General features: G+C 60.0%; 75 protein-coding genes and 1 pseudogene. 34 read left to right on the top strand and 42 right to left on the bottom strand.

Annotated features, from left to right (window positions below):
- Positions 1–187 (bottom strand): acetyl-coenzyme A synthetase N-terminal domain-containing protein (locus C5L13_RS26750; protein ID WP_158693537.1); only part of this gene is annotated, 187 nt, incomplete at its 3' end.
- Between the two features lie 221 nt (positions 188–408).
- On the opposite strand from C5L13_RS26750, the gene C5L13_RS26745 reads away from it, so the two are divergent.
- Entirely contained in the window at positions 409–1,119 is a 711-nt protein-coding gene (locus C5L13_RS26745) for a DUF1013 domain-containing protein (RefSeq protein WP_105386316.1), read from the top strand.
- 87 nt (positions 1,120–1,206) lie between these two features.
- On the opposite strand, the gene minE is transcribed toward C5L13_RS26745, so the two are convergent.
- The 5 genes and pseudogenes from minE to C5L13_RS26720 form a co-directional block, all read right to left on the bottom strand.
- Complete coding sequence (gene minE / locus C5L13_RS26740) at positions 1,207–1,467, bottom strand: cell division topological specificity factor MinE (protein ID WP_105372190.1); 261 nt, start codon at positions 1,465–1,467, stop codon at positions 1,207–1,209.
- On the bottom strand, positions 1,464–2,279 hold the full coding sequence (gene minD / locus C5L13_RS26735) for a septum site-determining protein MinD (protein WP_105386315.1): 816 nt from the start codon (positions 2,277–2,279) through the stop codon (positions 1,464–1,466). The genes minE and minD overlap by 4 nt, the downstream gene beginning before the upstream one ends.
- Positions 2,280–2,310: 31 nt before the next feature.
- The gene (gene minC / locus C5L13_RS26730) at positions 2,311–3,045 is read right to left on the bottom strand and encodes a septum site-determining protein MinC (protein ID WP_105386314.1); all 735 of its coding nucleotides are present in this window, start codon (positions 3,043–3,045) and stop codon (positions 2,311–2,313) included.
- A 152-nt stretch (positions 3,046–3,197) separates the two neighbouring features.
- Positions 3,198–5,119 (bottom strand): annotated as a pseudogene (locus tag C5L13_RS26725) (propionyl-CoA synthetase).
- Between the two features lie 104 nt (positions 5,120–5,223).
- On the bottom strand, positions 5,224–5,883 hold the full coding sequence (locus C5L13_RS26720; RefSeq protein WP_105386313.1) for a YggS family pyridoxal phosphate-dependent enzyme: 660 nt from the start codon (positions 5,881–5,883) through the stop codon (positions 5,224–5,226).
- Between the two features lie 175 nt (positions 5,884–6,058).
- On the opposite strand from C5L13_RS26720, the gene leuS reads away from it, so the two are divergent.
- The 3 genes from leuS to holA are packed head-to-tail and all read left to right on the top strand — an operon-like array spanning position 6,059 to position 10,258.
- Positions 6,059–8,689, top strand: coding sequence for a leucine--tRNA ligase (gene leuS / locus C5L13_RS26715; protein WP_105386312.1), 2,631 nt, complete (start codon positions 6,059–6,061; stop codon positions 8,687–8,689).
- Positions 8,679–9,239 carry a hypothetical protein gene (locus C5L13_RS26710; protein WP_105386311.1) on the top strand — a complete coding sequence of 187 codons (561 nt, stop codon included), beginning with the start codon at positions 8,679–8,681 and terminating at the stop codon, positions 9,237–9,239. Before leuS ends, C5L13_RS26710 begins: the two co-directional genes overlap by 11 nt.
- Complete coding sequence (holA, locus tag C5L13_RS26705; RefSeq protein WP_105386310.1) at positions 9,227–10,258, top strand: DNA polymerase III subunit delta; 1,032 nt, start codon at positions 9,227–9,229, stop codon at positions 10,256–10,258. Before C5L13_RS26710 ends, holA begins: the two co-directional genes overlap by 13 nt.
- Before the next feature lie 6 nt (positions 10,259–10,264).
- On the opposite strand, the gene C5L13_RS26700 is transcribed toward holA, so the two are convergent.
- From C5L13_RS26700 to hemE, 8 genes are all read right to left on the bottom strand, one after another.
- Positions 10,265–11,149, bottom strand: coding sequence for a ParB/RepB/Spo0J family partition protein (locus C5L13_RS26700; RefSeq protein ID WP_105386309.1), 885 nt, complete (start codon positions 11,147–11,149; stop codon positions 10,265–10,267).
- A gap of 28 nt (positions 11,150–11,177) precedes the next feature.
- Positions 11,178–11,972, bottom strand: coding sequence for a ParA family protein (locus C5L13_RS26695; RefSeq protein WP_105386308.1), 795 nt, complete (start codon positions 11,970–11,972; stop codon positions 11,178–11,180).
- 14 nt (positions 11,973–11,986) lie between these two features.
- On the bottom strand, positions 11,987–12,604 hold the full coding sequence (gene rsmG, locus C5L13_RS26690; RefSeq protein ID WP_105386307.1) for a 16S rRNA (guanine(527)-N(7))-methyltransferase RsmG: 618 nt from the start codon (positions 12,602–12,604) through the stop codon (positions 11,987–11,989).
- A complete protein-coding gene (mnmG, locus tag C5L13_RS26685) occupies positions 12,604–14,484 on the bottom strand; it encodes a tRNA uridine-5-carboxymethylaminomethyl(34) synthesis enzyme MnmG (RefSeq protein WP_105386306.1) in 1,881 nt (626 codons plus the stop codon). Before mnmG ends, rsmG begins: the two co-directional genes overlap by 1 nt.
- A 40-nt stretch (positions 14,485–14,524) precedes the next feature.
- The gene (gene mnmE, locus C5L13_RS26680; protein ID WP_105386305.1) at positions 14,525–15,826 is read right to left on the bottom strand and encodes a tRNA uridine-5-carboxymethylaminomethyl(34) synthesis GTPase MnmE; all 1,302 of its coding nucleotides are present in this window, start codon (positions 15,824–15,826) and stop codon (positions 14,525–14,527) included.
- Between the two features lie 86 nt (positions 15,827–15,912).
- Entirely contained in the window at positions 15,913–17,178 is a 1,266-nt protein-coding gene (gene rho, locus C5L13_RS26675) for a transcription termination factor Rho (protein ID WP_105386304.1), read from the bottom strand.
- Between the two features lie 183 nt (positions 17,179–17,361).
- Entirely contained in the window at positions 17,362–17,907 is a 546-nt protein-coding gene (hemJ, locus tag C5L13_RS26670; protein WP_105386303.1) for a protoporphyrinogen oxidase HemJ, read from the bottom strand.
- Entirely contained in the window at positions 17,904–18,866 is a 963-nt protein-coding gene (hemE, locus tag C5L13_RS26665) for a uroporphyrinogen decarboxylase (protein WP_407070480.1), read from the bottom strand. Before hemE ends, hemJ begins: the two co-directional genes overlap by 4 nt.
- Positions 18,867–19,342: 476 nt before the next feature.
- Between hemE and C5L13_RS26655 the strand changes: the two genes are divergently transcribed.
- From C5L13_RS26655 to dnaQ, 5 genes are read left to right on the top strand one after another with little or no spacing between them, the layout of a single operon-like run.
- The gene (locus tag C5L13_RS26655) at positions 19,343–20,164 is read left to right on the top strand and encodes a pyruvate, water dikinase regulatory protein (RefSeq protein WP_105386300.1); all 822 of its coding nucleotides are present in this window, start codon (positions 19,343–19,345) and stop codon (positions 20,162–20,164) included.
- A gap of 31 nt (positions 20,165–20,195) precedes the next feature.
- A complete protein-coding gene (locus tag C5L13_RS26650; RefSeq protein ID WP_105386299.1) occupies positions 20,196–20,789 on the top strand; it encodes a Maf-like protein in 594 nt (197 codons plus the stop codon).
- Positions 20,782–21,642, top strand: coding sequence for a shikimate dehydrogenase (locus C5L13_RS26645; RefSeq protein WP_105386298.1), 861 nt, complete (start codon positions 20,782–20,784; stop codon positions 21,640–21,642). Before C5L13_RS26650 ends, C5L13_RS26645 begins: the two co-directional genes overlap by 8 nt.
- Positions 21,639–22,241: a dephospho-CoA kinase gene (gene coaE, locus C5L13_RS26640; protein ID WP_105386297.1), complete on the top strand. Its 603-nt coding sequence runs from the start codon at positions 21,639–21,641 to the stop codon at positions 22,239–22,241. Before C5L13_RS26645 ends, coaE begins: the two co-directional genes overlap by 4 nt.
- Positions 22,234–22,938, top strand: coding sequence for a DNA polymerase III subunit epsilon (gene dnaQ / locus C5L13_RS26635; protein ID WP_105386296.1), 705 nt, complete (start codon positions 22,234–22,236; stop codon positions 22,936–22,938). Before coaE ends, dnaQ begins: the two co-directional genes overlap by 8 nt.
- A gap of 50 nt (positions 22,939–22,988) precedes the next feature.
- Here dnaQ and secB read toward each other — a convergent pair whose 3' ends face one another.
- Together secB and C5L13_RS26625 are read right to left on the bottom strand one after the other, a co-directional pair.
- The gene (gene secB / locus C5L13_RS26630) at positions 22,989–23,465 is read right to left on the bottom strand and encodes a protein-export chaperone SecB (RefSeq protein ID WP_105386295.1); all 477 of its coding nucleotides are present in this window, start codon (positions 23,463–23,465) and stop codon (positions 22,989–22,991) included.
- 85 nt (positions 23,466–23,550) lie between these two features.
- Positions 23,551–24,078, bottom strand: coding sequence for an FxsA family protein (locus tag C5L13_RS26625; protein WP_105386294.1), 528 nt, complete (start codon positions 24,076–24,078; stop codon positions 23,551–23,553).
- 124 nt (positions 24,079–24,202) lie between these two features.
- Between C5L13_RS26625 and C5L13_RS26620 the strand changes: the two genes are divergently transcribed.
- The 5 genes from C5L13_RS26620 (at position 24,203) to gyrB (ending at position 29,522) form a co-directional block, all read left to right on the top strand.
- Positions 24,203–24,901, top strand: a complete 699-nt coding sequence (locus tag C5L13_RS26620) for a Tim44/TimA family putative adaptor protein (protein WP_105386293.1) — start codon at positions 24,203–24,205, stop codon at positions 24,899–24,901.
- Complete coding sequence (gene mltA / locus C5L13_RS26615) at positions 24,898–26,016, top strand: murein transglycosylase A (protein ID WP_105386292.1); 1,119 nt, start codon at positions 24,898–24,900, stop codon at positions 26,014–26,016. The genes C5L13_RS26620 and mltA overlap by 4 nt, the downstream gene beginning before the upstream one ends.
- A complete protein-coding gene (locus C5L13_RS26610) occupies positions 26,013–26,585 on the top strand; it encodes a Smr/MutS family protein (RefSeq protein WP_105386291.1) in 573 nt (190 codons plus the stop codon). Before mltA ends, C5L13_RS26610 begins: the two co-directional genes overlap by 4 nt.
- On the top strand, positions 26,582–26,947 hold the full coding sequence (locus tag C5L13_RS26605; protein WP_105386290.1) for a helix-turn-helix domain-containing protein: 366 nt from the start codon (positions 26,582–26,584) through the stop codon (positions 26,945–26,947). Before C5L13_RS26610 ends, C5L13_RS26605 begins: the two co-directional genes overlap by 4 nt.
- 139 nt (positions 26,948–27,086) lie before the next feature.
- Complete coding sequence (gene gyrB / locus C5L13_RS26600; RefSeq protein WP_105386289.1) at positions 27,087–29,522, top strand: DNA topoisomerase (ATP-hydrolyzing) subunit B; 2,436 nt, start codon at positions 27,087–27,089, stop codon at positions 29,520–29,522.
- Positions 29,523–29,663: 141 nt separating this feature from the next.
- Here the strand turns inward: gyrB and C5L13_RS26595 are convergent, their stop codons facing one another.
- Positions 29,664–30,263, bottom strand: a complete 600-nt coding sequence (locus C5L13_RS26595; protein WP_105386288.1) for a nitroreductase family protein — start codon at positions 30,261–30,263, stop codon at positions 29,664–29,666.
- Positions 30,264–30,411: 148 nt separating this feature from the next.
- Between C5L13_RS26595 and C5L13_RS26590 the strand changes: the two genes are divergently transcribed.
- The 9 genes from C5L13_RS26590 (at position 30,412) to C5L13_RS26550 (ending at position 39,797) form a co-directional block, all read left to right on the top strand.
- The gene (locus tag C5L13_RS26590; protein WP_105386287.1) at positions 30,412–31,254 is read left to right on the top strand and encodes a fumarylacetoacetate hydrolase family protein; all 843 of its coding nucleotides are present in this window, start codon (positions 30,412–30,414) and stop codon (positions 31,252–31,254) included.
- Between the two features lie 262 nt (positions 31,255–31,516).
- Complete coding sequence (locus tag C5L13_RS26585; protein WP_105386321.1) at positions 31,517–32,800, top strand: polyhydroxyalkanoate depolymerase; 1,284 nt, start codon at positions 31,517–31,519, stop codon at positions 32,798–32,800.
- 148 nt (positions 32,801–32,948) lie between these two features.
- On the top strand, positions 32,949–33,371 hold the full coding sequence (locus tag C5L13_RS26580) for a DUF2852 domain-containing protein (RefSeq protein WP_105372217.1): 423 nt from the start codon (positions 32,949–32,951) through the stop codon (positions 33,369–33,371).
- 88 nt (positions 33,372–33,459) lie between these two features.
- Positions 33,460–34,221, top strand: coding sequence for a M48 family metallopeptidase (locus C5L13_RS26575; RefSeq protein WP_105386286.1), 762 nt, complete (start codon positions 33,460–33,462; stop codon positions 34,219–34,221).
- A gap of 523 nt (positions 34,222–34,744) precedes the next feature.
- Entirely contained in the window at positions 34,745–35,401 is a 657-nt protein-coding gene (locus tag C5L13_RS26570) for a phosphoribosylanthranilate isomerase (protein ID WP_105386320.1), read from the top strand.
- 11 nt (positions 35,402–35,412) lie between these two features.
- Positions 35,413–36,633: a tryptophan synthase subunit beta gene (gene trpB / locus C5L13_RS26565; protein WP_105386285.1), complete on the top strand. Its 1,221-nt coding sequence runs from the start codon at positions 35,413–35,415 to the stop codon at positions 36,631–36,633.
- Between the two features lies 1 nt (position 36,634).
- Positions 36,635–37,474: a tryptophan synthase subunit alpha gene (gene trpA, locus C5L13_RS26560; RefSeq protein ID WP_105386284.1), complete on the top strand. Its 840-nt coding sequence runs from the start codon at positions 36,635–36,637 to the stop codon at positions 37,472–37,474.
- A 41-nt stretch (positions 37,475–37,515) separates the two neighbouring features.
- Positions 37,516–38,412 carry an acetyl-CoA carboxylase, carboxyltransferase subunit beta gene (accD, locus tag C5L13_RS26555; RefSeq protein WP_105386283.1) on the top strand — a complete coding sequence of 299 codons (897 nt, stop codon included), beginning with the start codon at positions 37,516–37,518 and terminating at the stop codon, positions 38,410–38,412.
- Positions 38,413–38,453: 41 nt separating this feature from the next.
- Positions 38,454–39,797, top strand: coding sequence for a bifunctional folylpolyglutamate synthase/dihydrofolate synthase (locus C5L13_RS26550; RefSeq protein ID WP_407070478.1), 1,344 nt, complete (start codon positions 38,454–38,456; stop codon positions 39,795–39,797).
- 81 nt (positions 39,798–39,878) lie between these two features.
- Here C5L13_RS26550 and trxA read toward each other — a convergent pair whose 3' ends face one another.
- The 12 genes from trxA to C5L13_RS26490 all read right to left on the bottom strand — a co-directional run bounded on the left by trxA (position 39,879) and on the right by C5L13_RS26490 (position 57,518).
- Complete coding sequence (trxA, locus tag C5L13_RS26545; protein WP_105372224.1) at positions 39,879–40,199, bottom strand: thioredoxin; 321 nt, start codon at positions 40,197–40,199, stop codon at positions 39,879–39,881.
- Between the two features lie 72 nt (positions 40,200–40,271).
- The gene (gene addA, locus C5L13_RS26540) at positions 40,272–43,814 is read right to left on the bottom strand and encodes a double-strand break repair helicase AddA (protein WP_105386282.1); all 3,543 of its coding nucleotides are present in this window, start codon (positions 43,812–43,814) and stop codon (positions 40,272–40,274) included.
- Complete coding sequence (addB, locus tag C5L13_RS26535; RefSeq protein ID WP_105386281.1) at positions 43,807–47,007, bottom strand: double-strand break repair protein AddB; 3,201 nt, start codon at positions 47,005–47,007, stop codon at positions 43,807–43,809. Before addB ends, addA begins: the two co-directional genes overlap by 8 nt.
- A gap of 3 nt (positions 47,008–47,010) precedes the next feature.
- On the bottom strand, positions 47,011–47,745 hold the full coding sequence (locus C5L13_RS26530; RefSeq protein ID WP_105386280.1) for a nucleotidyltransferase family protein: 735 nt from the start codon (positions 47,743–47,745) through the stop codon (positions 47,011–47,013).
- A 22-nt stretch (positions 47,746–47,767) separates the two neighbouring features.
- Complete coding sequence (gene tsaE / locus C5L13_RS26525; protein ID WP_105386279.1) at positions 47,768–49,279, bottom strand: tRNA (adenosine(37)-N6)-threonylcarbamoyltransferase complex ATPase subunit type 1 TsaE; 1,512 nt, start codon at positions 49,277–49,279, stop codon at positions 47,768–47,770.
- The gene (locus C5L13_RS26520) at positions 49,276–51,858 is read right to left on the bottom strand and encodes a PAS domain-containing sensor histidine kinase (RefSeq protein WP_105386278.1); all 2,583 of its coding nucleotides are present in this window, start codon (positions 51,856–51,858) and stop codon (positions 49,276–49,278) included. Before C5L13_RS26520 ends, tsaE begins: the two co-directional genes overlap by 4 nt.
- A gap of 222 nt (positions 51,859–52,080) precedes the next feature.
- Entirely contained in the window at positions 52,081–53,481 is a 1,401-nt protein-coding gene (ahcY, locus tag C5L13_RS26515; protein WP_105386277.1) for an adenosylhomocysteinase, read from the bottom strand.
- Positions 53,482–53,647: 166 nt separating this feature from the next.
- Positions 53,648–53,926, bottom strand: coding sequence for an HPr family phosphocarrier protein (locus tag C5L13_RS26510; protein ID WP_105386276.1), 279 nt, complete (start codon positions 53,924–53,926; stop codon positions 53,648–53,650).
- A gap of 14 nt (positions 53,927–53,940) precedes the next feature.
- Positions 53,941–54,342, bottom strand: a complete 402-nt coding sequence (locus tag C5L13_RS26505) for a PTS sugar transporter subunit IIA (RefSeq protein ID WP_105386275.1) — start codon at positions 54,340–54,342, stop codon at positions 53,941–53,943.
- A gap of 125 nt (positions 54,343–54,467) precedes the next feature.
- Complete coding sequence (locus tag C5L13_RS26500; protein ID WP_105386274.1) at positions 54,468–54,932, bottom strand: HPr kinase/phosphorylase; 465 nt, start codon at positions 54,930–54,932, stop codon at positions 54,468–54,470.
- Positions 54,929–56,692 carry a sensor histidine kinase gene (locus C5L13_RS26495; protein WP_245571494.1) on the bottom strand — a complete coding sequence of 588 codons (1,764 nt, stop codon included), beginning with the start codon at positions 56,690–56,692 and terminating at the stop codon, positions 54,929–54,931. Before C5L13_RS26495 ends, C5L13_RS26500 begins: the two co-directional genes overlap by 4 nt.
- Positions 56,693–56,795: 103 nt before the next feature.
- On the bottom strand, positions 56,796–57,518 hold the full coding sequence (locus C5L13_RS26490; RefSeq protein ID WP_105386318.1) for a response regulator transcription factor: 723 nt from the start codon (positions 57,516–57,518) through the stop codon (positions 56,796–56,798).
- 327 nt (positions 57,519–57,845) lie between these two features.
- Here C5L13_RS26490 and C5L13_RS26485 point away from each other — a divergent pair, with 327 nt between their 5' ends.
- The 3 genes from C5L13_RS26485 (at position 57,846) to C5L13_RS26475 (ending at position 60,607) form a co-directional block, all read left to right on the top strand.
- Positions 57,846–59,456 carry a phosphoenolpyruvate carboxykinase gene (locus C5L13_RS26485; RefSeq protein WP_105386272.1) on the top strand — a complete coding sequence of 537 codons (1,611 nt, stop codon included), beginning with the start codon at positions 57,846–57,848 and terminating at the stop codon, positions 59,454–59,456.
- Positions 59,457–59,559: 103 nt separating this feature from the next.
- Positions 59,560–59,994 carry an alternative ribosome rescue aminoacyl-tRNA hydrolase ArfB gene (gene arfB / locus C5L13_RS26480; RefSeq protein ID WP_105386271.1) on the top strand — a complete coding sequence of 145 codons (435 nt, stop codon included), beginning with the start codon at positions 59,560–59,562 and terminating at the stop codon, positions 59,992–59,994.
- 1 nt (position 59,995) lies between these two features.
- Positions 59,996–60,607 carry an alpha-ketoglutarate-dependent dioxygenase AlkB gene (locus C5L13_RS26475; protein WP_105386270.1) on the top strand — a complete coding sequence of 204 codons (612 nt, stop codon included), beginning with the start codon at positions 59,996–59,998 and terminating at the stop codon, positions 60,605–60,607.
- 30 nt (positions 60,608–60,637) lie between these two features.
- Here C5L13_RS26475 and coaA read toward each other — a convergent pair whose 3' ends face one another.
- The 7 genes from coaA to hisB are packed head-to-tail and all read right to left on the bottom strand — an operon-like array spanning position 60,638 to position 65,269.
- Complete coding sequence (gene coaA, locus C5L13_RS26470) at positions 60,638–61,627, bottom strand: type I pantothenate kinase (protein WP_105386269.1); 990 nt, start codon at positions 61,625–61,627, stop codon at positions 60,638–60,640.
- Positions 61,624–61,947: a phosphoribosyl-ATP diphosphatase gene (locus tag C5L13_RS26465; protein ID WP_105386268.1), complete on the bottom strand. Its 324-nt coding sequence runs from the start codon at positions 61,945–61,947 to the stop codon at positions 61,624–61,626. Before C5L13_RS26465 ends, coaA begins: the two co-directional genes overlap by 4 nt.
- A 14-nt stretch (positions 61,948–61,961) precedes the next feature.
- Positions 61,962–62,738, bottom strand: a complete 777-nt coding sequence (gene hisF / locus C5L13_RS26460) for an imidazole glycerol phosphate synthase subunit HisF (protein ID WP_105386267.1) — start codon at positions 62,736–62,738, stop codon at positions 61,962–61,964.
- Positions 62,735–63,478: a 1-(5-phosphoribosyl)-5-[(5-phosphoribosylamino)methylideneamino]imidazole-4-carboxamide isomerase gene (hisA, locus tag C5L13_RS26455; protein ID WP_105386266.1), complete on the bottom strand. Its 744-nt coding sequence runs from the start codon at positions 63,476–63,478 to the stop codon at positions 62,735–62,737. The genes hisF and hisA overlap by 4 nt, the downstream gene beginning before the upstream one ends.
- Positions 63,479–63,508: 30 nt before the next feature.
- Positions 63,509–64,159 (bottom strand): imidazole glycerol phosphate synthase subunit HisH, encoded by a 651-nt coding sequence (gene hisH, locus C5L13_RS26450; protein WP_105386265.1) that lies wholly within the window; start codon positions 64,157–64,159, stop codon positions 63,509–63,511.
- Positions 64,159–64,641 (bottom strand): DUF2628 domain-containing protein, encoded by a 483-nt coding sequence (locus tag C5L13_RS26445; RefSeq protein WP_158693536.1) that lies wholly within the window; start codon positions 64,639–64,641, stop codon positions 64,159–64,161. The genes hisH and C5L13_RS26445 overlap by 1 nt, the downstream gene beginning before the upstream one ends.
- 19 nt (positions 64,642–64,660) lie before the next feature.
- Positions 64,661–65,269 carry an imidazoleglycerol-phosphate dehydratase HisB gene (gene hisB, locus C5L13_RS26440; protein ID WP_105386263.1) on the bottom strand — a complete coding sequence of 203 codons (609 nt, stop codon included), beginning with the start codon at positions 65,267–65,269 and terminating at the stop codon, positions 64,661–64,663.
- Positions 65,270–65,446: 177 nt separating this feature from the next.
- Between hisB and hslV the strand changes: the two genes are divergently transcribed.
- From hslV to C5L13_RS26405, 7 genes are all read left to right on the top strand, one after another.
- Positions 65,447–65,974 carry an ATP-dependent protease subunit HslV gene (gene hslV / locus C5L13_RS26435; RefSeq protein ID WP_105386262.1) on the top strand — a complete coding sequence of 176 codons (528 nt, stop codon included), beginning with the start codon at positions 65,447–65,449 and terminating at the stop codon, positions 65,972–65,974.
- On the top strand, positions 65,961–66,485 hold the full coding sequence (locus C5L13_RS26430) for a GNAT family N-acetyltransferase (protein WP_105386261.1): 525 nt from the start codon (positions 65,961–65,963) through the stop codon (positions 66,483–66,485). Before hslV ends, C5L13_RS26430 begins: the two co-directional genes overlap by 14 nt.
- Positions 66,482–67,789 carry an ATP-dependent protease ATPase subunit HslU gene (gene hslU / locus C5L13_RS26425; protein ID WP_105386260.1) on the top strand — a complete coding sequence of 436 codons (1,308 nt, stop codon included), beginning with the start codon at positions 66,482–66,484 and terminating at the stop codon, positions 67,787–67,789. The genes C5L13_RS26430 and hslU overlap by 4 nt, the downstream gene beginning before the upstream one ends.
- 205 nt (positions 67,790–67,994) lie before the next feature.
- Complete coding sequence (locus tag C5L13_RS26420) at positions 67,995–68,930, top strand: DUF1402 family protein (protein WP_105386259.1); 936 nt, start codon at positions 67,995–67,997, stop codon at positions 68,928–68,930.
- A gap of 38 nt (positions 68,931–68,968) precedes the next feature.
- Complete coding sequence (locus tag C5L13_RS26415; protein ID WP_105386258.1) at positions 68,969–70,387, top strand: cytochrome P450; 1,419 nt, start codon at positions 68,969–68,971, stop codon at positions 70,385–70,387.
- A 51-nt stretch (positions 70,388–70,438) separates the two neighbouring features.
- Positions 70,439–72,442: a hydantoinase/oxoprolinase N-terminal domain-containing protein gene (locus tag C5L13_RS26410; protein WP_105386257.1), complete on the top strand. Its 2,004-nt coding sequence runs from the start codon at positions 70,439–70,441 to the stop codon at positions 72,440–72,442.
- Between the two features lie 101 nt (positions 72,443–72,543).
- Positions 72,544–74,715, top strand: a complete 2,172-nt coding sequence (locus C5L13_RS26405; RefSeq protein WP_105386256.1) for a malate synthase G — start codon at positions 72,544–72,546, stop codon at positions 74,713–74,715.
- Between the two features lie 104 nt (positions 74,716–74,819).
- Here C5L13_RS26405 and C5L13_RS26400 read toward each other — a convergent pair whose 3' ends face one another.
- Positions 74,820–75,488, bottom strand: a complete 669-nt coding sequence (locus tag C5L13_RS26400) for a L,D-transpeptidase (protein ID WP_105386317.1) — start codon at positions 75,486–75,488, stop codon at positions 74,820–74,822.
- 179 nt (positions 75,489–75,667) lie between these two features.
- Here C5L13_RS26400 and C5L13_RS26395 point away from each other — a divergent pair, with 179 nt between their 5' ends.
- Positions 75,668–76,156, top strand: a complete 489-nt coding sequence (locus tag C5L13_RS26395) for an MmcB family DNA repair protein (RefSeq protein ID WP_105386255.1) — start codon at positions 75,668–75,670, stop codon at positions 76,154–76,156.
- 1 nt (position 76,157) lies between these two features.
- Here the strand turns inward: C5L13_RS26395 and C5L13_RS26390 are convergent, their stop codons facing one another.
- The 5 genes from C5L13_RS26390 to C5L13_RS29175 all read right to left on the bottom strand — a co-directional run.
- The gene (locus C5L13_RS26390; RefSeq protein ID WP_105386254.1) at positions 76,158–76,733 is read right to left on the bottom strand and encodes an ActR/PrrA/RegA family redox response regulator transcription factor; all 576 of its coding nucleotides are present in this window, start codon (positions 76,731–76,733) and stop codon (positions 76,158–76,160) included.
- A gap of 73 nt (positions 76,734–76,806) precedes the next feature.
- Positions 76,807–78,123, bottom strand: a complete 1,317-nt coding sequence (locus C5L13_RS26385; protein ID WP_158693535.1) for an ActS/PrrB/RegB family redox-sensitive histidine kinase — start codon at positions 78,121–78,123, stop codon at positions 76,807–76,809.
- An 85-nt stretch (positions 78,124–78,208) separates the two neighbouring features.
- Positions 78,209–80,665, bottom strand: a complete 2,457-nt coding sequence (gene hrpB, locus C5L13_RS26380) for an ATP-dependent helicase HrpB (RefSeq protein WP_407070479.1) — start codon at positions 80,663–80,665, stop codon at positions 78,209–78,211.
- 28 nt (positions 80,666–80,693) lie between these two features.
- Complete coding sequence (locus C5L13_RS26375; protein WP_105386251.1) at positions 80,694–81,647, bottom strand: bifunctional Delta(1)-pyrroline-2-carboxylate/Delta(1)-piperideine-2-carboxylate reductase; 954 nt, start codon at positions 81,645–81,647, stop codon at positions 80,694–80,696.
- Positions 81,648–81,750: 103 nt separating this feature from the next.
- The coding region (locus tag C5L13_RS29175; RefSeq protein WP_205836891.1) for a hypothetical protein at positions 81,751–81,968 on the bottom strand (218 nt) is incomplete at its 5' end.

The following is an 81,968-nucleotide window of genomic DNA, read 5'->3' as shown; positions in this document are numbered from 1 at the left end:
CCTTGCCCTTGAAGGAGGTATTCTTGACCTTCGTATAAGGCTTGAACCAGTCGATCCGCCGGCCGTGCTTGCCCCAGAACTTGTCCGGATCCTCCACGCTCTCCTCGTACCACTTCTCGTACTTGTCGCCATCGATCAAAGCTCTCGCTTTGGCGGACTTGAGCACCGGATAAATTTTCTCGGACATGAATACCTCCCCATCGAACGACGCCGCAGCCAGAGGCCGACTTAGGCAATCTGCTTCGCATTCATAACAGGTGAAGCCGGCCCGGCAATTAGACAAACGGCCATGTCATTTGAAGATTTGCAATTCCGTCGTATTTCCGCTATAGGGCGGTAAATTCCCGGAAATTGTGGTTGATACCCACGGCCCGCGACACCGGCGCGGACGACAGAGGAACTATACCCATGGCCCAACAATTGCTCATGCCAAAGGCGACCGCTGTCTGGCTCGTCGACAACACTGCCCTTTCGTTCGACCAGATTGCCAATTTCTGCAAGCTTCATCCATTGGAAGTGAAGGCGATTGCCGACGGCGAAGCGGCGCAGGGCATCAAGGGCCTCGATCCGATTGCCACAGGCCAGCTTTCCCGTGACGAAATCGCCCGCGGCGAGGCGGACGTGAACTACAAGCTCAAGCTCCTCGAGCCCAAGGTGCGCGTTCCGGAATCGAAGCGTCGGGGCCCGCGCTATACGCCGGTTTCGAAGCGCCAGGACCGTCCGAATGCCATCCTCTGGTTGGTCCGCAACCATGCGGAACTCAAGGACGCACAGATTTCCCGCCTTGTCGGCACCACCAAGTCGACGATCGAGCAGATCCGCGAGCGCACTCACTGGAATTCCGCCAACCTGACTCCAATGGACCCGGTCACGCTCGGCCTCTGCAGCCAGATCGACCTCGATCTTGAAGTCGAACGGGCTTCCAAGGGCCGTCCGTTGCCGACGGCTGCCGAGCTCGGCGCCTCGCTGCAGCCGGCTTCGGAAACTGAAAACCTCGGCTTCAGCTATCGCCCGGAGCGCGAGGAAGAAAAGGAAATCGATGCGGATGCCGTCTTCGCGAAGTTGAGCTCGCTGAAGTCCAACCGCCGCGACGAGGAAGACGAGGACGATCGCTTCTAAGCCGATCCGCCTGGAGTCCTGTTCAAGCAAAAACCCGCCGATCCGGCGGGTTTTTTTATCTGCAAGCTATGTGAATGACGGGCAGCCTCAGGCCGCCTGCAGCGCCGCGTCGAGCGGAATTTCCACGTCGATCTCGAGGATCGAAACGTTCTCGTCACGGTCCATCTTTACGTGCACCTTGTCGCTGTCGAGCTGCACGTGCTTGGCTATGACGGCGAGAATCTCCTCGCGGAGCACGGATACGAGGTCGGAACTGCTGGAAGCGCGCTCATGGGCAAGAAGCACCTGCAGGCGTTCGCGCGCCATCGGCGCAGACCTCTGTTTGCGGAAAAGGCTGAAAATGCTCATGCTGCCTTCCTTCCGAAGATTTTGCCGAAGATACCCCGCTTTTCACCGGGAATCGTGATCGGCAGCACCTCGCCGGCAAGCCGGCGGGCGGCGTCGAAATAGGCCATTGCGGGCGCGCTGCGGGCATCCGCCAGAGTGACCGGTGCGCCGATATTGGAAGCGCGCAGGACGTCCATGCTTTCCGGAATGATGCCGATCAGCGGAATCGAGAGGATTTCCAGAACATCATCGACTTTCAGCATGTCACCGCGCTCGGCGCGGTTCGAATCATAGCGGGTCAGCAGCAAGTGCTTCTCGACACGCTCGCCCTGCTCGGCCTTGACGGTCTTTGCGTCGAGCAGACCGATGATCCGGTCCGAATCGCGCACTGACGAGACTTCCGGATTGGTCACGACCACCGCGATATCCGCATGACGCATGGCAAGCGTCGCACCGCGCTCGATGCCGGCTGGGCTGTCGCAGATGACCCAGTCGAAAACCCGCTTCAGTTCGGTGATGACCGTTTCGACACCCGAAGGGGTCAGCGCGTCCTTGTCGCGTGTCTGCGAGGCAGGCAGCAGGAAGAGCGTTTCCAGCCGCTTGTCGCGGATCAGCGCCTGCGAAAGTTTTGCCTCGCCCTGGATGACGTTGACCAGGTCATAGACAACCCTGCGCTCCGCACCCATGACGAGATCGAGATTGCGCAGGCCGACGTCGAAATCGACGATCACGACCCTGTCGCCCTTATGCGCCAGGGCTGCTCCGAGCGCCGCGGACGATGTCGTCTTGCCGACCCCGCCCTTGCCTGACGTCACTACTATGACTTTCCCCATGTTTCTCTCCTGTTTCCCAGCCGTTTCCGGCTCAGATAAGTGTCTCTGCCATGATTGTATCGCCCTCGAGCCAGAGCTGGACGGGTTTCCCGCGCAGGCTCGGAGCCATGTCCTCGGCCATCTTGTAGACCCCGTCGATCGCCAGCAATTCCGCCTCCATCTTGCGGCAGAAAATCCGCGCCGAGGCATTGCCGATCGATCCAGCCATCGCCCGGCCGCGGAGCGTCCCGTAGATGTGGACGGACCCGCCGGCGATGATCTCGGCGCCCGAGGCTACGGAACCGATGACGGTCACATCTCCCTCCGGAAAGATTACCGACTGACCTGAGCGCACCGGTTCCCGAATGATGATGGACTGCAACGGCTGCCGGCTTTCGATCGCGGCCGGCTTGCTATCGGCCGAACTGTTCTGCAGCTCGATGACCGGTTCTTTCGCCACGGCGTCATCCGAAACAGGCCTGCCGCCTTTTAGCGCCGGAGGCATGCCTTGACCAAGGATCGAAGGACGCGCGCCTTCGATGCCCATGATGCTGACATTGCGCTGGCTGAACTCACCGAGCAGCTCTTTCAATTGAGCCCGGTCGATCGGCAGATCGGTCACGTCCAAGACGACGGGGCGTCCGAGGAAAAAGCCGGCCGAACGCGCCGCCAGATCGTCCAACCTTGCAAGCCAGTCGTCGAACGGAAGGTCGGGAGAAAGAACGACCGCCAGGAAAGAGCGGCCCTTGATGCGGATAGAGCGAGCGTCTGTTAGCACTTTGGTCATCTACGTAAACAAATCGTTGACCGTATGTACCGCTAACATAGTTAACAAGTAGTTAACGCCGGGCTCCGTCGGGCCGGTTTATTAAGCGATTGTCAACAGAGCCCCCGGCGCTGGCCGGGGGTTTTGAAGGATCGGCGCGCTTCCCGCGACGTTCATGCCGCGGCATTGCGGGCATATCCGTTTGCTTTCAGGATGGAGGTGATTTCGTCGAGAATGACGGGATCATCGATCGTCGCTGGCATCTTCCACGGCATACCGTCTGCGATCTTCTGCATCGTGCCGCGCAGGATCTTGCCCGAACGGGTTTTCGGCAGGCGGTTGACGACCATCACCGTCTTGAAAGCCGCAACCGGACCGATTTCATTCCGGACGAGGTCCACGACCTCCTTCTTGATCAAGCCGTGATCGCGCGTGACATTGTGCTTCAGGACCACGAAGCCGCAGGGAACCTGGCCTTTCAGTGCATCCGATACGCCGATGACGGCGCATTCGGCGACGTCCGGATGCATCGCGCATACCTCCTCCATCGCTCCCGTGGAAAGCCGGTGTCCGGCGCAGTTGATGACGTCGTCGGTGCGGGCCATCACGAACACATAGCCCTCGTCGTCCACGAGCCCCGCATCAGCCGTCTTGTAATAGCCAGGAAACTCGGAAAGGCAGGTGTCGCGGAACCGTTCGTCGGCCTGCCAGAAGCTGACGAGACAGCCGGGGGGCAGCGGCAATTTCACGACGATATTGCCAAGCGTGCCGGTCGGCACGGGTTGGCCGGCATCGTCCAGGACGTCGATCGTGTAACCGGGCATCGGCCGCGTGGGCGAACCGTGCTTGATGGGCATCAGACCGAGCCCCATGGTGTTTGCTGCCATCGGCCAGCCCGTTTCCGTCTGCCACCAGTGGTCTATGACCGGAATCCGAAGCTTCTGCTCTGCCCACTTCAGAGTTTCCGGATCGGCACGCTCTCCCGCCAGAAACAATGCCGTCAGACTGGACGTATCGTATCTCGCGATGAAATCGCCTTCCGGATCTTCGCGACGGATGGCCCGAAAGGCGGTCGGCGCCGTGAACAGAACCTTGACCCGATGGTCGTTGATCACCCGCCAGAAGGTACCAGCGTCAGGTGTGCCGACAGGCTTGCCTTCAAAAATCACGCTGGTATTGCCGGCCAAAAGCGGTCCGTAGACGATATAGGAATGCCCGACCACCCAGCCGATGTCGGAGGCTGTCCAGAATACCTCGCCCGGCTTCAGACCGTAAATATTCTCCATGCTCCAGCGGAGCGCAACCATATGCCCGCCATTGTCGCGGACTACGCCCTTCGGCTGTCCCGTGGTTCCTGAAGTGTAAAGGATGTAGAGCGGATCGGTGGCCTTTACCGCCACGCAGGGCACTTCGGTGCCGCTGACCTTTTCCATTTCACCGCCTCGGCAAAATCGCGGTCTCCATGCTCGTAGCGCAGCGGCGCATGTAGCTGATCGCGCTGAAGGAGCAGGCAATAGTCCGGCTTGGTCTTCGCCATGTCGATTGCCTGATCGAGAAGCGGCTTGTAGGCCACCACTCGCCCGGGCTCCAGGCCGCAGCTTGCGCTGATGATCACCTTTGCCTTGGAGTCGTCTAGCCTTGCCGCGAGTTCCTGCGCGGCGAAGCCGCCGAAAACGACGGAGTGAATTGCGCCGAGGCGAGCGCAGGCAAGCATGGAGAACACCGCTTCCGGTACCATCGGCATATAGATGATGACTCGATCACCCTTCGCAACGCCATGCTTCCTGAGGACGGCCGCGATCGCCTGCACCTCGATCAGCACCTCACTGTAAGTGAAGGTTTTTTGCGTGCCGGTCATCACGCTGTCATAGATGAAAGCCCGTTGTCCGCCCCGCCCGGCTTCGACATGCCGATCGAGGCAATTGTAGCAGGTATTGGTCTCCCCGCCGGGAAACCAATGGCCATAGACGCCTTGATCCTTGTCGAAGATCTTGTCCGGCGGCTTGAACCAGTGGATCGCCTCCGCAGCCGCCCTCCAGAAACCTTCCGGATCTCGCTGCCAGCCCTCATAGGCGTCGAAATAGCGGCTTTGCATCTGCACCTCCCGTCACATGAGTACAGCCCGAAGACTGTCACTCTAGGATGACGGAGGACCACCGGAAACCCCGACGAAAGCGTGAGGGACTTGACGAAAGTCTATTATCGATCGCCGAAGATCGCCGAGCCCACCCTTACGCTGGTCGCGCCGAACTCTATGGCTGTTTCGAAATCCCCGGACATGCCCATCGACAGCTTCTCTAAGCCGCATTCTCTGGCGAGCTTGGTAAGCAACGCAAAATGCGGACCGGGATTTTCCTCGACCGGCGGAATGCACATCAGGCCTTCGACTGAAAGACCAAGTTCGTTGCGGCAGAAATCCACGAATTCAGCGGTTTTCTTCGGCTCGATTCCCGCCTTTTGCGGCTCGAGCCCGGTATTGACCTGTACGTAGAGCTTCGGCGACCTTCCCTGCCTCGTCATCTCGCCGGCCAGCGCCCGTGCGATCTTTTCCCGGTCGACGGTCTCGATGACGTCGAAGAGTGCGACGGCGTCTTCTGCCTTGTTGGATTGCAGCGGCCCGATCAGATGAAGCTCGATGCCAGGGGTCTCCGCCTTCAGTTCCGGCCATTTGCCCTGGCTTTCCTGCACCCGGTTTTCGCCGAACACGCGCTGCCCGGCCGCGATCGCCGGCCTGATGTGATCTGCATCGAAAGTCTTCGACACCGCGACGAGCGACACCGATCCACCCGGGCGCTTCGCCTGACGCTCGGCCTTGCCTATCCGCTCCTGAACTTCGTGAAGTCTTTGCTCGACGCCCATGATCACCTTCCGTTTTCTTGCGAAGGCAGCGAGTAGCCCTCATATAAGCCCCTGCCAAGAGCTTTCTGCCTGAAACTTTACCCCTTCCCGACCCTGTAAAACTTGACGCTTGTGGGGTTTCATGGTGAAGGTCTCGCCCGACTCTTTATCCTGATTTTCCCGGAATATCATCGAAATGGCGACTGAACGTTATAATCCGCGCGATGCCGAACCTCGTTGGCAGCAGAAGTGGAACGAAGCCAAGGTCTTCGAGACCGACAACAGCGATCCGCGCGAGAAATATTACGTCCTTGAGATGTTCCCTTATCCGTCAGGCCGCATTCACATGGGCCATGTGCGGAACTACGCCATGGGAGATGTGGTGGCACGCTACAAGCGCGCCCGAGGCTTCAACGTTTTGCACCCGATGGGATGGGACGCCTTCGGCATGCCGGCCGAAAACGCCGCTCGCGACAACAAGGTTCACCCGAAGGCCTGGACCTACCAGAACATCGAGGCGATGAAGAAACAGCTGAAGGCCATGGGCCTTTCGCTGGACTGGTCGCGCGAATTCGCCACCTGTGACGTGGACTACTATCATCGCCAGCAGCACCTGTTCCTGGACATGATGGAAAAGGGCCTGGTCTACCGCAAGCTCTCGAAGGTCAACTGGGATCCGGTCGATCATACTGTTTTGGCCAACGAACAGGTCATCGACGGTCGTGGCTGGCGCTCCGGCGCCCTGGTCGAACAGCGCGAGCTGGTACAGTGGTTCTTCAAGATCACCGATTTCAGCCAGGATCTGCTCGATTCGTTGGACGACCTGGATCAGTGGCCGGAAAAAGTCCGGCTGATGCAGAAGAACTGGATCGGCCGATCCGAAGGCCTGGCTTTGCGCTGGGAGATCGTCCCGGGCACGGGACCTGCCGGCGAGAACGAAGTGGTGGTCTATACGACCCGCCCCGACACCTTGTTCGGCGCTTCCTTCCTGGCGATCGCAGCCGATCACCCGATCGCGAAAGCCGTTGCCGCGCAGAATCCGGCTATCGAAGCGTTCGCGGAAGAGTGCCGTCGTCACGGGACATCATTGGCCGCGCTGGAAACGGCCGAAAAGAAGGGCATCGACACCGGCATCCGGGTCAAGCATCCGCTCGATCCTTCGTGGGAGCTGCCGGTCTATGTCGCAAACTTCGTGCTGATGGATTACGGCACCGGCGCCATCTTCGGCTGCCCTTCCGGCGACCAGCGCGACCTGGATTTCGCCCGCAAATATGGCCTGCCCGTGGTTCCGGTTGTCATGCCGAAGGACGGTGATGCTGCGACCTTCGAAATCGGCGATACGGCTTACATCGACGACGGCGTGATGATCAATTCCCGCTTCCTCGACGGGAAACCGACTGAGGAAGCTTTCGAGATCGTTGCCGACAAGCTGTCCGGCACCCTGCTCGGAAATATGCCGCAGGCCGAACGCAAGGTAAATTTCCGCCTGCGTGACTGGGGTATTTCCCGTCAGCGTTATTGGGGCTGCCCGATCCCCGTCATTCATTGCGATGACTGCGGCGTTGTGCCGGTGCCGAAGGCAGACCTGCCGGTAAAGCTGCCAGATGACGTTACCTTCGACCTGCCGGGCAACCCCCTCGACCGCCATCTCACCTGGCGTCATGTCGCCTGCCCGCAATGCGGCAAGGATGCCCGCCGCGAGACGGATACGATGGATACGTTCGTTGATTCCAGCTGGTATTTCACCCGTTTCACGGCGCCATGGGAAAAGGATCCGACCGATCCGGCTGTCGCCAATCGCTGGCTGCCGGTGGACCAGTATATCGGCGGCATTGAACACGCGATCCTGCATCTGCTCTATTCCCGTTTCTTCACCCGCGCCATGCGCGAAACTGGCCATGTGGACGTGAAGGAGCCCTTCAAGGGGCTCTTCACGCAGGGCATGGTCGTGCATGAAACCTACCGCCGCGGCTCCGGCCAGAACGGGGAATGGGTGGCTCCCGCCGATATCCGGATCGAGGAAGTCGAAGGCAAGCGGCGTGCGACACTGCTTTCAACGGGCGAGGAAGTGACCATCGGCTCGATCGAGAAGATGTCGAAGTCGAAGAAGAACGTTGTGGATCCGGATGACATCATAGAATCCTACGGTGCAGACACGGCCCGCTTCTTCGTGCTCTCGGACTCGCCGCCAGATCGCGACGTCATTTGGTCTGAAGCCGGCGTCGAAGGCTCTCATCGTTTTACGCAACGCCTGTGGCGTCTGATTTCCGAGGCCTCCGAAAACCTTGTCGATGTCGATCCGGCGCCGGCTAAGAATGGTGAGGCGCTGGCGATCTCACAGTTGGCCCACAAGACCCTGAAGGCGGTTCAGGGAGATTTGGACAAGCTTTCCTTCAACAAGGCCGTGGCGCGCATCTACGAACTCGTGAATGCGATTGCCGCACCGCTGACCGACGTCGCTGCAGGCAAGGGTGACGCCGCCTATCGCGCCGCCGTCCGCAACGCCGCCGAAATCCTCATCCAGATTGTCGCACCGATGACGCCGCATCTGGCCGAAGAATGCTGGACCGTGCTCGGCAACAAGGACATGGTCGCTCATACCGCCTGGCCGAAGTTCGACGAGGCGCTGACCGTCGAGAACGACGTCACACTGCCGGTGCAAATCAATGGCAAGAAACGAGCCGAATTGACAATCGGCCGCGACGCGGATCAAAGTGCCGTCGAAGCTGCGGTTTTGGCGCTGGAAGCGGTGAAGGCGGCTCTCGATGGCCGGGCGCCAAAGAAAATCATCGTTGTCCCACAGAGGATCGTGAACATTGTCGTCTGACCGCTCCTTCCGTCGCATCGGCCTTGTCTCCAGCTTGGCGATGCTCGCCATCGTGGCGGGCTGCCAGGTCCGCCCCTTGTACTCCGAGTCGGCAGGCACCGGCGAGCGGCTTGCTGCGGTCGGTTTCTCCCAGCCGCAGAGCCGCATAGATCAGGTCATCCGCAACCATCTCATCTTCCTGACGTCAGGCGGAGCGGGTGAATCGGCGCGCCCGGCATATGACGTGAAGCTGACGGCCACAAGCACGGCGTCGAGCATCATCGACGACGAGGATGACGACAACGTCTCCACGACCGGCGTGCCTGTACCGGGCCGCGTGCAGGTCGGAGCGACATATACCGTCACACGCATCAGCGACGGGCAGATACTCAAGTCCAGTAAGCGCGAAGTGGTGTCTCTCATCGATGTCTCGGGGCAGGGTTTTGCCAAGCTGCGGGCGATCCGCGATGCCGAAAATCGGGCGGCACGCGAGCTTGCTGAGTTCATTCGCGCCGAGATCGCGATCGTGATAGCCCGCGAACCTCAGCCGCAGACGGTATGGCAGAAATAAAATCTCACGAGTTCGACCGCTTCGTCGAGAAGGGCGCCGAACTCTACAAGATCTTCGTCATCTACGGTCCTGATCGCGGTCTGGTCTCCGAACGCGCGTCGATGATTGCTGCCCGAACGGGCGTTCCGAAGGACGACCCATTTGCTATGCTGAAGCTGGATGTTTCGGATCTGCAGGGGGATCCGGGCAGGCTCTTGGATGAAGTTAACTCGCTCGGCCTCTTCGGCGGGTCGAAACTCGTCTGGCTCCGCGGTGCCGCCAATGAGAAGCCGCTTCTGGACGCTGTGCAGATCCTTGCCGCCGGCCCGCCACCAGCGAATATCCTGATTATCGAGGCCGGGGATCTAAAGAAGGGCAGCGGCCTGCGGAAGATTGCCGAGCCCGCCAGAGCCGTCGCGGTTGTTCCCTGCTATGCGGACGACGTAAGGGCTTTGAACAACCTCATCGACAGCGAACTTGGAAACGAAAACCTCAGGATCAGCACGCCGGCGCGGCAGAAGCTCCTGGACTTGCTGGGCGGAGACCGCGTGGCCTCCCGCAACGAGGTGCGGAAACTTGCTCTCTATTGCCGTGGCAGGAGCGTGGTGGAGGAAGAGCATGTCAGCGAAATCATCGGGGATGCGAGCAGTGTTTCTGCCGATGAAGCCGTCGACGCGATTCTGAGCGGCGATCTGCCGGGTCTCCATCGCGCCATCCAGAAGGTGCTGTCTTCCAAGACCCCGGTCTTTCTCGTCCTCCAGTCGTGCCTGAAGCAGTTCCAGTTGCTGGATCTGATGAAGGCCGAGATGGAGGAGAAGAAACTTCCGGTCGCGCAGGTGATGATGACGCTCGGCCGGCATATCCACTTCAAGCGCAAACCTATAATGGAAAAAGCATTGCGAACGTGGAGCGCGCCCGCCCTGTCGCGCGAAACCGAGCGTTTGCAGGCTGCCGTACTGCTGTCCCGCCAGAAACAGAGTCTGGAGCCAAGTATCGCTTTCCAGACGCTGATGGCGATTACAATCCAGTCAAGCCGTTGATTCTATTCACTGTCTACGTTCCAATAAACGGCAGATCTCCTCAAGCTGATCAAGCGTCCGATAATTGATCCGGACATGGCCTCCGCCATTCTTGTGATTGATCTTGACCTCGAGCCCGAGGGAATCGGTCAGCGTGCGCTCCAGCGCAAGAGTGTCGGAATCCTTTTGTTCCGCTTTCGAAACGGTGGCGCCTTCAGTCTGAGCCTTGATATCGTTCTGCGCAAGGCGCTCTGCGTCGCGAACAGACATGCCTTTAGATACAATGGTACGAGCAAGCGCCGCAGGGTCGGACGTTGTGATCAGGGCTCGCGCATGTCCGGCGGACAGACTGCCGGAGGAAAGCATATCTCGCACGGGCTCCGGCAATTTCAACAGGCGAAGGCTGTTTGCCACATGGCTCCGGCTTTTACCTATAATCTCGCCGAGATCATTTTGGGTATAACCATGTTCCGCGATCAGCTGTTCGTAGCCCAGCGCCTCTTCCAGCGGGTTAAGGTCCGACCGCTGAACGTTCTCAACGATCGCGATCTCCAGTGCCGTACGATCATCAACGTCACGAACGATAACAGGAATTTCGACCAATCCAGCGAGCTGAGCGGCTCGCCAACGCCGTTCGCCGGCGATAATTTCGAAACGATCCGCTCCATGCGGACGAACGACAACTGGCTGCACAATACCATGCTGACGTATCGAGCTCGCGAGATCCTGCAACTCGCCTTCATCGAAGTTTCTGCGGGGATTGCGCGGGTTTCGAGCAACATACTCGATCGGCACCATACGATCCGGATTGACACTGCGAGCGCCACCTTCGACAGGCACCGGCTGATCCATCTCACCGATCAGAGCCGCGAGACCGCGGCCCAGACGCCGCTTCGAGACATCATCATTCATTCGCTTTACTCACTCTCGGTCGATGAATTCACGCCGCAGCCTTACGGCGGCGTTCCCGTTGAATCACTTCGGACGCCAACTGCAGATAGGCCTGGCTGCCGGCACATTTCAAATCGTAGAGGATAGCCGGCTTTCCGTAGGAGGGAGCTTCCGACACCCGAACGTTGCGCGGAATCAGGGTGTGGTAGACCTTCTCACCAAGGTAGGTCCTGACGTCACTGACCACCTGCTGAGCGAGATTATTACGCGCATCGAACATTGTAAGCACGATACCTTGGATATCGAGCGACGGGTTGACAGTGCGACGAACCTGATCGACCGTCTCTAAAAGCTGGCTTAGTCCTTCCAGGGCGAAGAACTCGCACTGCAACGGGACCAACACCGAGTGGGCGGCGGCCATCGCATTCATCGTCAAAAGATTGAAGGAAGGCGGGCAATCCAGGAGGATATAGGAATAGAATTGTGCTTCATCGGTGTTCAGCGCTCGCCTCAATTTAAAGGCGCGATCGGATGTTTGGGATATCTCCATCTCGAAACCGAGAAGGTCCATGGTGGAGGGCACAATCCAAAGATTGGGAACCGCCGTTTCCAACGCCGTTTCAGCAACCGAATTATACCCCATGAGCAAATCATAGGAGGATACTTTCCGGTCCCGGCGTTCAATTCCCAATCCGGTACTGGCATTTCCTTGAGGATCTAGGTCCACGATCAGGACGCGCTCGCCGATCGCGGCAAGCGCAGTAGCAAGATTGATCGCCGTCGTCGTTTTGCCGACACCACCTTTTTGGTTGGCGATGGTGATAATCCGGTTTTTTTCGAACATACCGCACCTGAGGTTTAGGGTTCTCTGTGCCTGATATTGCTCAGTTCGAGGATAACGGAATCTGGCTCCACGGCACTGTCGTGTTTTATCAGATCGAAAGCCCACCGGCCACGGGCTTTCTCGACCTCATTGGCGTAATCCCGCCCTTTGTGAAAAAAAGCCCGCGTATTTTTGTTATTCGTCCAGGACGCGGTGTAAAAAAGAAGTTGTTCGAGCTCCGCCAACGCCCTTGCGGAAATAAGATCACATTCCGGAATTACGTCGGTCGCAGTCTCGATCCGAATCGGATGGATCGAACCTCGCGCCCCTGTTTCACCTAGAGCCACACGGAGAAAAGCGGCTTTCTTCTGATTGCTTTCGACGAGATGGACCCAGCCACCGCCAATTTCCGCCAGGAAAATCGCAGTTATAACACCGGGAAAGCCGCCTCCCGAGCCGAGATCCACCCAGCGATTTGGTTCGGGGGAGAGCTGAAAGATCTGAGCGCTGTCCGCTATATGCCGGCGCCACAGTTCGTCCAGGGTCGACGGCGCGACAAGGTTGATTGTCTTCGCCCATTTCTGAAAGAGCCCGGCAAAATGCTCCAGCCGTTCCTGCGTTTCACGTGAAACACTCCTGCCGTTTAGCAACATCAGGAGACTCGTTTAACGCGATTTGAGACAACTTCTTGCTTGCGGAGTAGGGCAAGAAGCAATGCGAGAGCCGCCGGGGTCATCCCGTTTACCTTTGCCGCTTGCGCAAGATTGGCGGGTCTGGATGACGCCAGCTTCTGCTTGACTTCATTGGAAAGACCGGAAAGCGCATAAAAATCAAAGTCTTGCGGTATGAGCCTAGCTTCATTCTTCTGGGTCGCGGTTATGTCCGCTGCTTGCCGATCCATATAGACCGCATAGGAAGCCTCGATTTCCAGGGCTTCACGGGCTTTCGATGAAAACTCCGTCAGATGGGACCAGATGGAGGAAAGCGAAAGCAATGACTGATCAGGGTAAGACAACATTTCATAAGCAGTCCGACGCTGTCCGTCCTGGTTCATTTTCAGGCCATATCGCGCCGCTTCATTGGGCGTCAGATCCAGTGACCGAAGAGTCAACCGAAGACGATCCAGCTCCTGACTATATTCGCCAAATTTTTCCTGGCGCGACGTACCGACACAACCAAGGTCAATACCTTTTTGAGTCAGCCTTACATCGGCGTTGTCCGCACGCAACGAAAGCCGGTATTCAGCGCGGGAGGTGAACATCCGATAGGGTTCGGTCACACCGCGCGAAGTCAGGTCGTCGATCATGACGCCGATATAGGAATCAGCGCGGCTGAAGTGGTAGGAGCCTCCACCGCCGGCCTTGAGAGCGGCGTTCAGCCCGGCAACGAGGCCCTGCGCGGCGGCTTCTTCGTAGCCCGTCGTCCCATTGATTTGACCCGCAAGGAACAAGCCCGGCATCTTCGCAACTTCAAGTGACGGCGTCAGTTCGCGGGGATCGACGTGATCATATTCAATCGCATAACCAGGTTGAACGATAACAACATCTTCCAGCCCGGGGATGGTGCGGATGAATGCTTCCTGGACCTCGACTGGAAGCGAGGTGGAGATACCATTGGGATAAACTGTAAAATCATCCAGTCCTTCCGGCTCCAGAAAGATCTGGTGCCCATCTCTTTCTCCGAAGCGGACGATCTTGTCCTCAATCGACGGGCAATATCTCGGCCCCACACCCTCGATCTGCCCCGAATACATCGCCGAGCGATGGATATTATCCGAGATTATCCTGTGGGTAGCCTCCGTCGTCCGGGTAACACCGCAGGCAATCTGCGGGATCGTGATCCGGTCGGTCATGAACGAGAACGATACGGGCTCGTCGTCCGCCTCTTGCCGGCCGATACTGCTCCAGTCGATTGTGCGCCCATCCAACCGGGCAGGGGTGCCGGTCTTGAGCCGTCCGAGCCGGAGGCCGAACCGCTGGAGGGTAGCCGAAAGCCCGAGAGACGGTTCTTCGCCAGCGCGGCCGGCCGGGATCTTCTTGTCTCCGATATGGATCAGACCCCGCAAAAAAGTGCCTGTGGTGAGGACAATCGTTCCGCATCCGAATCGACGACCATCCCCCATCTCCACTGCGGTTACGCAACCGTCTTCGACGTGAATGTCAAAAGCGTCGCCTTCAATGACTTCCAGGTTGCGATGGTTCAGTATCTCTCTCTGCATCGCAAGGCGGTAAAGCTTACGATCCGCCTGCGTTCGGGGGCCTCGCACCGCTGGTCCTTTTTTTCGGTTCAGCAACCGAAATTGGATGCCCGCCTCGTCGGCGACGCGGCCCATCAAACCATCCAGAGCGTCAACCTCCCGAACAAGATGCCCCTTGCCCAATCCTCCGATTGCAGGATTGCAGGACATCACGCCGATCGTCTCTTTCCTGTGAGTAACCAGGGCTGTCCTGGCGCCCATACGCGCGGCGGCGCTTGCTGCTTCGCAGCCCGCGTGTCCACCACCGATAACCACCACGTCGAATGTCGTGTCCATTTCCATTACTCCACGAACACCGTCCGGCGTTTCACGTGAATCACTTGCCGATGCAAAATTGCGAAAAGATGATATCCAGGAGCTGCTCGACATCCACATGCCCGGTTATCCGACCAAGGGAGGAGGCTGCGGCACGCAGACTTTCAGCTCGAACATCAAGTTCCTTGCCGTTTAGCGCTTCCTCCAGGAAATTGAAAGCCTCTTTGAGATGGCGGCTCTGCCTTAAGCGATTCGGAACGAGCGATCCCGACCAGATCTGCTGAAGATTGGCGAGCAAACGCGCCCGCAACTCCTCAAGACCTTCACCAGTCTCGCTTGAAATACAGATATCATAGGCCGACGAGGGGCCGTGCTGGTCCATCTTCGTTCCGACCCGCACGATGTTCGGTATGTCAGCAGCCAATGAATGTTGCGGTTCCGAATCGATCTCCTCCAGATTCAGAATCAGATCTGCTTGTTCAATGGCAGTGAGAGCCCTCCGGACTCCCTCCATCTCAACCCGATCATCGGTCGGTCGCAGGCCGGCCGTATCGAAAAATCGCACGAGATAACCGTCCAGATCGATATCCACATGCAGGATGTCCCGCGTTGTGCCGGCAATCTCGGTCACGATAGCGACGTCCCGTTTGGCCAGCGCGTTCAACAGACTGGATTTTCCGGCATTGGGTGGCCCTGCAATGACGACCTTATATCCGTCGCGAATAACCTCTCCAGCCTTAGCCGCAGCGATATGCTCCTTAAGCTCCAGAGAGAGATCCGCCATATCCGACCACACCCTGTCGGCAACCGATCCTGGAACGTCATCCTCGTCGGCAAAGTCCAGTTCTGCTTCGATCAGGGCACGGGCGCGAGTCAGGCGCTCAGCCCATTGATTGTAGAGCGCGGATTGGCCACCAAGACCTTGTTCCACAGCCAGCCGGCGTTGCATCTCGGTCTCGGCGGCTATGAGATCGGCGAGGCCTTCAACTTCCACCAGATCCAGCTTGCCGTTCTCAAACGCCCGCCTCGAAAACTCACCCGCCTCTGCGAACCGTAAACCGAGGTTTTCGAGTTCTTCGTAGACGGCGGCAACGACAGCCCGGCTGCCATGCAGTTGGAATTCGACGCAGTCCTCGCCCGTAAACGAATTGGGGGCCGGAAAGAGAAGCATGAGCCCCTGGTCTATAACCAGGCCATCGCGGCTTCGAATTGTTCTCAGGGCCGCTTGGCGGGCTTGCGGCAAGTCTCCAGCCAGAACTCGGACTGCATCGAAGGACGCCGGACCACTGAGCCGTAGGACCGCAACGCCCGCTGGCAGCACGCCACTGGAAAGTGCAAAGATCGTATCTTCGGATGAGATCATTAGATTGCCTTAACAAACCAAACCCGAAAAATCAAAAAAGCGCCCGGACGAGCCGAGCGCTTTTGGTAATTGAATCCGGCTAAGGATTACGTATTCATCGAATCGAAGAAGTCGCCGTTGTTTTTGGTCTGCTTCAACTTGTCGATCAAGAATTCGATGGCATCCGTCGTTCCCATCGGGGCAAGGATGCGGCGCAGCACGAAGATCTTCTGCAGGTCCTGGCGCGGCACCAGCAGGTCTTCCTTGCGGGTACCGGATTTGAGGATATCCATCGATGGGAAGATGCGCTTGTCGGCCACCTTTCGATCAAGGACGATTTCCGAGTTGCCGGTACCCTTGAATTCTTCGAAGATGACTTCATCCATTCGGCTTCCGGTATCGATCAGAGCGGTCGCTATGATCGTCAACGAACCCCCTTCTTCGATGTTGCGGGCGGCGCCGAAGAACCGCTTCGGACGCTGCAGCGCATTGGCATCCACGCCGCCTGTCAGAACCTTGCCGGACGAGGGGACGACCGTGTTGTAGGCTCGGCCGAGTCGGGTGATGGAATCGAGCAGGATCACCACGTCGCGGCCGTGTTCGACCAGGCGCTTCGCCTTTTCGATGACCATTTCGGCAACCTGCACGTGCCGGACTGCCGGCTCATCGAACGTCGAGGAAACCACTTCGCCCTTCACCGAACGCTGCATGTCCGTCACTTCTTCCGGACGCTCGTCGATCAGGAGAACGATGAGGTAACATTCCGGATGGTTGGCAGTGATCGAATGGGCAATGTTCTGCAGAAGAACGGTCTTACCGGTCCGCGGAGGAGCGACGATCAGTCCGCGCTGACCTTTTCCGAGAGGCGCGACCAGATCGATGACCCGCGCCGACAGATCCTTGGACGTCGGAATATCGAGTTCCATCTTGAAGCGCTCGTTGGGATAGAGCGGCGTCAGGTTGTCGAAATGGACCTTGTGCCGGATCTTTTCCGGGTCGTCGAAATTGATCGTATTGACCTTCAGCAGAGCGAAATAACGCTCGCCTTCCTTCGGGCCGCGGATCGGCCCTTCGACGGTATCGCCGCTTTTCAGCGAGAAGCGGCGGATCTGGGACGGGGAGATGTAGATGTCGTCGGGACCTGGCAGATAGTTGGCATTTGCCGACCGCAGGAAGCCGAACCCATCCTGCAAGACCTCGACCACGCCCTCGCCGATGATCTCGACGTCCTGGCTCGCCAGAACCTTAAGAATTGCGAACATCAGCTCCTGCTTGCGCATCGTGCTGGCATTCTCGACCTCAAGTGATTCGGCAAAGGTCAGCAAATCCGTAGGCGATTTGCTCTTGAGTTCTTGAAGCTTCATTTCAGCCATGAAGGGGGGACCATATTGAGAATTTCAGGGAAATTGTAGGCGTGTCGGTGAAATTCGCTACCGCGGAAGATGATCCGGGGACGACGGGAAATTACACGCATGCCACGAGATGAGATGGAGGGAAAATAGCGATTCACGTGGAACGCCGCAAGAGGCTTCGCCAAAACTCGTCAAAGAAAGCGATCAGAAAGGTTTCACGATCACCAAAAGGACGATCCCGATCATCAGCAAGGTTGGCAACTCGTTCATCATCCGCCAATAACGGGGCGATCTTCTGGGACCGTCCGCGGCAAACGCCCGTACCGCACGGCTGAACAGCACATGCACTGCGGTAAGCAGGACCACGAGGGCGATCTTCCCGTGCAGCCACCCGCCCCGGAACTGATAGACATCCCAGGCGAGATAGAGACCGAGAACCCAGGTGATCATCATCGCAGGGTTCATGATGATTTTCAGTAGCCGCTGCTCCATCATCTTGAATGTCTCGGACTGTGCCGAGCCCGGTTCAGCATCGCTGTGATAGATGAACAGCCTCGGCATGTAGAGAAGCCCCGCCATCCACGAGATCACGGCGATCACGTGAAAAGCCTTGATGTAGAGGATGAAATCATTCGGCCTGGCGAGATAACCGGCCGCGAGGATTGCGATGAATATGCCGAGAGCCACCAAAGCTCTGACGGCCGAACGCCGCCCCGCCGGTTTCCCGGTCTGCAGCTCATCGGTACTCATACCCCTGCCTCACGCACCCGCCTGACCAACGTCGTCACGTTTTCGGGATCAGCCTCCGGTGTGATCCCATGGCCGAGATTGAAGATCAGCGGGCCATTCCCGAGTTTTTCAAGAATGGCATCGATCCCCTCCTCGAGCGATCGACCGCCGGCAACGACCCGCATCGGATCCAGATTGCCCTGAACGGGGCCATCCTTCTGCAGCTCCGCGGCGAAGGAAAGCGGAACGGACCAGTCGAGACCGATTGCGTCGGCTCTCGTCTTCTGACGGTAGTGAAGCAGATTGAGGCCCGCTCCCTTCGCGAATGCAATGATCTTTGCCTGCGGTCGACGGCTACGGACGATCTCGATCATCCGGGCAACGGGCTTCACCGCAAAATTCTCGAATTCCCGTTCGCCGAGCACACCGGCCCAGGAATCGAAAATCTGAACCGCATCAGCGCCGGCGTCGATCTGGGCGATCAGGTATTCCGCGGAGATCTCCGCCAGGATGGACAGGAGTTTCTCGAAAGCTTCGGGATGTCGGTAGGCGAAAAGCCTTGCCGGTGCCTGGTCCGGGGTCCCATGCCCAGCGATCATATAGGTTGCCACCGTCCAGGGCGCTCCACAGAAACCAAGCAGCGCCGTTTCTTCAGGCAATTCCTGCCGCAGGCGGCGTACGGTTTCGATCACCGGAGCCAAATGGCCGAGCACGCTCTCGCCCCTAAGATTTCCGATACCGGAAACGTCGATGGGATCCATCTGCGGCCCTTCGCCCTGCACGAAGCGAACATTCCGTTTCAGGGCATCGGGAATCACGAGAATGTCGGAAAACAGAATGGCCGCGTCGAAGCCGTAGCGCCGGATCGGCTGCAAGGTCACCTCGACAGCCAGATCCGGCGTGTAACAGAGATCGAGGAAACTCCCGGCCCGAGCTCGGGTTTCCCGGTACTCCGGCAGATAACGTCCCGCCTGTCTCATGAGCCAGATTGGTGGCGGAGCAACGGTTTTGCCGTTCAGCACCTCGACGATCTTCCGGTATGGGCCGGTCAATGGGGTCTCCCCTAAAATAAAAGAAATGAATCTAGAATAGGTTTCTATTTCTTAGAGTCGGTGAGTAGCAAGGATTAAAGTCAGATCACAGCCGACGCGACGATCGGCCGCTTTTCGCAATGTTCGGGAGACGGAAAAGCCATCGCGAGGAGGTTTGTGAGGATAGCGCGATTCCATCAACACAATCAAAGGTTTGTGTTGATGGACGGAGAAGTCGAGTCTGTGGATAAGCTGGGGATGAGAAAGGCGCTTGATGCCTCTGTCCACAGAGTGCACAAGGGTCGTGGATCTACATCCGCAGAACCCGCGAATGTGGAAAACTCGACGGTTTTCCCAGACCCGGAGCGGCGGCTGGGCTGGATCGATCGTCTCTCCCTGGTTGTCAACAAAGGGTAAAGATTAGCGTGGAGAACAGAAAAAATTTCTTCCATCTGCATCTGATATCTGACTCAACCGGGGAGACTCTCATCTCCGCGGGTCGCGCGGCCGCCGCCCAATTCCAGTCTTCCCTTGCCGTCGAACACGTCTACCCGCTGATCCGCAACCGCAAGCAGCTCTTGTCTGTACTGGAGGCCGTCGACCAGGAACCGGGCATCGTGCTCTATACGATCGTCGATCACGAGCTGGCGGGATTGATCGATGAGCGCTGTCGGGAGATGGGCTTGCCCTCGGTGAATGTCCTGGAACCGGTCATGATCACCTTCCAGGCCTATCTGGGTGCGCCGTCGCGCCGTCGCGTCGGTGCCCAGCACGCCTTGAACGCCGATTATTTCAAACGCATCGAAGCTCTCAATTTCACCATGGATCATGATGACGGCCAGATGCCGGAAAGTTATGACGAAGCGGACGTGGTGCTGATCGGGATCAGCCGCACCTCGAAAACGCCGACCAGCATCTACCTCGCCAATCGCGGCATCAAGACGGCCAATATTCCAATCGTACAAGGTGTCGATCTGCCGGAAAGCCTCTACCGCGCCGTCCGTCCGCTGATCGTCGGTCTGATAGCGACGACGGACCGGATCAGTCAGGTGCGCGAGAACCGTGACCTTGGCGCGACGCAGGGCTTTGATAGACATCATTATACCGACCGGGCCAGCATCAACGAGGAACTGAAATATGCGCGAGCCCTCTGCGCGCGTCATAACTGGCCGATCATCGACGTGACGCGTAGATCCATCGAGGAGACGGCGGCGGCAATCGTTGCGCTACGCCCCAAGCTGCGTTAAGCGAAACCCTGCCGTTCCTGGGAGATATTTCGTGACATCGCCTCTCGTGCTTGCTTCCTCCAGCCCCTTTCGCCGAATGCTGATGGAAAATGCCGGCCTGACTTTTGAAAGCCACGCCGCGGATATCGATGAGCGGAAGATCGAAGCAAGCCTGGAAGGTGCAAGCCCTGATCAGGTCGCCCTGGCTCTTGCCAAGGCAAAGGCGCTGGAGGTCGGCCTGCGTCATTCCGGTGCCCTGGTGATCGGGTCGGACCAGACCATGTCGCTCGGAAATCGCGTTTTTCATAAGCCGAAATCGCTTGGCGAGGCGAAGGAGAACCTTCTGTCGCTGTCGGGCAAGACCCATCGGTTGAACAGCGCCATCGCGATCACCAAGGATCGCGATGTTTTGTGGGAGCACATTTCCCACGCCGACCTGACCGTGCGCCCACTGACCGAGACTTTCGTCGACCGATATCTGGCGCGGGTAGGTGAAAAGGCGTTTTCCAGCGTCGGCGCCTATCAGTTGGAAGGGGAGGGAATTCAGCTCTTCTCCGAGATCGAGGGTGACTATTTCACCATCCTGGGCCTACCGATGCTGCCTCTCCTCGATAAGTTGCGGGTGCTTGGAGCTATCGATGGCTGATTCACGTGAAACATTCTTGGTTAACGCATTCGTAACCGGCTGGCCGGTGAAGCACTCGCGCTCGCCGATGATCCATAGTCATTGGCTGAAGCAATTCGGCATTCCTGGGTCCTATCGGGCAGAGGCGGTGACGGAAGCGGATTTCCCAGCCTTCATCCAATCGCTGAAGGACGGCAGTTCCCGATATCGTGGCGGCAACGTCACCATTCCTCATAAGGAACTTGCCTTCAAACTTGCTGACAGGCCGGATGAACTGGCTGAAGAACTCGGCGCGTCCAACACTCTCTGGTTGGAGGAGGGCATCCTCAAGGCGACGAACACCGATGGTTACGGCTTCACCGCCAATCTCGATGATCGCTATCCTGGCTGGGACAAAGCCGGTCGGGCGGTGATCTTCGGTGCAGGCGGGGCGAGCAGGGCCGTCATTCAGGCCGTCCGCGATCGCGGCATCGGCGAGATCCATGTGGTCAATCGCACATTGGCGCGGGCAAAAGAACTCGCCGACCGCTTTGGCGCCAGGATACATGCCCATCCGCTGGAGGCCCTGGACGAAGTGATGACGGGCGCTGGATTGTTCGTCAACACCACCTCGCTCGGCATGGGCGGCAGCCCGGCGCCTGAAGTGAATTTTTCACCGCTCAGCAGCGGCGCTGTGGTGACAGACATCGTTTATGTACCTCTGAAGACCCCTTTGCTCTCGCAGGCGGAAGAGCAGGGGTTTCCGATTGTCGATGGTCTTGGAATGCTTCTGCATCAGGCGGTACCTGGCTTCGAGAAGTGGTTCGGCCGGTGCCCGACTGTCGACGCGGTCCTCCGGGATCTGGTGATCGCCGATATGGAAAGACACGGATGATTGTCGTCGGCCTCACGGGTTCCATCGGCATGGGCAAGTCCACGACCGCAAAAATGTTTGCGGAGGAGGGCGTGCCGGTGAATGATTCCGACGCCGTCGTCCATGATCTTTACCGCAGCGATGCCGTGGCGCCCATCGGAACCGCCTTTCCCGGTGCCGTCAGGGAAGGCGTCGTCGACCGACAGGAACTGTCGCGCCAGCTTTCCGCCACGCCCGAAAAATTCCAGGTTCTCGAGGCGATCGTTCACCCGCTGGTGCGTCAGCGGGAGATCGCCTTTCTAGACCGGCACCGGCAGTCGGAGACGGATATTGTCGTCCTGGATATCCCGCTGCTTTTCGAGGTCAAAGGCGAAGAGAGGGTGGATGTGGTGGTGGTTGTCACCTGTGATCCACAGATCCAGCGGGCAAGGGTACTTGCGCGCCCGGGCATGACCGAGGAAAAATTGGCGATGATTCTCTCCCGCCAGTTGCCCGATGCGGAGAAACGCAAAAGAGCCGATTTCCTCATCGACACCGGCCTTGGGCTTGAGAAGGCGAGGGCAAGGGTGCGGGAAATTATCGCCTCCTTGAGAGCCGGAAAGACGAGCGAACATGCGTGAAATTATCTTCGACACGGAAACCACCGGCCTCGAAACGCGCTTTGACCGCGTGATCGAAATTGGCGGCATCGAGCTGATCAACAATTTTCCGACGGGCAAGACCCTGCATCTCTACATCAATCCTGGCGACCGGAAGGTGCATCCGGATGCACTGGCCGTGCACGGCATCACCGACGAGTTCCTGAAGGACAAGCCGGGTTTTGCGGATATCGCCCAGCAGATCGTTGAATTTTTCGACGGTGCGAAATGGATCGCCCATAATGCCAACTTCGATATCGGCTTCATCAACGCCGAATTCGAACGGATAGGGCTGCCTCCGGTGCAGACCGACCGTGTGGTAGATACACTCGCCTTGGCTCGCCGCAAGCATCCGATGGGTCCGAACTCGCTGGATGCGCTTTGCCGTCGCTACGGCATCGATAACGCCCATCGCACCAAGCACGGTGCGCTCCTCGACTCCGAACTTCTGGCTGAAGTCTACATTGAAATGACCGGTGGCCGTCAGGCTGCCCTCGGCCTGATGGGTACCGAACGATCGACGACCGTGATCGAGGTTGACGAAATCGTGGTGACGGCCGTCGGCCGGCCGCGGCCTTTGCCGAACAGGCTGACGGAAGCGGAGATCGAGGCACATGCCGCCATGGTGGCCTCGCTCAAGGACAAGGCGCTCTGGCTCAGGTACAAGTCTGCCGAATAAAAAAACCCGGGTCTCAGGCCCGGGTTTCTTTTTGATGAGATCACGATGGATCAGCTGTTCAAAGCCTGAACCTTTGAACGAGCCTGTTCCTCGGCCATACGTTGCGAGAACATCTGGGCGAAATCGATCGGGTCGATCATCAGCGGCGGGAACCCGCCATTGCGGGTGACGTCGGCAACGATCTGGCGGGCGAAGGGGAAAAGCAGCCGCGGGCACTCGATAAAGAGAAGCGGCAGCATGTGTTCCTGAGGGAAGCCGGTGATGCGGAAAACGCCGCCGTAAACCAGTTCCGCCGCAAAAACCACCTTGTCGCCATCCTTGGCCTCGGCATTCAGCGTCAGCACCACATCGAAATCGGCGTCGGAAAGCGGATTGGCGTTGACGTTGACGTTGATCGTAATGCCGGGAGCCTTGTCGCGGGCCTGCAGCGAACGGGGCGCGCCGGGATTCTCGAACGAGAGATCCTTCGTATATTGTGCCAGGATATTGATGGACGGCTGGGCCGTCTGGTTGTTTTCGTCTGCCATTGGGACTTCCTCGAGGCTCTGGAACGTTGAGGCCCTCTAACATTTCGGAATATGCCTTACAACCCTGGCAAACTACCGGCTCCGTTCAAGGTTCCCGACTTTTGGGTCCTGCCCAGGGAGAAGAGGAGCCGGAGCCCGAAGAATTGCCGTCGCGGTGGAAATCCTCCTCGTCGAGATCGACGACCGGACCCGGTTTCTGGCCGGCCGGTCCCGTTCGGCCGCCGTCGTAGTGATGGCCCGTCGTGCGCGATGTGCGGACCACCACAATCCGGCGGCCGATCAGCGACCAAAGGAAGCTGCGGACGAAGGGAATGAAGAGAGCCAGTCCGATGATATCGGTCAGAAAGCCCGGCAGCAGAAGCAGGATACCGGCGACGACGATCATCGCACCGTCCACCAGGGTGCGCCCGGGCATCCGCCCTTCGCGGCTTTCGGCCGAGATCTGTTTCAGGATTTGCATACCCTGGCTGCGGAGCAGGAAAGCGCCGAGGATGGCCGTGCCGACCACAAGGCCCAGTGTCACCCATAGCCCAAGCGCCCGGCCGACGAGGACAAAACCGGCAATTTCGGCCAGCGGCCAGAGAAGAAGAATCGGCAGTAGAAAGAAACGCATGATGTTCCCTGTTTTATTATCACCCGGCGTCGATCGATACTGACGCCTTCGCTATTTGAATGATGAGCGGATGCGGACTATATGAGAAGCTGTACCAACGATTTAAACGGCATTGCGGGTCAATATGGGTTCCAACGACTTTATAACACTCTTTTTCCTCGTCGCCGCGGTGCTGATCTTCCTGCAACTGCGCAGTGTGCTCGGCCGGCGGACGGGAAACGAGAAACCGCCGTTCGACCCCTACAGCCCGCGAGATGTGGCGAAAAATCCGGGCGGGGACGATAGTAAGGTCGTGACCTTGCCGCGCCGTGATGCCTCCGATGACGAACAGCGTTATGTGGACATCGATGCGGTTGCCAAACCCGACACACCGCTCAATGCTGCACTTCGGGAGATTTTGAGGGCAGATCCGTCTTTCCGCCCGCGCGATTTCCTGAATGGTGCGCGAATGGCCTATGAGATGGTTGTCATGGCCTTTGCCGATGGCGACCGCAAGACGCTTAAAGGTCTGCTCTCGAAGGAAGTCTACGAAGGTTTCGATGCGGCGATCTCCGAACGCGAAGCGAGAGGAGAGGTGGTGAAATCCACATTTGTCGGGATCGACAAATCGGACATCACCCATGCCGCCATCAAGGATTCCGAGACGCAGATCACGATACGGATCGTCAGCCAGCTGATCTCCGCCACCTACGACAAGGCCGGTACGCTGATTGATGGTGATCAGGAGACGGTGGCCGAGGTCACGGACATCTGGACCTTCGCCCGCGACATCCGTTCCCGCGACCCGAATTGGAAGCTGGTCGCCACCGAATCCGAGCAATGACGGACGGCTCTGCTGGTTACACGCTGAGGCGGGTTGCCTTCTCCGATCTGGCAGGATGGGAGGAGGACGACCCGCGGGCGCTTTTTCCCGGAATGCGGGCGTGTCTCGAGCATATCCTCAAGGTAAAGCCCTATCGTACCGGCTCGCTCGGCTTGACCGCGGGCGATCTGGCGACGTTCTTTGAAAAGGCAGGCGACAGTCCTTCCGATGCGGCGTCGGCTCGCGCTTTCTTTGAAACTCACTGCATTCCGTTTCTGATCGCCAGGCAAGACGGTCGCCGGGGTTTCGTAACAGCCTTTTACGAGCCGGAAGTCGAGGTCTCGGAGACATCCGACGAGACATGGCGCCATCCTTTCTATTACCGCCCCCCGGACTTGATCGACATTGACGACTCCAACCGTCCGACTGGAATGGACTCCGGCTACATGTTCGCGCGTCAGACTGGAACCGGAATCGCCGCCTATCCGGACCGCGGCGAGATAGACCGTGGTTTCCTCGATGGGCAAGGCCTAGAAATTGCCTTCGCCAGATCGAAAGTGGACGTCTTTTTCGCTCATGTGCAAGGGGCGGCGCGGCTGAGATATCCCGACGGACGGGTCAGGCGCATCACGTATGCCGCGAAGGCGGGTCACCCGTTTTCACCGATCGGAAAGCTTCTGATCGACCTTGGTGAGATCGATCCGACGACGGTTTCGATGCAGAGCATCCGACGCTGGCTGGAGCAGAATCCGGCTAAGGTCGATGACGTTCTCTGGCACAATCGCTCCTACATCTTTTTTCGGGAAGCGGATGTTTCCGATCCGTCGCTCGGGCCTGTAGCGGCGGCCAAGGTACCGCTGATCGCCGGTCGTTCGCTGGCGGTGGACCGGCAGATACACACTTTCGGTTTTCCCTTCTTTATCCGGTCCGAGACGCTGACCCATCTGGATGGCGGTAAACCCTTCGGCCGGCTGATGCTGGCTCTCGATACCGGCTCGGCAATCGTCGGTCCCTCGCGTGGCGACATTTTTACCGGATCGGGTTTCGAGGCGGGCGAGTTGGCCGGTACGGTTCGCAATGAAGCCGATTTCTATATCCTCGTCCCGAGGCATCTGGCGGATGGGTTCGACGGATGAGGGGCGGCCGCAAACTCGATCCGGAAGAACGAATTCTCTGGGGCAAGGTAGCGAAATCTGCGCGTGCCTTGCCGGGACGGATGAAGGAAATTCTCGAGTTCGAGGAGCAGGAAGCTTCCAAACTCGTGGCCGAGCAGCCAGCCAGGCCGAAAGCGGCGCCTTTGCCGGAAAATCCGGTTGTCGAAACTGCAAAGCCGAAACGTGCCGTCAGGATTCATCATCCGCTCGAAAAGCCCGTCAAGAAGAAGCTCGCCAAGGGACGGCTCCCGATCGAGGCGCGACTTGATCTTCACGGTCTTTTTCAAGGCGAAGCCCATGACCTGCTGCTCGATTTCCTGCTTCGCGCTTATGAGCGGGGTCTTCGCCATGTCCTGGTCATCACCGGAAAAGGCAGCTCGATGGGAAGCGAAGGCGCGTTGCGCCGCGCCGTACCGCTCTGGTTTTCAAAAGCGGAATTCCGGTTTCTGATATCCTCTTACGAGTGGGCGGCCCGGCACCACGGCGGGGAAGGTGCCATGTACGTCCGTCTTGCCCGGAGCCGGACAGCCAATGGGGAAGATCGGGAATGACGCCGTTCGGTCAGGCGCTTCGTGAACTTCGCCGCCGGAGAGGCATCACCCAGCGGATGCTGGCTGAAGCGATCGGTGTCACGCCCGCCTATCTGTCGGCACTTGAGCACGGGCGGCGCGGCAAACCGACCTTCGAGCTCCTGCAAAGAATTGTCGGCTATTTCAATATTATCTGGGATGAGGCGGAAGAGTTGTTCGGGCTCGCCGAGGATTCCCATCCCAGGGTGGTTCTGGACACATCGGGCATGCCAGCGCGCTACACGGCCTTCGCCAACCATCTTGCGCAACGGATTCGCACTTTGGCGCCGGACGTGATAGAAGAAATGGACATGCTGTTGAAGAAAAACCCTCCTCAGGATTGACTTTCGGCGCCCATCCACGGCTTTCGTACCGTGTTCCCAGGGACCAACCTTTAGAAACCGCCCCGGTTTGCCTATATTCCAAGGTTGGAATAGCTGGTGATTCGCTTGGCCGGCATCTCAAACGATTGGAAGAAAATTAATGACCGATACACCCGTCAGCGAGAATGACGCGAGTGCCGAATATGGTGCCGATTCGATCAAGGTTCTGAAGGGCCTCGATGCTGTCCGCAAGCGGCCCGGCATGTATATCGGCGATACCGACGACGGCTCCGGCCTGCATCACATGGTCTATGAGGTCGTGGACAACGCGATCGACGAGGCCCTGGCCGGCCATGCCGACCTCGTGACCGTTACGCTCAATCCGGACGGCTCGATCACGGTGACGGACAACGGCCGCGGCATTCCGACCGATATCCATAGCGGCGAGGGCGTGTCGGCTGCGGAAGTCATCATGACGCAGCTCCATGCGGGCGGAAAATTCGACCAGAATTCCTACAAGGTTTCCGGCGGTCTGCACGGGGTTGGCGTTTCTGTCGTCAATGCTTTGTCGGTCTGGCTGAAGCTCAGAATTCGCCGCAACGGAAAGATCCACGAAATTTCGTTTACACATGGCGTCGCCGATGCTCCGCTGAAGATCATCGGTGATTATGAAGGGCGATCCGGCACCGAGGTTACTTTCCTCGCCAGCCCGCAAACCTTCACCATGACCGAATATGACTACAACACGCTGGAGCACCGTCTCCGGGAGCTGGCTTTCCTGAATTCTGGCGTGAGAATCCGGCTAACCGATAAGCGCAAACCGGATATTCGTGAAGAAGAAATGCTCTATGACGGCGGCTTGGAAGCCTTCGTCCGCTACCTCGATCGCGCCAAGAAACCGCTGGTCGAGAAGCCTGTCGCCATCAAGGGTGAGAAGGACGGCATTACCGTCGAAGTCGCCATGTGGTGGAACGATAGCTACCACGAGAACGTGCTCTGCTTCACCAACAATATCCCGCAGCGCGACGGCGGCACCCATATGGCCGGCTTCCGCGGCGCGCTGACGCGCCAGGTCACGTCCTATGCCGATACGTCCGGCATCACCAAGAAGGAAAAGGTCACGCTGCAGGGTGAAGACTGCCGTGAAGGCTTGACCGCAGTGCTTTCCGTCAAAGTCCCGGACCCCAAGTTTTCGTCGCAGACGAAGGACAAGCTGGTTTCCTCGGAAGTCCGGCCGGTAGTGGAAAGCCTCGTCAACGAGGCCCTGAGCACCTGGTTCGAAGAACATCCGACCGAAGCGAAGATATTGGTCGGCAAGGTCGTGGAAGCCGCCGCCGCCCGCGAAGCAGCACGCAAGGCGCGCGAACTCACCCGCCGCAAGGGTGTTCTCGACATTGCTTCGCTGCCGGGCAAGCTTGCTGATTGCTCTGAACGCGATCCGGCCAAGTCCGAACTTTTCCTCGTCGAGGGTGACTCGGCGGGCGGCTCGGCAAAGCAGGGCCGTTCGCGCGAAAATCAGGCGATCCTGCCCCTGCGCGGCAAGATTTTGAACGTCGAGCGCGCCCGCTTCGACAAGATGCTGTCGAGCCAGGAAATCGGCACGCTGATCACGGCGCTCGGCACGTCGATCGGCAAGGATGAGTTCAACGCCGACAAGCTGCGTTACCACAAGATCATCATCATGACGGACGCTGACGTCGACGGCGCCCATATCCGTACACTTCTGCTCACCTTCTTCTTCCGGCAGATGCCGGATCTGATCGAACGCGGGCATATCTATATCGCCCAGCCGCCGCTTTATAAGGTGACGCGCGGCAAATCGATCCAGTATCTGAAGGACGAGAAGGCGCTCGAAGAGTATCTGATCAGCATGGGTCTGGAGGATGCGACCTTGACGCTCGGCTCCGGCGAGGTGCGTGCCGGTCAGGATCTGCGCGAAGTCATCCAGGACGCCCTTCGCCTTCGCTCTCTGGTCGACGGCCTGCACTCCCGTTACAGCCGTTCGATCATCGAGCAGGCGGCGATCGCGGGCGCATTGCATCCCGATCTGACTGATAATCCTGAACGCGCCCAGCAGACGGCCGACGAGGTTGCCCGTCGCCTGGATATGATCGCCGAGGAAACGGAACGTGGCTGGTCCGGCCATGTTACCACGGAAGGCGGCCTGCGCTTCGAGCGCATGGTGCGCGGCGTCAAGGAAGTGGCGGTCGTCGATGTTGCCCTGATCGGTTCGGCGGATGCCCGCCATATCGACCAGATGACGGCGCGTCTGCAGGAAATCTACCGCACGCCGCCAGTGCTCAGCCGGAAGGATGGCACACAGGAGATTCCAGGTCCCCGTGCGCTTCTCGATTCCATCTTCGCGTCGGGCCGCAAGGGTCTCTCGATGCAACGTTATAAGGGCCTCGGCGAAATGAATGCCGAGCAGCTCTGGGAAACGACGCTCGATCCGAATGTCCGTTCTCTGCTGCAGGTGAAGGTCAACGACGCGACGGATGCCGACGGTCTTTTCTCGCGCCTGATGGGTGACGAAGTCGAGCCGCGCCGGGAATTCATCCAGGAGAATGCGCTCAGCGTCGCCAATCTCGACATCTGACCATTCGGCAATCGCACCAATGAAAGCGGCGCCCTTGCGAGCGCCGCTTTTTCTTTGTCCAGATCAAAAATGTTTCACGTGAATCTTTCCTGTGGATAGGGATTCACGTGAAACAATTGTTAAACCTCAGGACGAAGCCTCTCACGGCTCTCCGGTGAATTTGCCTTCGAAAGCAATTTCCGAAACCGGCTTTCGCTTGCTGGGGAATTCCCGTTCGGCAAGGTCGTCAGGAAGGGTGCTGCGATCGGCGATCCGGCCGATCGCAGCCGCCGCCTCTACCCGGTATCCTTCCGGAACGCCAAGTACCTCGACTGCCTTTTCCTTGTCGAAACCTTCCATGCCGTGGGCGTGATAGCCGAGTTTCATCGTCTGGCAGATCACGGAGAACCAGGCAGCACCGGTATCGTACGAATGGGTATAGGCGGGCTTCCGGTCCCCATCCTTGGAAATCCGATAGCTTTTCGAAACGACGAACATCAGCGCGGCGGCGTTCTTTGCCCAGCGCTGATTGCCGGCAGCGAGAATGTCGACGAAACCCGGAAACGAGGCAGTGCCCCGAAGTGCATAGATGAACCGCCAGGGCTGGTTGTTGCCGGAAGACGGTGCCCAATGGGCGGCGTCCAGGATCGTAAGCATCGTTTCCTGGCTAATCGTCTCTTCGGTGAAAGCCCGAGGTGACCACCGATCCAGAAAAAAGGCGTCGATGGGAAACTCGGATTGTCGGGAATTGCTGTTGGTCATGAACTTCTCTTGGTTTGGCAAACTGTCAAAGACATAGATAGTCGGCGGCCTGCCGCCGGCAACAGGTCACTTTACCCCTGAAACGGACGTGACAAGCAATGGCTCTTGATCCATAACGCACCTTGTCTGACAACCGGAGGAAAATTCCTTGAAACTGATGCGCGTTGGTGAGCCGGGCCAGGAGAAGCCGGCAGTGGTCGATAGCAACGGTAAGGTCCGCGACCTTTCCGGCCATGTGGCTGATATTGCTGGTTCCGCGATCTCACCGGAAGGCCTCGCCAAGATTGCGGCGATTGATCTGGAAAGTCTGCCCGAGCTTCAGCCGGCCCGCATCGGGGCTTGCGTCGCCGGAACCGGCAAGTTCATCTGCATTGGTCTCAACTATTCCGACCACGCCGCCGAAACCGGCGCCACTGTTCCGCCGGAACCGGTCATCTTCATGAAGGCGACCTCTGCAATCTGCGGACCGAACGACGACGTCCTCATTCCGCGCGGCTCGGAAAAGACCGATTGGGAAGTCGAGCTCGGCGTCGTGATCGGCAAGACCGCCAAATACGTCTCGGAAGCCGATGCCATGGATTACGTCGCCGGCTATTGCGTCAGCCATGACGTCTCCGAGCGTGCATTTCAGACGGAGCGTTCCGGTCAGTGGACAAAAGGCAAGTCCTGCGACACTTTCGGCCCCGTCGGGCCCTGGCTCGTCACCAAGGACGAGATCGCAAATCCGCAGAATCTCGGCATGTGGCTGAAGGTCAACGGCGAAACTATGCAGAACGGTTCCTCGAAAACCATGGTCTACGGCGTCGGTTATCTGGTTTCCTACCTCAGCCAGTTCATGTCGCTACATCCGGGCGACATCATTTCCACGGGAACCCCTCCGGGTGTCGGTCTCGGCATGAAGCCGCCGCGCTTCCTGAAGGCCGGTGATGTTGTCGAGCTTGGCATCGAAGGCCTCGGCAGCCAGCGTCAGACCTTTGTCGCTGACGTATAAGTGATCAAAGGACTCACGTCGCCGGCGATGTGAGTCCTTCACCACCCGGATATCACGGAACCTTAAGGCTTACACGCCATTCTAGAGAGCGCAGATGATCTGTGCTCGCCCGTCCCGCCTTCAGGCAAATATCCAGCCGGTTTTCCCCCACATGTTGCGTCGCAATAAAAAAGTGCTAGCCTGTCCCCCCGTAAATTGCGAACCGATTGGTTCGATGCCGCTGCCGAATGCTCTGTCGGAAATCAAGAAAGGTGGCACCTCGATGTTCTATCAGCTTTATGAGATGAACCATGCCGTCATGGCGCCTTTCCGGGCCGCCGCGGATGCCATGCGTTTTTTCTACGCCAATCCCCTCAATCCCTTCTCGCAGACCGCAATGGCACGCACTGCCGCGGCAGGCCTTGAAGTCTTCGAGCGGGTGACCCGTCGTTACGGCAAGCCTGTTTTCGGACACTCGGAAACCACGATCGATGGAAAAACGGTTGCGGTGACCGAGGAGATCGTCTGGGCAAAGCCTTTTTGCAATCTTCTGCATTTCAAACGCCATGTACCGCCGGGCAGGGGTCAGGACCAGAAGATCCTGGTGGTAGCCCCGATGTCCGGCCACTATGCGACGCTCCTGCGGGGCACGGTCGAAGCGCTTCTCCCGCATGCCGACGTCTACATCACCGACTGGATCGACGCCCGCATGGTGCCTTTGGCAGAAGGCCGGTTCGATCTCGACGACTACATCGACTACCTCATCGAAATGCTGCACGTGATCGGTCCCGGTACCCATGTGATCGGGGTGTGTCAGCCCTCCGTGCCGGTCCTTGCGGCAGTGGCCGTCATGGAATCCCAGCAGGACTCGATGGTCCCTGCGTCGATGACGCTGATGGGCGGACCTATCGACACGCGCATCAACCCGACCGCGGTCAACGATCTTGCCCAGCAGAAGCCGCTCGAATGGTTCCGCGAAAACGTCATCATGAATGTGCCATGGCCGCAGCCGGGTTTCATGCGTCGCGTCTATCCAGGCTTCCTGCAGCTTTCCGGCTTCATGTCGATGAACCTTGACCGGCACCTCATCGCCCACAAGGAATTTTATGAACACCTCGTCAAGAACGACGGCGAGTCGGCTGAAAAGCATCGCGATTTCTACGACGAATATCTGGCCGTTATGGACCTGACCGAGGAGTTCTATCTTCAGACGGTCGATACGGTCTTCATCAAGCATTCCCTGCCGAAGGGCGAGATGATGCATCGCCATATCCCCGTCGATACCTCGGCCATCCGCAATGTGGCCCTGCTCACGATCGAGGGAGAAAACGACGACATCTCCGGTCTTGGTCAGACGCAGGCGGCGCAAACCATCTGCCCGAACATTCCGGACGACATGCGCCTGCACTACATGCAGCCGGATGTCGGTCACTACGGCGTGTTCAACGGGTCACGCTTCCGCCGCGAGATCGCTCCGCGGATCGTGGCGTTCACCCAAAAACATGCCCGAACACCATCCAGGACGACGCCGTTCAAGCGGGTCATAAAGGGCGGCAAGGCTGGCTGACACCGCCTCTGTTCCGATTTCCGGCATATATTTCAGCATCTTCTTGAATTTAATGATTCCCCTTCTTGAAGGGGGATCGTGTGCTCACCAAATCGGATTCAGTCGGGCTGGCATGCGGCCACCCGCTGAAAACCTTAGGGTGTGACCTATGAACCAGTCAGCATTGATTCGTCCGGAATGGACGCCGGCCACCATCGCTCTCATGGTGCTCGGTTTTGTGGTCTTCTGGCCGTTGGGCCTCGCCATGCTTGCCTACATCCTCTTCGGCGACAGGCTTCGCGGCTTCAAGCGCGATGCAAACGATCGCGCCGATCGCATGTTCGCCGGTTGCCGCAGGGCGAAGTCTCGTTACAACACGCATTTCTCGACGGGCAATGTCGCGTTCGACGATTGGCGCAAGGCCGAACTCGACCGCCTCGAAGAAGAGCGCCGTAAGCTGGACGAGATGCGCGAGGAATTCGATTCCTATGTCCGCGAGCTTCGCCGCGCCAAGGACCAGGACGAATTCGACCGCTTCATGCGCGAGCGCAAGAACCGGCCCTCCGGCGAGAACCCGGTCGTAGACCTGTAACTCCCGCTTGGATTCACGTGAAACAGAATGGGAGCCGGCGCCAAAAACGCCGGCTTTTTTACGCAAGGGAATCGGTTACAAAGAAAGAATGTTCGCGCTTCTGAAAAAGCCTTCCCGCACAAAATCGAGACCGCTCGAAACGGTGAAGCGCACCCTGGATGTCGGCGACCGGGCGATGCCGCTGACGATCAGGGAAAACCGCCGGGCCACCCGCATTACGCTCCGTATCGAGCCGGGCGGACGGGCGCTTAATCTCACGGTGCCGCTGGGGCTTCGCAGACGCGAGATCGAGGATTTTCTTGATCGCCATCAGGGATGGCTGCTGACGCGGCTTGCGAAATTTTCCACCGAAAATCCGGTTCGTCCAGATGGCTATCTTCCCGTCCGTGGCATCCCGCATCGCATCGAACACACCGGCTCGCTCCGAGGAATAACCGAGGCGCTGGTTTTGGATGGCCAGCCGGTATTAAAAGTGAGCGGGCTTGAGGATCACATGGGCCGCCGGCTTTCGGTGTTTCTCAAGAAGGAGGCGCGCAAGGACCTGGAAATTCTTGTTGCTCGCCATGCCGCCGCGATCCGCAAGCCGGTTCAGTCTATCACCATGAAGGATACCCGCAGCCGCTGGGGTTCCTGTTCCTGGGACGGTAACTTGAGTTTTTCCTGGCGTATCGTCATGGCACCACCACTGGTCATCGACTATCTAGCAGCCCATGAAGTGGCACATCTGAAGGAAATGAACCACGGCCCGAAATTCTGGGCGCTCTGCAAGGAGCTCTGCCCGCGCATGGAAGAAGCCCGCAAATGGCTGAAGCAGCATGGGTCGCAGCTGCACGCGATCGATTTTGATTGAGCGAGGAAATGCTTCGTGGTGTCGCCAAGGGAATTCAATGCCTTGGCACAAAACTCCGGAAAATTTCTTCCATTTCATCCCCTCTTTCTTTCCACGCCTACAATTCTGCCGTCCCGCTTCGGCTACACCGGCCTGCATTACCGGCGAGGCGGGACCGGTGCCCTGGCGAGCTGCCGTTGATGCAGGCGGATCGTCGGGGGCTGCGCAGAAAATGGTCCCCCTCTCGCCTGAAAAGGCGGGGCGTGCGTGTGTCGCACACAACCCGGCTTCGGAATCTGCAAGGAAACCAGGTCGCCGCAGAGGGACCGGAGTTGCGCGGAAAAACACACCGAACGGGACACGTCGCGTGTCACCTATAAAACTTAAATCGAGGCACCCGACGTGTCCCGGCCGAAACGAGAGACCGAGGATCGCCGAGGCAGGACTCTGTCCAATGCCCCTGCCTCCAGTTTTTGGCCAAGTTCGCTGCAAATAGGAGGATTTGCCTCGACTCCGGCAAGATTTCATGTCACTCCCGCGCGTCATGAAACCTGATATCAAGATCTGCGGGTTGAAGACCCCCGAGGCAGTCGATCGCGCCGTGGCGCGGGGCGCCACGCATATCGGCTTCATTTTTTTTCCCAAGAGTCCCCGCAACATCGCTCCCGACGTGGCGGGCGAGCTGGCCGACAGGGTCCGCGACCGGGTCAAGATCGTCGCCGTCACGGTTAATGCCGACGACGAGGAACTGGACGACATCGTTTCGCTGCTCCGTCCGGATATCCTGCAGCTGCACGGCAACGAAAGCCCGGAGCGCATACTGCACGTCAAGGCGCTCTACGGTCTGCCGGTCATGAAGGTTTTTTCGATCAGGGAGGCCGGCGATCTCGACCGGATCGATGCTTATATCGGCGTCGCCGACCGTTTCTTGTTCGACGCCAAGGCCCCGCCAGGATCTGAACTTCCGGGCGGTAACGGCGTTTCCTTCGACTGGAGCGTGATGGCGTCGCTTGACGAAGGCGTCGATTACATGCTTTCCGGGGGATTGAACAAGGATAATGTCGCTCTTGCGCTCGCCTCGACGCGGGCAACAGGTATCGATACCTCGTCCGGTGTGGAAAGCGCACCGGGCATCAAGGACCTTGGAATGATCGATGCGTTTTTCGATGCCGTCGCAGAAGCGGGGCGCAAAGGCGCGTGAGGGAGTTAAGAGTGAACCAGACGCCACAACCCAATTCGTTTCGTTCCGGCCCCGACGAGGACGGCCGTTTCGGCATTTTCGGCGGGCGCTTTGTCGCCGAAACGCTGATGCCGCTGATCCTGGACCTGCAAGGCGAATGGGAAAAGGCGAAGACTGATGCCGCCTTCCAGAAGGAACTGGCCGATCTTGGCGCCCACTATATCGGCCGTCCGAGCCCGCTTTATTTCGCCGAGCGCCTGACGGCCTATCTCGGCGGTGCGAAGATCTATTTCAAGCGCGAAGAGCTCAACCACACCGGCTCCCACAAGATCAACAACTGCATCGGCCAGATCCTGCTTGCCAAGCGCATGGGCAAGACGCGGATCATCGCCGAAACCGGCGCCGGCCAGCATGGCGTGGCTTCCGCAACCGTCGCCGCCCGGTTCGGCTTCCCCTGCGTCGTCTACATGGGCGCCACGGACGTGGAGCGCCAGGCGCCGAACGTCTTCCGCATGAAACTTCTAGGCGCCGAGGTCCGTCCGGTGACGGCCGGCAACGGCACGCTGAAGGACGCGATGAACGAGGCGCTGCGCGACTGGGTCACCAATGTCGACGACACCTATTACCTGATCGGTACGGCCGCCGGCCCGCATCCTTATCCGGAAATGGTTCGCGACTTCCAGGCGGTTATCGGCACCGAAGCCCGGGAGCAGATCCTGGAAGCTGAAGGCAGGCTGCCGGATGTCGTCATAGCCGCCGTCGGCGGCGGGTCCAATGCGATCGGCATCTTCCATCCCTTCCTGGACGATCAGGGCGTGAAGATCGTCGGCGTCGAGGCAGGCGGCCGAGGTCTCCAGGGCGAAGAACACTGCGCCTCCATCACCGCCGGCTCGCCGGGTGTTCTGCATGGCAACCGCACCTATCTTCTGCAGGACCATGACGGGCAGATCCTTGAAGGCCATTCGATTTCGGCGGGCCTCGATTATCCGGGCATCGGACCTGAGCATAGCTGGCTGCATTCCATCGGCCGCGTGGAATATGTGCCGATCATGGACCAGGAAGCTCTGGACGCGTTCCAGGTTCTCACCCGGCTTGAAGGCATCATCCCGGCACTGGAGCCGAGCCACGCGCTCGCCGAGGTCATCAAGCGCGCACCGAAGATGGGCAAGGACGAGATCATCCTGATGAACCTCTCTGGGCGCGGCGACAAGGACATCTTCACCGTCGGCAAGATTCTCGGAATGGAACTCTGACATGACAGCTCGTATGGACAACCGTTTCGCGGCTCTGAAAGCCGAGGGCCGTCCTGCTCTGATCACCTATTTCATGGGTGGTGACCCGGATTTCGAAACCTCGCTGAACATCATGAAGGCTTTGCCGGAGGCGGGCGCGGATGTCATCGAGCTCGGCATGCCGTTCTCGGATCCGATGGCCGATGGCCCGGCGATCCAGATGGCCGGTCAGCGGGCGCTCAAAGGCGGCCAGACGCTTTCAAAGACGCTGGAACTGGCGAAAAAATTCCGCGAAGGCGACAACGAGACGCCGATCGTCATGATGGGCTACTACAACCCGATCTATGTCTACGGCGTCGAGAAGTTTCTCGATGACGCGATCTCGGCTGGGATCGATGGCCTGATCGTCGTCGATCTGCCGCCGGAAATGGACGATGAACTGTGCATCCCGGCTCTCGCCAAGGGCATCAACTTCATCCGGCTTGCAACCCCTACCACCGATGACAAGCGTCTGCCGGCGGTCCTCAAGAACACGTCCGGTTTTGTCTACTACGTTTCCATGAACGGCATCACTGGTTCGGCCCTGCCGGACCCGTCGCTGGTCTCCGGCGCCGTCAATCGCATCAAGGGCCACACCAAGCTTCCGGTCTGCGTCGGCTTCGGCGTGAAGACGGCCGATCATGCCAGGGCGATTGGTGCGGCGGCTGACGGCGTTGTGGTCGGTTCGGCAATCGTCGCGCAGATCGCCGGCAGCCTGACCAAGGACGGCGCGGCAGGTCCCGATACGGTCGCATCCGTTTCGACACTGGTCCGTGGCTTGGCGACTGGCGTGCGCGCCGCTCGCCTTGTTGCCGCCGAATAGTTTTCCCACATTAGGCAAGATTCCAACGGGAGTACGTCCAAGTGAACTGGATCACCAACTATGTCCGGCCGCGGATCAATTCCATGCTTGGCCGCCCGAACCGGGACGTGCCGGAAAATCTCTGGATCAAATGCCCGGAAACCGGCGAAATGGTCTTCCACAAGGACCTGGAAGAGAACAAATGGGTCATTCCCGCGTCCGGCTATCACATGAAGATGCCGGCCAAGGCGCGGTTGAAGGATCTGTTCGATGGCGGACATTTCGAATCGCTGCAGCAGCCTAAGGTCGCTCAGGACCCGTTGAAGTTCCGTGATTCGAAACGTTATGCCGATCGTCTGAAGGACAGCCGCGTAAAGACCGAGCAGGAGGATACCATCCTTGCCGGTGTCGGCCAGGTGCAGGGTCTGAAGCTCGTCGCCGTCGTGCACGAGTTCAATTTCATAGGCGGTTCGCTCGGCATGGCAGCCGGCGAGGCGATCGTCAGGGCCTGCGAACGGGCGGTTTCCGAAAAGTGCCCGCTGGTCATCTTCCCGGCGTCCGGCGGCGCCCGCATGCAGGAGGGCATCCTGTCGCTGATGCAGCTTCCGCGCACCACCGTCGCGGTCAATATGCTGAAGGAAGCAGGCCTGCCCTATATCGTCGTGTTGACCAACCCGACCACCGGCGGCGTCACCGCTTCCTACGCGATGTTGGGCGACGTCCACATTGCCGAGCCGGGCGCGGAGATCGGTTTTGCCGGCAAGCGGGTGATCGAGCAGACGCTGCGTGAAAAACTTCCGGAAGGTTTTCAAACCTCTGAATATCTGCTCGAGCATGGCATGGTCGATATGGTCGTAAAGCGTCACGATATCCCGTCTACGCTCGCGAAGATTCTGAAGATGCTGACAAAGCAGCCGGTCCAGCAGGCGATTTCAGCACCTGTTGCGGTCAACGCCTGACCGAATGACGTGGCGAGAGCCGGAGTGGCGGGATGAGCACGATGAACGAACCCGTTGTCAGCGCGGCTGAGCAGGAAATCGAAAGGCTGATGGCCCTTCATCCGAAGGGTTTCGACCTTTCGCTTGACCGGATCACACGGCTTCTCGAGGTTCTCGGCAATCCGCACAGGAAATTGCCGCCGGTCATCCATGTGGCCGGCACCAACGGCAAGGGATCGGCTACGGCCTTCTGTCGTGCGCTGCTGGAGGCGGGGGGATATGCCACGCATGTTCACACCTCGCCGCATCTCGTAAATTGGCACGAGCGTTACCGGATCGGCGTCAAGGGTGGGCGGGGCCGTCTCGTCGATGATGCCATGCTCGCAGATGCGCTGCGCCGCATCGCAGCCGCCAATGATGGCCAGACGATAACGGTATTTGAGATTCTGACGGCGGCCACCTTTCTGCTGTTCTCGGAACAGCCAGCCGATGCTGTCATCCTGGAAGTTGGCCTTGGCGGTCGTTTCGACGCCACCAATGTCATTTCCGATCCGGCAGTTTCCGTCATCATGCCGATCTCGCTGGATCATCAGGCCTATCTCGGCGACCGCGTGGAACTGATTGCGGCGGAAAAGGCCGGGATCATGAAGCGTGGGCGCCCGGTGGTCATAGGACACCAGGAATTTGACGCAGCCCATGACGCGCTGATTTCCACAGCCGAGCGGCTGGGCTGTCCGGTGGCGGTCTACGGCCAGGATTATTCCGCGCATGAGGAATTCGGCCGCCTGATCTATCAGGATGAATTTGGCCTCGCGGATCTTCCGCTGCCGAAACTGCCCGGTCGGCATCAATATGCCAATGCCGCGGCTGCGATCCGGGCTGTCAAGGCCGCAGGCTTCACGGTTACCGAAGCCATGATGGAAAAGGCAATGGCGACGGTCGAGTGGCCGGCGCGGCTGCAGCGGATCACGGAAGGCAAACTTCTGGCCTGTGCGCCGGAAGGCGCGGAAATTTGGCTGGACGGTGGGCACAATCCGGGCGCCGGAGAGGTGATTGCCGAAGCCATGGCTGCCTTTGAGGAGCGCCAGTCCCGGCCGCTTTTCATCATTGCCGGCATGATCAACACCAAGGATCCGGTCGGCTATTTCCGGGCATTTGCAGACATTGCCGAACATGTCTTCACCGTCCGCATCAGAGGCAGCGAGTCCGCTCTCGATCCGGTGGTTCTGGCGCATGCCGCCTTCGACGCAGGGCTGGTCGCCGAACCGGCTGGCTCGACGGAGGAAGCTTTACGGGAAATTACGGAAAGGCAACTGCCGGACAGCCCGCCGCCCCGTATTCTGATCGGCGGATCGCTTTATTTCGCCGGCAATGTGCTGGCCGACAACGGCACTCCGCCAAAATAAGCAACTCAAGATTGGAAGACAGCAAAAAGCCCGGCTGCAGGGGACAGCCGGGCTTTTGCGAGGTCATGCTACACAAAAAGCTTAAGCGGCGCTGGAAATCCAGGCTGAAAGGGCAGTCTTCGGAGCTGCGCCAACCTTGATGTCAGCCACTTCGCCGTCCTTGAACATTGCAAGCGTCGGGATCGAGCGCACGCCGAACTGGGCTGCCAGTTCCGGGTTTTCGTCGATGTTCAGCTTGGCGACCTTGACTTTGCCAGCCAGCTCGGTGGCAATTTCTTCGAGGCTCGGAGCGATCATCTTGCAGGGGCCGCACCATTCAGCCCAAAAGTCTACGACCACCGGCTCGGCCGAATTCAGGACTTCGGACTGGAAATTGCTGTTATCGACTTTCACGGTAGCCATAGGGCTCTCCTTCACGATTCTCTGTTGGTCTAAATGTGAGACGGGCGCTCAAAGTTTTCAATGGCGGTCATCTCACTTTGTTTTGAGTTCTGCAAGCGAGCGTGACAGGAGTTCCGGCGGCAGCGTGACGACGGCGGCTGTTTCGGTATAAACGAGAACGCAGTCGAAGTCTTTTGCCGGATAAAGCGGCTTCAGGATCTCTCGATAAATGGCGAGCTGGGCGCGATGGGCAAATGGCACGCCTTCCGGCGTCTTTGGCGGCACGCGATTCGTCTTGTAGTCGAGAACGATCACCCGATCTTCCGTCACCACAAGCCGGTCTATGCGCCCGGAAATGGCATAGTCCTTTCCCTCCAGAGCAAGCGTCCCCATGATGGAGACCTCCGCCTGGCTCTTTTCGGAAAAGACCGGCCGGAGTTCGACATGCGAAAGCACCGACATGACGCAGGCGACGAGGGTTTCCCGCTCCGCCGGCGGCCAGAAGCGGGCAGCCCGGTCCACGTAGCGCCAGGCCGCGGCCTCCTGCTCGGCTTCAGCAAACTCCGTCAGCATCTGCAGCATGCGGTGTACGAGTCGGCCCTTCTGCAACGCCAGACCCGCACTTTTTCCTTCGCCGAAGAGCGGTGACGTGAGAATCAGATCGTCGGCATCGCCATCGATCATGGTGCCGGCACCCGATGGGCTCAACGGGCGCGGTAAAAGCTTCTGCGGCGGCAGCGCCCGAGAGAGCGCCGCGGGAAGGGGCTGTTTCTCTGCCGATACCGGGACCTTGGCTTGCGCTTTCTCCGCTTTGGCGGTGGCTCGTGGCAACCGCCATTGAAAGCCGCCCCATTCGCCGTCCGCGCCAGAGAACTGTACCGGTTTGCAGTGATCTTCGTGGGCCGAGAGCGCCCTGGAAATCATGGTTTGCCATGTGTCCGGATTGTCGATCTTGCCGCGATAACCGCAAACGGTCAGCCGGTCGGCCGCGCGGGTCATGCCGACATACAGAAGCCGGCGGTACTCTTCCTCGGTCGACCGTCTTATCCGCTCGTCATCGGCCATCGTGAGAGCATTGGCGAGAGTCTTGCTCGGCACCCAGGCGGGCACTTCCTCGTCGGCAATCCGCAGCAGCCTGAACTTCGGCACATGGGAGGAAATGAAAGCTTTCGAACCGCTGTCCACGAGGAAGACGACCGGCGCTTCGAGCCCCTTGGAGGCATGCACGGTCATGATCCTGACCTCGTTTCGTCCGCCGTCCTGCTCGCGTTTTACCTCGGGAGATTCCAGCTCCAGCGTGGAAATGAGAGCCTGCAGCCCGGGCAGGCCGCTGGTTTCGTGGTCGAGGGCGAAGGTGAGAAACTCATCGAGGATGTCGCCGGCTTCGGTGCCGAGCCGGCCAAGGAATTTGCGCCGGCCGCCATATTGGCCGAGAATCCGCGCAAAGAGATCGTGCGGGCTGACTTGCCGTGAAAGAGCCAGGAGATACTGAAGCCGGTCCGCCGCATTGCGGAACCGCAAGGGCTGTTCCTCCGCTAGGCGGTTGAGTTGTGTCCAGGCGCCGGTATTTGCCGGCCGTCGCGCTGCGATCTCGAAGACATCCTCTTCCGAAAGGTTGAAGAGCGGACTTTTCAGAAGAGCGGCGAGCGAAAGATCGTCTTGAGGAAGGAGCAGGAAACGGCCGAGCGCCAACAGGTCCTGCACGGCGATATGGCTGGTCAACCGCAGCCGGTCCGCGCCGGCGACAGGAATGTTGTCGCGCCGCTTCAACGCGCGGGTGAGTGCATTGACGAAGGCGTCGCGCTTGCGGACCAGCACGAGGATATCGCCAGGTTCGATTGGCCGCTCGACGCCCTTTTCAATGACGCTCTCCTGGCCGATCATTTCGCCGATCCGATTGGCGATCCGGCTTGCGAGAATGGCGGATGGGGCCTTGTCGGGCGTCGAGTCGAAAGGCGCCGTCCAGTCTTCCTCCTGCTCGGAAGCTTCCGGTACTACGACGTCCCAGAGGTCGACCGCACCGGGGTGGCCGATCCGGTTGGAGCGGTGCTGCACCGGTTCGCCCAGCGCGCTGAGGCCCCTCGAATTCTCTTCCAGCGAAAACACTTGGTCGACGGCGGCCAGCACGTCCGCGGTGGAGCGGAAGGAAAGCGGAAGCCGCACCGGATGGAAGGGCTGGCCGCTCGCCTTCACCCGCCGTTCGGTTTCGCTGCGTTCCTCGGCAAAGCGTTCCGGTCGAGCCCCCTGGAAAGAATAGATCGACTGCTTCTCGTCCCCGACGGCGAAGATCGTGCGCCGCGCCACCCGTGCACTGGCGCCGGAATAGAAATCTTCGGCAAGCGATTTGATGACCGTCCACTGAATGGGACTGGTGTCCTGCGCCTCGTCCACGAGGATGTGATCGATGCCCTGATCGAGCTTGTAATGCACCCAGGCACCGACGCCGTCGCGGGTGAGGAGGTCGGCAGTGCGAGCAATCAGATCTTCGAAGTCGAGCAGGCTGCGCCGCTTCTTGAGGTCCTCATAGTCTTCGTTGAGCCGCCGGGCGAGCGTCAGTGCCGCCTTGGTTGCTGCGAACATCCGGATGAGCCGCAGCCGGTCACGGCATGCGACGACATGCATGCGGGCGGCATCGATTGCCTGGGCGAGTTCCGGCGCGGCGGTGACCATCGCTTTGGCGACCAGCGAGCTGTCTGCCTTGGGCTTGCCTTCGCGCGTCAGAAAAATCTGATCGAGATGCTGAGCCCGCTTGAAGACGTCGGGCTCTTTCTGGACCATCCGAAGCCCGTAGGCGACCTCGGTTACCTTCTGCCCGCCCTTCTGATCGGCCAAGGCCAGATAGAGGTCGAGCGTCAGGCCCGAAAGGCCGGGAAGCGGCCAATAACCGGCTGCGATGCTCTCTTCGGTATCCGCTGGCTGAAGCCCGAAGGCACGTTTCAATTCAACGCCGACGCCACCATGGCGCTCCGCCCGCGCGACGAAGCGGCGGATTGGGGTTCGGTTCGAAATGATGTCGGAAAGCAGGGTTTCGAGACCGAATTCGTCGCCGAGATCGAGGACATGTGCGAAGGCTCCTGCCAGTTCCGGATCCTCTTCCGCGGACGTGGCGGTCAGCAGGGAGCGGCGGGCTTCCGCCAGCAGCGCGGATGCTGCGCGATCGTCGAGAACGGAGAAGTGGCCGGCAACATTGGCTTCAAGCGGGAATTGGTGGAGCAGCGCCTCGCAAAAGGCATGGATCGTCTGGATCTTCAGGCCGCCCGGCGTTTCCAGCGCCTTGGCGAACAGCCGCCTTGCCTCGGCAAGTTTAAACGAATCCGGCTCCTGACCTTCGATGGCAGCGATTTTTTTTCGCAATTCTTCGTCCGGGAGCACGGTCCACTCGGACAACCGCTGAAAGACGCGGTTTGACATTTCCGATGCCGCAGCCTTGGTGTAGGTGAGGCAGAGGATGGAGGCGGGCCGGCAGCCCGCAAGCAGAAGCCGGACGACACGCTGGGTCAGAACATGGGTCTTGCCGGATCCGGCATTGGCCGATACCCAGGCGGAGCTGACCGGATCGGAAGCCAGCGATTGCTGCACTGTCGTCCAGTCGATCCACTGGAGCGGATCGTCGTCTTCGGGAAGATGATCATTCATCCGTTTCGGCCTCCCCGTCGTCATCCGCGGTGGACCATTCCGCCACGCGAGCGAGGTGATCGTATTCGCCCCCGAAATCGCCTTGCATGAAGGGAATCAGCCGGGATGCGAAGCCGGCTTGACCCGTGCGCAGTGCAATGACGAAACGGGTAAGCTGTTCAAGCGATTCCTGCGCGAGATCCAGCGCCGATTTCGGCTGGCGTCTGGCCGTTGCGTTTGCGTCTTCGTTATTGACTTTTTCCGGCTTGAAACGGTCTCCCGGCCGCAGGCGGACATAGATGAGGTCCCTCGGCTGCAGCGGCCCCGTGTCGCGGAACGCCCCCGCCATCAGGGCAGCCGCCTCGAGCGCCAGCTGCGGATCGAGCAAGGCCCGTGCCTGCGAGACGGAGGGGTTGAGACCGGTCTTGTAGTCGATCAGGTCCGCCTGGCCGGAACCCTTGATGTCGATTCGGTCGGCAATGCCGGTAACGCGAATGCCGGCCTGTTCCAGTTCCCAGCCAGCGGCGGCTTCCGTCAAGGTCCTGCGGATGTCCGGAGCACGTTCGACCTCCCAATCAAGGAACGCGCGGGCGACTTGCCGGAAACGCGGCCGCCAGACCTGATCGATATGCGGCGGCAATTGCGTGGCGTTGAAAAGCTCCTCGGTAATCCGCCTCATGGCCTCCCTTGCAGCCGGCGATCCGGGCTTATGGCCTTCCCGGGTGTAGTGATCGATGATGGCGTGATAGAGCGTGCCGCGTTCCGAGGCGCCGGGATCTTGGTTGAAGGGTGCGAGCGGATCGAGTTGCAGAACGCGTCGGGCGTAGATGGAATAGGGGTCGCGGCGTAGCCGCCCAACTTCGCTGAAGGAATATTTCGTCGGCTGCAACTCGGCCGGTGGTTTTGGAGCAGGGCGCCTGGTTTGCTCCTGCCTTTCGCCAGCATCAATCGCTGCGGCCCAAGTGCGGTACTGCTGGCCGCGTTCCCTCAGGTCATCGGCAAAGGATTTGCCGCCGAGCGCGAGCAGCCTCTGCAGCCACCGCGAGGCCACGGTCGGCGTAGAACCCTGCCGCAACGAACGCGACAGCATGAGGCGGCCGGTTCCGCAGGCCATTTCGAAGTCATGAGCCAGCTGGCCCATACGCCGCTCCGGCGGCTCGAGGCCCATATCCGTCTTCATCGTGCGGGAAAGGAAGGGATTGTTCACCGTCTGACCGGGCCAGGACCCTTCGTTCAGCCCGCCGAGGATCATCGTATCGACGCTCTGCAGGCGCGCTTCCAGCGTGCCGAAGATGAAGACCCGTGGATGGCTGAGAGAGCGCGGCTTTACAGCTTCGCCTGTCGTCAGCGCCATCACGATATCGATCCATTGCGGTCCGTCGGCCTCCATCTGGCCGTCCGTCTCGATGACCTCCGCGAGGAGGCCGGCGAGCCGCTCGCCCGCCTCTCCGGACCAGAGGCCAGCAAGATTTCCCTTTTCGTCGATGCAGATCGCTTCCAGCGCCCGGCCGGTTCGCGCCGCCCAGTCGGAAAGGGGGAGTCTGGCCGTCAGCCCGCGGCCGTCCGGACGCCGCCGAAGCAGCGCACCGGCAAGCGGTTCTACCGCTTGGGATAGCCGCCTGACCAGATCGCGGGCCTGGTCCGTTGCTTCTCGCGTCAACGACAGCCGCCAATGGGGCGGATGCCTGTCGTCCAGCTGATCGGCGAGCTGCTTTTCAAGCAGCGGCTCCAGCGCGGATATATCCATATCGCCGACACCGCCGCGTAGTGCCAGGACTTCCAGCGCTTCGACGGCCGGGCGTAGGTCGCCCGCCGGAAGGCCGAGACGAAGGAGGGGATGCTTCAGAAGTCCGACGATGGCCACGGGATCTCCCGGCCGCAGCGTCGCTTCCAGCAGAAGCTGGGTGATCGTGCCTTGTGGCGTGCCGGAAAGGGGAGAGCCGGCCGAATCGTCTGCGATGACACCAAAGCGCGCGAGTTCCGCGGTCACCCGGCGGGCAAGCATTCGGTCGGGCGTGATCAGTGCCGCCTGGCTGTCGCCGCCGTTTCTGCCGGGCTCCTCGAGCGCCAGGCGCAGTGCAATGGCAATCGCGACGGCTTCTTCCCGTTCGTTGGCGGCCTCGATGAGGGATACTTCGGCAAATGCCTGCCCGAGCTGGTGAGGGTCGGCCGTTTCCCGCCAGTTATTCCAGCGATCGGTTGCCTTTGCGGGGACAAGCGCCTGGGAAATCGCCGTTGCCCTGAATAGCAGTTCATCCGGCGCCTCTCCGAGAAGACGGACATCGTCGCGGGAGACGCCAAGCTTCTGCAGAAGCCGCCATAGGCCGAATTGCGGATGGCTGCGGCTCGCGGGTTCCGACAAGCCGTCGATGGCGTGTTCGCCGATCATCGCCCATTGATCCGCCGGCATGGAAACGTCCAGACCGGGCAGGACGACGGTGCCGTTCGGCAGCTCGGAAATAGCCGCGATCAGATCGGCTGCGGCCGGCACGGAACCGGTCGAGCCCGCCACGATCACAGGCCCTTTGTGGTCGCGTGTTGCGATCCTTTCAGCCTCGCCACGCAGGATCGCCGCCTGATGCCTTGCCGGCGAAGAACGTTTGAGCTCCTCCAGCCGCGCCGGCCAGAAGGCGCTGGCGATCGATAGAAACTCGGCGGTCAGCTGCCACCAGAGCGCATGTTCGCCCGTCCTGAGTTTTTTCAGATCTTCCCAGTCGCGCTCTTCCGTCTCGACCGCGGTGATGAGTTCGGAAAGCGCCCGGGCAAGCCAGATCGCGTCGGCGGGACTTGCGGGCGCGACAAGGGGCGATTCAGAATGGATGTCCAGCACGACTTTCGGAAGCTGGTTCCGCCAGGCAAGGATTAGCCGTCCGAGTTCCAGGAGCCGCGCCGTGCCGCCGATCGGCAGGGCGAGATCCATCTCCTCGGGCGCGACGAGGTCGAAATAGCCGCTGTCGTCGTCCGTTTCCCCAAGGGGACGGATGACCGGCAGGATAGTTGAACGACCGCCGAGAAGATCGACGAATTCCGAGCGCAGCACGCGGGCGGAACGCCTCGTCGGCACGAAGATCGTCACATTGGCGAGCGAAAGCGGATCGGAAGGATCGTAGCGGAACGCCTCGTCGAGGCGTCCTTCACAAAGCGCGCTCGCCAGCGTCTTCAGAAACGGTGCGCCCGGGGGGATCGAAAACACGCGTTTCTGCCGTATAACCACGGCTCAGGCCTCCACGGAGTGACGGGCAATGACCGCTTCGGCGGCAGGCAGGGCTTCCGGCGTGCCGACGGTTATCCATTCTCCGTCCATCATCATGCCGAACAGGCGGCCTTTTTCGATCGCGCGGTCGAAATAGATGTTGAGGTTGAAGGCATCCGCAGGTGCCTCATCGAGGAGGGAGGAATGCATGACGATCGCGCCTGCATAAACGACCGGGTTATCGCCGCCGTCGGCATAGCGGGAAAGGCGGCCGTCGGGGGCGAGTTGAAAATCCTTCTTGCCGTTATGGCCCGTGGTTCGTTCGAGCGGGACGCACAGGAGCGCCAGATCCATGGTGTCCGGATCGAAGAATTCGGCAAGGCGCTGGAGGTTGGTTTTTGCTCCCGGCTTTTCGCCGATCCAGAAAAGATCGGCATTCATGACGTAGAGGAGGCCCGGATCGAGCAGTTTGAGCCCTTTCGCGAGACCTCCGCCGGAATTCATCAATTCAGCACGTTCATCCGAGATCAGAATCTTGAGGCGCGGATAAGCCTCAAGATGGGCCTCCATCATGCCGGCAAAATGGTGGACGTTGACGGCCGCGCGTGTGACGCCGGCATTCGCCAGCGCGTCGAGCGCATAATCGATCATCGGCTTGCCGGAGATCGGCACCAGCGGCTTCGGCATCGTATCGGTGATGGGCCGCAAACGGGTGCCGAGGCCCGCGGCAAGCACCATGGCCTGTTGGATGATGGTCATGCCTGCTGTTTTAGAGCCCTGGCTATGATTCGGGTAGCTCTATTCCGACCTTCTTGCACCATTCCCGCAACGGCGTAAGGGTTTCGTGGCTCAGGGCCGTCGCAAGGTAACCAAGCGTCCGCGGCATATGCTTCATGTAGCCAGGTTTGCCATCCCGCTGCATGAGTCGCACCCAGAGGCCTGCGAGCTTGCAATTGCGCTGCGCGGCCATGATCGCCCAGGCTTTGAGGAAAGCAGGCTCGTCGAAGGAGCCGAGGGAGCGGCGAAGGGTCACGTAGTCGACCATCATCTGGTCGGCCAGCGGTTTTGATATGTCCACCCGCGCATCTTGCACGATCGACGCGAGATCATAGGCTGTCGGACCGATCATCGCATCTTGAAAATCGATAAGGCCGACGCGGTGCACGCCCGACTCGTGTGGGCGCCAGATGATATTGGGTGAATGAAAATCGCGCAGCAGAAGGTTCTTTTCAGCGCGTTCCAACTCTCCTATCAGGCCAGCCCAGATCGCAAGATAGTCCTGCCGTTCTTCTTCTGTCGACGGCGCGCCGCGTTTCCATGGCAGATGCCAATCGATGAGAAGCCGGGCTTCCATCGTCATTGCTGTCGGATCGAAATCCGGGACGTGGTGGACATGGCTTTCGCCGACGGGCAAGTCCTGCCGCATCTCGTGGCTGTGCAGGAAAGCAAGACATACGACGCTTTCACGGTAGCGTTCCGGGATCGGCTGACCGCTCACGTCCAGGACGCCTTCGCCGCCGAGGTTCTCGATCAGCAGGATGCCCTGGTCATAGTCGACATCAAGGACTTGCGGCGCAGCGAGCCCCAGCTCGCGCAGATATTGGGCAATGGCAACGAAAGGATAGGCGTCTTCGGCCAGATGCGCCACCTTGGGATAAGGTTTGTCATCGAGAACGGCCGGACCCTCCGGCGGCTTCGGCCAATCCATCAGGATCGGCGTCTCGCCATTCGAGGCTGTGATTTTCTCATAGGCCCGCATTGAGGCGTCACCGGTCAGGAAACGCCGGCGTGCGTTTTCGTAACCGTGCCGATTCAGGAAATCCCGGATCGCCAGCACCCGATGGATGCGCTTCATTTGGGTTTCCGGTCCGGTAATCGTGACTTGTCGCCCGCGATCCTGATGTTCCAGGCGGAGCCGGATGCGTGCTGAGGGCAACAGATCCTCGGCCATTTCCGGCCATTCAACGAGGCAGATGCCATTGACGAGAGCTTCGTCGAAGCCAAGTTCATCCAGCTCGGAGGCGTCGCCGAGCCGGTAGAGGTCGAAATGCGAGACCGGGATCCTCAGGTCGTAGCTCTGCACGAGCGTGAAGGTGGGGCTCGGGACTTCGAGTTCGTCGTCATCGGCCATCGCCCGCAGGAAAGCGCGGGCCAGCGTGGATTTGCCGGCGCCGAGATCGCCGGAGAGCGCCAGCCAGTCGCCTTGTCTCAGTGCCAGCGCCAGATCTTCCCCCAGCCGAATTGTCTCGGCCTCGCTGGCAAGAGTGAGTGTTAAACCGGTCGCGCCCGTCATTCGGCGGCGACGGAATGCGTCTTGCCTGCGGCACTTGGGACGCGGCAGGTGACGGTCGTTCCCTGGCCGGGCTTGCTGTCGATCGTAACGTCACCGTGGTGCAGGTTGACGAAGCTTTCGACGATCGACAGGCCGAGGCCTGCGCCGCTGCGCTTGCCGCCCTTGGCGCTGGAGGAGAAGCGATTGAAGACGTTCTTCAACATCTCTTCCGGAATGCCGGGGCCTCTGTCTGTCACGGAGAAGAACACGTCGTTGTGGGTGCGCCAGCAATTGAGCGTGATGGCGGACCCTTCCGGCGCAAAGTTGGTGGCATTGGTGAGCAGCTTGATGAGGATCTGCTTCAGCCGCTGCTGGTCCGCGACGATAGTGCCGAGTCCGGCGGGCGCGGTGATCGCAAGCGTCACGCCGTTTTCGTGCAGCCGGTCGGCGATCTGCATCGCCACGTCGTCGAGCAGGTCGTCGATGGCCAGTTCCGAATAATGGAGCTGCATGATGCCGGCATCGACCGTCGCAAGGTCGAGAATGTCGTTGACGATCGTCAGCAGCACCGAGGACGATGTCGAGATGTGGTCGATATATTCCGACTGCCGCTCGTTGAGCGGACCGATCCCCGGCGTCTTCAGAAGATCCGTGAAGCCGATGATGTTGGTGAGCGGCGAGCGAAGCTCGTAGGAAACGTGCTGCACGAAATCGTTCTTGATCTCGTCGGCCTTCCGCAGCGCCTCGTTCTTCTCTTTCAGCGCCCGTTCGGCCCGCGCGCTCGCCGTCATATCCACAAAGGTGAACATGGTCTGCGCATTCGGCAGCGGGGTGACCGCATAGTCGAGGATCAGACCCGAATAGAGTTCGAAGGTTCCCTGAAGCGACGGGCGTTCGTCGTCGAAATTGGTCAGCATCTGCCCAAACCGTCGCCAGCCGTCCGGCTTGTCGTAGGACGGTGCACAGGCAGCCTCGATCGCCTTGATGTGAGTGTTCGGCTGGGCCTCGTCGGCCGTGATGCCCCACAGCGCCCGGAAGGCAGGATTCGAGAGACGGATACGGCCGTCCGGACCGAAGACGGCAACGCCTTCGGAGAGGTGGTCGATGGTTTCGCCCTGTACCTTGACCAGTGTGTTGTAGCGGGTTTCGAGATTCACCTGTTCGGTAAGGTTTTCAAAGACCCAGGTGGCTCCGCCTTGCGGATGCGCCGTAGCGATCACGCGCAGCGTCTGGCCATTTGGCAGGTGCCAGAGATCGGTCTGGGTGTCCGGGGAGCGATAGACGGAAAGCGCCGTTTCCTTCCAGCTCCGCCAGTTGAGTTGCTCCGGCAGCCTGCCTTCGCTGCGCAACTTGTCGAGCAGTTCACTATTGTCCGGCCGCGAGTCCAGGAAGGAAAGGCTCAGGCCCCAGAGCTGGGCAAAAGCCTGGTTGTAGAACTGCAGCCGGCGGTCGCCATCGAAAATCGCAACTGGGGTTGCGAGATGATCGAGGGTTTCCGCATGACTTCTCAGCGTGCGTTTCAGTTCCTCTCGCACCGCTTCCGCTTCGGACACATCGATGGCCATACCTGCCGAGCCGCCCGGCACCGCGACGTCCACGACGTCGAACATGGTGCGGTTGCCATGCGCCACGGTGGAAATGCGGTCGTGGAACGGCGAGGTCGGCGTCGCTATCGCCTTGATCTTTTCGCGGGCGATCGTTCCGAGGAACTCACGTCCTTCTTCGATCGCCTGATCTGGCGTCGACGCTTCAACAGCGTCACCGTAGGCATGGTTGACCCAGCTGAGTTTACCCTGGGCGTCTCGCCGCCATACCGGCTGTTCGATAGCGTCGAGCAGCGAATGAAACAGAGAAATGGAGCCGGCAAGCCGTTCGCGTTCGATTTTCAGTTCCGCAAGCTCGGCCCGCAAGTTGTTCAGCGCGATGAAGCGCACAAAAGCCTTGCCGCCCGAAACACGACCCTGGACCTCGAGAATCTCGTCGCGGTTCGTCTCGACGACCATGTCGAAGGTACGCGCCTCGGTGCGAAGAAATTCGATCGATTTTTCGAGCTCGCCCGCAGAGAGGCTGCGAAGCCAGCGGCCGAACGCCAGGAATTCGCGATCCTCTTGGGGAGCGCCGGTCTCAGCCGGAAGCTGGCCAAGGAACTCGGGCTTCGATGCCCCACCTTCCCAGATGACGATACGTCGGTTCTTGTCGGCGATCAGCGCCTCGTATTTCGAGATGCGTTGTTGTGCATCCGAAAGCGCGCTGCGCATCTCCTGCGTTTCGGCTTCCATATTGCCCCGCTGGCGCACCAGCCAGACTGCGGAAAGAAGCGCTGCGCCGAGCGCGCCGAGGACGACCGAGGAAACCACGACTTCCGTCGAGGAAAAGAGCCGTGCCGCCTCTGTGGTGGACTGCTGCGCGAGAGCAGCAGTCGCAAGACCGGAAAGAGCGGTTCCTGAGAGAACGGCGCTGGCAAAGCGCGCGAGACGGCTGAACCCAACGGCCGCCGCGCCGCCATCCGGAGCCCCGGAGGCAGATTGCGAGGCCGGAGAACCAACTCCGTCGCAAGAGGGATCGGCCTGCTTGAACAGGCTCGTTTTTTTTACCGACATAACCGGTCTGTCTCCGTCCAATTGCCGCTCATCGACAAGACATACCATTTCGTGCCTTGCCCGGAGCCGGACGACCTGAGGTCGAACGGCCAGGACGGCACGAATCATTCATAAAAGGATACTTGTTAAGGGAATCGCCGGGAAGGGATGCGGCTAAAAAAGAGGCCGCAGCCTTTTGTCAAGGCTGCGGCCTCTATATGTTGTGGATTAACCGGCTACCGATTAATAGCGGTAGTGTTCGGCCTTGAACGGGCCTTGCGACGACACGCCGATATAGGCAGCCTGTTCTTCCGAGAGCTCCGTCAGCCTTACGCCGAGCTTGTCGAGGTGCAGGCGCGCGACCTTCTCGTCGAGGTGTTTCGGCAGAATGTAGACCTCGTTCTTGTACACGCCCGGCTTGGTGAAGAGTTCAATCTGGGCCAGCGTCTGGTTGGTGAACGACGCGGACATCACGAAGGACGGGTGACCGGTCGCGTTGCCGAGATTCAGGAGACGGCCTTCCGACAGCAGGATGATGCGGTTGCCCTTCGGGAACTCGATCAGGTCGACCTGCGGCTTGACGTTGGTCCACTTGAGGTTCCGGAGTGCCGCAACCTGGATCTCGTTGTCGAAGTGACCGATATTGCCGACGATCGCCATGTCCTTCATCGCACGCATGTGCTCGATGCGGATGACGTCCTTGTTGCCGGTGGTGCTGATGAAGATGTCTGCGGTCGAAACCACATCCTCGAGTACCACGACTTCGAAGCCGTCCATGGCTGCCTGCAAAGCGCAGATCGGATCGACTTCCGTGACCTTGACGCGGGCGCCGGCGCCGGCGAGCGAAGCGGCCGAACCCTTGCCCACGTCGCCGTAACCGCAAACGACGGCAACCTTGCCGGCCATCATTACGTCGGTACCGCGACGGATGCCGTCAACCAGCGATTCCTTGCAGCCGTATTTGTTGTCGAATTTCGACTTGGTGACGGAATCGTTGACGTTGATTGCCGGGAAGGGCAGCAATCCCTTCTTGGAGAGTTCGTAAAGGCGGTGAACGCCGGTTGTCGTCTCTTCCGTGACACCCTTGATCGCGTCGCGCTGCTTGGTGAACCAGCCCTGCGAAGCCTTCAGACGCTTCTTGATCTGTGCGAAGAGGATTTCTTCTTCTTCCGAACCCGGATTCGACAGCACATCCTCTCCGGCTTCGGCGCGGGCGCCGAGCAGGATATACATCGTGGCGTCGCCGCCATCGTCGAGGATCATGTTCGAGAAGCCGCCATCGGCCCACTGGAAGATCTTGTCGGTGTATTCCCAGTATTCGGTAAGCGACTCGCCCTTTACGGCGAAGACGGGGATGCCGGCTGCCGCGATCGCTGCTGCGGCATGATCCTGCGTCGAGAAGATATTGCAGGATGCCCAGCGGATTTCAGCGCCGAGTTCCTTCAAGGTCTCGATCAACACAGCCGTCTGGATGGTCATGTGCAGCGAGCCGGTGATGCGCGCGCCCTTCAACGGCTTCGATTCGCCGAATTCGGCGCGGCAGGACATCAAGCCTGGCATTTCAGTTTCGGCAATGTCGAGTTCCTTGCGGCCATAGGCGGCAAGGTTGATATCCGCGACGACGTAATCCTTTTCAGTGCTCATGAAGCTCTCCAGGTGTTCGATAACGCTTGCCTCGCGTGCAGGACGCGCGACAGATCGCCTAGACAGGCGAAGGCTGCCAGCGGTTTAGCAGGCTTACGACCACGAGGCAACCGGGATATAAAGAAGTCTTTATATCTTTATATCAGGGTTGAATAAGGAAAAGGCTTCAGGCTTCTTCACCAAACTTGTTCGCAACGAGTTCCCCCAGCGCTTCCAGCGCCTCGAGGGCCTGCTTGCCGGCGGCGGCAACCTCAATGGTGCAGCCAGTGCTTGCGGCGAGCATCATCAGACCCATGATCGATGTGCCGCCGACCGTCGTGCCGTCCTTGGAAACGGTGATCTGCGCATCAAAGCTTTCGACCATCTGCACAAACTTCGCAGAGGCGCGCGCGTGCAGGCCGCGCTTGTTGACGATCAGGAATTCGCGGGAGAGGGGGGACGACATTCGGGTGTTGGTTCTCATTTGCCGCTGAGGACGCGGCTTGCGACATTGATATATTTCCGGCCGGCCTCCGACGCTTCGGCAAGAGCCCTGTCCATGTTGTTGTCGCCGCGCACGCCGGCGAGCTTGATCAGCATGGGCAAATTCATGCCGGCGATGACTTCCGTTTTGCCGCTTTCCATGACGGAAATGGAAAGGTTGGAAGGGGTGCCGCCGAACATGTCGGTAAGGATGATGACGCCATGGCCGTCGTTAGCGCTGCCCACGGCATCGACAATGTCCTGCCGGCGTTGGTCCATGTCGTCTTCGGGGCCGATCGATACGGTTTCGATGAATTTCTGAGGCCCGACGACATGCTCGACCGCATGACGAAATTCCTCAGCCAGCTTGCCATGGGTGACAAGCACAAGTCCGATCATGAAAACTGCCCCCTGCTATGGAAACTTGCGGCCTTATCGCATCGCAATAAAGCCGTCCAGCGGTGGGAAGCCATCTTCTCCATGTAGATTCGAAGTTCAAGTTAAAAAATCAGGCAGCTGGATAATCAAAAGGGCATTTCACCGTGAAGATTGGGGGCAAATGCCGTCAGAATGGCCAGCGGATCGGGCGTTCCCTGCCATATCCTGACCAGCGGAAGCTCACCAAGGCCGGCGATGGAGAAGCGTTCGTTTTCCGGTGGAAGCCGCTCGCTTCCCGGCCGCGAGATGACGGCGACGGTAAGATCGAGTACGGCGGCCGGAATGCTGTCGACCTGCGCAATGCCGCTGCCGCGCAGTTCGATCAGTCCCGCGATCGCGTCAGGGCGGCTGGCGACAAGTCGTTCACCGTGGCCGGAGATGAAAACCTGATCATCGGCCACCAAAGCCGCAAAGGCACCCTGTCTTCGAGCCGCTGCGATGCAGGCGAAGGCGAGCATGGATTTACCGGCGCCGGACGGTCCCGTGAATAAGATCCCCCGCGTCCCCAGAACGACGGCAGTGGCGTGAATGTTGAGCGCTCCGGCGTTCATTGGGTTTCGCCGGCCGGCAGCGAAAGGATGAACCGCGCACCCGACGTGGAGCCGGTTTTCGGGTCGTGCAGGTTTTCCGCCTTCAGCGTACCCCCATGGGCTTCCGCGATCTGGCGGCTGATCGAGAGACCAAGACCGGAATTCTGGCCGAAGCTCTCACCTTCAGGGCGGTCCGTATAAAAGCGCTCGAAAATGCGGTCGATGTCTTCCGCCTGGATGCCCGGACCATTGTCGTCGACGGTGATGGTGACCAGGTCCTTGATGCGCGACAGCCGGATCGAAATGCGTCCCCCTTTTTCCGGTACGAAGGAACGGGCATTTTCGATGAGATTGGTAACGATTTGTCCTAGACGGAGATCGTGGCCGTTCACGAGATAGGCCAATCGGTTGCCGCCCTTGCTGTCCATCGTCAGATCGATCTCCACCGGCTTGCGGCCGGTCCGTATCTGACGCGAAATATCGACCAGATTGCTGAGCAGGTTTTCCATGTTGACCGAGGCGGCATCGGAACGGGCAAGCTCCGCGTCGAGCCGCGAGGCGTCGGAAATGTCGCTGATCAGGCGATCGAGCCGGCGCACATCGTGGAAGATGATTTCCGTCAGCCGCTGCTTCGACTCCTCGGACTTCGCAAGAGGCAGAGTTTCCACTGCGCTTCGCAGCGAAGTAAGTGGATTCTTGAGTTCGTGGCTCACATCCGCTGCAAAGCTCTCGATGGCGTCGATCCGGTCATACAGGGCGTTGGTCATTTCGCGCAGCGCAATCGAAAGATTGCCGATCTCGTCCTGCCGATAGGCGAAATCCGGGATCTCCTCGCGCTGCTTGGCTCCGCGGCGGACGCGGATGGCCGCTGCCGCGAGCCGTCGCAGCGGATTGGCGATGGTCGACGACAGGAGCAGCGACAATAGGATGTTGACCAGCGTCGCGACGCCGAAGACCCGCATGATCGCCAGCCGCTCTGCATGCACGATCTTGTCGATATCGCCTGCCTGGGTCGAGAGCAGAAGGACGCCAAGAACAGCCCGGAAACGCTGGACCGGCACTGCGACGGAGACGATAAGTTCGCCGCGATCGGTGACCCGCACCAGCGCTCCGCGTACACCCGTCAGAGCATTCATCACTTCCGGGTAGATCGAGCCGTCGCCGCCTGGCGCTTCCTTATAAACCGGCAAATTGCCCGGCTGCAGGAGCCGGTTGAAAAGGCTTCCGAACCATTCGCTCCAGGTCTGCGTCTCGTTTTCGACCGGGGGCAGGTCAAACCGCAGAACCTGGCCGCGCGAATAGAGATGGCGGGAGTCGAGCAGCAGATTGGCATCGGCGTCGAAGATACGGGCGCGTGTGCGGGTCGGCGAAATGAGCCGCCGCAGAACCGGGGCCACCCGTTCCGGATCGATCGGAAAATCCAGGTCCTCGTCGTTCGGCACGGGCGTTATGCTCTGGCCGGCCTGGAGTTCGAGAAGCTTTTGCGGATCGATGGTGATCGAATTGGTATCGACGGACGCCGAGGCCGATATCGCACCCGCGATGATCTCGCCCTGGGTCAGAAGGCTTTCCACGCGGGCGTCGATCAGCCCTTCTCGGAACTGGTTGAGGTAGAGAATGCCCGCGACGAGAACCACCGTCGCGGCGATATTGAAGAACAGGATGCGACGAGTGAGGCTGGAAAAGACGGCATGGCCGAACACCCGACGGATGAGCGTGAAAGGCCTCGACCAGAAACGCCGCGGCGCGCGGCGTGTCTCGACCTTCTCCGTTCGGGTCATTTCACTGTCGAATGTCTGATCTGCCACTGCAGTCCTTCCACCGGACCAATTTATCTCTGATCCGGCCGTGGCCTCAAGTTAACCTTCCGTAAGAGAGCCTGTCTCAAGCCGCCTCGCGGAACCGGTAACCTACGCCGTAGAGCGTTTCGATCATATCAAAGTCGTTGTCGACCATCTTGAATTTCTTGCGCAACCGCTTGATGTGGCTGTCGATCGTGCGATCGTCCACGTAGACCTGCTCGTCATAAGCCGCATCCATCAGCGCGTCGCGGCTTTTCACCACGCCTGGTCGCTGCGCCAGAGAATGCAGGATCAGGAACTCGGTCACCGTCAGCGTCACCGGTTCGCCCTTCCAGGTGCAGGTGTGGCGCTCCTGATCCATGAGGAGTTGGCCTCGCTCCAGCGTACGCGCAGCCTGCTGGTCCGAGGCCACCTTGCCGCCTCCGACGGCCTGCGCCTCGCGGGCGCCCGCACGGCGCAAGATTGCCTTCACCCGTTCCACCAGCAGCCGTTGCGAGAACGGTTTGGTGATGAAATCGTCGGCACCCATCTTCAGCCCGAACAGCTCGTCGATCTCCTCGTCCTTGGACGTCAGGAAGATGACGGGCACGTCCGACTTCTGCCGAAGTCGCCGCAGCAGTTCCATTCCGTCCATGCGCGGCATCTTGATATCGAAGATCGCCAGCTGCGGCGGGCGGGCGATCAGCCCGTCGAGCGCAGAGGCGCCGTCCGTATAGGTTTCGACCTTGTATCCTTCCGCTTCCAGTGCAATCGACACCGAAGTCAGAATATTGCGGTCGTCGTCCACGAGCGCGATTGTCTGCATGCTCTCCGTCTCCGTCACCATTTATACGCATCTCCCGGAATCGCCCCAGCCCGGGCGCTTCAGCCGACGCGCTTCTTGAGTATAAAGGTGGAACAAATTGTGGCAAAGATAAAGGGGCGGCTTACAATCCAAGGATTGGACCCGCAATTTTATGCGCCCATAAAGCGGGATTAAAACCATTATTAAACCGATTTAAAGAGGAATAAATTTTTTTAAATCGATTAATTAATTGATATTACTAAACAATTTCCAAAAGGCCACTTGCCCTTTTCGGATTCCCTCATTAATTTTGCGCCACGTTCAACTAAAAGCGGAAGGAATGCGCGCATGGAGGAGTTTGGACTTCACAACCCGTCCAACGGGTTGGCGGCGATCGGTTTCGGCGATGTATCGCGTGTCAATTATAACTTGTCCGAAGTCGAGCTTTACGAAGAAGCCATTCGCCGCGGTGAAGCCGATCTGACGGCCGACGGCGCGTTGAGGGCCATCACGGGACAGCACACTGGCCGGTCTCCCAAGGATAAATTCATCGTCCGGGACAGCAAGACCGAAGACCAGATCTGGTGGGACAATAACAAGCCGATGTCGCCCGAGCACTTCGAGGTCCTGCGCAAGGATATGCTCGCGCATGCCGCCGGCAAGGCTCTTTATGTGCAGGATCTGATCGGCGGCGCCGATCCGGAAAACGCGCTTCCGACCCGCATGATCACCGAACTTGCCTGGCATGCGCTGTTCATCCGCAATCTGCTGATCCGGCCGAGCCGGGCTTCTCTCGAAAACTTCGTGCAGAAGCTGACCATCATCAACCTGCCGAGCTTCCGCGCCGATCCGGCCCGCCACGGCTGCCGCACGGAAACGGTAATCGCGTGCGACCTGACCAATGGCCTCGTCCTGATCGGCGGCACGTCCTATGCAGGCGAGAACAAGAAGTCTGTCTTCTCCGTGCTGAACTATCTGCTGCCGGCCAAGGGCGTCATGCCGATGCACTGCTCGGCAAATGTCGGTTCGGATGACGATACCGCCGTCTTCTTCGGCCTTTCGGGCACCGGCAAGACCACACTTTCGGCCGATCCCAGCCGCACCCTCATCGGCGACGACGAGCATGGCTGGGGCGAGACCGGCGTCTTCAATTTCGAAGGCGGTTGCTATGCCAAGGCGATCAGGCTTTCTGCCGAAGCGGAACCAGAAATCTATGCCGCGACCCGCCGGTTCGGCACCGTGCTCGAGAATGTCGTGCTCGACGAAAACCGCGTGCCCGACTTCGACGACAGCTCGCTGACCGAAAACACCCGCAGCGCCTATCCGCTGCATTTCATCCCCAATGCATCGGAAACCGGCCTTGCGCCGCATCCGAAGACGATCATCATGCTGACGGCCGACGCCTTCGGGGTCATGCCGCCGATCGCCAAGCTGACGCCGGAACAGGCTATGTATCACTTCCTTTCCGGCTACACCGCCAAGGTTGCCGGTACGGAAAAGGGCGTGACCGAGCCTGAGGCCACCTTCTCGACCTGCTTCGGCGCACCCTTCATGCCGCGCCATCCGGCCGAGTACGGCAATCTGCTCAAGGACCTGATCGCCCGCCACGGTGTCAATTGCTGGCTGGTCAATACCGGCTGGACGGGCGGCGCCTACGGCGTCGGTCGCCGTATGCCGATCAAGGCAACCCGGGCCCTGTTGACCGCCGCCCTCAACGGCAGCCTCAATGGCGTTGAGTTCCGTACGGACCCGAATTTCGGGTTTGCGGTACCGGTTGCCGTCGAGGGTCTCGACAATTCCATTCTGGACCCGCGCTCGACCTGGGCCGACGGCATCGCTTACGATGCTCAGGCGCAGAAGCTGGTTTCGATGTTTATTTCGAACTTCGAGAAATTCGAAGATCATGTCGACAGGAAAGTGCGCGACGCGGCCCCCGCACTTCTTGTGGCAGCGGAATAAAACCCAAACATGATTCACGTGGAACCGCCGGCTGCTCAGCTGGCGGTTTTCTTTTTGCCGGCTTTGTGGGAAAGATGCGGCCAAACACAAAGACCAGTCGATCATGGCCAGCAATCCCCTCGTCATCAACAGCCGCATTACCATCGCCGGATGGGAGCTCACCGAGCAGTTCGTGCTTGCGGGCGGGCCGGGTGGTCAGAACGTCAACAAGGTCTCCACAGCCGTTCAGCTTTTCTTCGATATCGCCAGTTCTCCGTCGCTACCTGAGCGCATAAAGGCAAATGCCCTCAAGCTTGCCGGGAAACGGGTGTCGAAGGACGGCGTGCTGATGATAGAAGCAAGCCGCTCCCGCAGCCAGGAGCGCAATCGCGAAGAGGCGCGTGAGCGCCTGAAGGAAATGATCCTCGAGGCCGCCAAGCCGCCGCCGCCGCCAAGGAAGGCCACCAAACCCACCAAAGGTTCGGTCGAGCGCCGGCTGAAGGAAAAGTCCGGACGTTCGGAAGTGAAGAAAATGCGGGGCCGCCCGAACGGAGATTGACTTGGCAACGTTATCCAACGGTATCCGCCACCTGCCGGACTACCTGGACCGCCCAGCGCAGGAGTGCCTGGTCGAAGCGATCAGAGCCATTGTAATGGAAGCGCCGCTCTATGTGCCGGAAATGCCCGGTACCGGAAAACCCATGTCCGTGCGCATGACCAATTGCGGCTCGCTGGGCTGGGTGACCGACAAGGATAGAGGCTATCGGTATCAACCGTTTCATCCGGTAACGGGTAAGCCGTGGCCCGCCATGCCGAAGGAATTGATCGATCTGTGGGAGCGGCTCGCTGACTATCCGAAGCCACCGGAAGCTTGTCTCGTCAACTTCTATTCGGACGAGGCCAGGATGGGGTTGCATCAGGATAGGGACGAGACCGATCTGGCGGCGCCGGTTCTTTCGATCTCACTTGGCAACAGCTGCCTGTTCCGGGTGGGCGGCTTGAACCGCAAGGACCCGACACGTTCCTTCCGGCTGGCAAGCGGCGACATCGTCGTCCTCGGCGGGGAAGGGCGGTTGGCCTTTCACGGCGTCGATCGCATCTATCCCGACACTTCGACCCTCTTGAAGAGCGGCGGCAGGATCAATCTGACGCTTCGCCGGGTCAACGTCTGAGGCCGTTGTCGATGGCCGCCGATCCATCGGCTATAATTTGCGGAGCGACACCGTTTCCACGAGGTGATTGCGGCCCTTGCGCAGGATGAGGTCGGCGCGAGGCCGCGTCGGCACGATGTTCTGCCTCAAGTTCTTGAGATTGATGTTTTCCCAAAGCCCCTCGGCGACGGCGCGTGCCGCATCCGCATCGATGGCGGCGTATTTCTTGAAGAAGGAAGTCGGATCGCGAAAGGCGGTCTGGCGCAGTTTCATGAAGCGCTGGACATACCAAGTGTGGATCTGCTCCTCGTCCGCATCGATATAGATCGAGAAATCGAAAAAGTCCGAAACGATCGGCACGATCTTTCCATCGGCCGGCAGCGCTCGCGACTGCAGCACATTGATGCCTTCAAAGATCAATATGTCCGGCCGGTCGACCAGCGTGAATTCGTTCGGCAACACGTCATAGGTGAGATGCGAATAGCGCGGCGCCTTGACGTTTGGTTCGCCTGCCTTGATGGCCGAGAGAAAGCGCAGGATGGCGCCTACGTCATAGCTTTCCGGAAAACCCTTCCGCTCCATCAGGTTTTCGCGCTGGAGCACGGCGTTGGGGTGAAGGAAACCGTCCGTGGTGATCAGGTCCACCTTCGGGCTCGACGGCCAGCGAGCGAGCAATTCCTGAAGGATACGCGCTGTCGTTGATTTGCCGACGGCCACCGATCCGGCAATCCCGATGATGAAGGGGGTCTTAGCAACGTCCGAGAGGCTGAGGAAGCGGTTCCTCTGCTGGAATAGAAGCTGAGAAGCTTCGACATGCGAGGACAGCAGGCGCGAGAGCGAGAGATAGATCCGCCGCACCTCGTCGAGATCGATCGGGTCGTCGAGGGATCGAAGCCGGCTTACCTCGTCTGCCTTCAGCGTCAGAGGCGTATCGGCGCGGAACCTCGCCCATTCCTCGGCCGTAAACCGATGATAAGGCGAGTAGTATTCAACAATCGGGTCCGTCTCGGACGTTTCGGCGGATTGAGGTGCTATATTCATGATGTCGGCCGGCCCGCCTTTTCCCGGAGGCCGGATTGACCGGTCCGCCGTTGGAGTTCTTCCAGGATATCCTGTAGCGGGATGCCGGCAATATTCAATACGACCATCAGGTGATAGAGGAGGTCTGCGCTTTCACCCACCAGATCCTTCCGATTCTGGGAGACTGCGGCAATGACTGTCTCGACGGCCTCTTCGCCAAGCTTCTTGGCTGCCTTCGTCTGCCCGGCGGCCACGAGCTTCGCCGTCCACGATTCATCAGGCGAGGCCTTGGCGCGCTGCGCCACGATCCTTTCCAGGTCGCTCAGGGAAAATTCACTCACACTGTCTCTCCCGGTCAGTCGAGCCGCATCGCAACGCCGTGCTCAGCCATATAATGCTTAGCCTGACCAACCGTATAGGTACCGAAATGGAAAATCGATGCGGCGAGCACGGCAGTGGCGTGGCCTTCCTTGATGCCTGCGACCATATCGTCGAGATTGCCGACGCCGCCGGAGGCGACGACGGGGGCCCGGACACTGTCGGCAATTGTGCGTGTCAGCCGAAGGTCGTAGCCACTTTTCGTGCCGTCGCGGTCCATGGACGTGACGAGGAGCTCGCCAGCACCTCGCTCCACCATCTTGATCGCGAATTCGACCGCATCGATGCCCGTCGGATTGCGTCCGCCATGGGTGAATATTTCCCACCGGTCGGTTTCACCGGCCCCAGAGACCTTCTTGGCGTCGATCGAGACGACGATGCACTGGTTTCCGAACTTGTCGGCGGCCTCGGCCACGAAATCCGGGTTGTTGACCGCTGCCGAATTGATCGAGACCTTGTCGGCACCCGCCAGCAGCAATTTGCGGATGTCGGCAGTGGTACGCACGCCGCCGCCGACGGTGAGCGGCATGAAACAATGCTCCGCCGTGCGGGCAACCACGTCGAAGATCGTGTCGCGATTGTCCGACGAGGCGGTAATGTCGAGGAAGCACAATTCGTCGGCGCCGGCAGCATCGTAAGCTTTTGCGGCTTCCACCGGATCGCCGGCATCGATGAGGTCGACGAAGTTCACGCCTTTCACGACGCGGCCGTCCTTCACATCCAGACAGGGAATAACGCGGGCCTTCAAAGTCATGCGGCACGTCCTTTCTTGGCGCGGATCAGCGCCAATGCCTGCCCCGGGTCAATACGGCCGTCGTAAAGCGCACGGCCGGAAATCGCCCCTTCGAGCCGTGCGGCGTCCGGCTCCAGCATGCGGCTGATATCGTCGAGGGAGGCAAGTCCGCCGGACGCAATCACCGGGATGGAAACGGCATTCGCAAGCTCCAAGGTCGAAGACCAATTGATACCGGTCAGGATACCGTCGCGGTCGATGTCCGTATAGATAATGGCGGAGACGCCGGCCCCTTCGAATTTCCGGGCAAGTTCGATGACGCCGAGTTCCGAAGCCTCGGCCCAGCCCTCGACGGCCACCTTGCCGCCCTTGGCATCGATGCCGACGGCGACTTTGCCAGGAAACTTCTTGCAGGCCTCGATCACCAGCGCCGGGTCGCGCACCGCGACGGTGCCGAGGATGACGCGGGCGAGACCGCGCGAAAGCCAGGCTTCGATATGATCGAGAGTCCGGATACCGCCGCCGAGCTGGACGGGGTTCTTCGTCGCCTTCAGGATCGCGTCGATGGCGGCACCATTGACGCTCTCTCCGGCGAAGGCACCGTTGAGATCGACCACATGCAGCCATTCGAAGCCCTGGTCTTCAAAGGCTTTCGCCTGTGCTGCAGGATCGGGATTATAGACGGTGGCCTGCGCCATGTCGCCGAGCTTCAGGCGAACGCACTGGCCGTCTTTGAGGTCGATTGCGGGAAATAGGATCATGGATGTTCAGTCCTGGCAGTCCGCGCGAGCTCAAGGCTTCCAGCGCAGAAAATTGGAGATCAGGGCGAGGCCGAGCGTCTGGCTCTTTTCCGGATGGAACTGAGAGCCCGCGACATTGTCGCGCCCGACAAATGCCGTCATGGCGCCGCCATACTCGGTCGTTGCGATCACATCGTGCCGGTGTTTTGCCGCCAGGTGGTAGGAATGCACGAAATAGGCGTGCAGCCCGGCGGGCCCTGTCGGAATGCCGTCGAACAGCGGGTGAGGGTGATGCAGGTCGAGCGTATTCCAGCCGATCTGGGGGATTTTCAGGTGAGGGTCGCTGGGGGTCATCTCGACGACGTCGCCCTCGATCCAGCCGAACCCTTCGGTGGTCGTCTTTTCCAGTCCACGCGAGGACATGAGCTGCATGCCGACGCAGATTCCGAGGAAGGGGCGCCCCTTGTGTTCGACGACGTCGATGATGGCGTCCCGCATGCCTGGAACAGCATCAAGTCCCGCCCGGCAATCGGCATAGGCGCCAACGCCAGGAAGAACGATCCGGTCGGCCGTCGCGACGACGTCTGCCTTGTCGGTGAGGTCGATCACGGCTTCGATACCCGCCTCGCGGGCGGCCCGCTCGAAAGCCTTGGTCGCCGAACGCAGATTGCCGGACCCGTAGTCTATGATTGCGACGCGCATCAGCGTCCTCCCTGATAGTCGAAAAGGCCGAAACCCGGCCCTTGCCAGCCGGCTCCGGACGGCTTTGCCTGCTTCGTCCATTCGCTCGAGGCCGGCAGTTGTTGCTCTTCGGGCTGCGGCAGATGGGAAAAATAGATTTCTTCCGCCGTCGCCAGATCGGGCGCGGTAACTACCGTTTTCAGCGTCCAGCCGCGTCTAATCAGTGCTTCGGAGCGATAATGTCGGCCTTCCAATGCGACGAGCAGGTTGATTGCGAAGGCACACAGGAAACCGCCAAGCTCAAAACCCGGCAAGCTCATCAGCAGGCCGCCGCCGATCTGGACGAAGAGTGCCACGATCCCTGCGAGCCAGAGCCTGCGCCAGATCAGCCAGATCCACGGGAAGAACAGCGCCGCCCAGGAAAATCCGTCCGGTAGCACGAGCGTCGAATGGTGGTCCCTATTCGGGCCTCCAGGTGGTGTCAGAACGAGATAGCTTCTCAAGGAATTTCTCCCGGAGCGGCTAGACCAGCATTCCCTTCGTGGAGGGGACGCGGTTGGCCTGCCGCGGATCGATTTCGGTTGCCACGCGGAGAACCCGCGCCACGGCTTTGAAACAGGTCTCGGCGATATGATGGTTATTCGCGCCGTAGTGGTTCGTCACGTGCAGCGTTATGCCGGCATTCTGGGCGAAGGCCTGAAAGAATTCCCGCACGAGTTCCGTGTCGAATGTGCCTATCTTCGGCGCACTGAAAGCAACGTTCCACACGAGAAAAGGCCGGCCGGAAACGTCGATGGCCGCCTTGGTCATGGTTTCGTCCATGGCAAGGTCGATCGAGGCGTATCGGGTAATGCCGCGGCGGTCGCCGAGTGCCTTGGAGAGCGCCTGACCCAGCGCAATTCCGGTATCTTCCACCGTGTGATGGTCGTCGATATGCAGGTCGCCCTTCACATCGATATCCATGTCGATCAGCGAATGTCGCGAGAGCTGGTCGAGCATATGGTCGAAAAAGCCGACGCCCGTGGAAACCTTTGCCACACCGGTGCCGTCGAGATTGACGGAAACGGAAACGGAAGTTTCGTTGGTCTTGCGGGAAATGGTCCCTGCACGTCGGATCGTAGTTTCGCCCATCGGGGTCTGCTCCATGCACTAGATGAGGCTCCTTATCAGGCAGAAAGCCAAATATCCAGCAAAAGCCGGGCATCCCCGCCGGCAAGATTGCATTCCGCGACGCCCAACTTACATAGGGTCCAACGAGGCCTTTCGTGCCTCCAACCAATGCCCCGCTGGGGGCTCAACGGGTGCTGAATGACAACAATTATCACTGTGCGGAAAGGCGGCAAGGTGATCATGGCGGGTGACGGCCAGGTAAGCCTCGGCCAGACCGTGATGAAGGGTAATGCCCGCAAGGTACGCCGTATCGGCAAGGGCGAAGTGATCGCTGGTTTTGCCGGTGCCACGGCCGATGCCTTCACGCTGCTCGACCGGCTGGAAAAGAAGCTTGAGCAATATCCGGGCCAGCTCATGCGCGCGGCTGTGGAGCTTGCGAAGGATTGGCGCACGGACAAGTATCTGCGCAATCTCGAGGCCATGATGCTGGTCGCCGACAAGTCCACCACGCTTGCCGTGACCGGCAATGGCGATGTTCTGGAACCCGAACATGGCGTGACGGCGATCGGCTCTGGCGGTAATTTTGCTTATGCCGCCGCCCGCGCCCTGATGGATACGGACAAGTCGGCAGAGGAGATTGCCCGGCAGGCGCTCGATATCGCCGCCGACATCTGCGTCTACACCAATCACAACCTCGTTGTGGAATCGCTGGATGCCGAGAGCTGACGGCGCGCGCCGCTACCATTTTCGGGATCTCGTCCGCGAGGACTTTCCTCTGCTGGCGAAGTGGCTCGCCGAACCGCATGTGGCGGAATGGTGGGGCGAGGTCGATGAGGAACTTGCAGGTATCGAAGAATCGATGTCGAGCATCGAAACGCGGCCGATGATCGCTGAAGTGGACGGCACGCCGATCGCCTATCTCCAATATTATGATCCGCATCTCGAAGAGGGGCATCCATACCAGGATCAGCCGAAAGGCACGCTTGGCATTGATATCTCGATCGGGATACCGGATCTCGTCGGAAAAGGTCATGGCAGCGCGATCGTTCGCCAGCTTGCGGATGAACTTTTCGAAAATGGCGCCAGACGGATCGTTATCGACCCCGATCCCGAAAATATCCGCGCGATCCGTGCCTATGAAAAGGCAGGTTTCCGCTACATCGACACCAGGACATCCATCTATGGTCCGGCGCATTTCATGGCGCTGGATGCACCGGAAGAAACGGATTTGAAATGACTACTTTTTCACCCAGGGAAATCGTCTCTGAACTCGACCGCTACATCATCGGCCAGCATGACGCCAAACGTGCCGTCGCGATCGCGCTCCGTAACCGCTGGCGCCGCCAGCAGCTCGACGAGAGCCTGCGCGACGAAGTCATGCCGAAGAACATCCTGATGATCGGCCCGACCGGCGTCGGCAAGACGGAAATCTCGCGCCGCCTGGCAAAACTCGCCGGGGCGCCGTTCATCAAGGTCGAAGCGACTAAATTCACCGAGGTCGGCTATGTGGGCCGCGACGTCGAGCAGATCGTCCGCGATCTTGTGGAAGTCGGTATCGGACTTGTGCGTGAAAAGAAGCGTGCCGAAGTGCAGGCCAAGGCCCATATGAGCGCGGAGGAAAGGGTCCTCGATGCGCTTGTGGGTGCGACCGCGTCTCCGGCGACGCGCGACAGTTTCCGCAAGAAACTGCGCAGCGGCGAAATGGACGACAAGGAGATCGAGATCGAAATCTCCGATACCGGCTCAGGAATGCCGGGTTTCGAAATCCCGGGCATGCCGGGCGCCAATATCGGCGTGCTCAATCTCTCCGAGATGTTCGGCAAGGCTATGGGCGGTCGTACCAAGAAGGTGCGTACGACGGTCGCGAAGTCCTACGGCGAACTGATCCGGGATGAATCCGACAAGCTGATCGACAACGAGGTCATCCAGCGGGAAGCTGTACGGTCAGTCGAGAACGACGGGATCGTCTTCCTGGACGAGATCGACAAGATTGCTGCCCGAGACGGTGGCCTCGGTGCCGGGGTTTCCCGCGAAGGCGTCCAGCGCGACCTGCTCCCCCTGGTCGAAGGCACGACGGTTTCGACCAAATACGGGCCGGTGAAGACGGACCATGTTCTCTTCATCGCTTCCGGTGCCTTCCATGTGGCAAAGCCTTCGGACCTGCTGCCGGAACTGCAGGGCCGCCTGCCGATCCGCGTGGAGCTGAAGCCTCTCACGAAGGAGGATTTCCGCCGGATTTTGACCGAAACGGAAGCAAGCCTGATCCGTCAGTACAAGGCGCTTATGGGCACGGAAGAGCTGTCGCTCGACTTCACCGAGGATGCGATAGACGCATTGGCGGATGTCGCCGTGCACCTCAACTCCTCGGTGGAGAACATCGGCGCCCGCCGCCTTCAGACGGTAATGGAACGGGTTCTCGACGAAATCTCGTTCAACGCTCCGGACCAGGGCGGTACGTCGGTGATGATCGATGCGGAATATGTCCGCAAACATGTCGGCGATCTCGCTGCCGATACCGATTTGTCCCGCTATATTCTATAGTGGGGCAACGTGGCAGCCGGGCAACGTCCGGCTGCTTTTATGCAGACTGACGGGATTTTGAATGGCCTTGTCTCGACATGCCGGTCACGATTCACGTAAGGGGGACGCGTTTTATGGAAATGCGGCTCCTCGAAGCGAGCCGGTGGAATGGCTTTGAGCATCCCGTGCCGGAAGCCGGCATAGACGAAATCCTGGGACACGAAACTTGAGACGCATTTTTCTGGCATTGGTTCTTGCCGTCGCCCTACCGGCGGCCTCCTCCGTTTTCGCCACCGGCCTGACGGTGGTGCCGGAGGGAAATCGCCATGCCGAACAACCGAAGGTACCAGGGGCGTCGGTGCGCCGGACCCGTGCCGGCAAGACCACCTTCGACGAAAAATATGAAAAGATCCGTGATCTGCTGGCCTCCGACAAGAAGCTGGTTGCCAAGATCAGGGCGACCGCTGCCGACTATGGCATCGACGCGATCCATATGATCGGCGCGATCGTCGGCGAACATACCTATAACGTCGATGCCTATGACCGTCTGCAGACCTATTACGTCAAGGCGGCAGCCTATGCCGGCGACAGTTTCCGCTTCGGTTACGGCGACGAGTCGATCAAGGACTTTCTCGCCCGATCAGAATTTGCAAAATGTGACGATTTTTCCGATTCCTACCGGCTCTGGACCTGCCGTGAGAGCGTCTGGGAACGAAATTTCAGAGGTCGCACCGTGTCGGGAGCGTCCTATCCCGACAACCGCTTCAGCGCCGTCTTTTTCCAGCCCTTCTACGCTGGCCAGACCTTCGGCCTCGGTCAAGTCAACCCGCTGACGGCCCTGATGTTGTCGGACATGGTTGCAAAGACCTCCGGCTATCCGAAGCTGGATGAGAACAAGGCTGCGAACGTCTATGATGCGATCATGGATCCGGACAAATCGCTCGCCTATATGGCCGCCAATATCCGCCGCGCGATCGACGACTATAAGACGATTGCCGGCATCGACATCTCCCGCAACCCCGGCGTCACCGCAACACTCTACAATACCGGTGGGTCGGCTGAGCGCGCCGCAGCACTGAAGGCCCGTGGCGGCCTGCCCGAAGAAAATTATTACGGCTGGCTCGTCAACGACAAGCTTGCCGAGTTGAAATCCCTTCTCTGAAGGCTGATATTCTCAGGAAACCCTGAGGAGGGCCGTCGATGGACATGCGCCCCGAACCCTTCGTACCACCCGCGCCCGTGCCGCGTAACCGGCTGCTCAATCCGGCCGAGGTGATCTGGATCGCGCTGCGCAATCCTCTGGAGCTTTGGGGACAGGCTTCCTACACATTGCCCTGGATCGAAACGAAGTTTTTCAAGGAACGGACCCTGATCGTCAATCATCCGGGTCTTATCCGGCACATATTGGTCGACAATGTCGCCAACTACGAAATGTCGGAAATCCGCCAGCTGGTGTTGCGCCCGATCCTGAAGGACGGATTGCTGACCGCCGAAGGCGAGGTCTGGAAGCGTTCGCGCAGAGCCATGGCGCCGGTCTTCACGCCTAAGCATTCCAAGGGCTTTGCCGGCCAGATGCTTGCCGAAGCGGAGGAATTCTCGAAGAAATATCAAAGCGTCGGCGTGGACGGGAAAATCTTCGACATCTCCGTCGACATGACCGATCTCGCCTATGCCATCCTTTCCGAGACATTGTTCTCCGGCGAGATTGCCGGGGGCAAGGAGTCGATATCGGAGGACGTCGACCAGCTCCTGCATCGAATGGGGCGCATTGACCCGATGGACATGATGCGCGCACCGCCCTGGGTGCCGCGCCTAACCCGCATCGGCGGACGGAGAGTGCTCGAGAAATTCAGGGCCATCGTGGCGGAGACCATGGCGCTTCGTCGCGAGCGGATGCGCAAAGATCCCGACACGGCGCCGCAGGATTTCCTGACGCTTCTTCTGCAGCTGGAAGGTCCCGAAGGTTTGACCCGGGACGAGATCGAGGACAATATCCTCACGTTTATCGGCGCCGGTCACGAGACGACGGCCCGGGCGCTTGCCTGGACGCTCTATTGTGTCGCGCAGTCGCCTTACATACGCGAGCGAATGGAAGAGGAGATCGACCGGGTTCTTGCGACGGGTGCAGAGCCGGTCGAGTGGCTGGATCTGATGCCGTGGGTGCGGGCCGCCTTCGAAGAGGCATTGAGGCTCTATCCGCCGGCGCCTTCGCTCAACCGTGCTGCGATCGCAGCCGATTCATGGACGAGCCCGGAGGGCGAAACGGTGGAGATCGACGCCGGCGTCACCGTTCTGGTCATGCCCTGGACGCTACATCGCCACGAGCTTCTCTGGGACAAGCCGCGGGCTTTCATGCCCGAGCGCTTCCTTCCGGAAAATCGTGGTCACATCAATCGCTTCCAGTATCTGCCATTCGGAGTTGGACCAAGAACCTGCATCGGGGCGACCTTTGCGCTGCAGGAGGCGGTGATCGCACTCTCCGTGCTGATGCACCGCTATCGGTTCGACGTGACGCCGAAGACGAAGGTGTGGCCGGTGCAGAAACTGACGACCCAGCCGCGCAATGGAATGCCGATGCGAGTCAGTTTGCGACGCTCGGGGTCTTCGTTGGTGAATTGATCTTTGCCAAGCATGCGATATTGATCGTGAACCGATCTTCAGGATTTTCGCGTGACCTCTCCCATTCTTCTAGGCATCGACACGGGCGGCACCTATACGGATGCCGTGCTCTTCCGGGAGGGCGAGGGCGTCATCGCCAAGGCCAAGTCGCTGACGACCCGGCATGATCTTGCTGATGGCATTGCCGGCGCCGTCGATGCGGTCCTCCTGAAGAGCGGCCATTCTGCATCGGAAATCGGGCTCGTCTCTCTTTCGACCACGCTCGCCACCAATGCGCTCGTCGAAGGGCAGGGCGGACGGGCGGCATTGGTGATGATCGGCTTCGGACCGGAGGATCTCACCCGCGGCGGGCTGGCCGAAGCACTTGGCAATGATCCGGTGATCTTTTTGCCTGGCGGCCATGATGTCCATGGAAACGAGACACCGCTGGATGTGAGCGAGCTGGAAAGCGCGATGTCAGGGCTTGGCACCAGCGTCTCCTCTTTTGCCGTGGCGGGCTATTTCGCGGTCCGGAATCCGGCTCACGAGATACGGGTAAGAGACCGCATTCGAGATCTTTCTCATCTGCCGGTCACCTGCAGCCATGAACTCACCTCCAAGCTCGGAGGTCCCCGAAGGGCGCTGACGACGCTGCTGAACGCGCGCCTTGTCTCGATTGTCGATCGTCTGATCGGCTCCTGCGAGGACTTCCTTGCGAGCCGCGGCATATCGGCGCCGATGATGGTCGTACGCGGCGACGGTGCGCTGATTTCCGCTGCCGAGGCAAGGCTTCGTCCCATTGAAACGATCCTGTCCGGGCCGTCAGCCAGCCTGGTCGGAGCAAGGTTTCTCACCGGACTGGACCAGGCCGTCGTCTCGGATATCGGCGGCACTACGACTGACGTTGCCGTGCTTGATGCGGGGCGGCCAAGGCTTGCCGAGGAAGGCGCCGTCGTCGGCGGCCACCGGACCATGGTGGAGGCTGTGGCATTGCGCACCTACGGGCTCGGCGGCGATTCGGAGGTGCATATCGATGATCGCGGCCTCGATGCCCGTTTCACGCTGGGGCCTCGACGTCTGTTGCCGCTCAGTCTGCTGGCCGTGAGGCATGGGGAACTCGTTATTTCTGTTATCGAGAGGCAATTGCGAGCCACCCATGTCGGCCGGCATGACGGCCGGTTTGCAGTGCGCACCGGAGTGCCGGGTATGGCGGCCCAGGGCCTGGCGACGCCCGAGCAGGCCCTCTATGCCCGAATAGGAGGGGGGCCGATTTCCCTCAACGATCTCCTGGCGACGAACTCCCAGAAGGCGGTTCTGGACCGGCTGGTCGCGCGGGGTCTCGTACATCTGTCGGGCTTGACGCCCTCGGACGCCTTGCATGTGCTCGGCAGGCAGAATCAATGGAATGGGCGCGCCGCGCGCATGGGGCTGGAGCTTGCCATCCGGCGCAAGGATGGCTCGGGTCGGGAAATAGCCGGCTCGCCCGAGGAGCTCGCCGAAAAGATCGTCGGCCGGCTGACCCGCCAATCGTCAGAGGCTGTCCTTGCAGCCTGTCTGGCGGAAGATGGCGCGGAGGCAATCGACCCGGCCGTTTCGCTGGCTGTTGATCGGGCGCTCAAGAAATCCCCGGGCATCGCCCGCTTTCTGGTGTCGCTCGACAGGCCGCTGATCGGGCTCGGGGCTTCAGCTCCTGTCTACTATCCTGCGGTGGCGGATATGCTCGGCGCAGAAGCCGTCATTCCGGCCGACGCCGATGTCGCCAATGCGATCGGGGCGGTCGTTGGACAAATTCGTGCGGTCGTCAGCGTCGTCGTGACTTCGCCCGAGGAGGATCGATTTATCGTGTCCGGCAGTGGCGAACGGCTGTTGCTCGTCGGACAGGCGTCAGCCCTGGCGGCAGCCCGCGAACGGGCGGTATCCGCGGCGCTGGCACAAGCCAAAACCGAAGGAGCGGACGAGGCGGCCGTCACGCTTTCGGAAGATGTGGATGCGCCGGAAATTGAAGGATCGAGACGGCTCATAGAGGCTCGGATCACGGCGATCGCGACGGGAAGGCCGCGGATTGCCATAGGTTGACGCCCAACCGAACCGTTTCAGGCATTCGTCGCATTGACACCCGTCCTCGCCCGCGCAATGTGACAGCACGTTTTCCAGAGGTGCACGTCGGGAGGTTATGCATGGGTCGCATTGAAAAGAACGGTCTCGCGATCGACGAGGAACTTCATGATTTCCTGGTGAGAGAAGCACTTCCCGGCACCGGCGTCGATGCCGAGCGGTTCTTCTCCGAATTTTCGAAAGCCGTTCACGATCTTGCACCCAAGAACCGCGCCTTGCTTGCCAAGCGTGACGCTTTTCAGGAGAAGCTGGACGACTGGTATCGAAAGAATGGCGCGCCGACGGATCTTTCGGCCTACGAAGCCTTCCTGCGGGAGATCGGTTATCTCTTGCCCGAGGGGCCGGATTTCAGTGTTTCGACTGACAAGGTCGATCCGGAGATTGCCGAGATCGCCGGACCGCAGCTCGTCGTGCCGGTAATGAACGCCCGTTATGCGCTGAATGCCGCCAATGCGCGCTGGGGTTCGCTCTATGACGCGCTCTACGGAACGGACGCCATTTCTGAAACGGACGGCGCCGAAAAAGGCAAAGGTTACAATCCGCTTCGCGGCGCAAAAGTGATCGCCTGGGCGCGCGATTTCCTCGATCAGTCCGCGCCGCTGTCGGGCGGAAGCTGGAGCGACGTCACCTCCTTCGTCATCACCGACGGCAAACTGAAGGCTGCCGCCCAGGACGGCGAGACCGTCGAGCTTGCCGATCCCACTCAATTTGCCGGCTATCTTGGCCAGTCGACGCAACCCACTCATCTGTTGCTTACCAAAAACGGCCTGCACATCGAGATCCTGATCGACGCCACGACGCCGACCGGCAAGGACGATCCGGCAAAGATTTCGGACGTCCGGCTGGAGTCGGCGATCACCACGATCATGGACTGCGAGGATTCCGTCGCCGCCGTCGATGCGGAAGACAAGGTCGTTGTCTATCGCAACTGGCTCGGCCTGATGAACGGCGATCTGGCGGAGGAGGTCGAGAAGGGTGGCAAGAGCTTTACCCGTAAGCTGAACCCCGACACGGATTACCTGGCGCCGGACGGCTCGCGGTTTTCGTTGAAGCGCCGTTCGCTGATGCTGGTGCGCAATGTCGGGCACCTGATGACCAATCCGGCCGTGCTGGACAGCGAGGGCAATGAGGTGCCGGAAGGGATCATGGACGCCATGGTCACGGCACTGATCGCGATCCATGACATCGGCCCGCAAGGTCGTCGGCAGAATTCCCGGCACGGCTCGATGTATGTGGTCAAGCCGAAGATGCACGGACCGGAAGAGGTCGCCTTCGCCTGCGAGATATTCTCCCGGGTCGAAGAGGCCCTCGGCCTTCCGACCAACGCGATCAAGATGGGGATCATGGACGAGGAGCGCCGGACGACCGTCAATATGAAGGAATGCATCCGGCAGGCGCGGGAACGGGTGGTCTTCATCAATACCGGTTTCCTCGATCGCACTGGTGACGAAATCCATACGTCGATGGAAGCAGGCCCTATGATCCGCAAGGGCGACATGAAGCAGGCGGCCTGGATAGCGGCCTACGAGAATTGGAATGTCGACATCGGCCTCCAATGCGGACTGTCCGGGCGTGCCCAGATCGGCAAGGGCATGTGGGCCATGCCGGATCTGATGGCGGCGATGCTGGAGCAGAAGATCGCCCATCCGAAAGCTGGCGCCAATACCGCCTGGGTGCCGTCGCCGACGGCCGCGACGCTTCACGCGACCCATTACCACAAGGTCAGTGTGGTCGAGGTTCAGGCGGGCTTGAAGAGCCGGACGCGGGCAAAGCTCTCGGATATCCTCTCCGTTCCGGTGGCACCGCGGCCGAACTGGACGCCGGAGGAAATCCAGCGTGAACTCGACAACAACGCCCAGGGCATCCTCGGTTATGTGGTTCGGTGGATCGATCAGGGAGTCGGCTGCTCCAAAGTGCCCGACATCAACAATGTCGGCCTGATGGAAGATCGCGCGACACTGCGCATTTCCGCCCAGCACATGGCCAACTGGCTGCACCACGGTCTGGTGAGCGAGGAACAGGTTGTGGAGACCATGAAGCGCATGGCGGCGGTCGTCGACGGCCAGAATGCAGGCGATCCGCTTTACCGCCCGATGGCGCCGGATTTCGAGGGTTCCATAGCCTTCCAGGCCGCACTGGAGCTGGTGCTGAAGGGCCGTGAGCAGCCGAACGGCTATACCGAGCCGGTCCTGCACCGCCGCCGCATCGAGCTCAAGGCGAAGCTCGCCGGCTGACCACTACAATGTGGTCGTCGAGGTGACGGCCACTCCATCTGTTCAACGGAAAAGGCCGCCGGAGATGTCTTCGGCGGCCTTTTCGGTGTTGTTCAGAAGGTGATTTACTGAATCACGACGACCTTGGTGTTACGGCCGGGGCGAACACGACTGTAGAGGTCGATGATGTCCTGGTTCATGAGGCGGATGCAGCCGGAGGAAGCGGCGGTGCCGATCGAGGCCCATTCCGGCGTTCCATGCAGGCGGAAGAGCGTATCCTGGCCCTTTTCGTTGAAGAGATACATGGCGCGCGCGCCCAGCGGGTTGCTGAGACCAGGCCCCATACCGTCTTCGACATATTTTGCCACGTCCGGACGGCGGACAGCCATTTCCTTCGGCGGATGCCAGGTGGGCCATTCCTGCTTCCATGCGACATAGGCGGTGCCAGACCAGGCAAAGCCCTGCTTGCCGACGCCAATGCCGTAGCGCACGGCCTTACCGTTCGGCAGGATATAATAGAGGAACCGCTCGCGGGTATTGACGACGATCGTGCCCGGCTGTTCGGTTGTCGAATAGCCGATGATCTGACGATGGAACTTCTTGTCCATGCGGCTGATCGGGATGGCCGGAAGAGTATAGCCGGCATCCTTTACCGAACCGTAGGATTCGGTGAAAATCTGCGAGGTGGTGATGGTGGCAACTTCGGTACCACCGGAAGACGACGTCGTGGAACAACCGGCCAGGGCGGTAGCTGCCAACAGGCCGAGTGCGAGCATGCTTTTGCGTAAGCGCATGGAAATCTCTTGGGATGAACGAATCGATTGGGGCAGGTGCGCGAGCACCTTTGATAAGCCGTTATTTTCGATTAAATTGACCTTGGCAAGCCGCCGCGATGCTCCAAGATGGGCCGGGCGCATAATAGAAAAATGCCATTGCGTTTTTGCAACATTATCAGCGGCAGCAGCCAGAAGACATGACTATACTCAATCTCGCCAGTAACAATCCATTAATAGATGGGCGTCAATCGGCGCGCGCCTTGTTGGTTCGGAAGGGCGTGCAGATTCTGCTGCACGAGATGCGTCACGCTCTTCTGCCCGAGCTTGTTCTTGCGAACGGGCGGCGGGCCGACCTCATAACGATTTCCGAAAAAGGCGAAATCTGGATCATCGAGATCAAGACCTCGATCGAGGACTTTCGCGTCGATCGGAAATGGCCCGATTACCGGTCCTACTGCGACAGGCTTTTTTTCGCCACTCACAAGGACGTACCGCTCGAGATCTTTCCGGAGGACTGCGGCCTGTTCCTTTCGGACGGGTATGGCGGACATCTCCTGCGGGACGCCCCGGAGCACAGGCTGGCGCCTGCGACCCGCAAGGCGGTTATGCTGAACTTTTCCCGTGCTGCGGCCCAGCGGCTGATGTTGGCCGAATGGGCAGCCGGCAAGACTTTCGACGACATGTAGTCTATTTGGGTGCCCGCTTGGCAAGAATGCGCTGCAGCGTACGGCGGTGCATATTGAGCCGGCGGGCGGTTTCGGAAACATTGCGTTCGCACATTTCGTAGACCCGCTGAATGTGCTCCCAGCGTACGCGGTCGGCGGACATTGGGTTTTCCGGCACATCCGCCTTTTCGCCCGGCCGTTGCGTCAGCGCATGAAAGATATCGTCGGCGTCGGCGGGTTTGGCGAGATAATCGAGCGCCCCAAGTTTAACCGCGGTCACGGCGGTCGCGATATTGCCATAGCCGGTAAGCACGATTACCTGGGTATCTTCACGGCTCTGGCGGATCGCCTCGATAACATCGAGCCCATTGCCGTCACCCAGGCGCAGGTCGACCACCGCATATTTCGGCGGGCGGGCTTTCGATTTGGCTATGCCTTCTGCAACCGATTCCGCCGTATCGACGAGAAAGCCGCGACTTTCCATCGCGCGCGCCAGCCGGCGCAGGAAAGGCCCGTCGTCATCGACGATCAGCAGGGACGGGTCAGGCCCCAGTCCGTGATCCTCGTGAGCTTTCGGATTTTCCAGGTGCGTTTCCATTCTTTTTCTCCACGGGCTTTCTTGAAGGCCCGCCTTCCTTGTCAATTATGATCGTTCACACACTGCGCGCAAATCATTTCGGATCATGGGTTTCCATGACCGATCGCGGCCATTCGATCCGGATGCGCGCGCCCGCCTCGCCACTGTCGCGATTGCCGAAACGAATCGATGCACCGGAGCGCTCGAGCAACGTCTTTGCGATGAAAAGCCCGAGTCCCAGGCCGCCTGCGCGCTCGTCTTCCCGCGGTCTCTTTGTCATATAGGGTTCGCCGATCCGGGAAAGAATATCCGGCGCGTAACCCTGGCCGTCATCTTCGATGGTGATCGCCACCTGTTCCGCATCATGCTCGACAGTGACGATAACCTTGCTTCTGGCGTAGTCGACGGCATTTTCGATCAGATTCCCGAGCCCGTAGATAATGCCGGCATTGCGGCTGCCGACCGGCTCGCTTGCCCGGTCGTGTTTCTCGACGAGTTCGATCTGGATTCCGAACTGGCGATGCGGCGCGACCACTTCTTCCACCAGGGAGGAGAGCGGCAGCCGGCGCATATGTTCCTCGCTTTCGGCGGAGAGCGAGGTGAGGCGGCGGAGGATGTCGCGGCACCGTTCGCTCTGGCTCCTGAGGAGCTGGACATCTTCGCGGAACCGGTCGTTCTCCGAGAGCTCGCGCTCCATCTCCTTGGCGACGACGCTGATCGTGGCAAGTGGTGTGCCGAGTTCGTGAGCTGCCGCGGCCGCCAGTCCGTCGAGCTGCGAGAGATGCTTTTCTCGTTCCAGCACCAGTTCGGTCGCTGCCAGCGCGTCGGCAAGCAGCGTCGCTTCATGTGAGACCCGGTAGGCATAGAAGGCCGCAAACATCATCATCGAAGCGATCGAGCACCAGACGCCGAGCTGCATGACCGGCTGGATTCTCAGCGTTTCGCCCTCATACCAGGGCACCGCATAGGGAGAGAAGGCGATCACCGTGGTGCAGATCAATGCGAAGACGATCAACACCAGCGAATGGCGCAACGGCTGCGATGCAAAAGCGATGATGACCGGCACACAGATCAGCGGCGCAAACGGATTGGCGAGTCCGCCGGTGATGAAAAGCAGCGCTGCCATCTGCAAGAGGTCGAAACCCAGCAGCGCCAGGGCCGCCTTCGGCCCCAGCCTATGCGTCTGCGGAAACCAGACGGACAGGATAAGGTTCGCAACGGCGAGCGCCCCGATCAGGATGGCCGCCTCCTTAAGAGGAAGCGGAAACTTCAGAAGCAGTCCGACGATCAGCACGGTGATCGTCTGGCCCGTGACGGCAAGCCAGCGAAGCCGCACCAGCGTTTGGAGCCGGATGCGGCGGCTCGAAGGGCCGAACTGCGCATAGCGCACCGAAGAACTGTCTAGACTCAACGCCTGCCTCTGCTTTCCGGCGAATGCCGATGAATGGAGCCTGCTTCATAAACCGGCTCGACATCGGGTCGCAGGCGGCATTCTGTCACGTCCCCCGCGGTTTGGCACGTGTCGTCGGAAGAGCCTCCGAGGGATCGTCCGGCCATGGGTGCCTTGGATATCGCCCGCGCATCTCGGCGCGCACATCTTTCCAGGACCCTGCCCAGAAGCCCGGAAGGTCACGGGTCGTCTGGATCGGCCGATGTGCCGGCGAGGTCAGCTCCAAGAGCAGCGGCAGCCTTCCGCCCGCAACGGCCGGATGTTTCTTCAGCCCGAACAGCTCTTGCACGCGGATGGCCAGGACCGGCTCCTCGCCACCGTAGCGTATCGGATGACGCTGGCCCGTCGGCGCCTCGAAATGGGTCGGTGCCAGTTTGCCGAGATCCTGCGCCGCCGCATGAGCAATGAGGGAACGCAGCCCTTCCGAAAGGTTTCCCGCATCCACGGCATCGAGGCCGGCGGCGTTGCCCTGGAACGGCACGAACCAGTCGTCTAGCCGGGCAAGCAACGCTTCGTCACTCATGTCGGGCCACGGCTCTCCGATCGTCCGATGCAGAAAACCGATCCTTTCCCGAAGCTGCGTCCCATCCTTGGAGAACGGCAGAGCCTGCAGGCCGAGTTCGCGGACGCCATCGGCAAGCGCCTTGGCCGCCTCCTCGCCACGGGGGCGCGGCAAGGGCTTTTCCTCGAAGATGATGGCACCGAGGCGCCTCACCTTACGGGCCCGCACCTGCCGGCTGGCGCGGTCGAAGAAACATTCGTCCTTTTGCTCGATCGCACCGGAAAGCTCGTCTTCCACGTCCGCCCGGGTAATCTCTGCCGCTGCGAGGATACGCCCTTGCGCGGCGCGGCCGGTAAGATCGGCAATGACCAGCATCTGAGCCGAAGCAAGCCTTTCCGTCTCGGGCAGTTCCGCTCCGCGGCCGTTCGTCATGACGAAGCGCCCGCGCCCGCCTCTCTGAAGGGCGACCCTGTCCGGATAGGCACGGAGAAGAAGCCGGCCGGCAAGGGCTGTTTCGCTCGATCGCACAGCTTTCGGCAAATTGGACGCAATTCTATTTGCGAGCTTTCTTGCCGCTTCGGCCCGGTCGCCACGGTCGTTGCGGAAACGCCTCAGCCGTTCATCGAGATCGACATCGTTTCCGCCAAGCCCCTGTTCGGTGAAAAGCACGGCGAGCAGACATGCCTGACGACCAAAACCCTCTTCCGCGGCGGAAATCGCCATGGCGGAAAGCCGGGGCGGAAGAGCAAGCTCGCGCATCAGCCGCCCTTTTTCCGTCAGGCCGCCCTGGTCGTCGAGTGCGCCGAGCTGGACCAGCAGCGTCTTCGCTTCCTTGAAAGCCGGCGCAGGCGGCGGATCGAGAAAGGCAAGTGCCGCGGGATCCTGCACGCCCCAATGGGCAAGGTCGAGTGCCAGGGCGGAGAGATCGCTTGCAAGGATCTGCGGTGGGGTGAAGGCTTGAAGTGCGGCCGTCTGGCCGGGATGCCAGAGCCGGATCGCGATCCCCGGCTCCGTGCGTCCGGCGCGTCCGGCACGCTGGTCGGCCGAGGCGCGCGAAACCCGCACCGTTTCCAGCCGCGTGATGCCCGTCGACGGCTCGAAGACCGGCAGTCGCTGCAGGCCGCTGTCGATGACGATCCGCACCCCGTCGATGGTGATGGATGTCTCGGCGATCGAGGTGGCGAGAACGATCTTGCGGCTGCCTGCCGGTGCCGGCCTGATCGCCAGGTCCTGTTCCTTCTGTCCAAGGTTTCCATAAAGAGGGACGACCGTGGTCTCCGGACCGAATCTCCCCTCGAGGCGCTCGACGGTACGCAGGATCTCCGCCTGTCCCGGAAGAAAGGCGAGAATCGATCCCGCTTCCTCGTCATGCGCCTCGATGATGATGCGGGTCATGGCATCCTCGATTCGCTCGTTCGGCGCCCGGTCACGATGCCGGATGTCGATCGGGAAGCTGCGGCCCTCGCTCTTGATTACCGGCGGATCGCCAAGCAATCCTGCCACGCGCTCGATGTCGAGCGTCGCCGACATGACCAGGATCCTCAGATCCTCGCGTAGCGCCGACTGCACATCGAGCGCCAGCGCCAGCCCGAAATCCGCATCCAGCGAACGCTCGTGGAATTCGTCGAAGATGATCGCCGAAACGCCGGCAAGTTCCGGATCGTCAAGAATCATACGGGTGAAAACGCCTTCCGTCACCACCTCGATCCGGGTTCTGGAGGATATCCGATTGTCGAGCCGCATGCGGTAGCCGACCCGGTCTCCGACCTGCTCCCCAAGCAGCGAGGCCATGCGCGAAGCGGCTGCCCGGGCGGCGAGCCGGCGCGGTTCGAGAAGGATGATCTTGCCGGCGCACCAGGCCTCTTCCAGCAATGCCAGCGGCACGAGCGTCGTTTTTCCGGCGCCGGGCGGCGCCGACAACACGGCGCGCGTGCCATCGGCGATGGCGCGGGTGATCCCGTCGAGAACCTCGGTGACGGGGAGCTTTGGCAGATTTTTGATCACCGCCCCTGTTCCTGCAATGCTTTCATCAGCCGGACACTTGGCCGCTGGCATGGCGATAGGCAAGGATTGCGCCCGCCAGATCCTCAAGAGCTGCGCCGACCGATTTGAAAAGCGTGATCTCATCGGCGCCGCCACGGCCTGGATGTCTTCCATGTACCAGATCAGCAAGCTCTGCCTTGATGTCGTCCCCGGTAAGAACGCCGCTCTGAAGTGGCTGTACGATGTCGCCCCCCTCCTTCATTGCGCCGGCTCGGGTATCGACGAAGACGGAGGAGCGCCGCACCGCCTCGTCGTCGCTTTCGCGCATGCTGGGCTTGAACGCGCCGACGAGGTCGAGATGCGCCCCGGGCTTCAGCCATTCGCCTCGGATCAGCGGCTCACTCGACAGCGTCGCGCAGGAGACGATGTCTGCCCGGCGCACCGCTTCGGCAAGCTCATCGACGATTACGGCATCGATGCCGAGCGCCTTTGCGTCCCTGGCGGTCTCTTCAGCCTTGGTTCGGTTGCGGCCCCAGATGAAAAAGTGCTTCAGGGGACGGGTTATCGCATGCGCCTGCATGAGATTGAGCGAAAGTCGCCCTGTGCCGACCATCAGCATGGTCTCGGCATGCGGGGAGGCGAGATATCTGGCAGCAAGCGCCGAGGTTGCGGCCGTACGTCGCGCGGTCAGCTCTCCTCCTTCCACGATCGCCAGCATGTCGCCGGTTTTGCCGGAGGACAGGAGATAGCGGCCTATGATCGTCGGAAGCGACCGCAGATGATTGTCCGGGAAGAGATTGAGGATCTTCACGCCGATATGGTCACCCGGCACCCAGGCGGGCATCAGCAGCATGACGGCGGTCGCCTCGCCCGGAACCTCCATATCGTGATGATGACGGACCGGCATCACGCAATCGCTGCGGAACATTTGCTCGATGGCCTCGATCAATTCCCCCCAGGGAAGGGCGGCCCGCGTCTGTTCCTCGTTCAATACCAGCATGTCACACTCCAGCCGCTAAAACTGCAGCCACACTAGCAATCGCAAATGGGGCGGTTAAAGCGCTTTTTTGGAAACCAATGGCCGCCTTCTCGTTAATCTTTGCTCAAATGGTGGATGGAAACGCTGGAGTTTCCGGCTTTCCGAAGAAAAATGACATTTTTTTAAAAACGGCTGTTGACTTGTTTATGGGGGTGGATCTATAAACCGCCTCACTGACGAGGGCGGCGGCGCTGCTGGCGACGAAGTCCTTTGTTCTGGTGCTATCCTTTAGAATTGGCGAATGCTGATTGTGGGCCGGGTTACGGTTTGGCTCTGGGGGAT

It is taken from the genome of Neorhizobium alkalisoli (assembly GCF_002968635.1).
Lineage (GTDB): Bacteria > Pseudomonadota > Alphaproteobacteria > Rhizobiales > Rhizobiaceae > Neorhizobium > Neorhizobium alkalisoli.
The sequence above is the reverse complement of the archived record's forward strand: the minus strand, read 5'-3'. Positions and strand labels throughout refer to the sequence as shown.

Bases quoted from the DNA above. Each gene is read 5' to 3' on its own strand.
- C5L13_RS26745 (WP_105386316.1), top strand. From the start codon at position 409: ATGGCCCAACAATTGCTCATGCCAAAGGCGACCGCTGTCTGGCTCGTC.
- minE (WP_105372190.1), bottom strand. From the start codon at position 1,467: ATGAGCATTTTCAGCCTTTTCCGCAAACAGAGGTCTGCGCCGATGGCG.
- minD (WP_105386315.1), bottom strand. From the start codon at position 2,279: ATGGGGAAAGTCATAGTAGTGACGTCAGGCAAGGGCGGGGTCGGCAAG.
- minC (WP_105386314.1), bottom strand. From the start codon at position 3,045: ATGACCAAAGTGCTAACAGACGCTCGCTCTATCCGCATCAAGGGCCGC.
- C5L13_RS26720 (WP_105386313.1), bottom strand. From the start codon at position 5,883: ATGGGCGTCGAGCAAAGACTTCACGAAGTTCAGGAGCGGATAGGCAAG.
- leuS (WP_105386312.1), top strand. From the start codon at position 6,059: ATGGCGACTGAACGTTATAATCCGCGCGATGCCGAACCTCGTTGGCAG.
- holA (WP_105386310.1), top strand. From the start codon at position 9,227: ATGGCAGAAATAAAATCTCACGAGTTCGACCGCTTCGTCGAGAAGGGC.
- C5L13_RS26700 (WP_105386309.1), bottom strand. From the start codon at position 11,149: ATGAATGATGATGTCTCGAAGCGGCGTCTGGGCCGCGGTCTCGCGGCT.
- C5L13_RS26695 (WP_105386308.1), bottom strand. From the start codon at position 11,972: ATGTTCGAAAAAAACCGGATTATCACCATCGCCAACCAAAAAGGTGGT.
- rsmG (WP_105386307.1), bottom strand. From the start codon at position 12,604: ATGTTGCTAAACGGCAGGAGTGTTTCACGTGAAACGCAGGAACGGCTG.
- mnmG (WP_105386306.1), bottom strand. From the start codon at position 14,484: ATGGACACGACATTCGACGTGGTGGTTATCGGTGGTGGACACGCGGGC.
- mnmE (WP_105386305.1), bottom strand. From the start codon at position 15,826: ATGATCTCATCCGAAGATACGATCTTTGCACTTTCCAGTGGCGTGCTG.
- rho (WP_105386304.1), bottom strand. From the start codon at position 17,178: ATGGCTGAAATGAAGCTTCAAGAACTCAAGAGCAAATCGCCTACGGAT.
- hemJ (WP_105386303.1), bottom strand. From the start codon at position 17,907: ATGAGTACCGATGAGCTGCAGACCGGGAAACCGGCGGGGCGGCGTTCG.
- hemE (WP_407070480.1), bottom strand. From the start codon at position 18,866: ATGAGACAGGCGGGACGTTATCTGCCGGAGTACCGGGAAACCCGAGCT.
- C5L13_RS26645 (WP_105386298.1), top strand. From the start codon at position 20,782: ATGGCTGATTCACGTGAAACATTCTTGGTTAACGCATTCGTAACCGGC.
- coaE (WP_105386297.1), top strand. From the start codon at position 21,639: ATGATTGTCGTCGGCCTCACGGGTTCCATCGGCATGGGCAAGTCCACG.
- dnaQ (WP_105386296.1), top strand. From the start codon at position 22,234: ATGCGTGAAATTATCTTCGACACGGAAACCACCGGCCTCGAAACGCGC.
- secB (WP_105386295.1), bottom strand. From the start codon at position 23,465: ATGGCAGACGAAAACAACCAGACGGCCCAGCCGTCCATCAATATCCTG.
- C5L13_RS26625 (WP_105386294.1), bottom strand. From the start codon at position 24,078: ATGCGTTTCTTTCTACTGCCGATTCTTCTTCTCTGGCCGCTGGCCGAA.
- C5L13_RS26620 (WP_105386293.1), top strand. From the start codon at position 24,203: ATGGGTTCCAACGACTTTATAACACTCTTTTTCCTCGTCGCCGCGGTG.
- mltA (WP_105386292.1), top strand. From the start codon at position 24,898: ATGACGGACGGCTCTGCTGGTTACACGCTGAGGCGGGTTGCCTTCTCC.
- C5L13_RS26610 (WP_105386291.1), top strand. From the start codon at position 26,013: ATGAGGGGCGGCCGCAAACTCGATCCGGAAGAACGAATTCTCTGGGGC.
- C5L13_RS26605 (WP_105386290.1), top strand. From the start codon at position 26,582: ATGACGCCGTTCGGTCAGGCGCTTCGTGAACTTCGCCGCCGGAGAGGC.
- gyrB (WP_105386289.1), top strand. From the start codon at position 27,087: ATGACCGATACACCCGTCAGCGAGAATGACGCGAGTGCCGAATATGGT.
- C5L13_RS26595 (WP_105386288.1), bottom strand. From the start codon at position 30,263: ATGACCAACAGCAATTCCCGACAATCCGAGTTTCCCATCGACGCCTTT.
- C5L13_RS26585 (WP_105386321.1), top strand. From the start codon at position 31,517: ATGTTCTATCAGCTTTATGAGATGAACCATGCCGTCATGGCGCCTTTC.
- C5L13_RS26580 (WP_105372217.1), top strand. From the start codon at position 32,949: ATGAACCAGTCAGCATTGATTCGTCCGGAATGGACGCCGGCCACCATC.
- C5L13_RS26575 (WP_105386286.1), top strand. From the start codon at position 33,460: ATGTTCGCGCTTCTGAAAAAGCCTTCCCGCACAAAATCGAGACCGCTC.
- C5L13_RS26570 (WP_105386320.1), top strand. From the start codon at position 34,745: ATGAAACCTGATATCAAGATCTGCGGGTTGAAGACCCCCGAGGCAGTC.
- trpA (WP_105386284.1), top strand. From the start codon at position 36,635: ATGACAGCTCGTATGGACAACCGTTTCGCGGCTCTGAAAGCCGAGGGC.
- C5L13_RS26550 (WP_407070478.1), top strand. From the start codon at position 38,454: ATGAACGAACCCGTTGTCAGCGCGGCTGAGCAGGAAATCGAAAGGCTG.
- trxA (WP_105372224.1), bottom strand. From the start codon at position 40,199: ATGGCTACCGTGAAAGTCGATAACAGCAATTTCCAGTCCGAAGTCCTG.
- addA (WP_105386282.1), bottom strand. From the start codon at position 43,814: ATGAATGATCATCTTCCCGAAGACGACGATCCGCTCCAGTGGATCGAC.
- C5L13_RS26530 (WP_105386280.1), bottom strand. From the start codon at position 47,745: ATGACCATCATCCAACAGGCCATGGTGCTTGCCGCGGGCCTCGGCACC.
- tsaE (WP_105386279.1), bottom strand. From the start codon at position 49,279: ATGACGGGCGCGACCGGTTTAACACTCACTCTTGCCAGCGAGGCCGAG.
- C5L13_RS26520 (WP_105386278.1), bottom strand. From the start codon at position 51,858: ATGTCGGTAAAAAAAACGAGCCTGTTCAAGCAGGCCGATCCCTCTTGC.
- ahcY (WP_105386277.1), bottom strand. From the start codon at position 53,481: ATGAGCACTGAAAAGGATTACGTCGTCGCGGATATCAACCTTGCCGCC.
- C5L13_RS26510 (WP_105386276.1), bottom strand. From the start codon at position 53,926: ATGTCGTCCCCCCTCTCCCGCGAATTCCTGATCGTCAACAAGCGCGGC.
- C5L13_RS26505 (WP_105386275.1), bottom strand. From the start codon at position 54,342: ATGATCGGACTTGTGCTTGTCACCCATGGCAAGCTGGCTGAGGAATTT.
- C5L13_RS26500 (WP_105386274.1), bottom strand. From the start codon at position 54,932: ATGAACGCCGGAGCGCTCAACATTCACGCCACTGCCGTCGTTCTGGGG.
- C5L13_RS26495 (WP_245571494.1), bottom strand. From the start codon at position 56,692: ATGACCCGAACGGAGAAGGTCGAGACACGCCGCGCGCCGCGGCGTTTC.
- C5L13_RS26490 (WP_105386318.1), bottom strand. From the start codon at position 57,518: ATGCAGACAATCGCGCTCGTGGACGACGACCGCAATATTCTGACTTCG.
- C5L13_RS26485 (WP_105386272.1), top strand. From the start codon at position 57,846: ATGGAGGAGTTTGGACTTCACAACCCGTCCAACGGGTTGGCGGCGATC.
- arfB (WP_105386271.1), top strand. From the start codon at position 59,560: ATGGCCAGCAATCCCCTCGTCATCAACAGCCGCATTACCATCGCCGGA.
- coaA (WP_105386269.1), bottom strand. From the start codon at position 61,627: ATGAATATAGCACCTCAATCCGCCGAAACGTCCGAGACGGACCCGATT.
- hisF (WP_105386267.1), bottom strand. From the start codon at position 62,738: ATGACTTTGAAGGCCCGCGTTATTCCCTGTCTGGATGTGAAGGACGGC.
- hisA (WP_105386266.1), bottom strand. From the start codon at position 63,478: ATGATCCTATTTCCCGCAATCGACCTCAAAGACGGCCAGTGCGTTCGC.
- hisH (WP_105386265.1), bottom strand. From the start codon at position 64,159: ATGCGCGTCGCAATCATAGACTACGGGTCCGGCAATCTGCGTTCGGCG.
- hisB (WP_105386263.1), bottom strand. From the start codon at position 65,269: ATGGGCGAAACTACGATCCGACGTGCAGGGACCATTTCCCGCAAGACC.
- hslV (WP_105386262.1), top strand. From the start codon at position 65,447: ATGACAACAATTATCACTGTGCGGAAAGGCGGCAAGGTGATCATGGCG.
- C5L13_RS26430 (WP_105386261.1), top strand. From the start codon at position 65,961: ATGCCGAGAGCTGACGGCGCGCGCCGCTACCATTTTCGGGATCTCGTC.
- hslU (WP_105386260.1), top strand. From the start codon at position 66,482: ATGACTACTTTTTCACCCAGGGAAATCGTCTCTGAACTCGACCGCTAC.
- C5L13_RS26415 (WP_105386258.1), top strand. From the start codon at position 68,969: ATGGACATGCGCCCCGAACCCTTCGTACCACCCGCGCCCGTGCCGCGT.
- C5L13_RS26405 (WP_105386256.1), top strand. From the start codon at position 72,544: ATGGGTCGCATTGAAAAGAACGGTCTCGCGATCGACGAGGAACTTCAT.
- C5L13_RS26400 (WP_105386317.1), bottom strand. From the start codon at position 75,488: ATGCGCTTACGCAAAAGCATGCTCGCACTCGGCCTGTTGGCAGCTACC.
- C5L13_RS26395 (WP_105386255.1), top strand. From the start codon at position 75,668: ATGACTATACTCAATCTCGCCAGTAACAATCCATTAATAGATGGGCGT.
- C5L13_RS26390 (WP_105386254.1), bottom strand. From the start codon at position 76,733: ATGGAAACGCACCTGGAAAATCCGAAAGCTCACGAGGATCACGGACTG.
- C5L13_RS26375 (WP_105386251.1), bottom strand. From the start codon at position 81,647: ATGCTGGTATTGAACGAGGAACAGACGCGGGCCGCCCTTCCCTGGGGG.